The sequence below is a fragment of the Glycomyces tenuis DSM 44171 genome, assembly GCF_000427885.1.
Classification (GTDB): Bacteria; Actinomycetota; Actinomycetes; order Mycobacteriales; family Micromonosporaceae; genus Glycomyces; species Glycomyces tenuis.
In genome coordinates this window covers 1-115343 of the sequence record NZ_ATYW01000010.1, presented here as the reverse complement: position 1 = coordinate 115343, position 115343 = coordinate 1, and the positions used below count along the sequence as shown (strand labels likewise).

The 115343-nt window shown below is 70.3% G+C and carries 109 protein-coding genes, 1 tRNA gene, 2 pseudogenes and 1 riboswitch (1 of these 113 running past the window's edge); of the genes and pseudogenes, 77 read left to right on the top strand and 35 right to left on the bottom strand.

Features of this window, described 5'->3' with window-relative positions; translation table 11 throughout:
- Window positions 1-1705: the 3' portion of a peptidoglycan D,D-transpeptidase FtsI family protein gene (locus tag YWW_RS30215; RefSeq protein WP_155830168.1), read on the top strand. 443 nt of this gene lie to the left of the window's left edge; 1705 of the gene's 2148 nt are visible here — the last part of the coding sequence; its start codon lies off the left edge, out of view; its stop codon occupies window positions 1703-1705.
- An 81-nt stretch (window positions 1706-1786) separates the two neighbouring features.
- A complete protein-coding gene (locus YWW_RS0113440; RefSeq protein WP_026930535.1) occupies window positions 1787-2698 on the top strand; it encodes a proteasome assembly chaperone family protein in 912 nt (303 codons plus the stop codon).
- 137 nt (window positions 2699-2835) lie between these two features.
- Here the strand turns inward: YWW_RS0113440 and typA are convergent, their stop codons facing one another.
- Entirely contained in the window at window positions 2836-4707 is a 1872-nt protein-coding gene (typA, locus tag YWW_RS0113435; RefSeq protein ID WP_035698694.1) for a translational GTPase TypA, read from the bottom strand.
- 138 nt (window positions 4708-4845) lie between these two features.
- Between typA and gsmA the strand changes: the two genes are divergently transcribed.
- The 4 genes from gsmA to YWW_RS0113415 all read left to right on the top strand — a co-directional run bounded on the left by gsmA (window position 4846) and on the right by YWW_RS0113415 (window position 10188).
- Complete coding sequence (gsmA, locus tag YWW_RS34110; RefSeq protein WP_051325762.1) at window positions 4846-5946, top strand: sporangiospore maturation cell wall hydrolase GsmA; 1101 nt, start codon at window positions 4846-4848, stop codon at window positions 5944-5946.
- 181 nt (window positions 5947-6127) lie between these two features.
- On the top strand, window positions 6128-8971 hold the full coding sequence (uvrA, locus tag YWW_RS0113425; RefSeq protein ID WP_035698848.1) for an excinuclease ABC subunit UvrA: 2844 nt from the start codon (window positions 6128-6130) through the stop codon (window positions 8969-8971).
- Between the two features lie 166 nt (window positions 8972-9137).
- Window positions 9138-9749, top strand: a complete 612-nt coding sequence (locus tag YWW_RS30205; protein WP_051325761.1) for a prepilin peptidase — start codon at window positions 9138-9140, stop codon at window positions 9747-9749.
- Between the two features lie 130 nt (window positions 9750-9879).
- Complete coding sequence (locus YWW_RS0113415; protein WP_026930532.1) at window positions 9880-10188, top strand: hypothetical protein; 309 nt, start codon at window positions 9880-9882, stop codon at window positions 10186-10188.
- Between the two features lie 105 nt (window positions 10189-10293).
- Here YWW_RS0113415 and YWW_RS30200 read toward each other — a convergent pair whose 3' ends face one another.
- Together YWW_RS30200 and YWW_RS30195 are read right to left on the bottom strand one after the other, a co-directional pair.
- Window positions 10294-12891, bottom strand: a complete 2598-nt coding sequence (locus YWW_RS30200) for a glycoside hydrolase family 9 protein (protein ID WP_081687434.1) — start codon at window positions 12889-12891, stop codon at window positions 10294-10296.
- A gap of 67 nt (window positions 12892-12958) precedes the next feature.
- A complete protein-coding gene (locus YWW_RS30195; protein WP_245595421.1) occupies window positions 12959-14032 on the bottom strand; it encodes a LacI family DNA-binding transcriptional regulator in 1074 nt (357 codons plus the stop codon).
- Between the two features lie 295 nt (window positions 14033-14327).
- Here YWW_RS30195 and aroC point away from each other — a divergent pair, with 295 nt between their 5' ends.
- From aroC to aroQ, 3 genes are read left to right on the top strand one after another with little or no spacing between them, the layout of a single operon-like run.
- Window positions 14328-15506, top strand: coding sequence for a chorismate synthase (gene aroC / locus YWW_RS0113400; protein ID WP_026930531.1), 1179 nt, complete (start codon window positions 14328-14330; stop codon window positions 15504-15506).
- The gene (gene aroB, locus YWW_RS0113395) at window positions 15506-17062 is read left to right on the top strand and encodes a 3-dehydroquinate synthase (RefSeq protein ID WP_051325760.1); all 1557 of its coding nucleotides are present in this window, start codon (window positions 15506-15508) and stop codon (window positions 17060-17062) included. The genes aroC and aroB overlap by 1 nt, the downstream gene beginning before the upstream one ends.
- Window positions 17059-17487 (top strand): type II 3-dehydroquinate dehydratase, encoded by a 429-nt coding sequence (aroQ, locus tag YWW_RS0113390; protein WP_026930529.1) that lies wholly within the window; start codon window positions 17059-17061, stop codon window positions 17485-17487. The genes aroB and aroQ overlap by 4 nt, the downstream gene beginning before the upstream one ends.
- Window positions 17488-17525: 38 nt before the next feature.
- Here the strand turns inward: aroQ and YWW_RS0113385 are convergent, their stop codons facing one another.
- Window positions 17526-18443, bottom strand: a complete 918-nt coding sequence (locus tag YWW_RS0113385; protein WP_026930528.1) for an AAA family ATPase — start codon at window positions 18441-18443, stop codon at window positions 17526-17528.
- A 223-nt stretch (window positions 18444-18666) separates the two neighbouring features.
- Here YWW_RS0113385 and efp point away from each other — a divergent pair, with 223 nt between their 5' ends.
- Window positions 18667-19224 carry an elongation factor P gene (efp, locus tag YWW_RS0113380; RefSeq protein WP_026930527.1) on the top strand — a complete coding sequence of 186 codons (558 nt, stop codon included), beginning with the start codon at window positions 18667-18669 and terminating at the stop codon, window positions 19222-19224.
- Window positions 19225-19229: 5 nt separating this feature from the next.
- On the top strand, window positions 19230-19709 hold the full coding sequence (gene nusB, locus YWW_RS30190) for a transcription antitermination factor NusB (RefSeq protein WP_281171004.1): 480 nt from the start codon (window positions 19230-19232) through the stop codon (window positions 19707-19709).
- Window positions 19710-20021: 312 nt separating this feature from the next.
- Here the strand turns inward: nusB and YWW_RS0113370 are convergent, their stop codons facing one another.
- Window positions 20022-20519 carry a transcriptional regulator gene (locus YWW_RS0113370; protein WP_026930526.1) on the bottom strand — a complete coding sequence of 166 codons (498 nt, stop codon included), beginning with the start codon at window positions 20517-20519 and terminating at the stop codon, window positions 20022-20024.
- A 272-nt stretch (window positions 20520-20791) separates the two neighbouring features.
- Here YWW_RS0113370 and pyrR point away from each other — a divergent pair, with 272 nt between their 5' ends.
- From pyrR to YWW_RS0113210, 32 genes are all read left to right on the top strand, one after another.
- Window positions 20792-21382, top strand: coding sequence for a bifunctional pyr operon transcriptional regulator/uracil phosphoribosyltransferase PyrR (gene pyrR, locus YWW_RS0113365; protein WP_026930525.1), 591 nt, complete (start codon window positions 20792-20794; stop codon window positions 21380-21382).
- Complete coding sequence (locus tag YWW_RS0113360; protein WP_026930524.1) at window positions 21379-22299, top strand: aspartate carbamoyltransferase catalytic subunit; 921 nt, start codon at window positions 21379-21381, stop codon at window positions 22297-22299. Before pyrR ends, YWW_RS0113360 begins: the two co-directional genes overlap by 4 nt.
- Complete coding sequence (locus YWW_RS0113355; RefSeq protein WP_026930523.1) at window positions 22296-23603, top strand: dihydroorotase; 1308 nt, start codon at window positions 22296-22298, stop codon at window positions 23601-23603. Before YWW_RS0113360 ends, YWW_RS0113355 begins: the two co-directional genes overlap by 4 nt.
- Window positions 23600-24736 carry a glutamine-hydrolyzing carbamoyl-phosphate synthase small subunit gene (gene carA, locus YWW_RS0113350; protein ID WP_026930522.1) on the top strand — a complete coding sequence of 379 codons (1137 nt, stop codon included), beginning with the start codon at window positions 23600-23602 and terminating at the stop codon, window positions 24734-24736. The genes YWW_RS0113355 and carA overlap by 4 nt, the downstream gene beginning before the upstream one ends.
- The gene (gene carB / locus YWW_RS0113345) at window positions 24729-28040 is read left to right on the top strand and encodes a carbamoyl-phosphate synthase large subunit (RefSeq protein WP_026930521.1); all 3312 of its coding nucleotides are present in this window, start codon (window positions 24729-24731) and stop codon (window positions 28038-28040) included. The genes carA and carB overlap by 8 nt, the downstream gene beginning before the upstream one ends.
- A 32-nt stretch (window positions 28041-28072) precedes the next feature.
- Window positions 28073-29158, top strand: coding sequence for a quinone-dependent dihydroorotate dehydrogenase (locus YWW_RS0113340; protein ID WP_026930520.1), 1086 nt, complete (start codon window positions 28073-28075; stop codon window positions 29156-29158).
- A 67-nt stretch (window positions 29159-29225) separates the two neighbouring features.
- A complete protein-coding gene (gene pyrF / locus YWW_RS0113335) occupies window positions 29226-30104 on the top strand; it encodes an orotidine-5'-phosphate decarboxylase (protein WP_026930519.1) in 879 nt (292 codons plus the stop codon).
- A 145-nt stretch (window positions 30105-30249) separates the two neighbouring features.
- Entirely contained in the window at window positions 30250-30573 is a 324-nt protein-coding gene (mihF, locus tag YWW_RS0113330; RefSeq protein WP_026923082.1) for an integration host factor, actinobacterial type, read from the top strand.
- A 21-nt stretch (window positions 30574-30594) separates the two neighbouring features.
- The gene (locus tag YWW_RS0113325; protein WP_245595418.1) at window positions 30595-31188 is read left to right on the top strand and encodes a nucleoside/nucleotide kinase family protein; all 594 of its coding nucleotides are present in this window, start codon (window positions 30595-30597) and stop codon (window positions 31186-31188) included.
- Window positions 31189-31216: 28 nt separating this feature from the next.
- On the top strand, window positions 31217-31489 hold the full coding sequence (rpoZ, locus tag YWW_RS0113320; protein ID WP_026923083.1) for a DNA-directed RNA polymerase subunit omega: 273 nt from the start codon (window positions 31217-31219) through the stop codon (window positions 31487-31489).
- An 8-nt stretch (window positions 31490-31497) separates the two neighbouring features.
- Window positions 31498-32721 (top strand): bifunctional phosphopantothenoylcysteine decarboxylase/phosphopantothenate--cysteine ligase CoaBC, encoded by a 1224-nt coding sequence (gene coaBC / locus YWW_RS0113315; protein ID WP_026930517.1) that lies wholly within the window; start codon window positions 31498-31500, stop codon window positions 32719-32721.
- Between the two features lie 117 nt (window positions 32722-32838).
- Window positions 32839-34032 carry a methionine adenosyltransferase gene (metK, locus tag YWW_RS0113310; protein ID WP_026930516.1) on the top strand — a complete coding sequence of 398 codons (1194 nt, stop codon included), beginning with the start codon at window positions 32839-32841 and terminating at the stop codon, window positions 34030-34032.
- Between the two features lie 104 nt (window positions 34033-34136).
- Complete coding sequence (locus tag YWW_RS0113305) at window positions 34137-36026, top strand: primosomal protein N' family DNA-binding protein (protein WP_035704526.1); 1890 nt, start codon at window positions 34137-34139, stop codon at window positions 36024-36026.
- Window positions 36027-36065: 39 nt separating this feature from the next.
- Window positions 36066-36821: a DUF72 domain-containing protein gene (locus YWW_RS30185; RefSeq protein WP_035698710.1), complete on the top strand. Its 756-nt coding sequence runs from the start codon at window positions 36066-36068 to the stop codon at window positions 36819-36821.
- Window positions 36822-36987: 166 nt separating this feature from the next.
- Window positions 36988-38232: a sensor histidine kinase gene (locus YWW_RS0113295; RefSeq protein WP_026930514.1), complete on the top strand. Its 1245-nt coding sequence runs from the start codon at window positions 36988-36990 to the stop codon at window positions 38230-38232.
- Entirely contained in the window at window positions 38198-38842 is a 645-nt protein-coding gene (locus YWW_RS0113290; RefSeq protein ID WP_026930513.1) for a response regulator, read from the top strand. Before YWW_RS0113295 ends, YWW_RS0113290 begins: the two co-directional genes overlap by 35 nt.
- A 146-nt stretch (window positions 38843-38988) precedes the next feature.
- Complete coding sequence (locus YWW_RS0113285; protein ID WP_026930512.1) at window positions 38989-39354, top strand: GntR family transcriptional regulator; 366 nt, start codon at window positions 38989-38991, stop codon at window positions 39352-39354.
- Window positions 39351-40229 (top strand): ATP-binding cassette domain-containing protein, encoded by an 879-nt coding sequence (locus tag YWW_RS0113280; protein WP_026930511.1) that lies wholly within the window; start codon window positions 39351-39353, stop codon window positions 40227-40229. Before YWW_RS0113285 ends, YWW_RS0113280 begins: the two co-directional genes overlap by 4 nt.
- A gap of 2 nt (window positions 40230-40231) precedes the next feature.
- Window positions 40232-40984 (top strand): hypothetical protein, encoded by a 753-nt coding sequence (locus YWW_RS0113275; RefSeq protein WP_026930510.1) that lies wholly within the window; start codon window positions 40232-40234, stop codon window positions 40982-40984.
- Window positions 40985-40986: 2 nt separating this feature from the next.
- The gene (locus YWW_RS0113270; RefSeq protein WP_035698712.1) at window positions 40987-41652 is read left to right on the top strand and encodes a hypothetical protein; all 666 of its coding nucleotides are present in this window, start codon (window positions 40987-40989) and stop codon (window positions 41650-41652) included.
- Between the two features lie 217 nt (window positions 41653-41869).
- The gene (gene def, locus YWW_RS0113265) at window positions 41870-42421 is read left to right on the top strand and encodes a peptide deformylase (RefSeq protein WP_026930508.1); all 552 of its coding nucleotides are present in this window, start codon (window positions 41870-41872) and stop codon (window positions 42419-42421) included.
- Between the two features lie 29 nt (window positions 42422-42450).
- Window positions 42451-43014 (top strand): peptide deformylase, encoded by a 564-nt coding sequence (gene def / locus YWW_RS0113260; RefSeq protein ID WP_026930507.1) that lies wholly within the window; start codon window positions 42451-42453, stop codon window positions 43012-43014.
- Entirely contained in the window at window positions 43011-43934 is a 924-nt protein-coding gene (gene fmt, locus YWW_RS0113255) for a methionyl-tRNA formyltransferase (RefSeq protein ID WP_026930506.1), read from the top strand. The genes def (YWW_RS0113260) and fmt overlap by 4 nt, the downstream gene beginning before the upstream one ends.
- On the top strand, window positions 43892-45292 hold the full coding sequence (locus tag YWW_RS0113250; RefSeq protein WP_425402695.1) for an RsmB/NOP family class I SAM-dependent RNA methyltransferase: 1401 nt from the start codon (window positions 43892-43894) through the stop codon (window positions 45290-45292). Before fmt ends, YWW_RS0113250 begins: the two co-directional genes overlap by 43 nt.
- Before the next feature lie 125 nt (window positions 45293-45417).
- Complete coding sequence (locus YWW_RS0113245) at window positions 45418-46743, top strand: glycoside hydrolase family 6 protein (RefSeq protein WP_026930504.1); 1326 nt, start codon at window positions 45418-45420, stop codon at window positions 46741-46743.
- Between the two features lie 73 nt (window positions 46744-46816).
- Entirely contained in the window at window positions 46817-47494 is a 678-nt protein-coding gene (gene rpe, locus YWW_RS0113240) for a ribulose-phosphate 3-epimerase (RefSeq protein ID WP_035698863.1), read from the top strand.
- Window positions 47495-47501: 7 nt separating this feature from the next.
- A complete protein-coding gene (locus YWW_RS30180) occupies window positions 47502-48530 on the top strand; it encodes a GGDEF domain-containing response regulator (protein ID WP_081687433.1) in 1029 nt (342 codons plus the stop codon).
- Between the two features lie 84 nt (window positions 48531-48614).
- Window positions 48615-48758, top strand: a riboswitch (FMN riboswitch).
- A 90-nt stretch (window positions 48759-48848) separates the two neighbouring features.
- Window positions 48849-49439 carry a riboflavin synthase gene (locus tag YWW_RS0113230; RefSeq protein WP_026930502.1) on the top strand — a complete coding sequence of 197 codons (591 nt, stop codon included), beginning with the start codon at window positions 48849-48851 and terminating at the stop codon, window positions 49437-49439.
- Complete coding sequence (locus YWW_RS0113225; protein WP_026930501.1) at window positions 49436-50689, top strand: bifunctional 3,4-dihydroxy-2-butanone-4-phosphate synthase/GTP cyclohydrolase II; 1254 nt, start codon at window positions 49436-49438, stop codon at window positions 50687-50689. The genes YWW_RS0113230 and YWW_RS0113225 overlap by 4 nt, the downstream gene beginning before the upstream one ends.
- Before the next feature lies 1 nt (window position 50690).
- Complete coding sequence (gene ribH / locus YWW_RS0113220) at window positions 50691-51161, top strand: 6,7-dimethyl-8-ribityllumazine synthase (RefSeq protein ID WP_026930500.1); 471 nt, start codon at window positions 50691-50693, stop codon at window positions 51159-51161.
- A gap of 438 nt (window positions 51162-51599) precedes the next feature.
- On the top strand, window positions 51600-52832 hold the full coding sequence (locus YWW_RS30175) for a glycosyltransferase (RefSeq protein WP_081687448.1): 1233 nt from the start codon (window positions 51600-51602) through the stop codon (window positions 52830-52832).
- A complete protein-coding gene (locus tag YWW_RS0113210) occupies window positions 52829-54979 on the top strand; it encodes an amylo-alpha-1,6-glucosidase (protein ID WP_026930499.1) in 2151 nt (716 codons plus the stop codon). The genes YWW_RS30175 and YWW_RS0113210 overlap by 4 nt, the downstream gene beginning before the upstream one ends.
- Here the strand turns inward: YWW_RS0113210 and YWW_RS30170 are convergent.
- Window positions 54976-55896, bottom strand: coding sequence for an NmrA family NAD(P)-binding protein (locus YWW_RS30170; RefSeq protein WP_035698714.1), 921 nt, complete (start codon window positions 55894-55896; stop codon window positions 54976-54978). The genes YWW_RS0113210 and YWW_RS30170 overlap by 4 nt on opposite strands.
- A 96-nt stretch (window positions 55897-55992) precedes the next feature.
- Between YWW_RS30170 and YWW_RS0113200 the strand changes: the two genes are divergently transcribed.
- Entirely contained in the window at window positions 55993-56793 is an 801-nt protein-coding gene (locus YWW_RS0113200) for a TetR/AcrR family transcriptional regulator (protein ID WP_026930498.1), read from the top strand.
- A 24-nt stretch (window positions 56794-56817) separates the two neighbouring features.
- Here YWW_RS0113200 and YWW_RS0113195 read toward each other — a convergent pair whose 3' ends face one another.
- Window positions 56818-57552, bottom strand: coding sequence for a GH12 family glycosyl hydrolase domain-containing protein (locus YWW_RS0113195; protein WP_026930497.1), 735 nt, complete (start codon window positions 57550-57552; stop codon window positions 56818-56820).
- A 251-nt stretch (window positions 57553-57803) separates the two neighbouring features.
- On the opposite strand from YWW_RS0113195, the gene YWW_RS0113190 reads away from it, so the two are divergent.
- From YWW_RS0113190 to YWW_RS0113180, 3 genes are all read left to right on the top strand, one after another.
- The gene (locus YWW_RS0113190) at window positions 57804-58067 is read left to right on the top strand and encodes a phosphoribosyl-ATP diphosphatase (RefSeq protein WP_026930496.1); all 264 of its coding nucleotides are present in this window, start codon (window positions 57804-57806) and stop codon (window positions 58065-58067) included.
- Between the two features lie 27 nt (window positions 58068-58094).
- Window positions 58095-58940 carry an ATP phosphoribosyltransferase gene (hisG, locus tag YWW_RS0113185; protein WP_026930495.1) on the top strand — a complete coding sequence of 282 codons (846 nt, stop codon included), beginning with the start codon at window positions 58095-58097 and terminating at the stop codon, window positions 58938-58940.
- A 156-nt stretch (window positions 58941-59096) separates the two neighbouring features.
- A complete protein-coding gene (locus tag YWW_RS0113180; RefSeq protein ID WP_026930494.1) occupies window positions 59097-59783 on the top strand; it encodes an NAD(P)-dependent oxidoreductase in 687 nt (228 codons plus the stop codon).
- A gap of 10 nt (window positions 59784-59793) precedes the next feature.
- Here the strand turns inward: YWW_RS0113180 and YWW_RS0113175 are convergent, their stop codons facing one another.
- Genes YWW_RS0113175 through YWW_RS35100 form a run of 4 tightly spaced genes read right to left on the bottom strand, consistent with a single transcriptional unit; the run spans window position 59794 to window position 62608 of the window.
- Window positions 59794-61266, bottom strand: coding sequence for a PH domain-containing protein (locus YWW_RS0113175; RefSeq protein ID WP_051325757.1), 1473 nt, complete (start codon window positions 61264-61266; stop codon window positions 59794-59796).
- Window positions 61263-61781, bottom strand: coding sequence for a PH domain-containing protein (locus YWW_RS0113170; protein WP_026930492.1), 519 nt, complete (start codon window positions 61779-61781; stop codon window positions 61263-61265). The genes YWW_RS0113175 and YWW_RS0113170 overlap by 4 nt, the downstream gene beginning before the upstream one ends.
- Before the next feature lie 3 nt (window positions 61782-61784).
- Window positions 61785-61988 carry a hypothetical protein gene (locus YWW_RS0113165; protein ID WP_211228550.1) on the bottom strand — a complete coding sequence of 68 codons (204 nt, stop codon included), beginning with the start codon at window positions 61986-61988 and terminating at the stop codon, window positions 61785-61787.
- A gap of 26 nt (window positions 61989-62014) precedes the next feature.
- Window positions 62015-62608, bottom strand: coding sequence for a hypothetical protein (locus YWW_RS35100; RefSeq protein WP_026930490.1), 594 nt, complete (start codon window positions 62606-62608; stop codon window positions 62015-62017).
- A 415-nt stretch (window positions 62609-63023) separates the two neighbouring features.
- Between YWW_RS35100 and YWW_RS0113155 the strand changes: the two genes are divergently transcribed.
- From YWW_RS0113155 to YWW_RS0113115, 9 genes are all read left to right on the top strand, one after another.
- Window positions 63024-64085, top strand: a complete 1062-nt coding sequence (locus YWW_RS0113155) for an AAA family ATPase (RefSeq protein ID WP_026930489.1) — start codon at window positions 63024-63026, stop codon at window positions 64083-64085.
- Window positions 64079-65002 carry a DUF58 domain-containing protein gene (locus YWW_RS0113150; protein WP_026930488.1) on the top strand — a complete coding sequence of 308 codons (924 nt, stop codon included), beginning with the start codon at window positions 64079-64081 and terminating at the stop codon, window positions 65000-65002. The genes YWW_RS0113155 and YWW_RS0113150 overlap by 7 nt, the downstream gene beginning before the upstream one ends.
- Window positions 65003-65020: 18 nt before the next feature.
- Entirely contained in the window at window positions 65021-65971 is a 951-nt protein-coding gene (locus YWW_RS0113145) for a VWA domain-containing protein (protein ID WP_026930487.1), read from the top strand.
- 140 nt (window positions 65972-66111) lie between these two features.
- Window positions 66112-66816, top strand: a complete 705-nt coding sequence (gene fabG, locus YWW_RS0113140) for a 3-oxoacyl-ACP reductase FabG (protein ID WP_026930486.1) — start codon at window positions 66112-66114, stop codon at window positions 66814-66816.
- 74 nt (window positions 66817-66890) lie between these two features.
- Window positions 66891-67673 carry an enoyl-ACP reductase FabI gene (gene fabI, locus YWW_RS0113135; RefSeq protein ID WP_026930485.1) on the top strand — a complete coding sequence of 261 codons (783 nt, stop codon included), beginning with the start codon at window positions 66891-66893 and terminating at the stop codon, window positions 67671-67673.
- A gap of 11 nt (window positions 67674-67684) precedes the next feature.
- The gene (locus YWW_RS0113130) at window positions 67685-68725 is read left to right on the top strand and encodes a ferrochelatase (RefSeq protein ID WP_035698715.1); all 1041 of its coding nucleotides are present in this window, start codon (window positions 67685-67687) and stop codon (window positions 68723-68725) included.
- Between the two features lie 103 nt (window positions 68726-68828).
- Window positions 68829-69263 (top strand): NfeD family protein, encoded by a 435-nt coding sequence (locus tag YWW_RS0113125; RefSeq protein ID WP_035698716.1) that lies wholly within the window; start codon window positions 68829-68831, stop codon window positions 69261-69263.
- A gap of 48 nt (window positions 69264-69311) precedes the next feature.
- On the top strand, window positions 69312-70352 hold the full coding sequence (locus YWW_RS30165; protein WP_051325756.1) for an SPFH domain-containing protein: 1041 nt from the start codon (window positions 69312-69314) through the stop codon (window positions 70350-70352).
- 73 nt (window positions 70353-70425) lie between these two features.
- The gene (locus YWW_RS0113115; protein WP_026930483.1) at window positions 70426-71250 is read left to right on the top strand and encodes a TrmH family RNA methyltransferase; all 825 of its coding nucleotides are present in this window, start codon (window positions 70426-70428) and stop codon (window positions 71248-71250) included.
- Here the strand turns inward: YWW_RS0113115 and YWW_RS30160 are convergent.
- A complete protein-coding gene (locus YWW_RS30160) occupies window positions 71231-72328 on the bottom strand; it encodes a C45 family autoproteolytic acyltransferase/hydrolase (RefSeq protein WP_051325755.1) in 1098 nt (365 codons plus the stop codon). The genes YWW_RS0113115 and YWW_RS30160 overlap by 20 nt on opposite strands.
- Before the next feature lie 43 nt (window positions 72329-72371).
- Complete coding sequence (locus YWW_RS0113105) at window positions 72372-73385, bottom strand: phosphotransferase enzyme family protein (protein ID WP_026930482.1); 1014 nt, start codon at window positions 73383-73385, stop codon at window positions 72372-72374.
- Window positions 73386-73541: 156 nt separating this feature from the next.
- Here YWW_RS0113105 and YWW_RS0113100 point away from each other — a divergent pair.
- Window positions 73542-73627 (top strand) — tRNA-Leu (locus YWW_RS0113100).
- 218 nt (window positions 73628-73845) lie between these two features.
- Here the strand turns inward: YWW_RS0113100 and YWW_RS38245 are convergent.
- A complete protein-coding gene (locus YWW_RS38245) occupies window positions 73846-73992 on the bottom strand; it encodes a transposase (RefSeq protein WP_425402694.1) in 147 nt (48 codons plus the stop codon).
- A 272-nt stretch (window positions 73993-74264) separates the two neighbouring features.
- Here YWW_RS38245 and YWW_RS0113095 point away from each other — a divergent pair, with 272 nt between their 5' ends.
- Both YWW_RS0113095 and YWW_RS30155 read left to right on the top strand, forming a co-directional pair.
- Window positions 74265-74795, top strand: a complete 531-nt coding sequence (locus YWW_RS0113095; RefSeq protein ID WP_026930481.1) for a hypothetical protein — start codon at window positions 74265-74267, stop codon at window positions 74793-74795.
- A 120-nt stretch (window positions 74796-74915) separates the two neighbouring features.
- Window positions 74916-75743: pseudogene (locus YWW_RS30155) on the top strand (ISL3 family transposase); the annotation flags it as partial.
- Between the two features lie 68 nt (window positions 75744-75811).
- On the opposite strand, the gene YWW_RS0113085 reads toward YWW_RS30155, so the two are convergent.
- The 4 genes and pseudogenes from YWW_RS0113085 to YWW_RS37985 form a co-directional block, all read right to left on the bottom strand.
- Entirely contained in the window at window positions 75812-76024 is a 213-nt protein-coding gene (locus tag YWW_RS0113085) for a hypothetical protein (RefSeq protein ID WP_026930480.1), read from the bottom strand.
- A 176-nt stretch (window positions 76025-76200) separates the two neighbouring features.
- Window positions 76201-77622 (bottom strand): MFS transporter, encoded by a 1422-nt coding sequence (locus YWW_RS0113080; RefSeq protein ID WP_026930479.1) that lies wholly within the window; start codon window positions 77620-77622, stop codon window positions 76201-76203.
- 106 nt (window positions 77623-77728) lie between these two features.
- The gene (locus YWW_RS0113075) at window positions 77729-77971 is read right to left on the bottom strand and encodes a hypothetical protein (protein WP_026930478.1); all 243 of its coding nucleotides are present in this window, start codon (window positions 77969-77971) and stop codon (window positions 77729-77731) included.
- Between the two features lie 323 nt (window positions 77972-78294).
- Window positions 78295-78882 (bottom strand): annotated as a pseudogene (locus tag YWW_RS37985) (AraC family transcriptional regulator); the annotation flags it as partial.
- A 199-nt stretch (window positions 78883-79081) separates the two neighbouring features.
- Here YWW_RS37985 and YWW_RS30150 point away from each other — a divergent pair.
- Window positions 79082-79309, top strand: a complete 228-nt coding sequence (locus YWW_RS30150; RefSeq protein ID WP_026930476.1) for a hypothetical protein — start codon at window positions 79082-79084, stop codon at window positions 79307-79309.
- A gap of 141 nt (window positions 79310-79450) precedes the next feature.
- Here the strand turns inward: YWW_RS30150 and YWW_RS0113060 are convergent, their stop codons facing one another.
- The 4 genes from YWW_RS0113060 to YWW_RS35965 are packed head-to-tail and all read right to left on the bottom strand — an operon-like array spanning window position 79451 to window position 83203.
- Window positions 79451-79717, bottom strand: a complete 267-nt coding sequence (locus YWW_RS0113060) for a hypothetical protein (protein WP_026930475.1) — start codon at window positions 79715-79717, stop codon at window positions 79451-79453.
- Between the two features lie 27 nt (window positions 79718-79744).
- Entirely contained in the window at window positions 79745-82081 is a 2337-nt protein-coding gene (locus YWW_RS0113055) for a heavy metal translocating P-type ATPase (protein ID WP_026930474.1), read from the bottom strand.
- Window positions 82082-82098: 17 nt separating this feature from the next.
- Window positions 82099-82992: a hypothetical protein gene (locus tag YWW_RS30145; RefSeq protein WP_035698722.1), complete on the bottom strand. Its 894-nt coding sequence runs from the start codon at window positions 82990-82992 to the stop codon at window positions 82099-82101.
- A gap of 1 nt (window position 82993) precedes the next feature.
- Complete coding sequence (locus YWW_RS35965; RefSeq protein ID WP_026930473.1) at window positions 82994-83203, bottom strand: heavy-metal-associated domain-containing protein; 210 nt, start codon at window positions 83201-83203, stop codon at window positions 82994-82996.
- A gap of 100 nt (window positions 83204-83303) precedes the next feature.
- Here YWW_RS35965 and YWW_RS30140 point away from each other — a divergent pair, with 100 nt between their 5' ends.
- Window positions 83304-84467 (top strand): FAD-dependent oxidoreductase, encoded by a 1164-nt coding sequence (locus YWW_RS30140; RefSeq protein WP_051325753.1) that lies wholly within the window; start codon window positions 83304-83306, stop codon window positions 84465-84467.
- A gap of 489 nt (window positions 84468-84956) precedes the next feature.
- On the opposite strand, the gene YWW_RS0113035 is transcribed toward YWW_RS30140, so the two are convergent.
- From YWW_RS0113035 to YWW_RS35960, 3 genes are all read right to left on the bottom strand, one after another.
- Window positions 84957-85400 (bottom strand): hypothetical protein, encoded by a 444-nt coding sequence (locus YWW_RS0113035; protein ID WP_155830167.1) that lies wholly within the window; start codon window positions 85398-85400, stop codon window positions 84957-84959.
- Window positions 85401-85568: 168 nt separating this feature from the next.
- Window positions 85569-86003, bottom strand: a complete 435-nt coding sequence (locus YWW_RS0113030; RefSeq protein ID WP_026930471.1) for a hypothetical protein — start codon at window positions 86001-86003, stop codon at window positions 85569-85571.
- An 18-nt stretch (window positions 86004-86021) separates the two neighbouring features.
- Window positions 86022-86192 (bottom strand): hypothetical protein, encoded by a 171-nt coding sequence (locus YWW_RS35960; RefSeq protein ID WP_155830166.1) that lies wholly within the window; start codon window positions 86190-86192, stop codon window positions 86022-86024.
- 144 nt (window positions 86193-86336) lie between these two features.
- Here YWW_RS35960 and YWW_RS0113020 point away from each other — a divergent pair, with 144 nt between their 5' ends.
- Window positions 86337-86762 (top strand): hypothetical protein, encoded by a 426-nt coding sequence (locus tag YWW_RS0113020; RefSeq protein WP_026930470.1) that lies wholly within the window; start codon window positions 86337-86339, stop codon window positions 86760-86762.
- 476 nt (window positions 86763-87238) lie between these two features.
- On the opposite strand, the gene YWW_RS0113010 is transcribed toward YWW_RS0113020, so the two are convergent.
- The gene (locus YWW_RS0113010; RefSeq protein WP_026930469.1) at window positions 87239-87496 is read right to left on the bottom strand and encodes a LuxR C-terminal-related transcriptional regulator; all 258 of its coding nucleotides are present in this window, start codon (window positions 87494-87496) and stop codon (window positions 87239-87241) included.
- A gap of 655 nt (window positions 87497-88151) precedes the next feature.
- Here YWW_RS0113010 and YWW_RS0113005 point away from each other — a divergent pair.
- The 14 genes from YWW_RS0113005 (at window position 88152) to YWW_RS30110 (ending at window position 101285) form a co-directional block, all read left to right on the top strand.
- The gene (locus YWW_RS0113005; protein ID WP_026930468.1) at window positions 88152-88673 is read left to right on the top strand and encodes a thiamine pyrophosphate-binding protein; all 522 of its coding nucleotides are present in this window, start codon (window positions 88152-88154) and stop codon (window positions 88671-88673) included.
- Complete coding sequence (locus tag YWW_RS0113000) at window positions 88674-89243, top strand: thiamine pyrophosphate-dependent enzyme (RefSeq protein ID WP_026930467.1); 570 nt, start codon at window positions 88674-88676, stop codon at window positions 89241-89243.
- Window positions 89240-90247, top strand: coding sequence for a beta/alpha barrel domain-containing protein (locus YWW_RS30135; RefSeq protein WP_051325752.1), 1008 nt, complete (start codon window positions 89240-89242; stop codon window positions 90245-90247). The genes YWW_RS0113000 and YWW_RS30135 overlap by 4 nt, the downstream gene beginning before the upstream one ends.
- On the top strand, window positions 90244-91152 hold the full coding sequence (locus tag YWW_RS0112990; protein ID WP_026930466.1) for an isocitrate lyase/phosphoenolpyruvate mutase family protein: 909 nt from the start codon (window positions 90244-90246) through the stop codon (window positions 91150-91152). Before YWW_RS30135 ends, YWW_RS0112990 begins: the two co-directional genes overlap by 4 nt.
- Window positions 91149-92243, top strand: coding sequence for a hypothetical protein (locus YWW_RS34100; protein WP_026930465.1), 1095 nt, complete (start codon window positions 91149-91151; stop codon window positions 92241-92243). Before YWW_RS0112990 ends, YWW_RS34100 begins: the two co-directional genes overlap by 4 nt.
- On the top strand, window positions 92240-92677 hold the full coding sequence (locus tag YWW_RS0112980) for a YjbQ family protein (protein WP_026930464.1): 438 nt from the start codon (window positions 92240-92242) through the stop codon (window positions 92675-92677). The genes YWW_RS34100 and YWW_RS0112980 overlap by 4 nt, the downstream gene beginning before the upstream one ends.
- Window positions 92674-93819 (top strand): pyridoxal-phosphate-dependent aminotransferase family protein, encoded by a 1146-nt coding sequence (locus tag YWW_RS0112975; protein ID WP_035698731.1) that lies wholly within the window; start codon window positions 92674-92676, stop codon window positions 93817-93819. The genes YWW_RS0112980 and YWW_RS0112975 overlap by 4 nt, the downstream gene beginning before the upstream one ends.
- On the top strand, window positions 93819-94088 hold the full coding sequence (locus tag YWW_RS0112970) for a glutaredoxin domain-containing protein (protein ID WP_026930462.1): 270 nt from the start codon (window positions 93819-93821) through the stop codon (window positions 94086-94088). Before YWW_RS0112975 ends, YWW_RS0112970 begins: the two co-directional genes overlap by 1 nt.
- Complete coding sequence (locus tag YWW_RS0112965) at window positions 94085-95284, top strand: ATP-grasp domain-containing protein (RefSeq protein ID WP_026930461.1); 1200 nt, start codon at window positions 94085-94087, stop codon at window positions 95282-95284. Before YWW_RS0112970 ends, YWW_RS0112965 begins: the two co-directional genes overlap by 4 nt.
- Before the next feature lie 2 nt (window positions 95285-95286).
- Window positions 95287-95943 carry a metallophosphoesterase family protein gene (locus YWW_RS34095; RefSeq protein WP_051325751.1) on the top strand — a complete coding sequence of 219 codons (657 nt, stop codon included), beginning with the start codon at window positions 95287-95289 and terminating at the stop codon, window positions 95941-95943.
- Between the two features lie 19 nt (window positions 95944-95962).
- Complete coding sequence (locus tag YWW_RS0112955; RefSeq protein WP_026930459.1) at window positions 95963-97111, top strand: ATP-grasp domain-containing protein; 1149 nt, start codon at window positions 95963-95965, stop codon at window positions 97109-97111.
- Between the two features lie 20 nt (window positions 97112-97131).
- On the top strand, window positions 97132-98397 hold the full coding sequence (locus YWW_RS30120) for an ATP-grasp domain-containing protein (protein ID WP_035704494.1): 1266 nt from the start codon (window positions 97132-97134) through the stop codon (window positions 98395-98397).
- 11 nt (window positions 98398-98408) lie between these two features.
- Window positions 98409-99668, top strand: coding sequence for an MFS transporter (locus YWW_RS30115; RefSeq protein WP_155830165.1), 1260 nt, complete (start codon window positions 98409-98411; stop codon window positions 99666-99668).
- Window positions 99669-99857: 189 nt separating this feature from the next.
- Window positions 99858-101285, top strand: a complete 1428-nt coding sequence (locus YWW_RS30110) for a cellulase family glycosylhydrolase (RefSeq protein WP_035698738.1) — start codon at window positions 99858-99860, stop codon at window positions 101283-101285.
- Between the two features lie 67 nt (window positions 101286-101352).
- Here the strand turns inward: YWW_RS30110 and YWW_RS30105 are convergent, their stop codons facing one another.
- The 9 genes from YWW_RS30105 to YWW_RS0112895 all read right to left on the bottom strand — a co-directional run bounded on the left by YWW_RS30105 (window position 101353) and on the right by YWW_RS0112895 (window position 113349).
- Complete coding sequence (locus tag YWW_RS30105) at window positions 101353-102549, bottom strand: ROK family transcriptional regulator (protein WP_051325749.1); 1197 nt, start codon at window positions 102547-102549, stop codon at window positions 101353-101355.
- A gap of 134 nt (window positions 102550-102683) precedes the next feature.
- Window positions 102684-104159, bottom strand: a complete 1476-nt coding sequence (locus tag YWW_RS0112930; RefSeq protein ID WP_026930458.1) for a ricin-type beta-trefoil lectin domain protein — start codon at window positions 104157-104159, stop codon at window positions 102684-102686.
- Between the two features lie 73 nt (window positions 104160-104232).
- Window positions 104233-105666: a family 43 glycosylhydrolase gene (locus YWW_RS30100; protein WP_051325796.1), complete on the bottom strand. Its 1434-nt coding sequence runs from the start codon at window positions 105664-105666 to the stop codon at window positions 104233-104235.
- 259 nt (window positions 105667-105925) lie between these two features.
- Entirely contained in the window at window positions 105926-107269 is a 1344-nt protein-coding gene (locus YWW_RS0112920) for an ABC transporter substrate-binding protein (protein ID WP_026930457.1), read from the bottom strand.
- A gap of 71 nt (window positions 107270-107340) precedes the next feature.
- Window positions 107341-108231 carry a carbohydrate ABC transporter permease gene (locus tag YWW_RS0112915; RefSeq protein ID WP_051325748.1) on the bottom strand — a complete coding sequence of 297 codons (891 nt, stop codon included), beginning with the start codon at window positions 108229-108231 and terminating at the stop codon, window positions 107341-107343.
- A complete protein-coding gene (locus tag YWW_RS30095; protein WP_051325747.1) occupies window positions 108231-109169 on the bottom strand; it encodes a carbohydrate ABC transporter permease in 939 nt (312 codons plus the stop codon). The genes YWW_RS0112915 and YWW_RS30095 overlap by 1 nt, the downstream gene beginning before the upstream one ends.
- Complete coding sequence (locus tag YWW_RS30090) at window positions 109166-110278, bottom strand: LacI family DNA-binding transcriptional regulator (protein ID WP_211228548.1); 1113 nt, start codon at window positions 110276-110278, stop codon at window positions 109166-109168. The genes YWW_RS30095 and YWW_RS30090 overlap by 4 nt, the downstream gene beginning before the upstream one ends.
- A gap of 84 nt (window positions 110279-110362) precedes the next feature.
- A complete protein-coding gene (locus YWW_RS0112900) occupies window positions 110363-111895 on the bottom strand; it encodes an RICIN domain-containing protein (protein WP_155830163.1) in 1533 nt (510 codons plus the stop codon).
- A gap of 41 nt (window positions 111896-111936) precedes the next feature.
- Window positions 111937-113349 (bottom strand): glycoside hydrolase family 43 protein, encoded by a 1413-nt coding sequence (locus YWW_RS0112895; protein WP_026930454.1) that lies wholly within the window; start codon window positions 113347-113349, stop codon window positions 111937-111939.
- A 189-nt stretch (window positions 113350-113538) separates the two neighbouring features.
- Here YWW_RS0112895 and YWW_RS0112890 point away from each other — a divergent pair.
- Window positions 113539-115343 (top strand): glycoside hydrolase family 2 TIM barrel-domain containing protein (locus YWW_RS0112890; protein WP_425402693.1); only part of this gene is annotated, 1805 nt, incomplete at its 3' end.

Here is a 115343-nt window from a genome sequence, read left to right as displayed (position 1 = left end):
CGCCGCGGCACTGGTGCTCATCCTGCTGCTCGTCGCCGGCGGCAGGCTCGTCCAGCTCCAGGTCACCGACTCGGCCGCCTACGCCGCCGACGCGTTCAACCAGCGCCTGGTCACCGAGCCGCTCCCCGCCGAGCGCGGGTCGATCCTCGACCGCAACGGCAACGCGCTGGCCTACTCGGTCAAGGCGAACTTCATCGCCGTCGACCCCACCCGCGTCACCGGCGACCCGGCCGTGCTGGCCGCCGAGCTCGCCCCCCTGCTGGGCCGCCCGGCCTCCGAGCTCGAACCGCTCATCGCCACCGAGGAGACCCCGGAGGGCGAGCCGATCCAGTTCGCCTACCTCCAGCGCGGCGTCGACCTCGCCTACGGCGACGCGATCGCCGAGATGGACAACCCCGGCCTCATCGTCGGCGACGACGAGCGGCGCGTCGTGCCCGGGCACGACCTGGCCGCCAACGTGCTCGGCTTCACCGGCGGAGGCGACGGCCGGGGCCTGGTGGGGCTGGAGGCCGCCTACGACGACTGGCTCAGCGGCACCGACGGCGAGGTCTCCTACGAGCGCAGCCAGTCCGGCCAGCCGATCCCCGGCGCGTTCTACCGCGAGGAAGAGGCCGTGCCCGGCAACGACATCCAGCTGACCATCGACGCCAACCTCCAGTCGCAGGTGCAGCGGATCCTGGAGGAGACCGTCACCGAGCACGACGCCGAGTTCGGCTCGGCGATGGTCATGGAGGTCGGCACCGGCGAGATGCTCGCGATGGCCTCGACGCCGACCTACGACGCGGCCAACCCCTTCGACGTCGACGAGGAGGCCTACCGCGACTACGGTACCCAGGCCACCGTCGACCCCGGCTCCATCCACAAGGCCGTCATCTTCGCCGCCGCCCTGGAGGAGGGCTGCATCGAGCCCGACGGCACCATGTACGTGCCCCAGTCGGTCAACTTGGGCGGCACGAACTACACCGACACCTACGAGCACGGCGGCGCGATGCTGAGCCTGGCCGGGATGATCGCCCAGTCCTCGAACGTCGGCACCATCCAGCTCGCCGACTGCCTCGGGCCCGAGAAGGTCTACGAGTACCAGCAGCTGTTCGGGCTCGGCCAGCCGACCGGCGTCGGCGTCGCCGGCGAGGCCCCCGGCATGCTCCAGCCGCCCGAGCTGTGGTCGGGCACCTCGCCGGGCTCGATCCCGATCGGCCACGAGAGCACCGCCACGATCATCCAGATGGCCGCCGCCTACGCCGCGATCGCCAACGACGGCGTCTACGTGCAGCCGACGCTGGTCGAGCACAAGCTCGACGCCGACGGCGAGGTCGTCGAGGACGAGACCGAGCCCGAGACGCACCGCGTCATGTCCGAGGAGACCGCGCAGAGCCTCCAGTACCTGCTCCAGGCGCCGATCACCGACGAGACCGGCACCGGCCGCAACGCCGAGCTGGAGAACTACCACCTCGCCGGGAAGACCGGCACCGGCGGCCTGGCCGAGGACGGCGGGTACGCGCCGGGCACCGTGGCCTCCTTCGTGGGATTCTCCCCGGCCGAGGACCCGCAGTACGTGGTGGCCGTCAGCGTGTACACGCCCGACGGCGGGGGAGGCGGCGGGAACACCGGCGAGGCGTTCAAGGAGATCAACGAGTTCACCTTGGGCTACTTCGGGGTGCCGCCCGCCACGACGCCTCCGCCGGAGTTCGACGTGTGGGGGTGAGCCCGCTCCGTCTTTCGCGCTCGCGGGAATGGGAGGCCGGGGTCGCGCGTTAGGCTAGGGCGTCTAGAAAAGGAGCCGATTTTGAACGTTGACCCTTGGGCATTGTGCGACATCCTCGCCGACCCTCCCGAGGCGCGGGGTGCGGTGCTGCTGCACTTCCTCGACGGATTCATGGACGCGGGCTCGGCCGGGCGCGGCGTCGTCGACTACCTCTTCGACGAATTCGAGCACACCCCGGTGGCCTCATTCGACGTCGATCAGCTGATCGACTACCGCTCCCGCCGCCCGAGCCTGACCTTCGCCCTCGACCGCTGGTCGGACTTCGAGGCGCCGCAACTGGTCGTCTACCTCATGCGCGACCGCTCCGAGCGCCCGTTCCTGCTGCTGACCGGGCCCGAGCCCGACTTCGCCTGGGAGCGGTTCGTGGACGCCACCGAGGACCTCATCGACCACTGGAACGTGCCGCTGACCGTCGGTTTCCAGGGCATCCCGATGGGCGTCCCGCACACCCGCGCGCTCGGCATGACCGTGCACGCCACCCGCCCCGAGCTGGTCTTCGACAACCGGCCGGTGTTCAACGAGGTGACGGTGCCCGGCAACGCCGCGGGCCTGCTGGAGTACCGGCTCGGCGAGTCCGGCCGGGACGCGGTCGGGCTGTCGGTCCACGTGCCCCACTACGTCATGCAGATGACCTACCCGGCGGCCACGATCCGCCTGCTGGAGGGCATCAGGGAGGCCACCGGCCTCGACCTGCCGTCCGACTCGGCGCTCGAGGAGGACCGCTCGCGCGTCGACGCCGACATCGCCGAACAGGTCGCCGAGTCCGAAGAGGTCTCCGACGTCGTCAAGTCCCTTGAGGAGCAGTACGACTCGTTCACCGAGGCCGCCGAGGCCGACGAGATGCTCCAAGAGGGACGCATGCCCACCGCCGACGAGCTCGGCGCCGCGTTCGAGCACTTCCTCGCGGAGCGCCAGCGACGCGATGATGAATGAGCCCAGCCTCGCGGAGCGCCAGCGACGCGATGACGAATGAGCCCGGTCTCGCGGAGCGCCGGCGACGCGACGACGAATGAGCCGCAATGGGAAGCGGGCCCGACAGACGATCTGTCGGGCCCGCTTTCGCGTCTCGTCTAGCCGGCGTGCTTGGCGCGGGCGGCGGCCCGGCCGCGCTCCTTCTGGTCGAGCACGACCTTGCGGATGCGCACCGTCTCGGGCGTGATCTCGACGCACTCGTCGTCGCGGCAGAACTCCAGCGACTGCTCCAGCGACAGCGCGCGCGGCGGCACGACGTTCTCCGTGGCCTCGGAGGTGGCCGAACGCATGTTCGTGAGCTTCTTCTCCTTGGTGATGTTCACGTCCATGTCGTCCGAGCGCGAGTTCTCGCCGACGATCATGCCCTCGTAGACCTCGGTGGTCGGCCCCACGAACAGGGTGCCGCGCTCCTGGAGGTTGAGCATCGCGAACGCCGTGACCGCGCCGGCCCGGTCGGCCACCAGGGAGCCGTTGTTGCGGGTGCGCAGCTCGCCGAACCACGGCTCGTGCGACTCGAAGATCGAGTGCGCGATGCCGGTGCCCCTCGTCTGCGTCAGGAACTCGGTGCGGAAGCCGATCAGGCCGCGGGAGGGCACCAGCCACTCCATGCGGATCCAGCCCGAGCCGTGGTTCGTCATCGTCTCCATGCGGCCCTTGCGGGAGGCCATGAGCTGCGTGATCGCGCCCAGGTGCTCCTCGGGGGAGTCGATCGTCATCCGCTCGACCGGCTCGTGGATCTTGCCGTCGATGACCTTGGTGACCACCTCGGGCTTGCCGACGGTCAGCTCGAAGCCCTCGCGGCGCATCTGCTCGACCAGGATCGCCAGGGCCAGCTCGCCGCGGCCCTGGACCTCCCAGGCGTCGGGGCGCTCGGTGGGCAGGACGCGCAGCGAGACGTTGCCGACCAGCTCCCGGTCGAGCCGGTCCTTGACCAGGCGCGCGGTGACCTTGTGGCCCTTGCCGCCCTTGCCGACCAGCGGGGAGGTGTTGGTGCCGATGGTCATCGAGATCGCCGGCTCGTCGACGGTGATCAGCGGCAGCGCCACCGGGTGCTCGGGGTCGGCCAGGGTCTCGCCGATGGTGATGTCGGGGATGCCCGCGATGGCGCAGATGTCGCCGGGCCCGGCCTTGTCGGCGGGCTTGCGGGTGAGCGCCTCGGTCATCATGAGCTCGGTGATGCGCACGTTCGTGACCGAGCCGTCGCGCCGCATCCAGGCCACGGTCTGGCCCTTGCGCAGCTCGCCGTTGGCGATGCGGCACAGCGCGATGCGGCCGAGGAAGTTGTCGGCGTCGAGGTTGGTGACGTGGGCCTGGAGCGGGGCGCCCTCCTCGAACACGGGTGCGGGCACGTGCTCGAGGATCGTGTCGAAGAACGGCCCCAGGCTGTTGGAGTCCTCGGGGACGGTGCCGTCCTTCGGCTGGGTCAGCGAGGCGACGCCGTCGCGGGCGCAGGCGTAGACGATCGGGAACTCGATCTGCTCCTCGTCGGCGTCGAGGTCGAGGAACAGGTCGTAGGTCTCGTTGACGACCTCGGAGATGCGGGCGTCGGGCCGGTCGGTCTTGTTGATGCACAGGATGACCGGCAGGCGCGCCTCCAGGGCCTTGCGCAGCACGAAGCGGGTCTGCGGGAGGGGGCCCTCCGAGGCGTCGACGAGGAGGACGACGGCGTCCACCATGGACAGGCCGCGCTCGACTTCGCCGCCGAAGTCGGCGTGGCCCGGCGTGTCGATGATGTTGATGACCATCGGCGAGCCGTCGGCCGGGTTCGCGTAGTGGACCGCGGTGTTCTTCGCGAGGATCGTGATGCCCTTCTCGCGCTCGAGGTCCATCGAGTCCATGACCCGGTCGTCGACTTCGAGGCCCTCGCGGAACGCCCCGGCCTGCTTCAGCATGGCGTCGACGAGCGTGGTCTTGCCGTGGTCGACGTGGGCGACGATGGCGATGTTTCGCAGATCAGAGCGTATTGACACGACGCCAATTGTCTCCTAAGGGAGCCGAAGAATCGCGGTCAGGCCACGTGACGGCCGACACGGGCCCGTCCTGGGGAAGAAACCTCATGTTCGGGTTTCAACTGACATGAACGAGGTCAATTCGTACACTCCCGGTGTATGGGCGTATACGACATTCTCATTCGCGTCGCGGCATCCACCGCGCTCACCGCGGGCGCGGTCCTCGTCGGCACCGTCCCCGCGGCCGCCGGGATCACCGGCGCGTCCGTCTCCACCCCGGGCGGTCCCCTCAACGTGCGCTCGGGCCCGGCGACCGACCAGGACATCGTCGCCGAACTCGACGACGGCTCGGCCCTGGCGATCCGCTGCAAGACCCGCGGCGAGCACATCGACGGCCACGTGCGCGAGGACTCCACGTGGTTGAACGTCGGCGAGGACCGCTGGGTCAGCCACGCCTACGTCGACTGGTCCGGCGCGGCCCCGGCCCTCCCCTGGTGCTCCATGGCCACCCAGGAGGCCACCTACGCCGAGGTCACCACCGCGGGCGGCGCGCTCAACGTCCGCCTCGACGCCGACTCCGGCTCCGACAAGCGCGGCACCTACCGCGACGGCACCGCCGTGCAGGTCGCCTGCCAGGTCTGGGGCCAGTCCGTCGACGGCGAGGTCGATGAGACCAACATCTGGTACCGCGTCGGCGAGGAGCGCCACGTCTCCGCCGCCTACGTCGAGTGGAGCAACGGCGAGCCGTGGCTGCCGTGGTGCGGGCAGGCGCCGCCGTCGGTCCCCGGCGACACCGAGCAGGACTTCATCGACCGGCACGCCGCCGCCGCCCAGGAGAGCCGGCGCGCCACCGGCGTCCCCGCCTCGGTCACCCTCGCCCAGGCGATCCTCGAGACCGGCTGGGGCGACAGCGCCCTTGCCCGCGAGGACCACAACATCTTCGGGATGAAGTGCTTCGGCTCGCCCGGCTCGCACGCCATCGGCTGCCGCGACTACGGCACCTTCGAATGCAGCCCCACCGGCGGCTGCTTCGACATGGACGCCTCCTTCCGCGCCTACGCCGACGTCGCCGACTCCTACCGCGACCACGGCGAGCTGCTCTCGGGCTGGTCGCGCTACGCCGCGGCCATGGAGCACGCCGACGACCCCGACCGCTTCGCCAGGGAGATCCACCAGGCCGGCTACGCCACCGACCCCGAGTACGCCGACAAGCTCATCGGCCTCATGGAGAAGTACGACCTCTACCGCTACGACGATTGAGGAACGCGTCACATTCGCGGCCGATGACCTCGGTGGGGAACGGGTAGTCTCGACAGGCGGGCCGCTGCCGCAGCGCGGCCCGCCCGGTCCTGTCGTACCCGAAGGTTAGATTCCCACCGTGGCCAACGAGCAGCTTCAAACCGCAACCCAACAGACAGCAGCCCCCCTGGCGACAGGGAACATCGTCGTGCGCGGCGCGCGCGAGCACAACCTCAAGGACGTCGACCTCGACCTCCCGCGGGACTCCCTGATCGTCTTCACCGGCCTGTCCGGCTCGGGCAAGTCGTCCCTCGCCTTCGACACCATCTTCGCCGAGGGCCAGCGCCGGTACGTCGAATCGCTCTCGGCCTACGCCCGGCAGTTCCTCGGCCAGATGGACAAGCCCGACGTCGACTTCATCGAGGGCCTGTCCCCGGCCGTGTCGATCGACCAGAAGTCGACCTCGCGCAACCCGCGCTCCACGGTCGGCACCATCACCGAGATCTACGACTACCTGCGCCTGCTGTACGCCCGCGTCGGCGTCCCGCACTGCCCGCAGTGCGGCGAGCCCATCGGCAGCCAGACCCCGCAGCAGATCACCGACCAGATCATGGCCCTGCCCGAGGGCACCCGCTTCCAGGTCCTGGCCCCGGTCGTGCGCCGCCGCAAGGGCGAGTTCGTCGACCTCTTCGACGACCTCCAGCAGCAGGGCTACGCCCGCGCCCGCGTCGACGGCGAGGTCTACGCCCTCGCCGACGTCCCGAAGCTCAAGAAACAGGAGAAGCACGACATCGAGGTCGTCGTCGACCGCCTCGTCGTCAAGCCCTCCTCGATCCAGCGCGTCACCGACTCCGTCGAGTCCGCGCTCGCGCTCGCCGACGGCGTCATCGAGCTCGACTTCGTCGACCTGCCCGAGGACGACCCCGGCCGCAGCCGCCGCTTCTCCGAGAAGCTCGCCTGCCCCAACGACCACCCGCTCCAACTCGACGAGCTCGAGCCGCGCACCTTCTCCTTCAACGCGCCCTTCGGCGCCTGCCCGGTCTGCCACGGCCTCGGCCAGCGCCTCGAGGTCGACCCCGACCTGGTCATCCGCGACCAGGAGGCCAGCGTCAGGGACGGCGCGCTCGCGCCGTGGTCCTCGGTCGGCATGGGCGACTACTTCCTCTACCAGATCGTCGCCCTCGGCGAGGTCGTCGGCTTCGACGTCGACACCCCCTGGGCCGATCTGCCCGACCGCGCCCACAAGGCGATCCTGTTCGGCTACGACGAGACCCTCCAGGTCGCCTACCGCAACAAGCGCGGCCAGCGGCGCTCCTACGAGACCCGCTTCGAGGGCGTCGTGCCGTGGGTCGAGCGGCGCCACCACGAGACCGACTCGGAGTGGACCCGCGAGAAGTACGAGCAGTTCATGCGCGAGATCCCGTGCTCGGCGTGCGGCGGCGCCCGCCTCAAGCCCGAGGTCCTGGCCGTCACCGTCGACGGCAGGTCGATCTTCGACGTCTGCACCCTCTCCATCCACGAGTGCTCGGCCTTCTTCGCGGCCCTGAAGCTCTCCGACCGCGACACCATGATCGCCGCGCCCATCGTCAAGGAGGTCACCGCCAGGCTCCAGTTCCTGCTCGACGTCGGCCTCGAGTACCTCAACCTGGCGCGCGCCGCCGGGAGCCTGTCGGGCGGCGAGGCCCAGCGCATCCGCCTGGCCACCCAGATCGGCGCCGGCCTCGTCGGCGTCCTCTACGTCCTCGACGAGCCCTCGATCGGGCTCCACCAGCGGGACAACAACCGGCTCATCGCCACCCTCGAGCGGCTGCGGGATTTGGGGAACACGCTCATCGTCGTCGAGCACGACGAGGACACCATCCGCGTCGCCGACCACATCGTCGACATCGGACCGGGCGCCGGCGAGCACGGCGGCTCGGTCATCTACTCCGGGCCCGTCGCGGGGCTCACCGAGGCGCCGGGCTCGATCACCGGGGACTACGTCGCGGGACGCCGCCACATCGAGGTGCCGGCGGTGCGCCGATCGCCCTCGCGGAACCGCCAGCTCGTCGTCAAGGGAGCCAGGGAGAACAACCTCAAGAACATCGACGTCGCCTTCCCCATGGGGTGCATGGTCGCCGTCACCGGCGTGTCGGGCTCGGGGAAGTCCACACTGGTCAACGAGATCCTCTACAACACGCTCGCCGCGGAGATCAACGGCGCCAAGCTGGTCGCCGGGAAGCACCGAACCATCACCGGCGTCGACGGCGTCGACAAGGTCGTCGGCGTCGACCAGTCGCCGATCGGGCGCACCCCGCGGTCCAACCCGGCCACCTACACCGGCGTGTTCGACAAGGTCCGCAAGCTCTTCGCGGGCACGCCCGAGGCGAAGGTCCGCGGCTGGGGGCCGGGGCGCTTCTCCTTCAACGTCAAGGGCGGCCGCTGCGAGGCGTGCGGCGGCGACGGCACGCTGAAGATCGAGATGAACTTCCTGCCGGACGTCTATGTGCCGTGCGAGGAGTGCGGCGGGGCGCGGTACAACCGCGACACGCTCAAGGTCCACTACCGCGGCAAGACGATCGCCGACGTGCTCGGCATGCCGATCGAGGAGGCCGCCGAGTTCTTCGAGCCGATCCAGTCGATCCACCGCCACCTCAAGACCCTCGTCGACGTCGGCCTGGGATACGTGCGGCTCGGGCAGCCCGCGCCGACGCTCTCGGGCGGTGAGGCGCAGCGCGTCAAGCTCGCCTCGGAGCTTCAGAAGCGCTCCACCGGGAAGACGGTCTACATCCTCGACGAGCCGACCACGGGCCTGCACTTCGAGGACGTGCGCAAGCTCCTCGGCGTGCTGGACGGCCTGGTGGACAAGGGGAACACGGTCATCACCATCGAGCACAACCTCGAGGTGATCAAGTGCTCGGACTGGATCGTCGACCTCGGGCCCGAAGGCGGCGACAAGGGCGGCACACTGGTCGCGGCCGGCACGCCCGAGAAGGTCGCCGACATCGAGGCCAGCCACACCGGCGCGTACCTGAGGCCGTTGCTGGCCAAGGGCTCCGGCGACTGACGGCGCGAGTGCCGAGCCGGCGGACCGACACCTGACCCGCCGCCGCGAGGCGGCGCACGGGGTCCGCTTCGCGGGGCAGTGCCAAGGGCCGCAAGGCCGCCGGTGAGACGACCGCCGCACGTGTCGCTCGCGGCCGCGGCCGCCGCCGCGTGCGAGCATCGGCGGCATGGTCAATGGCGGCATGGTCATCGCCGGTGCGGCCGCGGCCGCGCTCCTCGCCAGTCCCGGCTTGGGCCGGTGCGTCGCCCTCGCCACGGCCCGGCGCCCCGAGCCGCGGCTGATCGGCGCCGCCGCGCTCGCCTCGGCGCTGCTGATCGTGTGGTGCGCCGAGGGCGCGCTGCACGGGGCGGCGCTGGCCGTCGTGGCGGCGATCGGGATCGTCGCGGGATGGGTCGACGCCTACGAGCACCGCCTGCCCGACGTGCTCGTGCTGCCCGCGTATCCGGCGGTGGCCGTGCCGCTGCTGGCCACCGCCGACGCCGAGACCATGCTCCGCGCCGCCGGCTGCGCCGCCGCGGGCGCGGTCCTCTACCTGGGCGGGCACGCCCTCGGCCAGCTCGGTTTCGGCGACGTCAAGCTCGCGGGCCTGCTCGGCCTCGTGCTCGGCTGGGCGTCCTGGCAGACCGCCGCCACCGCGCTGCTCGCCACCGCGGTGATCGGGGGCGCGCAGGCCATTGCGATGCTCCTATTGCGTCGAATCGAATTCCCTTTCGGGCCCGCGATGCTGCTCGGAGCGGCCGCCGCTCTTGTAATTACAAATGTGTACATTGCTCACTAAGTATGCTTCTCAAAATAAATGACGTGACACTGAGCAAATCCCCTGAAACCAGATGAAATTTGCATATAGTCATGATCGGTTCTTCATTCAGAACCGACATCGAAATCGAAATCGATTCAAGGGAGCGTTCATGCTTCGTAAAGCTCTTCAGGGCGCCGCGGTCGCCGGTGCCGCCGTGGCCTTCGCCGTCGGTGCCGCCTCGCCCGCCATGGCGAACGGCGCCGATTACGAGTACGACCCGGATGACTTCGGCGGCGTCAACGTCCTGTCGAACTTCTGCCTCGACATCTCCGACGTCCTCGACGTGATCGACGTCGACGTGCTCACCATGACCGGTGGCAACAACTGCGAGTTCACCGACAGCGAGATCCACGCCAACGGGAACGACGTGGACGTCGACGGTGAGAAGGACGGCTGGAACCACCACAAGGACAACTAGCACGCGCGACCGACCGGTCGTGAATGCGTCGACGGGGGGCGGCCCGAGCCTGGGGCCGCCCCCCGTTTCCCGTCACGCCATAAGGCGCTGTCGGTCAATCCCGTCTCATCCGGCGGTGCACGTCACCGACGACGGCGCGACCGCCGTCCGGCCGTCCTTGCCGCCGATGAAACCGAAGGTGTACTCCTGGCCCGGCTGGAGCGGGAAGCCCCCGCCGAGGTTCGTCGCCGTCACCAGGTGGCCCTCCTGGACCACCTCGGCGCTCCAGGACCGCTCGAGCGTCTGCCCGGTCGGCATCGCCCAGCGCACGGTCAGCGACTCCAGCGGTTCGTCACCGGTGTTGGCGACCGTCACCTGGGCGTTGAAGCCGTCGTCCCACGAGCCGTTGACGTCGTACTCCACCGAGCACGACCGCGAGGCTCCCACGGCGGTCTGGTCGGCCGCGAAGTTCGCCACCTGCGCCAGCGAGGCGTTCCAGTTGATGGTGAGCTCGTTGGTCGCGAACGATCCGATGTCGTCGATGTAGCACATCTGCGGGACGCAGCCGGGCAGCCAACGCTGCGCCTCCGGGTCCCACGTCGAGGTGATCGTGTTCGGCCCGCCCGCGAGCGTCCCCGCCGGCGGGTTCGGCAGCGTCGGGTCGAGCTGGGCGGCGTACCAGCGGCTGTGCTGGTTCTGCGAGTAGTGACTGCCGTAGCCGGTCACATAGGAGTTGCCCATCGCGTTGCGGCCCAGAATGTAGTCCAGCCCGCTCAGCACCCCGGTCCGGAAGCGTTCGTCGCCGGTGAGGTCGTAGGCGGCGCCCACCACGACCAGCGCGTTGAGCACCAGGCTGTTCGAGCCCCAGTCGAAGGTCCCGTCGTTGCCGTAGGGCAGGTTCCACGCGCTGCCGTCCTGCTGCCCGAGGAAGCCCTCGGCCCCGGCCACGACCTGCTCGACGATGACGTCGCGGTCGGGCAGGTCGTTCGGCACCATGGCGAGGTCGAGCTTGCCCAGCTGCGCGACCGACGGCCATGCGAACGGGGCGGCGAACACGTCGTCGGCCCCGTGCAGCTCCGAGCCCGCCAGGTAGTCGGCGTACGCCTGCTCACCGGTGGTGATGAACAGCTCGGCCGCGGCCCAGTAGAACTCGTCGGTGACGTTCTCGTCGCCGTAGGGGCCGCCGCCGGCGGGGCTGGTGAGCGGCGCGTAGATGTCCGGGTTCGCCAGCGCCGCCGCCCACGAGGTCTCGGCCGCGGTCCGGCACTGCTCGGCGAAGTCCGCGTCGAACGGCGCGAACAGCCGGGCGCACTGGGCGGCCGTGGCCGCCACGTTCAGCGTCGCCGCCGTCGACGGCGGGTAGAGGTAGCGAGGCTGCGGGTCGTCGGCCGGCATCAGCGGCAGCCCGGTCCACGCCTCGTCGTGGATCTTGTGATGGGCCATCCCCGCCAGCTCCTCGCCGGCGGGGACCATCATGCTCATCAGGAACTCCATCTCCCAGCGGGCCTCGTCCAGGACGTCGGGGACGCCGTTGGAGGACTCGGGGACGCGCAGGCTCCCGTCGGCCAGGCGGGCCGGGTCGCCGCTGGGGGCGTTGAGGGCCCGCTCGTAGACGCTCATGAGCTGCGCCGCCGAGATGCCGCCGTTGACGACGTACTTGCCGTGGTCGCCGGCGTCGTACCAGCCGCCGCTGACGTCCAGCGCGTAGTCGCAGGCGTCCTCGAAGCACGGGACCTCGACGTCGCCCTGATTGGGCTCGACGCCGACGTGGCCGGCCTCGCGACCGTAGCCGGGGGCGATCTCATCGTCGATGGCGATGCCCGAACGCTGCGGATAGTAGAACGAGAGGGCGTCGGCCGCCAGCGTCGAATAGACGTCGCCGCTGATCGCGAACGGATAGGACGTCTCGCCGTCGGCGGTGAGGGTGAAGTCCGAGCCGGTCGCGGTCACCGACGAGAAGTCGATGGTGTGGACCGTCGAGCCCGAGGTGGCGTCCTCGCCGTACACGGTCGTGTCGCCGGTGGCGACGACCTCGCCCGCGGCGTCGGCGAGCTCCCAGGCGACCGGCTCGGTCGCCTCGGTGACCAGCGTGGCGCGCTTGGGGCCGTCGGGCAGGTAGCCGACCTGGTTGACACGCACGCGCGGGCCGGTGTCGGGGTCGTAGACGGGCGGTTCGGCGTCGGTGAGCAAGGCGACCTCCGAGATGCAGAATTGCCACGGATCGGCGTTGCGGCCGATCTGGAACGCCAGCTGGGCGTCGTCCCAGGTGTCGTTGGCAGTGAAGGTGTAGCTGAAGGTCTGCGGCTCGACGTCGAGGATCGGGAACTCCTCCAGCTGCATCGGCCAGGGGTCGACGTCGCGCTGGACGAGGGCGCGGACGCTGAGCGGCGCCGAGGCCCGGGCGGTGAACCGCAGTTCGTAGGACTCGCCCTCGGTCAGGGGAATGTCGTTCTGGCCGACGATGGCGTCCCAGGAGTTGACCGTCCCGCCCGGCACGTCGAGGCACCATTCCCCGTCGGCGACCGCCCCGGCGAGGTTGGGGGTGTGCCACCAGGGGTCGGTGCCGGCGGCGAAGTCGCCGTTGATGATGAGATTGGTCGGTTCTTCCTCCTGGGCTTGCGCCGTCGCGACCGCGGCGACCGAGAGCGCCAGGGCTCCGGCGGTGGCCGCCGCCAGGACGGCTCGGCGTGGTCTTCGTGAGGGTAGATGGAGCAGGCGCGGCATGGTGTTCCCTTCAAATCAACATTGGGAGCGGTACCAACGCACATCCTGTCATCTGTATCGATCAATGTCAATAGATGGGTCGGCGGGTTCCGCCGGAAAGCGGTGGCCCGCTCGTGCCGCGGATGAGCAGTTTCGACTCCAGCTTCAGGACCGCGCCCGCCTCGCGGACGCCGCGGAGCTGCTCGTCGGCCGCCTGCACCGCCAAGTGCGCCAGGCGGGGCACGTCCTGGCGCACCGTCGTCAGATCGATGTGGCTGAGCCCGGCGATGTGGCTGTCGTCGTAGCCGACGACGGAGACCTGCTCGGGGACCTTCACTCCCGCGCGGGTGAAGACGTCGAGGAGCCCGATGGCGCACTGGTCGTTCGAGGCGAACACGGCGGTCGGCAGCGGCCCCTCCTCGGCGAGCATCGCCCGGGCCGCGTCACCGCCGCCCTCCTCGGTGTGGTTGCCGGGGACGACGCGGATGCGGTCGGCCAGGCCATGGGAGCGCATCGCATCGCGGTAGGCGCGGCGGCGCTCGGGCGCGCCCGCCCGCGAGCCCCCGTCGACGTGCACGATGTCCTCATGGCCCAGCCCGACGAGGTAGTCGACCACCTCCCGGGCGCCGGGCCGGTCGTAGGAGGTCACCACGTCGACCGGGGCGCCTCGGAGGTGGCGCCCGACCACGACGGTGGGGATGCGCCGGGCGATCTCGGTGATGTCCTCTTCGGGGATGTTCGGCCCGCACAGCAGCAGCGCCTCGCTGCGGTGCCCGATGAGCGCCTCGATGGCCTTGTGCTCGTCGCGCGTGGGGACGGCCGCGCTCAGCACCAGGTCGTAGCCGAGCTCCTCGGCGGCCGGGTAGACGGCCTCGACCAGGTCGACGTGGTAGGGGTTGCGGGCGGTGAACAGGACGCCGAGCACCTTGCTGCGGCCCCGCGCCAGCAGGCGGGCGGCCATGTCGGGGCGGTAGCCGAGCTCGGCCGCGGCCTCGAAGACCCGCTCGCGCGTCTCCGGGCTGGCGCCCGGCTGGCCTCGGAACACCAAAGACACCAGCGCCCGGGACACGCCGACCTTCGCGGCCACGTCGGCCATGGTGGGCTTGCGCGACCGCGGTGCCGGGGTGCGGTCTGGTCGGTTTCGAGGGTCCTGGGGGCTCATCGGGGGTCATCCTTCCGGTGGGGGCATATGGGGATCTCTACGGTCGAATCCTTGGCCGAGGGCCGTGACGCGGCCATTCTAGCCGCACTAGAGCGCGCTAGTATCGCGCTCTAGTGCGCATCGGAGGCGACACTGCGACCACTTCCACAGCATACGTCCCTTTTGGTCTCCGCACGGTCCGTCGCCGCCGCGCCCGCGGGCGGACCGCCGCGCGCCGGCCCCGCCGCGTCCGGGCAGTGGGACACCCGTCCCACCGGACGCCCGATCGCGGCGGCCCGGGTGGCAGACTTGAGGCGTGTTGCGATGGATGACAGCTGGAGAATCACACGGACCCGAACTCGTGGTCACCCTCGACGGCCTGCCCGCGGGCATCGAGCTCACCACCGGCGCCGTGGCCGCCGAACTGGCCCGACGCCGCCTCGGCTACGGGCGCGGCGCCCGCATGAAGTTCGAGGCCGACCAGGTCGGCTTCATCGGCGGCGTCCGCCACGGCCGCACCCTCGGCTCGCCCGTCGCCATCAAGGTCGGCAACACCGAATGGCCCAAGTGGGAGCAGGTCATGGCCGCCGACCCGGTCGACGAGGCCGTCCTCGAAGGGCTCGCCCGCAACGCGCCGCTCACCCGGCCCAGGCCCGGCCACGCCGACCTGGCCGGGATGCAGAAGTACGACCACACCGACGCCAGGCCCATCCTCGAGCGCGCCTCCGCCCGCGAGACCGCCGCCCGCGTCGCCGGCGGCACCGCCGCCAAGGCCTTCCTCGAACAGGCCTTCGGCATCGCGATCGTCTCCCACGTCAAGGCCCTCGGCCCGGTCCGCGTCAAGGACGGCACCGTCCCCACCCCGGCCGACGCCGAGGCGATCGACGCCGACCCGATGCGCTGCCTCGACCCCGACGCCTCGGCCCGCATGGTCGCCGAGGTCGACGCCGCCAAGAAGGACGCCGACACCCTCGGCGGGGTCGTCGAGGTCCTCGCCTACGGCGTCCCTCCCGGCCTGGGCTCCCACGTCCAGTGGGACCGCAAGCTCGACGCCCGCCTGGCCGCCGCGCTCATGTCCGTCCAGTCGGTCAAGGCCGTCGAGATCGGCGACGGGCTCATGCAGTCGAGCGTCCGCGGATCGTCCGCCCACGACGAGATCGTCCCCGGCGCCGAAGGCGTCGAGCGCCTCACCGACCGCGCCGGCGGCCTCGAAGGCGGCATCACCACCGGCCAGCCGGTGCGCGTCTCGGCGATGCTCAAGCCGATCTCGTCGCTGACCCGCCCGCTGCGCACCGTCGACACCGCCACCGGCGAGGCGGCCGAGGCCATCAACCAGCGCTCCGACGTGTGCGCCGTCCCCGCGGGCGGCGTCGTCGCCGAGTCGATGGTCGCCTACGTCCTCGCCGAGGCCGCGCTCGAGAAGTTCGGCGGCGACTCCGTCGCCGAGGCCCGCCGCAACATGGAGTCCTACAACGACCACCTGCGGGTGAAATGATGGGGATCGTCATCGTCGTCGGCCCGCCCGGCTCGGGCAAGACCACCGTCGGCACCGCGCTGGCCGAGCGCCTCGGCACGACCTTCCGCGACACCGACGCCGACATCGCCGCCGAGGCCGGCAAGCCGATCCCCGAGATCTTCATCGACCACGGCGAAGACCACTTCCGCGCGCTCGAACGCGAGGCCGTGCGCCGCGCCGTGGCCGAGCACGACGGCGTCCTCGCCCTCGGCGGGGGAGCGGTCATGGCCGAGGCCACCAGGAAACTCCTGACCGAGGTCCCCGTCGTCCACCTCCGCGTCGACCTCGCCGAGGCCGTCAAGCGCACCGAGATCGACCGCGGCCGGCCGCTCCTGGCCGTCAACCCGCGCGCCACGCTCCGCAGGCTCATGGACGAGCGCCTCCCGCTCTACCGCGAGATCGCCGACATCGAGGTCGACACCACCGGCCGGGACGTGGCGGACCTGGCCGAGGAGATCGCCGTGAAACTCCGCACCCGCACCGTCACCGTCGACGACGCCGAGACGCCGTACCCCGTCCTCATCGGACGCGGCGTCGTCGAGCGGCTGCCCGAGCACCTGGGCGGCGCCGCCCGCGTCGCCGTCGTCCACACCGCCAGCACCGCCGCGCTCGCCGAGCGGGTCGGATCGCTCGTGCCCGAGGGCGTCGCGGCGACCCTCATGGAGATCCCCGACGCCGAGGACGGCAAGTCCATCGCCGTCGCCGAGCAGTGCTGGGAGGCCCTCGGAGCCGAGGGCTTCACCCGCACCGACCTGGTCGTCGGCGTCGGCGGGGGAGCGGTGACCGACCTGGCCGGCTTCGTCGCGGCCTGCTGGCTGCGCGGTGTGGGCGTCGTCCACGTCCCGACCTCGCTGCTCGGCGCGGTGGACGCCGCCGTCGGCGGCAAGACCGGCGTCAACACCGCCGCCGGGAAGAACCTCGTCGGCGCCTTCCACCCGCCCCGCGCCGTCCTGGTCGACCTCGACCACTTCGCGAGCCTTCCCGAACGCGACCTGGCCGCCGGCATGGCGGAGGTCGTCAAGGCCGGGTTCATCGCCGACCCGGTCATCCTCGAACTGGTCGAGCGCGACCCCGCGGCCGCCTTGGACCCCGCGAGCCCGGTCTTCGCCGAACTGGTCGAGCGCGCCGTCGCCATGAAGGCCGGCGTCGTCGCCGCCGACCTCAAAGAGGGCGGCCTGCGGGCGATCCTCAACTACGGGCACACGCTCGCGCACGCGATCGAGAAGATCGAGCACTACCGCTGGCGGCACGGCGACGCCGTCGCCGTCGGCATGGTCTACGCCGCCCACCTCGGCGCGATCACCGGCCGCGTCGACCTGGTCGAGCGCACCAAGGCGGTGCTCGCCGCGATCGGCCTGCCCACCTCGTACGAGCCCGGCCGCTGGGACGAGATCAGCGCCGTCATGAAGATCGACAAGAAGAACATCGGCGCCACGCAGCGCTTCGTCCTGCTCGACGCCCTCGGCGAGGCCGTCGTCGTCGACGACGTGACCTCCGAGCAGCAGCGCCTGGCGTATGAGAGGCTCACCGAGTGAAGACCTATGTGCTCAACGGCCCCAACCTGAACCGGCTCGGCAGACGTGAGCCCGCGATATACGGCTCGCAGACCCTCGACGACCTCGCCGAGCTGTGCCGCGCCACGGGGGCCGAGCTCGGCCTGGAGGTCGACTTCCGGCAGACCAACGCCGAGCACGAGCTCCTCGCATGGCTGCACGAGGCCGCCGACGAGCAGATCCCGGTGGTGCTCAACGCCGCCGCCTGGACGCACACCTCGGTGGCCGTCGGCGACGCCTGCGCGCAGCTGACCGCGCCGCTCATCGAGGTCCACCTCTCCAACGTCCACCAGCGCGAGGCGTTCCGGCACCACTCGTACGTCTCGGCGCACGCCGTCGGCGTCATCGCGGGTCTGGGCGCACACGGCTACACCGCGGCCCTGCGCCACATCGCGGAAGGGATCTAGGGCACCCGCATCCGGCGCGAGCCGGGCGGGCGCCTCGGTCACATCTGGTCGGACATGTCCTTCAGGTGCTCGAGCGGCGGCAGGTGCACGCCATGGGCCTCGTTCCAGGCGTCCACGACCTGCGGACCGGCGGTGACGCTGAGGTACTCCATCGCGTCGAGGCCGTCCGCCACGGTCTCGTGGCCTTCGGCGTGCAGTGTCGCCGGAACGAGTGCCAGCCCGTCTCGGATGGCGGCGCTCAACCGCGCGTGGCCCTCGACGGCGTAGAACACGGTCTCGTCATAGGCGACCTTCAGGGGACCGTCCCGGTCCGCCTCGACCTCCGAATCGCCGATCGCCTTCGTCGGGTAAATGCGGTTCGGATCGAGCAGCAGCATGGGTCCGGGCCGGTGTCCGGAAGGGTGCTCTTGAGCGGACCGGTAGGCCCGTGTCACTTCCTCCACGATCTGCTCGGGAGTGGCGCGGGTGCTGTCGCAGACGATGTCGTAATTGCGAAGCCGGCATTTGTCGACGCCGTATCGGGACAGGAAACGGCCCCGTTCGCTGTCGCTGCGCTGCTTCAGGCGCGCCATCGCCTCCTGAAGCGAACTGTAGCCCTCGACGTCGTCGGCCGGGCGGCCGAGCACTCGCCGCGCCGACACCGACGGCTCGGTGATCAGATGCACTTTGAAGGCGTCCTTGAAGAAATGCCACGCCAGTCGGCTGTCCACCACCAGCTGCTCGCCCGAATCGGCGATGTCGGCCTGGAGCTGGTCCACATACCGGTCGATCTCCTCGTCGAGCTCGGCATGGACGTTCAGCTGCAACGCGGTCATTCCCCGTTCTTCGGCGATCTTTCGGTAGAGGTCGCCGATGCTGACTCTCCGCAGGCCCAATCGACGCGCGATTTCAACGGAGGCGGTGCTCTTGCCGCTTCCGAGATCGCCGTTGATGACGATTGACCGATTGCTGACCATCGAGTTACCTTCTCACCCCTGCGTCGAACCCCTTCGGATACCGAACTTACCGCAAGATCCTAGCAGTCGGAGCCCTCGGACTCCTCTGCCGCGACGCTGGTAGCGGACGTGTTCATGGGTCTCCAGCCACAGTTCCGCGGCCTTGGCATGGGGCGGCGGAGCGCGGCCGCTACTATTGACCGCCGGCCCGCATCAAACCCTCTATCGAAAGAGACATACGCCCGTGGCAACCACGAACGACCTCAAGAACGGCATGGTGCTCAACCTGGAGGGCCAGCTCTGGCAGGTCCAGGAATTCCAGCACGTCAAGCCCGGTAAAGGCCCGGCGTTCGTGCGCACGACCCTGAAGCAGATCCCCTCCGGCAAGATCGTCGACAAGACCTTCAACGCCGGCACCAAGGTCGAGACCGCCACCGTCGACCGCCGCACCATGCAGTACCTCTACAAGGACGGCGAGGACTTCGTGTTCATGGACATGGAGACCTACGACCAGTACCCGCTGGGCCCCGCCCTGGTCGGCGACGCCGGCAAGTGGATGCTGGAGAACTCCGAGGCCACGGTCGCCATGCACGAGGGCAAGGCCCTGTACGTCGAGCTCGCGGCCGCCGTCGAGCTCACCGTCACCTACACCGAGCCGGGCCTCCAGGGCGACCGCTCCTCGGGCGGCACCAAGCCCGCCACGGTCGAGACCGGCGCCCAGGTCAACGTGCCGCTCTTCATCGAGAACGGCGAGAAGATCAAGGTCGACACCCGCGACGGCAAATACCTCTCGCGGGCCTAGGCGCAGTGGGGAAGAAGCAGCGACAGACGGGCCCCCTCACCGCACGGACGAAATGGCGCATGCGCGCCGTCGAGATCCTCTACGAATCCGAGAGCCGCGACGAGCCGGTCGAGACCGTGCTCACCGAGCGCGCCGGACGCGCCGCCGCCGACCCCGAGGCGCCCCGGCTCCCCGCCTACGCCGAGCGGCTGGTGCGCGGCGTGGCCGAGCACATCGACGAGATCGACGAGGCGCTGCGCGAGGCCGCGGCGGGCTGGTCGATCGAGCGGATGCCCGCCGTCGACCGGAACGTGCTGCGGGTCGGGCTCTACGAGATCCGCTTCGTCGAGGACGTCGACGCGCCGGTGGCCATCAAGGAGGCGCTCCGCGTGGCCGAGCAGATCGGCTCCTCGGACGACCCGGCGTTCGTCAACGCCGTCCTCGACAAGGCCGCCCGTCCCTGGTGGAGCGCCGAGTCCGACGAGGCGCGCGGCACCGAGGACTGAGGCTCGAGAGCACGACGGCCGGGACGCCCGCGAGGGCGGCCCGGCCGTGTCGTATGCGCGCGGGTCACCGCCGCCTGACGGTGGACGTCGGCGCGGAGCCGCGGCGGCCGACCGGCCGCGGGGATCGGTGATCGCGGCCCGGTCGTGTCGCGTGTGCCGACTCGGTCGGCGGTCCTGCCGCCGGCCACGAGGCCGGCTGGTCGCGAGTGGCGCTCGCCGCGTCCGCGGCGGGCTCCAAGCGCGGATGGATCCGTCCCGCGGCGGACCCGCATGGCCGCACGGGGACTGAATCGTTTTTACGCCGCGGCGACGCTACTCGTCGGCCGCGAAGAAGGCTTGGAGGTCGTGCACGAGGACACCGAAGTCCTCGAGCTTCTCGATCAGACCGGAGGGCGTGGTCGAGTAGATGACCGCCAGGGTGTAGAGGTCGTCGGCGCGGATGGAGAGGATCCGGCCGTTGTAGTCGCCGCGGCGCTGCTGGATCGAGCGCGCCAGCTTGGCGACGTGCTCCAGGTCCGCGTCGGGGTGGTCGTAGAGCGCCTCGAGGTTGAGGACGATCTTCTCGGGCTGCTCGACGGGGAGCGGCACGCCCTCCGGCAGCAGTTCCGAGACGGGGATCCGGTAGAAGTCGGCCAGCTCGGCGAGGCGGCTGACGGTGATGGACCGGTCGCCGCGCTCGTAGGAACCGATGACGACGGCCTTCCACTTGCCGCCGGATTTGTCCTCTACGCCTTGCAACGACAGCCCCTGCTGCATGCGGATGTCACGCAGCCGGTTGCCGAGCGCCTTGGCGTATTCAGATGTCGCCATGTGGGATCAACTCCAAGTTTTCGGTACGGGAGGAACCCTATTGTTGACTACAGTCGGTGACCATCGGCCGTTGGGGTCCCCGAAACCAGTGTTCTTCGTCGCGTGAGGCCCGCCTGCCCGCTTTCCAAACCTTGCTAAATCCGTCATACGGGTGCCTTTCGGTGGCCCTCGCGTCCGGTCTGCCTTCACGCTCCGTTACGGCCGACGTAAGATGGCCCGCGACGAAACCGTTCTTTAACAGACCGTCCAGTGAGGCGGAGAAGGAGGTTCGCGTGGCTCACCCTGCCCGCCGTGCGCCGTCCGAGAACCCGGACCGGCCACCAGGAGGCAAGCAGATCCTGTCCGCCGAGGACATCGGCCGCATCCTCGACCGCATCGCCCACCAGATCCTCGAGAAGACCAAGGGCGCCCCCGACACGATCCTGCTCGGCATCCCCACCCGCGGCGTCGCGCTCGCCGGCCGCCTGGCCGACCGCATCCGGCGCTTCGCCGACATCGAGGTCCCCGCCGGGACGCTCGACGTCACGCTCTACCGGGACGACCTGCGCCGCCGCGCGCTCCGCCCGCTCGGGCCCACCGACCTTCCGCCGTCCGGAGTGGACGACCAGCGGGTCGTCCTCGTCGACGACGTCCTCTACTCCGGCCGCACCGTCCGCGCCGCCCTCAACGCCCTCTACGACCTCGGCCGCCCCGCCCAGGTGCAGCTGGCGATCCTGGTCGACCGCGGCCACCGCGAACTGCCCATCCGCGCCGACTACGTCGGCAAGAACATCCCCACCGCTCGCGACGAGAACGTGGCGGTCCGCCTCACCGAGTACGACGGCTCCGACGCCGTCGTCCTCACCGGAGGCGAGGGCCGGTGAAGCACCTGCTGACGACCAAGGACCTCAGCCGCGATGAGGCCGAGCTCATCCTCGACCTCACCGGCCAGATGGCCGAGGCGGTCTCCGGCCGCGAGGTCCCCAAGCTCCCCACCCTCCGCGGGCGCACCGTGGTCAACCTGTTCTACGAGGACTCCACCCGGACCCGCACCTCCTTCGAGACCGCCGCCAAGCGCCTCAGCGCCGACGTCGTGAACTTCTCGGCCAAGACCTCCAGCGTCAACAAGGGCGAGAGCCTCAAGGACACCGCGCTCACCCTCCAGGCCATGGGCCCCGAGGCCGTGGTCATCCGCCACCCCGCCTCCGGTGCGCCTCAGCGGCTCACCCAGTGGGTCGACGGCGCCGTCCTCAACGCCGGGGACGGCACCCACGCCCACCCCACGCAGGCCCTTCTCGACGCCTACACGATGCGAAGGCGCCTGGGCGGCATCGAGGGCCGTACCGTCGCCATCGTCGGCGACATCCTCCACAGCAGAGTCGCACGCTCCAACATCTGGCTGCTGTCGAAACTGGGCGCCCGCGTGAGGCTGGTCGGCCCGCCCACGCTGCTGCCCACCGACATCGACGCCTGGCCCGTCGAGGTCTCCTACGACCTCGACGCCTCCCTGCGCGACGCCGACGCGGTCATGATGCTGCGCGTCCAGCGCGAGCGCATGAACGACGCGTTCTTCCCGACCGCCAACGAGTACGCGCGCCTCTACGGGCTCGACGAGCGCCGCCTGGCCCTCATGCCCGAGCACGCCGTCGTCATGCACCCCGGGCCGATGAACCGCGGCATGGAGATCGCCGCCCGCGTCGCCGACTCCCCGAGAGCCACCATCACCGAGCAGGTCGCCAACGGCGTCTGGGTCCGCATGGCCGTGCTCTACCTGCTGCTGACGAACGGAGAGACCCGATGACCGAGTCCACACTCATCAAAGGCGCCGACATCGTCGGCCGAGGCCGCGCCGACGTCCTCGTCCGCGAGGGCCGCGTCGCCGAGATCGGCACGCCGAGCGGGGCCGGGGCCGCCGTCGTCGACGCCGACGGCCTGGTGCTCCTGCCCGGCCTGGTCGACCTCCACACCCACCTGAGGGAACCCGGCCGCGAGGACGCCGAGACCGTCCACACCGGCACCCGCGCCGCCGCCAAGGGCGGCTACACGGCTGTGTGCGCCATGGCCAACTCCTACCCCGTCGCCGACACCGCCGGCGTCGTCGAGCAGGTCGCCGCGCTCGGCCGCGCCGCCGGCTACGCCGACGTCCAGCCCATCGGCGCGGTCTCGGTGGGACTCGCCGGCGAGCGCCTCGCCGAGATCGGCGCGATGGCCTACTCGGCCGCGAAGGTCCGCATGTTCTCCGACGACGGCCACTGCGTCTCCGACGCCAGGCTCATGCGCCGGGCCCTGGAGTACGTCAAGACCTTCGACGGCCTGATCGCCCAGCACGCCGAGGAGCCGCGCCTCACCGAAGGCGCCCAGATGAACGAGGGCGCCGTCTCCGCCGAACTCGGCCTGCCCGGCTGGCCGGCCGTCGCCGAGGAGGCGATCATCGCCCGCGACGTGCTCCTGGCCGAGCACGTCGGCGCGCGGATCCACTTCTGCCACATCTCGACCGCCCGCTCGGTCGAGATCATCCGCGAGGCCAAGGGCCGCGGCGTCGATGTCACCGCCGAGGTCTGCCCGCACCACCTGCTGCTGACCGACGCGAAGGCCCACACCTACGACCCGGTCTACAAGGTCAACCCGCCGCTGCGCTCGGACGCCGACGTGGCGGCCCTGCGGGCCGCGCTCGCCGAGGGCGTCGTCGACGCCGTCGCCACCGACCACGCCCCGCACGCCCCGCAGGACAAGGACTGCGAGTGGTCCGCGGCCCGGCCGGGCATGCTCGGCCTGGAGACGGCCCTGTCGATCACCGTCGCCGCCCTCGGCGGCCCCGACGGCGTCGTCTGGGACCTCGTCGCCGAGCGCACCTCGCGCACGCCGGCGCGCATCGCCTCCCTCGCCGCCCACGGCCGCGACCCCGAACCGGGCCTCGAGGCGAACTTCACGCTCGTCGACCCCTCCCAGAGCTGGACGGTGGTGCCCTCCGAACTGGCGTCGCTGTCCCAGAACACCCCCTACGCCGGGATGGAGCTCCCGGTGACGATCCAGGCGACGTTCCTGAGAGGACGCGCCACCGTACTCGACGGCAAGCTGACCGAGACCGCGGAGGAGACCCGATGAGCAGCAACCGCGCCCCAGCGATCCTCGTCCTCGAAGACGGCCGCGCCTTCCGCGGCGAGGCCTACGGCTCGGTCGGGGAGACCTTCGGCGAGGCCGTCTTCGCGACCGGCATGACCGGCTACCAGGAGACCCTCACCGACCCGTCCTACTACGGGCAGGTCGTCACCCAGACCGCCCCGCAGATCGGCAACACCGGCTGGAACGACGAGGACGACGAGTCCCACCGCATCTGGGTCGCCGGCTACGTCGTCCGCGACCCCTCCCGCATCACCTCGAACTGGCGCGCCGAGCGCGGCCTCGAGGACGAGCTGGCCGCCCAGGGCGTCGTGGGCATCTGCGGGGTCGACACGCGCGCCCTCACCCGCCACCTGCGCGAGGCGGGAGCGATGCGCGTCGGCATCTCCTCCAGGAACACCGACGAGGCCGCGCTCCTGGCGAAGGTCCGCAACGCCCCGCACATGGCCGGGGCCAACCACGTCGGCGCCGTCACCGCCTCCGAGCCCTACACCTACGAGGCCGAGCGGACGAAGTACACCGTCGCCGCCCTCGACCTGGGCATCAAGCGGAACACGCCGCGCCGCCTCGCCGAGCGCGGCATCACCACCACCGTCTACCCGGCCTACGCGACGGTTGAACTCCTGCTCTCGGGCAACCCCGATGCGGTGTTCCTCTCCAACGGGCCGGGCGACCCGGCCACCGCCGACCACCAGGTCGAGCTCACGCGCGAGCTGCTGCGCCGCAAAGTCCCCGTCTTCGGCATCTGCTTCGGCAACCAGATCCTCGGGCGAGCGCTCGGCCTGGGCACCTACAAGCTCAAGTACGGCCACCGCGGCATCAACCAGCCCGTGCTCGACCGCCACACGAACAAGGTGGAGATCACCGCCCACAACCACGGCTTCGCCCTCGCGCCGCCGGAGTCGGGGGAGTACTTCGAGACCGAGTTCGGGCGCGTCCAGGTCAGCCACGTCTGCCTCAACGACGACGTCGTCGAAGGGCTCACCTGCCTGGACGTCCCCGCCTACTCCGTCCAGTACCACCCGGAGGCCGCCGGCGGGCCGCACGACGCCGACTACCTGTTCGACCGCCTCACCGCGATGATCGACGAGCACAAGGGAGCCGACACCAATGCCTAAACGCGACGACATCCACCACGTCCTGGTCATCGGATCCGGCCCCATCCAGATCGGCCAGGCCTGCGAGTTCGACTACTCCGGCACCCAGGCGTGCCGCGTGCTCCGCGAGGAGGGCATCAGGGTCACCCTGGTCAACTCCAACCCGGCCACCATCATGACCGACCCCGAGTTCGCCGACGCCACCTACGTCGAGCCGATCACCACCGAGGTCATCGAGCAGGTCATCGCCCGCGAGAAGCCCGACGCGCTGCTGCCGACCCTCGGCGGCCAGACCGCCCTCAACGCCGCCGTCGCCCTCACCGAGGCCGGCATCCTCGACAAGTACGGCGTCGAGCTCATCGGCGCCGACATGGACGCCATCCAGCGCGGCGAGGACCGCCAGCAGTTCAAGGAGGTCGTCATCAAGGCCGGCGGCGAAGTGCCCCGCTCGGCCGTCTGCCACACCATGGACGAGGTCCGCGCCACCGTCGCCGACCTCGGCCTGCCGGTCGTCATCCGGCCCTCGTTCACCATGGGCGGCCTCGGATCCGGCATGGCCCACACCTGGGAGGACGTCGACCGCATCGCGGGCGGCGGCCTGGCCGAGTCGCCCACCACCGAGGTCCTCATCGAAGAGAGCGTCCTGGGCTGGAAGGAGTACGAGCTCGAGCTGATGCGGGACCACCGCGACAACGTCGTCGTGGTCTGCTCGATCGAGAACGTCGACCCCATGGGCGTCCACACCGGCGACTCGGTCACCGTCGCCCCCGCCATGACCCTCACCGACCGCGAGTACCAGCACATGCGGGACGTCGGCATCGCCGTCCTGCGCGAGGTCGGCGTCGACACCGGCGGCTGCAACATCCAGTTCGCGATCGACCCCGCCGACGGCCGGATCATCGTCATCGAGATGAACCCGCGCGTCTCGCGCTCCTCGGCGCTGGCCTCCAAGGCCACCGGCTTCCCCATCGCCAAGATCGCCGCGAAGCTCGCCATCGGGTACACCCTCGACGAGATCGCCAACGACATCACCAAGGCCACCCCCGCCGCGTTCGAGCCGACGCTCGACTACGTCGTCGTCAAGGTGCCGCGCTTCACCTTCGAGAAGTTCCCCGGCGCCGACCCGACGCTGACGACCACCATGAAGTCCGTCGGCGAGGCCATGAGCCTGGGCCGCACCTTCCAGCAGGCCCTCCAGAAGGCCCTGCGCTCCACCGAGACCAAGGCCGCCGGCTTCTGGACGCGGCCCGACCCCGAGGGCGCCACCCTCGAGAACACCCTCGAAGCGCTCCGGACCGCCCACGACGGCACCCTCTACACCGCCGAGCGGGCGATGCGCCTGGGCGCCACCGTCGACCAGGTCCACGCCGCCTGCAAGATCGACCCGTGGTTCCTCGACCAGATCGCCCAGCTCGTCGACCTGCGCGCCGAGATCCAGGCCGCCCCCGTCATCGACGAGGCACTCCTGTGGAAGGCCAAGCGGGCCGGCTGCTCCGACGCCCAGATCGCCGCCCTGCGGCCCGAGCTCGCCGGCGAGGAGGGCGTCCGCCGCCTGCGCCTGCGCCTCGGCCTGCGCCCGGTCTACAAGACCGTCGACACCTGCGCCGCCGAGTTCGCCGCCGACACGCCCTACCACTACTCGGCCTATGAGGACGAGACCGAGGTCGCGCCCTCGGCCCGCCCCAAGGTCATGATCCTCGGCTCGGGGCCCAACCGGATCGGGCAGGGCATCGAGTTCGACTACAGCTGCGTCCACGCCGTCCAGGCGCTCCGCGAGGCCGGCTACGAGACGATCATGGTCAACTGCAACCCCGAGACCGTCTCCACCGACTACGACACCGCCGACCGCCTCTACTTCGAGCCGCTCACCTTCGAGGACGTCAGCGAGGTCTACGAGGCCGAGCACGCCTCCGGCCTGGCGGGCGGCGGTCCCGGCGTCGTCGGCGTCGTCGTCCAGCTCGGCGGCCAGACCCCGCTCGGCCTGGCCGCGCGCCTGGAGAAGGCCGGACTGCCCATCGTGGGCACCTCTCCGTCCGCCATCCACGCCGCCGAGGACCGCGGTGTCTTCGGGCGCCTCCTCGACGAGCTCGGACTCGTCTCGCCCGCGAACGGCACCGCCACCTCCTTCGAGGAGGCCAGGGACGTCGCCGCCCAGATCGGCTACCCCGTCCTCGTGCGGCCCTCCTACGTCCTCGGCGGCCGCGGCATGGAGATCGTCTACGACGAGGACTCGCTCGCCGGGTACATCTCCCGCGCCACCGAGGCCAGCCCCGAGCATCCGGTCCTGGTCGACCGCTTCCTCGACGACGCCGTCGAGATCGACGTCGACTGCCTGTGCGACGGCGAGGACTTCTACCTCGGCGGCATCATGGAGCACATCGAGGAGGCCGGCGTCCACTCCGGCGACTCCTCCTGCGCGCTCCCGCCGATCACCCTCGGCGGCGCCGTCATCGAGCAGATCCGCGAGTACACCGCCAAGCTCGCCTTCGGCATCGGCGTGCGGGGCCTGATGAACGTCCAGTACGCCCTCAAGGACGATCAGCTGTACGTCCTGGAGGCCAACCCGCGGGCCTCCCGCACCGTCCCGTTCGTCTCCAAGGCCACCGCCGTCCCGCTCGCCAAGGCCGCCGCCCGCATCGCCATGGGGGCCACCATCACCCAGCTGCGCGACGAGGGCATGCTGCTCCCCGAGGGCGACGGCTCCGACGCCGGACCCGAGGCGCCCATCAGCGTCAAGGAGGTCGTCCTGCCGTTCAAGCGCTTCCGCACCACCGAAGGCGCCGGCATCGACGCGCTCCTCGGCCCCGAGATGAAGTCCACCGGCGAGGTCATGGGCATCAACGGCTCCTTCGGGCTCGCCTTCGCCAAGGCCACCCTCGCCGTCTACGGCAGGCTCCCCACCTCCGGGAAGGTCTTCGTCTCCGTCGCCGACCGCGACAAGCGGGCCGTCGTCTTCCCCGTCAGGCGCCTGGTCGACCTCGGCTTCGACGTCTACGCCACCAAAGGGACCGGCCTGGTCCTGAAGCGCCACGGCATCGACTCCACGCCCGTCGCCCGCCACTCCGGCGAGCACGGCGAGGCCGAGACCGACGCGGTCGGCCTCATCGCCTCCGGCGAGGTCGACCTGGTCATCACCACGCCCTCGGCCTCCTCCGGGCCCCGCACCGACGGCTGGGAGATCCGCTCGGCGGCCGTCGTCGCCGACGTCTCCTGCGTCACCACCGTCCAGGGCGCGGCCGCCGCCGTCATGGGCATCGAGGCCGCGTCCAGGGGCGAGCTGACGGTCACACCGCTCCAAGAGCTCCACCGCCGGCTGCGAGGTTGACGGTCACTCGACGAATAGGTGTATACCGGAAGATGATGCTTTACCAGAAACTGGCGCGGCCGGTCCTGTTCAGAGTCGGACGGGGCGACGCGGAGACCGCGCACGAGACCACGCTGCGCTGGCTCTCCCGGCTGTCCGCGCAGCGGCAGACGCGGAACGCGCTCATCAAGCTCAACCAGGTGAGCGCCCCCGTCACCGTCTGCGGTATCCCGTTCCCCAACCCGGTCGGCCTGGCCGCCGGGATGGACAAGAACGGCGCTGCCATCGGCGCCTGGCCGGCCCTGGGCTTCGGCTTCGCCGAGATCGGCACCGTCACCGCGCGTCCGCAGCCGGGGAACCCCCGGCCGCGGCTGTACCGGATGCCGAAGTCCGAGGCCTTCGTCAACCGGATGGGCTTCAACAACGACGGCGCCCAGGCCCTCGCGGCCCGGCTCGCCGCCGCCCCGCCGGTCAACTGCCCGCTGGGCATCAGCATCGGCAAGTCGAAGGACGTGCCGCTGGAGGCGGCCGTGGAGGACTACCTGCACTCCATGCGGACCCTCTACCCCTTCGCCGACTACCTCGCCGTCAACGTCTCCTCGCCGAACACGCCGGGCCTGCGCCGCCTCCAGGACGCCGAGGCGCTCGGGCAGCTGCTGGGAGCGCTGACGGCCGAAGGCGAGCGGATCGCCGCCGGGCGGCGCCCGCACCCGGTGTTCGTCAAGATCGCCCCCGACCTGACCGAATCGGCCATCGGCCAGCTCCTCGAGGTGTGCCACGCCCACGGCGTCTCGGGTGTGATCGCCACCAACACCACGCTGGGACGCGACGGCGTCGACCCCGACGAGGGCGCCGTGGCCGCCCAGCCCGGCGGCATGTCGGGCAGGCCGCTGACGGCGGTCTCGCGGGAGATCGTGCGCTTCGTCCACCGCGAGACGGCCGGGCGCATGCCGATCATCGGCTCGGGCGGCGTCATGACCGCCGCCGACGCCGAGGCCATGTTCGACGCCGGAGCCAGCCTGGTCCAGATCTACTCCGGCCTCGTCTACGGCGGTCCGTCCGTCGTGCGGCGGAGCGTCCGCCGCTACAAGCGGCGCTCCGCCGGGCACCGCGCCCCGCAGGCCAGCCACCGTTCCTGAGACCCCGATCCTCCGAGAGGAAGCCACCGTGTCCGCAAGCAAGGATTTCGGCGCCCGAGCCCACCACATGTTCACCGCACGCGGTCCGCTCTGCGCCGGAATCGACCCCCATGGCGCCGTACTCCAATACTGGGGCCTCGACGACGACCTCGCCGGAGCCGAGCGGTTCGCGCTGACGATGGTCGAGGCGTGCGCCGGGAGCGTCGGCTTCGTCAAGCCGCAGTCGGCGTTCTTCGAGCGGTTCGGCTCGGGCGGCGTCGCACTGCTGGAGCGGGTCATCGCGGATTCGCGCCGGGCGGGCGCCCTGGTGATCCTCGACGTCAAGCGCGGCGACATCGGCTCGACCATGGCCGCCTACGCCCAGGCCTACCTCGACCCGGCCTCGCCGCTGGCCGTCGACGCCATCACCGCCAGCCCCTTCCTGGGGATCGGCTCCCTCCAGCCGGCCTTCGACCTGGCCGCCGCCCACGGCAAGGGCGTGTTCGTGCTCGCCCGCACCTCGAACCCCGAGGGCAAGCAGGTGCAGCTGGCGAAGCGCCGCGACGGCAAGTCGGTGGCCCAGGGGATCATCGACGAGCTCGCCGCCCTCAACGGCGACGCCGAGCCGCTGGGCTCCCTCGGCGTGGTCATGGGCGCCACCGTGGGCGCCTGCGCCACCGAAGGCGAGGCCAGGCTGCGTGAGTCGACTTACGGAATCACTCACACGACGGTCCAGCAGCGTGACACTGCTCACGATTTGTCGGAGTTCAACGGCCCGATCCTGGTCCCGGGCATGGGCGCGCAAGGCGGGCGCCCGAGTGACCTGCCGCGCGTTCTCGGGCCCGCCGTGAACTTCGCAATACCGTCTTATTCACGGCAAATCGCGCAGCCGGGACCCGCTGCGGCGAGCATCCGCGGCGCGATCGAAGCGCTTCAGGAGGAGTGTCGGGCCGCTACCGGCGAGTGATCGCCGCCGGTCCGGGCCGAATTGCCCCACCCCCGGTCGCAGGTGTGTCGGGAGCTGGGGTTACCTTTCCCGAGCTGGGTATGCTTCAGCCATACCAGCACGTGAAGGTCCAGAGGGACGAAACCATCGACTGCAAGGAGACCCCGTGCCGCTCCCTAAACTGACACCGGAACAGCGCGCCGCAGCCCTCGAGAAGGCCGCCGCCGCCCGTAAGGCCCGCGCCGAGCTCAAGGAGAAGCTGAAGTCGGGTGAGACCACCCTGGAGGAGGTCCTCAAGTCCGCCGCGACCGACGACATCTCCGGAAAGATGAAGGTCTCGGCCGTCCTCAAGGCCCTCCCGGGCATCGGCGACAAGCGCGCCCTGCAAATCATGGAGAAGCTCAAGATCGCCGACTCGCGCCGCCTGCGCGGGCTGGGCGAGCACCAGCGGGCCGCCCTCCTCGACGAGTTCAAGGGCGACCAGGCCTGATCCTGGGCGGTTAGTAGTCGCGTGGACATCGACGAACTGCACGCTGCCCAGGCTCAGCGATTGATGGTCCTCTGCGGTCCATCCGGCGCGGCCAAGAGCAGCGTCAGGAACCTCGTCCGGGAGTACTACCCGTGGGTCCACTTCGCAGTGAGCTGCACGACCCGCGGCCCGCGCCCGGGTGAGATCGATGGCGCCGACTACCACTTCGTGTCGACCGATCGATTCGAGTCGATGATTGCCGCGGGGGAGTTGCTCGAATGGAGCTCCCATGCGGGGAACCTGTACGGCACCCCCCGTGGCCCTATCGAGGCGAGCCTGCGCTCGGGCGTGCCGGTGCTGGCGATGGTCGACCTGCACGGCGCCCGCCGGATCCGCAGCGTGGCTCCGCGGGCGAGGCAGGTGGTCGTCGCCCCTCCGGCCCGGCGGGAGCCGACCGGCCGCCGCGGGGCCGAGGACGACGCCGGCCTCGAACGCCGCCCCGCGGCGGCGCGAGAGGAACCTGCGGCGGAATTCGAGTTCGATCACACAGTCGCGAACGTGTCGCTCGAACAGGCCGCCGCGAAATTGCTAGAGTTGCTCATTGCTCCGACCGCCGACAGGCCTGGAGCCTTCTGACCCACAAGTCACACACGAAGGACAACACGTGTCAGGGACTGTCGCCGACCCCGTCGGCATCACCAACCCGCCGATCGACGACCTGCTCGAGAAGAGCCAGTCGAAATACCAGCTGGTGATCTACTCGGCCAAGCGGGCCCGCCAGATCAACGCCTACTACTCCCAGCTCGGCGAGGGCCTGCTCGAGTACGTCGGCCCCCTGGTGGAGACCACGCCCGAGGAGAAGCCGCTCTCGATCGCCATGCGCGAGCTCGACAAGGGCCTGCTCGAGACGAAGGCCTTCGACGACCCCGAGGCCTAGGACCCGCCTTGGAGATCGTCTTGGGCGTGTCGGGCGGCATCGCCGCCTACAAGGCATGCACGCTGCTCCGCCTGCTGAAGGAATCCGGTCACGACGTGACCGTCGTTCCCACCGAGGCGGCGCTCAGATTCGTCGGTGAAGCCACCTGGGAGGCCCTTTCGGGCCGACCGGTGGCTTCCGGCGTGTTCTCGGACGTCTCGGACGTCAAGCACGTGCGGCTCGGCCGCCGAGCCGAGCTCGTGGCGGTCGTCCCCGCCACCGCCGACCTGCTCGCGCGCGCCGCCTCCGGCCGCGCCGACGACCTCCTGACCAGCACGCTGCTCACCGCCACCTGCCCGGTCGTCTTCGCGCCCGCGATGCACACCGAGATGTGGCGGCACCCGGCCACGCAGGCGAACGTCGCAGTCCTGCGCGAACGCGGCGCCCACGTCGTCGAGCCCGACTCGGGCCGCCTGACCGGCGCCGACACCGGGCCGGGCCGCCTGCCCGAGGCAGAGGCGCTCTTCGCCCTGCTCAAAGGCTTCCTCGCCCCGCCCCGCCCCGCCCGGGGGGGAGCGAACGCCGAGTTCACGCGGGACCTCGTCGGCCGCCGCGTCCTCGTCACCGCCGGCGGCACCCGCGAGGCGATCGACCCGGTCCGCTTCATCGGCAACCACTCCTCGGGCCGCCAGGGCATCGCCGTCGCCGCCGCGGCCGCCGCCCGCGGCGCCGAGGTCACGCTCATCGCCGCGCACGTCGACGCCGCCCTCCCGGCGGGCATCGAGGTGCACCGGGTGGCGACGACCGGCCAGCTCTACGACGCCACGGTCAAGGCCGCCCGCGAGGTCGACGCGGCCGTCCTGGCCGCCGCCCCCGCCGACTTCCGGCCGAAGGAGTCCTCGGACCGCAAACTCAAGCGCGACGGCGACATCGACCTCGCGCTGACCTCCACACCCGACATCGCCGCCGCCGTCGGGAAGGCCAAGCGCCCCGGCCAGATCCTGGTGGTCTTCGCCGCCGAGACCCACGACGGCCCGGAGCACGCCCAGGCCAAGCGCGCGAAGAAGGGCGCCGACCTGGTGGTGCTCAACGACGTCTCCGGCGGCGCCGTGTTCGGCTCGGCGGAGAACTCGGTCACGGTCTTCGACGAACGTGGCGAGGTCGACGCCCTCGCCGACGTCGGCAAGGAGTCGGTGGCCGACGCCATCTGGGACGCCGTCGCAGCGCGGCTCCCGGCTGGTGGACGGGATTGACACCGCCTGAGGCCAGCGCGCCGAGTTGGTGCGATGATCGTGAGCGCATAGACTTGTGAGCTGCGAAGTCAGTCGAAGAGCGCCGCCGAGCGGCGTGGATGTGTGTTGAGGAGTGCCGTGGCACGTCGTCTGTTCACCTCCGAGTCGGTCACCGAGGGCCACCCGGACAAGATCGCCGACCAGATCTCCGATGGGATCCTGGACGCCCTGCTGGCCCAGGACCCCGCGAGCCGGGTGGCGGTCGAGACGCTCATCACCACCGGTCAGGTCCACGTGGCCGGGGAGGTGACGACCGCCGCGTACGCCGACATCCCGCGCATCGTGCGCGACACGATCCTCGGCATCGGCTACGACTCCTCCAAGAAGGGCTTCGACGGCGCCTCGTGCGGCGTCAACGTCTCGATCGGCGGGCAGAGCCCCGACATCGCCCAGGGCGTCGACAAGGCCTGGGAGTCGCGCGTGGACGCGACCGACCTCGACCAGCTCGACCTCCAGGGCGCCGGCGACCAGGGCCTGATGTTCGGCTTCGCCTGCCGCGAGACCCCCGAGCTGATGCCGCTGCCGATCGCCTTGGCGCACCGGCTCTCCCAGCGCCTCACCGAGGTCCGCAAGGACGGCACCGTCCCGTACCTGCGCCCCGACGGCAAGACCCAGGTCACCATCGAGTACGACGGGCTGCGTCCCGCCCGACTGGACACTGTGGTCGTCTCCAGCCAGCACGCCCCCGACATCTCGCTCGACTCGCTGCTCGCGCCCGACGTGGCCGAGCACGTCATCGCGCCGGTCGTCTCCGGGCTCGACCTCGACACCGAGGGGCACCAGCTGCTGGTCAACCCCACCGGGCGCTTCGAGATCGGCGGCCCGATGGGCGATGCCGGGCTGACCGGCCGCAAGATCATCGTCGACACCTACGGCGGCTACGCCCGCCACGGCGGCGGCGCCTTCAGCGGCAAGGACCCCTCGAAGGTCGACCGCTCGGCGACCTACGCCGCCCGCTGGGTGGCCAAGAACGTCGTCGCGGCCGGCCTCGCCGAGCGCTGCGAGGTGCAGGTGGCCTACGCGATCGGCAAGGCCAAGCCGGTGAGCGTCGCCGTGGACCCGCAGGGCACCGAGACCGTCGACCCCGCCCGGATCGAGCGGGCCGTGCTCGAGGTCTTCGACCTGCGCCCGGCGGCCATCATCCGCGACCTCAACCTGGTGCGCCCGATCTACTCCAAGACCGCCGCGTACGGTCACTTCGGACGCGAGCTCCCCGAGTTCACCTGGGAGTCCACCGGCCGCGCCGCGGCGCTCAAAGAAGCCGCGAACTAGGCTCCCGACGAGTGCCGCCCACATCGCGCGTCTCGGCGCGGACCGTCGGCGGCACCTGGTAGAACTGCTGTATGTCCCAGTCCCCGGCTATCGCAGCGGTATGCATCGACCAGCCGCTGCCGCAGCTGGACCGGCTCTTCGACTACCGCATCCCCGAAGACCTCCGGGGCCTGGTGCGCCCCGGCTGCCGCGTCAGGGTCCGATTCGGACGGCGCAAGGTCGGCGGCTACGTCATCGACCTCAAGGACACCTCCGACTTCGACGGCAAGCTGCTGTGGCTCTCCGAGCTCGTCTCGCCCCAGCCCGTCCTCACGCCCGAGGTGGCGCGCCTGGCGCGCGCCGTGGCCGACCGCTACGCCGGCACGCTCACCGACGTGCTGCGCCTGGCCGTGCCGGAGCGGCGCAAGAAGGTGGAGGAGGAGGCGCCGGGCGAGCCGCTGCCGCTGACCGCGCCTCCCGCGCCGCAATGGAAGAGATATATCGCAGGCGAGGCATTCCTGCGCGCGTTGCGCGCCGCCAAATCCCCGAAAGCCGTGTGGAACGCCCTTCCCGGCGAAGACTGGCCCGCCCGGCTCGCCGAGGCCGCCGCAGCCACCGCCGCGGCGGGCCGCGGCGCGGTGCTCGTGGTGCCCGACCAGGCCGACCTCGACCGGCTCGACGCCGCCCTCGACGCCGTGCTCGGCCCCGGCCGCCACGTGACGCTCTCGGCCCAGCTCGGCCCCACCAAGCGCTACCGGGCGTTCCTGCGCGCCGCCAGAGGCGAGGTCCGCATCGTCGCCGGAGCCAGGGCCGCGGCGTTCGCGCCGGTCGCCGACCTCGGTCTGGCGGCGATCTGGGACGACGGCGACGAATCCCATGTGGATCGACACGCGCCCTACCCGCACGCCCGAGAAATCCTGCTCACCAGGGCCGAGCTCGCCGATGCCGCCTGCCTGGTGGGCGGCCACGCCCGCACGCCGCAGGCCCAGCTGCTCGTCGACGCCGAGTGGGCCATCCCGATCACCGCCTCCCGGCGCGAGATCCGCTCGGCCGTGCCGCGCATCGTGCCGGTCGGCGACGAGTCCGACATGGCCCGCGACCCGTCCGGCGGCACCGCGCGCCTGCCCACGGTCGCCTGGGAGGCGGCCAAAGGCGCCCTCGAGCGCGAGCGGCCGGTGCTGGTGCAGGTGCCCAGGAGGGGCTACGTCCCGGCCGTGTCCTGCCAGCGCTGCCGCGCCCGCGCGGTGTGCCCGCACTGCTCGGGCCCGCTGCGGCTGCCCGGCGTCAGGAAGGCCCCGGTGTGCGGCTGGTGCGGCAGGACCGCCGAGGACCACCGGTGCCGCGAATGCGGCTCGGGCCGGGTGCGCGCCAGAGTCATCGGCGCCGAGCGGACCGCCGAGGAGCTCGCGCAGGCCTTCGTCGGCGTCACGGTCGTCGAGTCCACCGGGGCGAGCCGCCTCGACGCCGCCCCAGCCGGGCGCTCGGTCGTGGTCGCCACGCCCGGCGTCGAGCCGCCCGCGCCGGACGGCTACGGGGCGGTCCTGCTGCTGGACACGTGGGCGCTGCTCACCCGCGCCGAGCTGACGGCCTCCGAGGAGGCGCTGCGCCGCTGGATGAACGCGGTGGCGCTCGCCCGCCCCGACGGGACCGCCGTCGTGGTCGCCGACGGGGGACTGGCGGTGGTGCAGGCGCTGCTTCGCTGGGACCCGGGCTGGTTCGCCTCGCGGGAACTGGCCGAGCGGACCGAACTGGGCTTCCCGCCCGCGATGAAGATGGCCGCGCTGACCGGCCCGAACGGCGCGCCCGAGAAGCTCGCCGCGGAGCTGCCGCCCGAGCTCGGCGCGGAGGCCATCGGACCGATCCCGGTCGACGAGGACACCGAGCGGCTCCTGCTGCGGGTGCGGCGCCGCGACGGCGCCGGCCTGGCGAGCGCCCTGGCGCGGGCGGGCGCCGAACGCGCCGGCGCGAAGGCCGAACCGGTGCGGATCCAGATCGATCCCAGGGCCGTCGCCTGAGCGGGCTCCGCTCGCGGCCCGGCGGGCCATAATGGCGGTATGCCGGTGCACGTAGGAACGTCAGGCTGGCAGTACCGCGACTGGCGCGGCGTGCTCTACCCCGAGCGGCTCCCGCAGCGGCGCTGGCTGGAGCACTACGCCGAGCATTTCACCACGGTCGAGAACAACAACGTGTTCTACCGGCTGCCGCGGCGCTCCACGGTCGAGACGTGGCGCTCCCAGCTGCCGCCGGGGTTCACCATGGCCGTCAAGGCCAGCCGGTTCCTCACTCACATGAAGCGGCTGCGCGAGCCCGCCGAGCCGGTCGCCCGTTTCATGGAGGCCGCCGCCGGGCTCGGCGACCGCCTGGGGCCGGTCCTGCTCCAGCTGCCGCCGACGCTGCGCGCCGATGCCGAGCTCCTCGACGCCTGCCTGGCCCGCTTCCCGCCCGGCGTCCGCGTGGCCGTCGAGCCGCGGCATCCGTCGTGGCGCAGCGAGGTGATCCGAGACGTCCTGGCCGGTCGCGACGCCGCCCTGTGCTGGGCCGACGAGGACGGGCGTCCCGTGACCCCGCCGTGGCGCACCGCCTTCTGGGGCTACCTGCGCCTGCATCGGGGCACCGCCGCGCCGCGGCCGAGCTACGGCGACCGGGCGCTGCGCTCGTGGTGCCGCCGCCTGGCCGAGACGTGGCCGGACGAGGCCGACTGCCACGTGTACTGCAACAACGACCCCGGTGGCGCGGCCGTTCGCAATGCGCTGCGCTTCGCCGAGCTCATGCGCGGGCTCGGCCGCGACGTCCCCGTCCCGAAGCGGTGAATCCGCGCTCCCCCGCCAGAGGGACCCGTTCCGCCCGCCGGAGGGAGGGCGGGCGACGCGCGGCGGCCGAGACTGGTGCCATGACCCGAACCGAAGCGCCGCCCCGTCCGCGGCCCCGCCGGGCGCGCGGGCGGTGACGGCCGTGCGCCGCTGGCACAATGGCCTCATGCGCCTGCTCGCTCCGTTCTGGTCCCGGGCCACCTACCGCGGGTGGATCTGGGCGATCCTGGGCGGGGCGCTCATGATGCCGTACATGATGGTCGGCGCCGTCACCTACAACTGGTGGTACCCCGACTCCGGTTTCGCCGGGCTCCTGGAACCGATCGTCTTCGTCGCCGTCCTGCCGCTGGTGGCCGCCACCTCCGTGCTCCTGCCCGACCGCGAGATCGAGCGCACCGCGGCCCGGCGGCTGCTCGGGGCCCGCTTCGAGACGCCGGTCGACGACGAATCGTGGAACTCGCGCTGGCGCACCGGCTGCTGGTTCACTCTGCACGCCGCCGTGGGCGGCGTCCTGTCCGGCATCACGCTCGCGCTGGTGCCGTTCGCGATCTACCTCCTCATCGCCGGTGTCGGCGGCTCCGAGCCGTTGCAGGCGATGCCCCAGGGTCTGGCGCCGCGGTGGGGTCTGCTGTTCGGGCCGCTGTTCCTGGCCCTGCTCCTCTGGCTCGTGGCCGCCACGGCGGGGGGGATGCGGCGGCTCGCCCCGGTGCTGCTCGGGCAGAGCTCGGCCGACCGCCTGGCGGGCGCGCGGGCCGAGGCCGCCCGGCTGGCCGCCCGCAACCGCATCGCCCGCGAGCTGCACGACTCGGTGGGCCACGCCCTGTCGGTCGTGGTCGTCCAGTCCGACGCCGCCGCCAGGCTCATCGAGGCCGATCCGGCCTTCGCGGCGAAGGCCATGGCCGCGGTCGGGGAGACCGCGCGCGGCGCGCTGGCCGAGCTGGACACCGTCATCGGGGCGCTGCGCGAGGACGGCGGCGCTCAGCGCGTGCCGCAGCACGACCTGGGCGAGCTGGAGTCCCTCGCCGCCGAGTGCGGCGTCGAGGTGGAGCTGCGCGTCTCGGGGGACGTCGGCGCTTTGAGCCGCCTGGCCTCCCGGGAGGCCTACCGGATCGTGCAGGAGGCGCTGACGAACGTGCTGCGCCACGCCGACCGGCCGGAGGCGGTCGTGGAGCTCGACGTGGGCGGCGGCCTGGCGCGGATCGTCGTCGACAGTCCTTCGGCGAGGCCCGCGCGCTCGAAGCGGAACGGGCGCGGGCTGATCGGCATGGGGGAGCGGGCGGCGGTCGTCGGCGGCACCGTGCGGACCGGACGCGAGGACGGGCGCTGGCTCGTCCGCGCCGCGATCCCGTTGGAGGACACTACTGGAAAGGCAGAGGATGGACACGCCACTGCGCGTAGCGCTGATCGATGACGAGGAGCTCATCCGCTCGGGGTTCGCCGCCATCATCGGCGCCGAGCCCGACCTGGAGGTGACGGCGCAGGGCGCCGACGGCGTCGACGCGGTCAACATCGCGCGCGCCGCCAAGGCCGACGTGATGCTCATGGACGTGCGGATGCCGACCGTGGACGGGATCGCGGCCACCGAGCGGATCGTCGCCGAGGTCAAGGCCCGACCGAAGATCCTGGTGGTCACCACCTTCGACAACGACGACTACGTGTGGCAGGCGCTGCGGGCGGGGGCCGACGGCTTCCTGCTCAAGCGCACCGGGGTCGAGGACCTGCTCGCGGCGGTGCGGCTGGTGGCGCGCACCGACGCGCTGCTGTTCCCCGAGGCGATCCGGCGCCTGGCCGACGTCTCGGCCAGGGCGACCGCGCCGCGTCCGGGCATCGCCGATCTGAGCGAGCGCGAGCGCGAGGTGCTCCGGCTCGCCGCCGAAGGGCTGTCGAACACCGAGATCGCCGGGCGGCTGTTCTTGGGCCGCGAGACCGTGAAGACCCATCTGAGCAGCGTCTACACCAAGCTCGGCGTGCGCGACCGCACGCAGGCGGTCATCGCCGCCTACGACTCCGGCCTCGTCTGAGCGCGCGCATCCGGTTCTCCTGAGACCCCGGGGCTCGACGCCCCGGGGTCGCTTCGTGCTATGGTTAGTTAGTCAAGTAATGAACCCCTTGACCAATGAACCAGCACGGCGCCGCCAGCGGCGCCGTCAACGAGTAAGGAGGCGAGATGTTCGATGACGGCACGCCGATCTATCGGCAGATCGCCGACCAGATCAAGGCCGAGATCCTCAACGGATCGCTCGAGCCGGGAGGAAAGGTCATGTCGACGAACCAATACGCGTCGTTCTTCCAGATCAACCCGGCCACCGCGCAGAAGGCGTTCCGGGAACTGGTCGACGAAGGCGTCCTCTACAAGCAGCGCGGCGTCGGCATGTTCGTCGCCGACGACGCCCGCGACAGGCTCGCCGGTGAATTCCGCGCCCGCTTCTTCGACGACGTCCTCAAACCGCTCATCCACGAGGCCCGCCAAGCGGGAATCTCCCTGTCCGACATCATCGACTACCTCAAAGCCCAGGAAGGCGCCCTGAAATGAGCTTCTCCGTCAGCCTGCGGGACGTGACGCTGACATACGGCGACACCGAAGCCCTCTCCGACGTCGACCTCACCCTCGCCGCCGGCAAGATCCACGGCCTGCTCGGCCGCAACGGCGCCGGCAAGACCAGCCTGCTCAGCCTCCTCGCCGCCTTCCGCAAGCCCACCGGCGGCGAAGTCCTCGTCGACGGCCGGCCGGTGTGGGAGAACGTCGACGTGGTCTCCCGGATCGCGCTCGTCCGCGAAGGCGGCGACTTCGACGACACCGACACTGTCAAGTCCACCATCGAGACCGGCGAGCTCCGCCCCTCCTTCGACCTCGAGTACGCCCACAAGCTCGCCCAGCGCTTCGAGGTGCCGCTCGACAAGAAGGTCAACCAGCTCTCCCGCGGCAAGCGCTCGGTCCTGGCCGCGATCTGCGGCCTGGCCGCCCGCGCCGAGCTGACCATGTTCGACGAGGTCCACCTCGGCATGGACGCCCCCACCCGCGACGCCTTCTACAAGGAGCTGCTCGCCGAGTACATGGACCGGCCCCACACCGTGATCCTCTCCACGCACCTGATCGACGAGGTCGCCAACTACCTCGAAGAGGTCGTCATCGTCGACTCCGGACGCGTCCTGCGCCACGACGACGTGGAGGCGTTCCAGGGCATGGGCGCCACCCTGACCGGCCCGGCCGACGCCGTCGACGCGCTCGCCGCCGGGCTCGAGGTGCTCGCCGAGCAGCGGCTCGGCGGCACCAAGAGCGTCACCGTGGGCTCGGCCCTCGACGCCTCCGCACGCGAACGCGCCGCGGCCGCCGGCATCGAGATCGGCCCGGTCGGCCTGCAAGACCTCTTCATCCACCTGACCAACCCCGACCGGACGGGAGCCTGACGATGTCCAACTCCACCCTCGCCGGCCGCCGCTACTCGCTCGGCCTCGGACTGTTCACCGAGAGCGTCAAGTTCTTCGCCGGCTGGATCCTGGCCGCGATCGTCCTCGCCGTGGTCGTGCCGTTCATCGTCTCGCAGTGGAACTCGATCGAGATCTCCGCGTGGGCCGTCGCCGCCAACGTCGGCAAGTACCTCGTGGCGATCATCGCGGGCGGCTACATCTACACGCTGCTGCCGATCACCGTCGCCCAGGGGATGACCCGCCGGGAGTACGCCACCTCGATGGGCGTCTTCGGTCTGCTGTGGTCGCTCATGATCGGCGCGCTCGCCGTCGCCGGGTTCCTCGGCGAGCGGGCCCTCTACGGCGCCCTCGACTGGACGCAGGCCATCCAGCAGGGCGACGATGTCCAGCTCGCGATCGGCTCCTTCGGCGACGCCCTCGAATTCGCCGCGGTCTACCCGCTGGCCTACCTGCTCTACTTCACCGCGGGTGCCGTGATCGGGGCCGCGATCTACCGCTCCGACGGCGGCTGGCTCGTCCTCGTCCCCGTCATCCCGGTCACCCTCCTCGCCGACGACGCCATGACCGCCGGCGGCCCCTGGGGGCCCGGATGGCTCGTCCGGTTCGTCTCCGGCGCCACCGACACCTGGAGCGTCTGGGTCGGCGTCGCGGTCACCCTCGTCGTGATCGTCACCGGAGCCCTGATCGCCCGCCGCATCATCATCGACAGCCCGATCCGCCCGAAACAGGCATGACCATGAACGCGACCCTCGCACAGCGCCGCTACCAGCTCGGCGCGCGCATGTTCACCCGCACCGCCCGCTCCTTCCTCTGGTGGCTGATCGGCGGCTCCCTGGTGACCTTCACCATCTCGATCGTCTTCTCCGACGCCCTCGAGATCGGCGCCTGGACCATCACGGCCTCGGTCTTCCAGTGGTTCGTCGGCGTCAGCGCCGGCATAGCGATCCACCAGGTCCTGCCGGCCCAGATCGCCACGGGCCTCACCCGCAGGGAGATCACCGCCGCGTTCGGCGTCTTCGGCGCCCTGCTCTGCGCCGCCGCCGTCCTGTTCGTCGCCGCCGGCCTCCTCGTCGAGCACGCACTGCTCTCGGCCGTGGCCGACCCGTCCTTCACGCTCGGCGAGACGGCCGCTCAGGCGGCCCGGTACCTGGTGGTCACCCCGCTGTACTGCAGCGTCGGCCTGGCCCTCGGCGCCGCCGAGGTGCGCATGCGCCCGAACGCCCTCCAAGTGCCGGCGCTGCTCTCGGCCGCCGCGGTCTTGGCCGCCGCGTGCATGTGGGTCGAGTACTCCTCGGCGTGGTCCGCGGCGTGGACCGCCGCCGGAATCGCCCTCATCGCCGCGATGGCCGCCGCCTTCGTGCTGCTCATGCGCGGCGCCCCGGTGCACCCGAAGCGGGCCTGAGCAATGGGCCTGCTGGGAGTCGACGCCTCCGCGATCACGATCGTGGTCGTGCTGTGCACCTGCGCGGCCGCCGCCGCGGTCGCGGGCCTGCTCCTGGTGTCCGGGCCCACCGGCGGCGGCAGGCCGCGCGCCACAACCCGCACCGACCCCTCAAACGACCGCTCCGGAGAATGGGACACTGGAGAGCGGCCAGTTCAAGCGTCGAGAGGTCAGCACATTGTCGATCCAGCCCATCCGCATCTACGGCGACCCGGTCCTGCGGACCGCCGCCGAGGAAGTCGACACCTTTGACCGCGAACTGCGGGGCCTGGTGAAGGACCTGCTCGACACCATGCGCGACGAGGGCGGCGCCGGGCTCGCCGCCCCGCAGCTGGGCGTGAGCAAGCGGGTGTTCACCTTCGACGTCGACGACGTCGTCGGCCACATCGTCAACCCGGTCCTCGAATTCCCCGACGAGGAGGAGCAGGACGGACGCGAAGGGTGCCTCTCACTGCCGGGCCTGTACTTCGACACCGTCAGGCGCCAGAACGTCATCGCCAAGGGCTTCAACGAATACGGCGACCCGCTCCAGATCGTCGGCACCGGCATGATGGCCCGATGCCTCCAGCACGAGACCGACCACCTCGACGGCATCATCTTCATCGACCGGCTCGACCCCGAGCGCCGCAAGGCCGCCATGGCCGAGATCCGCGCCCAGGACTGGTATAACGACGACGTCACAGTCAAAGTCTCGCCCCACGACAGCAAGGGCGTGTTCTTCAAATCCTGAACCCGCGTCTCAGTTAGGAAGGCCTGAGCTTGTCCATCCAGCCAGTGCGACTGTACGGCGACCCTGTCCTGCGCACCCGCGCCGCCGAGGTCACCGAATTCGACGAGCGGCTGCGCCGCCTGATCGACGACCTCCACGACACCCTCGACGACCAGCAGGGCGCCGGGCTCGCCGCCCCGCAGATCGGAGTCGGCCTGCGCGTGTTCGTCTACGATGTCGAAGGCCGCAGAGGCCACATGGTCAACCCCGTCCTGGAGCTCCCCGACAAGGAGAACCAGCGCGGCGGCGAGCTCGAAGGCTGCCTGTCGGTGCCCGGCGGGCTCTACTACCCGCGGGTGCGGCGGCAGCGGGCGATCGCCCGCGGCGTCGACATGCGCGGCGAGCCCATCGAGATCCGCGGCGAGGGCTTCATGGCCCGATGCCTCCAGCACGAGACCGACCACCTCGACGGGCGGCTGTTCATCGACCGGCTCGACGCCGACACCCGCGCCGAGTTCCTCGCCGACCTCGAACGCCAGGACTGGTACACCGCGCACCAGACCAGCGTCCACACCGACCGAGACGACAGCAAGGGCGTGTTCTTCAAGCAATGAGACTGCTTTTCGCCGGCACTCCCGAGGTCGCGCTGCCGACCCTGGAGGCGCTCCACGCGTCCGACCACGAGCTCGTCGCCGTCCTGACCCGGCCCGACGCGCGCACCGGGCGGGGCCGCAAGGTCTCGCGCTCCCCGGTGGCCGCCTGGGCCGACGAGCGCGGCGTCGAGGTCCTCACCCCGGCGAAGCCGAGGGAGCCGGAGTTCCTGGAGCGGCTGCGCGAGCTCGATGTCGACGTCGTGCCGGTGGTCGCCTACGGCGCGCTCGTCCCGCCCGCGGCACTGGAGATTCCGCGCCTGGGCTGGATCAACCTGCACTTCTCGCTGCTGCCCGCCTGGCGGGGCGCCGCCCCCGTCCAGCACGCGGTGCTCGCCGGCGACGAGATGACCGGCGCGTGCGTCTTCCAACTGGAGGCCGGACTCGACACCGGTCCGGTCTACGGGCGCCTGACCGAGCCGGTCGGCGCGGCCGACACCGCCGGCGACCTCCTCGGACGGCTCGCCGAGGCCGGTGCGCGGCTCACCGTCGACGTCGTCGACGGCCTGGCCGCCGGGATGCTCCAGGCCGAGCCGCAGCCCGAAGAAGGCGTCTCCTACGCCCCCAAGATCACCGTCGAGGACGCCCGCGTCCGCTGGGGCGACCCGGCCTTCGCCGTCGACCGGCGCGTCCGCGCCGTCACCCCCGCGCCCGGCGCCTGGACCGAGTTCGACGGCGCCAGGCTCCGCCTCGGACCGGTCGCCGTCGACACGGACGGCCCCGCGCTGGCACCCGGGGAGATCGCCGTGTCCAAGCACAGCGTCCACGTCGGCACCGCCACCGACCCGGTCCGGCTCGGCGAGGTCCAGCCCGCCGGCAAGAAGCGCATGGACGCCGCCGACTGGGGCCGCGGCCACCAGCACACCGACATGCGGTTCGCATGACCAGGCCCAATCCGCGGCATGTGGCGTTCGACGCCATCCGCGCCGTCAGCGCCGAGGACGCCTACGCCAACATCGCCCTGCCGAAACTCTTGGCGGCCACCGGCCTCGAAGGGCGCGACGCGGCCCTGGCCACCGAGCTGACCTACGGCACGCTGCGGACCCTGGGCACCTTGGAGGCGATCGTGGCCGCCGCCTCCGGCCGCGAGCTCGACCGGCTCCAGGCCGACCTGGTCGACGCGCTCTGCCTCGGCGCCTACCAGCTGCTCTACACGCGCGTGCCCCCTCACGCGGCCGTGGCCACCACCGTCAGCCTCGTCAAGGCCGCCGTCAGCCCCCGCGTGTCCGGCCTGACCAACGCCGTCCTGCGCAAGGTCGCCGCCGGCCCCGCTGAGGCCCGCGGAAGCGGAAGTTCAGCTCAGCTCCTGGACGAGTGGACCGCCCGCCTCGCCTCCGGCGACCGCATCGCCGATCTCGCGCTGCGCCACGCCCATCCGAAGTGGATCGTCGAGGAGTTCGACGCGATCCTCGGTCCCGACGAACTGCCCGACGCCCTGGCGGCCGACAACGTCGCGCCGCCGGTCCACCTGTGCGCCAAGCCCGGACGCATCGACCGCGACGACCTGGCCGCGAAGACCGGCGGGACGCCCGGGCGATGGTCGCCCTACGCGGTCTACCTGCCGAGCGGCGCCCCCGGCAGGATCAAGGCCGTCGCCGTCGGCCGCGCGAGCGTCCAGGACGAGGGCAGCCAGCTCGTCGCCACCGCGCTTGCCAACGCTCCCATGGACGGCCCGGACGCCGCCTGGGTCGACCTGTGCGCCGGGCCTGGCGGCAAGACCGCCCTGCTCGGCTCCTTGGCCGCCCAGCGCGGCGCCGCCGTCGACGCCGTCGAGATCGCTCCCCACCGTGCCGAGCTGGTCACCAAGGCCGCCAAGGGATTGCCGGTCACCGTCCATACCGGCGACGGCCGTTCCTTCGGCACGAGCGGCAGCGCCGACCGGGTCCTGGTCGACGCGCCGTGCTCGGGCCTCGGCGCGCTGCGCCGCCGCCCCGAGGCCCGCTGGCGCAAGCGGCCGAGCGACGTCGAGGAGCTGTCCCGGCTCCAGCGCGAGCTCCTCGCCTCGGCGATCGGCCTCGTCCGCCCCGGCGGCACCGTCGCCTACGTGACCTGCTCGCCGGTCCGCGCCGAGACCGTCGACGTCGTCGCCGATCTCCTCCGGCGCGGGGGAGTGGAACTCGTTGCGCCCCAATCGATCACCGATGCGGTGCCGGACTCCTCGCGCGATGGTTTCGCGCAGCTGTGGCCCCAGCGCCACGGCACCGACGCGATGTTCCTGGCGCTGCTGCGCCGCCTCGCCTGAGCATTCGTTCGACAAAAATTCGACACCCCTGTCGACATGGCGAAGTGGTAGCGCTACCATCAAGACATCGATGAATGTAAATCTCACCGCTCGCGCCGGTGGGGCAGACCACGAAGGGGCAACTCATGAATCGAAGAAGGAGATTCGCGGCGCTCACCGCGGCGGCCGGCGCCGCCGGGATGGCCGCGGCCACCGCGCTCCTGTTGGCGCCGACCGCGTCCGCCCAAGGCGAGAGCCTGTGGACCAACCCCAACACCCAGGCGGCCGAATGGGTCGCTGAGAACCAGGGCGACTCCAGGGCCGCCCTGATCGACGAGCGCATCGCGCAGACCCCCGCCGGCACCTGGTTCACCCAGTACAACCCCTCGGAGATCCAGGGCGAGGTCGCCGACGTCGTCTCCCAGGCCGCCGCCGAAGGCGAGGCGCCCGTCATGGTCGTCTACAACATCCCCGACCGCGACTGCGGCGGCCACTCCGGCGGCGGCGCCCCGGACCACCAGTCCTACCGCAACTGGATCGACCAGTTCGCCGCCGGCCTGTCCGGTCCGGCCTACATCATCGTCGAGCCCGACACCCTCCCGCACAACTGCGCCGACCCCTCCCAGCGCAACCAGTCGCTGATCCACGCGGTCCAGGCGCTCAAGGCCGCCTCCTCGCAGGCCCACGTCTACCTCGACATCGGCAACTCCGCCTGGCTCGAACCCGGCGAGGCGGCCAGCCGCCTCCAGGGCGCCGGCATCCAGTACGCCGACGGCTTCGCGATCAACGTCTCCAACTACCGCACCACCCAGGAGGCGACCTCCTACGCCCACCAGATCCAGAACATCGTCGGCTCCGACAAGGGCGCGGTCATCGACACCAGCCGCAACGGCAACGGACCGCTGGACCCGCCCAACCCCAACGACTGGTGCGACCCGCCCGGCCGCGCCATCGGCGACTACCCGACCACCTCGACCGGTGTGAGCGGCATCGACGCCTACCTGTGGGTCAAGCTCCCCGGCGAGGCCGACGGCTGCGCCGGCAGCGCCGGCCAGTTCATCCCCGACCTGGCCTACGACATGGCCCAGGCCGCCGGAGACGACTGGCCCGGCGACGTCCCGGACGACGACACCACCGACCCCGACGACCCGACCACCGACCCCGACGAGCCGCCCACCGGCGACTGCACCGCCGAGATCGTCGTGGTCAGCGACTGGGGCTCGGGCTGGCAGGGCGATGTGCACGTCACCGCCGGCGACACGTCCCTGAACGGCTGGACGCTCACCTGGAACTGGGGGAGCGGCCAGTCCGTCTCCAGCTCCTGGAACGTCGACATCTCCCAATCGGGACAGACGGTGACCGCTTCGGACGTCGGCTGGAACGGCTCCATCGCCTCCGGCCAGTCCCGAAACGCCTTCGGGTTCATAGCGAACGGCTCCAGCGCCACGCCGACCGTCGAGTGCAGCGCCTGACCCACGGGTCACTGCACGCCCGGTGTCCGGCCTGTGTCGCAGTTGTTGGTCCTAGACTGTCCGTGTGGCACAGATCGAAGCGGCACAGGCCGACACCGTCATCGCTCCGAGCCTGCTCGCGGCCGACTTCGCCCGCCTGGCCGAGGCGGCCGAGTCGGTCGCGGGGGCCGTCGACTGGCTCCACGTCGACGTCATGGACAACCACTTCGTCCCCAACCTCACCCTCGGCCCGCCGGTGGTCAAGTCGCTCAAGGCCGCCACCGACGTCCCGCTCGACTGCCACCTCATGATCGAGGACCCCGAGCGGTGGGCCCTCGGCTACGCCGAGCTCGGCGCCCACAACGTCACCTTCCACGCCGAGGCGAGCGCCGACCCCGCCACGCTCGCCAAGCGGCTCCGCTCCGCCGGCGCCAAGGCCGGACTCGCCATCGACCGCGACACCCCCGTCGAGGACTACCTCGACCTGCTGCCCGAGTTCGACACGCTGCTCATCATGACCATCAAGGCCGGCTTCGGCGGCCAGGCCTTCATGCCCGAGCTGCTCGACAAGGTCCGCACCGCCCGCCGCCACGCCAAGGCCGGCCACCTCGAACTGCGCATCGAAGTCGACGGCGGCATCGCCGAGGACACCATCGCCCGGGCCGCCGAGGCCGGCGCCGACGCCTTCGTCGCCGGCACCGCCGTCTACGGCGCCGACGACCCGGCCGAGGCCTGCCGCCGCCTGCGATCCCTCGCCGACGCCGCCCGATGAGCCCGCCATGTCCCCACCCCGACCGCCCCTCGCCAGGAACGGAGCGGACCCCGCCCCGCCGCCGGGCAGGGACCTCGTCCTCATAGCCGACTCCGACCCCGAGGTCGCCGAGTTCCTCGCCGGACGGCTGCGCGCCGACGGCTTCGACACCGCCCTGGCGCGCGACGGGTACCAGGCGCTCGCCGGGATCGCACTGCGGCGCCCGGGCATCGTGCTGCTGGAGGCCGACCTGCCGTTCATCGACGGCCTCGCCCTGACAAGGCAGCTGCGATCCGACCCGGCCACGGCCAGCCTGCCGATCATCCTGGTCTGCGCCCAGCCCACCTCGGCCGACAAGATCGCCGGCCTCAAGGCCGGCGCCGACGACTACGTCGCCAAACCCTTCGACCCCGCCGAAGTCTCGGCCCGCATCGACTCGGCGATCCGCCGCCACCGCGAGATCCGCGAGTCCTCCCCGCTGACCGGCATGCCCGGCAACGACCGCATCCTGCGCGAGCTGACCTCGTGGATCAGACGCGGCGACCCCTTCGCCCTGTGCTACATCGACATCGACCACTTCAAAGCGGTCAACGACGTCTACGGCTTCGTGCGCGGCGACGAGTTCATCAAAGGGCTGGCCGAATGCGTCTACACGGCCGCCGGCGACGCGGGTGCCGCCCCGGTCTTCCTCGGCCACGTCGGCGGCGACGACTTCACGATCCTGTGCACCCCCGGGCACGCCCGCGCGGTCACCCAGTTCCTCAACGAGCACTTCGCCACCCGCGTCCGGCAGCTGTGCGATCCGATCGACGCCGAACGCGGCTACATCGAGCACACCGACCGCTCCAGGCGCGTCACCCGCTCGCGCCTGCCCACCCTCTCGATCGGCGTCGCACTGTCGACCCACCGGCAGTTCACCGACGCCTACGAGGCCGTCGCCGAGGCCACCGCCCTCAAGAGCGTCGCCAAATCCCACGCCGGCACCTACGTCGCCTTCCCCGACGGCAAGCCGCCCGCCAGCGGACGGCGACCGGTCTTCTGGAACGACGACCGCTGAGTCGCCGTCCGGCGACGCGAATGAGACAACTGTCACGGAATAGAGACCGCTCAACGCGACCGTGGCACAATTCTGAGTAACAACGCGCGTCAGCGGGGTCGGTGAAATTCCGAGCCGGCGGTGAGCGGCCCGAGCGCCGCGAGTCCGCGACCCGTCCGCATCCAGCGGACGGTTGACCTGGTGAGAATCCAGGACCGACGGTCAAAGTCCGGATGGGAGCAGACGCGTCGCGGAGGGCCGCGTCACGGCTCGTCCGCGCGTTTTCCCTCGCCCCGCCTGCGCGTGCACAGAGCACAGCAACGGTAGGGGGTCCACCCGATGTTCACGGGAATCGTCGAAGAACTCGGCGAAGTCGTCAAAACAGGCGTCTCCAGCCTGTCCGTCCGCGGTCCGCTCGTCACTTCCGACGCGGCCTTCGGCGACTCGATCGCCGTCAACGGCGTCTGCCTCACCGTCGTCGCCCTCGAAGGCGACGTCTTCACCGCCGACGTGATGGCCGAGACCTACCGGCGCACCGTCATCGGCGAGCTCGGACCGGGCGACCGGGTCAACCTGGAGCGCGCCGCCACCCTCACCACCCGCCTCGGCGGCCACCTCGTCCAAGGCCACGTCGACGGCGTCGGCGAGATCGTCAAGCGCGCGCCCGCCGCCGAATGGGAGGAAGTCACCTTCCGCCTGCCCGAAGGGCTGGCCAGGTACGTCGTCGAGAAGGGCTCGATCACCGTCGACGGCGCCTCCCTGACCGTCGCCGCGGTCGACGGCGACGAGTTCACCGTCGGACTCATCCCGACCACGCTCGAAGCGACCACCTTGGGCCGCAAACAAGCCGGGGACCGCGTCCACCTCGAGACCGACGTGATCGCCAAGCACGCCGAGAAACTCCTCCAAGCGAACGGAAGCCTGCGATGAACGACATCCGCCTGGACGAGGTCGAAGACGCCGTCGCCGACATCGCGGCCGGCCGGCCCGTCATCGTCGCCGACGACGCCGACCGCGAGAACGAGGGCGACATCGTCTTCGCCGCCGAAGACGCCACCACCGAGCTGCTGGCGTTCACCGTCCGCCACACCGGCGGCTACATCTGCGTCGCCATGCCGGCGGCGACCGCCGACCGGCTCGAGCTGCCCCCGGCCCACCACACCAACCAGGACCGCAAAGGCACCGCCTTCACCGTCTCGGTCGACGCCCGCACCGGCGTGACCACCGGCATCTCGGCCGCCGACCGCGCCCGCACCATCCGCGTGCTCGGCGACCCCGAGACCGCCGCGGGCGACCTCAGCCGGCCCGGCCACGTCGTCCCGCTGCGCGCCCGCGACGGCGGCGTCCTCGTCCGCCGCGGCCACACCGAGGCCGCCGTCGACCTCACGCGCCTCGCCGGGAAGACGCCGGTCGGCGCGATCTCCGAGATGATGAACGACGACGGCTCCATGATGCGGCTGCCCGAGCTGCGCGACTTCGCCGACGAGCACGACCTCAAGCTGATCACCGTCGCCGACCTCGTCGCCTGGCGCAGGCGCCACGAGGTGCACGTCGAGCGGCTCGCCGAGGCCCGCCTGCCGCTGGAGGCCGGCGAGTTCACCGCCGTCGGCTACCGCGACACCGTCGCGGGCGACGAGCACGTCGCCCTCGTCAAGGGCGACATCGGCGACGGCCTGGACGTCCTCGTCCGCGTCCACTCCGAATGCCTCACCGGCGACGCCTTCGGCTCGCTGCGGTGCGACTGCGGCCCGCAGCTCCAGGCCGCGCTGCGCGCCGTCGAGGCCGAAGGCCGCGGCGTCGTCCTCTACATGCGGGGCCACGAGGGCCGCGGCATCGGCCTGATCCACAAGCTCCAGGCCTACCAGCTCCAGGACGGCGGCCGCGACACCGTCGACGCCAACCTCGAACTGGGCCTGCCCGCCGACGCCCGCGACTGGGCCACCGGCGCCCAGGTCCTGGCCGACCTCGGCGTCAAGTCGATGCGCCTGCTCACCAACAACCCGGACAAGCGCGCCGGCATCGAAGGCCACGGCCTCGAGGTCCTCGACCGGGTCGCCCTGCCGACCCACGCCACGCCCGACAACCTCGCCTACCTGACGACCAAGCGCGACCGCATGGGGCACCTCCTCGAGGACCTGCCGCCGCTCGTGCCCGTCCAGACCACCGCAGAGGCGGCCTGACATGGCCGGACAAGGAGCGCCCGAGGCGCGCGTCCCCGACGCGGCGGGCCTGACCCTCGGCATCGCCGCCACCGAATGGAACGCCGAACTGATCGAACAGATGCTCGGCCGCGCCCGCGCCGCCGCGGCCGAGGCCGGATGCGCCGAACCGGTGGTGCTGCGGGTGGCCGGCGCGGTCGAACTGCCGATCGCCGCCCAGGCCCTGGCCAGGCGCTTCGACGCCGTGGTCGCCCTCGGCGTCGTCGTCCGCGGCGGCACCGCCCATTTCGAATACGTGTGCAAGTCCGTCACCGAAGGGCTCACCCGGGTGGCGCTCGACGAGTCGACGCCGGTGGCCCACGGAGTCCTCACCGTCGACGACCTCGACCAGGCCGTCGCCAGGGCCGGCTACCCGGACTCGGCCGAGGACAAGGGCTACGAGGCGGTGATCGCCGCTCTCGGAGCGGCCCTGGCCGTCCGGTCACTGTCCTGACGCGACTCGCGAAGGGGCGTGGCCGCGACGGCGGCCGCGCCCCTCTCCCGCGCCGTCCGGACCCCCGGCCGAATCGGTCCTTTGCGGAGCTTTTGCTGCCGTCGCGACCGTCTTCGGTCACTTCTGCCCACTTGCGATCGCTCGGCGGCGGTGCGACGCCGCGTCACTGAAAGCGCTGCTCCGAAACCCCGAAAAAGTGTGATCTACGTCGCCTCGTTGTAGAGTTGCCCCGAACGCAGTAGTGAAATCCTCACTCTGTGTGCATGGGTGCTGGCCGGGCCGGCGTCAGTCCAACTCAGGGACCGATCGAGCGGAGACACCACTCATGAGCGGCCTGGCGGCAAGACGACTCAGAGGTGGGAGGAAGCTGTGTTCACAGGCATTCGCGAACTGACGGCCGACGAGGGCGCACGGGGGGTGCTCGGCACCGGCGAGCACATGACGGGGGAGCCCGACGGCCGGCCGCTGCGCGTGGCGATGGTGGTGCCGCCGTACTTCTCGGTCCCGCCCGGCGGTTACGGCGGCGTCGAGTCCGTCGTCGCCGACCTGACCGACGCCCTGGTCAAGCGGGGCCACCACGTGACGCTGATCGGCGTCGGCGAGAACGGCACGAAGGCCGACTTCGTCTCGGTCTGGCCGCGCCCGATCCCCGAGCGCCTGGGCGAGCCGATGCCCGAGATCCTCCAGGCGGCGCTGGCCCGCAATGCCATCCGCGAGCTCGCCGCCGGACCGGGCCTGGACGTCGTCCACGAGCACACCGGCGCCGGGCCGCTCAACGCGATCGCCTACCAGGCCCTGGGTCTGCCCACGGTGGTCACCATGCACGGCCCCGTCGACGAGGACCTGCACACCTTCTACCAGGCGATCGGCAAGGAGATCGAGCTCGTTGCCATCTCGGAGCGGCAGCGCGAGCTCGCGCCGGGCCTCAACTGGGCCGGCAGAGTCCACAACGCGATCAGCACCGAGACCTTCCCGTTCCGGCGCGACAAGGGACGGTACGGCCTCTTCCTGGGGCGGTTCCACCCCAACAAGGCGCCGCACCTGGCGCTGGACGCGGCGCACGCGGTCGGGATGCCGCTGATCCTCGCCGGCAAGTGCGCCGAAGCGATCGAAAAGGACTACTTCGAGCGGGAGGTCAAGCCGCGCTTGACACCCGAGGACATCGTCTTCGGCGAGGCCGACTCCCAGGACAAGCGGCGGCTGTTCTCCGAAGCGCGCTGCCTGCTGTTCCCGGTGCAGTGGGAAGAGCCGTTCGGCATGGTTATGATCGAAGCCATGGCATGCGGTACTCCGGTGGTCGCACTCCGTGGCGGCGCCGTCCCCGAGGTCGTCGTCGACGGCCGCACGGGATACATCTGCGATGAACCGTCCGAACTGGCCGACGCGCTGCGCCGCCTCGACCGCATCGATCCCTACCAGTGCCGCAGACGCGTCGCCGAGCACTTCGACATCTCCGGCCTCGGCACGGCCTACGAAGAGGTCTACCGGCGCGTCCTGCAGGCCAGGCGCCCGGTCGCCGAGCCGCAGCCGCGGCGCGGCCGCGCCTACGTCGACCTGGAGGCCGGGCTCGACCGGCGCCACGGTCGCGAACGCCAGTCGGTGGCGCGCGGCAGCCGCCCGCCGCTGAGCAGCCGCGTGGCCGAACGTCCGCGCTCGGCGGGCGCCGCATGAGCCCGAGCAACGATCCCGGGTCGGCCCGGCCGCAGGCGTTCAACACCACCGAGCCGGTGCCGACCCAAGGGACCACGGAGGTGGTCACCCTCGTCGAGGGGGCCACCTTCTGCCTGTCGGACCGCAACGGCGACGTCACCCCCGGGGCGGCGCAGGGCCTGTTCGTGCGCGACGCCCGGGTGCTCTCGCGCTGGCAGCTGCACCTGGACGGGCGCCGCCTCCAGCCGCTGACCGTGCTCGGCATGGACGCCTTCGCGGGCAGGTTCGTCCTGCGCCGCCCGCCCCTGCCCGGCAAGGCCGACAGCACCCTCCTGGTGATCCGCGAGCGCCTCGTCGGCGACGGGCTGCGCGAGACGATCACCATCGAGAACCTCGGGCGCGAGGCCACCTCCTGCTCGGTCACGCTCCTCATCGACGCCGACTTCGCCGACCTGTTCGCCGTCAAGGAGGGCCGCGCCTCCACCGGCGGCGCCGACGGGGCCGCGAACGGCTCGGAACTGTGGCTCACCGCCCACTCCGACATCGGCCGCCAGCTGCGCATCAGTGCCACGGCCGACCCCGACGCCACGCCGGGCGCGCTCAGCTGGGAGGTCGTGGTGGGCCCCCGGGAGCGCTGGAGCTCGGAGATCGTGGCCGAACCGGTCGTGGCCGGCCGCAAGCTCACGCCGGGCTTCGAGCGCGGCGAGCGCATCGACTCCAGCGCCGCGGCCCGCAAGATGCGGGCCTGGCGCCAGGGGAGCACCCCCATCGAGGTCGACGACCCGGCCTCGGCGGCGATCCTGTCCCAGACCGAGACCGACCTCGGCGCGCTCCAGATAGCCGACGAGCGCACCGGCACGCCGTTCGTGGCCGCCGGGGCGCCGTGGTTCATGACCCTGTTCGGCCGCGACAGCCTGCTGACGGCCTGGATGTCGCTGCCGCTCGACGCCAACCTCGCGATGGGCACGCTGGAGATCCTCGCCGCCACCCAAGGGCAGCGGATCAACCCCTGCACCGAGGAGGAGCCCGGACGGATCCTGCACGAGCTGCGGCTCGGCCCCGAGAGCAAGCACGCGCTCGGCGGCAACCACTACTACGGCAGCGTCGACGCCACGCCGCTGTTCGTGATGCTCCTGGTCGAGGCGTGGCGCTGGGGCGCCGACCCCGAGACGGTGCGCCGGCTCCTGCCCGCCGCCGACGCGGCCCTGGAGTGGATGGAGCAGTACGGCGACCGCGACGGCGACGGGTTCATCGAGTACCAGCGGGCCACCGACCAGGGCCTGGCCAACCAGGGCTGGAAGGACAGCTTCGACGCGATCAGCTTCGCCGACGGCAGCCCGGGGAACACGCCGATAGCGCTGTGCGAGGTCCAGGGCTACGCCTACGCGGCCTGGACGGCGCGGGCCGAACTGGCCGACGCCTTCGAGGACCCCGAGACCGCGCGCCACTGCCGCGCGCGGGCCGAGCAGCTGCGGGAGGCCTTCGCCGAGCGGTTCTGGCTGCCCGAGCACGGCTGGTACGCCCTGGCGCTGGACGGCGCCAAGCGGCCGGTCGACTCGCTCACCAGCAACACCGCGCACGCGCTGTGGACCGGCATCGCCGACGACGCACACGCCGAGGCGCTGATCGCGCACCTGTCGACCGACGACATGGACACCGGCTACGGGCTGCGGACCATGTCGAAGGCGATGACCTCGTACAACCCGATGAGCTACCACAACGGCTCGGTCTGGCCCCACGACACCGCGATCGCTACGGCCGGGCTGCTGCGCTACGCCCACCTGCCCGGCGCGGTCAAGCTCGCGCACCGGCTGATCAACGGCCTGCTCGACGCCGCCACCGCCTTCGGCGACCGGCTGCCCGAGCTGTTCTGCGGATTCGGGCGCAACCAGTTCGCCCCGCCGCTGCCGTACCCGTCCTCGTGCTCGCCGCAGGCCTGGGCCGCCGCGACGCCGCTGCTCCTGGTCCGCTCGACCCTGGGCCTGGAGCCGCACGTGCCCGGGCGCAGCCTGCGCCTGGCGCCGCACCTGCCCGAGCGGTGGGGGCGGCTCACCCTGTCCGAACTGCGGCTCGGCACGGCGAAGGTCCAGATCACCGCCGAAGGCGACCAGGCCGACGTGCGCGGCCTGCCCTCGGACTGGATTTTGGACGATGCCGGTCGCGACTAGGCGCCCTGTGCCGCGTCCACGCGGGCGAAGTAGGCGTCGACCATGGGCTTGCCGATGCCGCGCATCCACTCCTCGAAGGTGAGCAGGCCCGGGTGGATCTTCCGCAGTGCCGGGATGTCGACCTCGATCACGTGCTCGTTGATCGCCGTGAGCATCCTCGCCGATCCGGGATCGGCCTCGCGCACCTGCTCGATCGGGATGCCGACGTAGGGCACCTCGCGTCCGACGACCCGGCCGATCAGCTCGGCCTTGCCGCCCTGCGTCAGGTTGTCCCCGGCCAGCGTGTAGGACTCGCCGCGGTGCCGTTCGGGATCGGCGAAGGCCAACGCCGCGAACGCGGCGATGTCGGCCGCGGCGATGAGCGGCTCGTACGTGTCCTCCAGGAGCGCCGTGACCAGCCTGCCGTCCCGCAGCTCCCGGGGGGAGTCGAAATTGTTCTCCATGAACGCCGTGGGGCGCAGGACGGTCAGTGACAGTCCGCTCTCGCGCCAGCGCGTCTCGGCCGCCGCCTTGTACTGGAGCATGGGCATCTCCGCGGCGAGCGGGGTGTCGGTGCCCACACCCGAGGAGTGCACGACGTGCCGGACGCCGGCGGCCGCGGCGGCTGCGGCGAGCTTGGCGGTGGTGCGGGCCTCGTGGTCGGGGTCGTGGCTGTACGGGCCGCCCTCGTAGCCGCCCGCATGGACGCCGAAGACGCCCCAGGCCCCTTCGACGGCCTTGTCGAGCGAGTCGCGGTCGTCGAGGTCGCCGCCGACGACCTCGGCGCCGGCCTCGCTCAGCTGCAGTGCGCGCTTCCCCTCGGGATCGCGGGTGAGCGCTCGGACCTTCCACCCCTCGGCCAGGAGTCGCGCGGCGACGGCGCCTCCCTGGCGGCCGGTGGCGCCGGTGACGAGGATGGTTCGATCGGTGGAGTGCATGGGGGATTCCTTCCAGGATAGAATCGGGTTTTGCGACCCGGATAATTAAACGGAACACTACACCCGCTTAATTGTCGAACCCAAGGAGGTGGAAAAGTGCCGTCGGTCACTCAACGCGGTGAGCGCATCGATGCCCAGCGCAACCGGCAGAACGTCCTGGACACGGCCGACCGGCTGGTGGCCGAGCGCGGGACCGCGGTGACGCTGGGGGAGATCGCCGCCGCCGCGGGCCTCGGGGCCGGGACGGTCTACCGGCACTTCCCGACCAAGGACGCGCTCATGGCGACGGTCCTGGATCGGAGGCTGGTCGACCTGGGCGAGCGCGCCTGGGCCGCGGGACGCCGCGCCGAGCCCGGCGAGGCCTTCTTCGACTTCCTCCGCTACGCCGCCGACCAGGCATTGGAGAACCGCGCGCTGTGCGAGGCGCTGGCGGGCAGGGGGGAGTGGACCGAGCCGTCGAAGCTGGAGGGGAAGTGCGTGATCGACGCACCGTTCGCCGAGCTGCTCGCCCGCGCCCAGCGGGCCGGCGCCGTCCGCGCCGACGTGACGCACAGGGACGTCATGGCGCTGCTGCCCGGTTTCGTGGCGATGGCGACGGCGCTCGGCTCTTCTGAGCGGGCCCACCGCCTGGCCGACATGCTGTGGGAAGGCCTGCGCCCGACGATGGAACGAAACACCGAAATCAGTAACGAAACTTGGCCGGCTGCCGAGAAACGTAACGAAAACTGGACCGTTTCCGGCGACGAAACCGAGCGGCGCTGCCGGCAGTGCGGCGATCCGATCGAGGCCGCCGGCGCCGGCCGCCCGCCCAAATACTGCTCGGCGGCCTGTCGCCAGAAGGCATTCCGGGAGAAGCGCAAGACCGCGGCCCCCACGGCGGCGCCCGCCAAGGCGTGAGGGCCGCGGCCGGTTCGCGATCCGCTAGACGGACAGCGAGTAGTCGTCGACGGTGAAGTCGAAGCCGCCCGCGGCCGAGGTGATCTCCCAGCCCAGCTGGATCTGGTCGATCCGCACCTCAGGCATGTAGCCCTGCTCCACCAGCCACTGCGCGATCGGCGTGAGCTCGATCGTCGCCGCCGAGGTGTGGTCGTGGATGAGGAAGCTGTAGACGTCGTTGGCCCCGTTCGAACCCTGGTAGTAGTCCCAGGAGTGCCCGCCGACGTCGACCGTCGTGATCTGCGAGCCGATCGGGCCGACCGGCCCCGACCAGTTCACCCACAGCATGATCTCGTGCGCGTGGCCGTCGCCCCAGATGTCGTAGGCGGTGTTGTACGCCAGCCCGTCGGCCCCTCCCGGCACCGTCAGCTGGAACGAGCTCTGGACGTCGCCCATCTCCCAGACGTTGCGCCCGAGCGTGTAGGACACGTTCGGGTAGGACTTGATCCCGCCGGTGTTCGGGTGGTCGGCGTTCACGCCCCAGTTCGCGTGGGAGTTGGCCCAGATCCGCTGGTGTCCCCAGCCCTGGCCCCACAGGTTGTTGTAGAGCGTGAAGTCGCCGTCCTGCCACTGGCCCCACTGCTCCTCGGACTCCCAGACCTGGGCCGTCCCCGCCTCGGAGCCGTCGCCGGTGCGCGCCCATGCCGGGAGGGCGCCGACCGCCGCCGCGCCGGCCACCGTGGCCGCCGCGCCGGCGGTGAAGAGCGATCTGCGTCGCATGTCGTCCTGCCTTCCTGTCGGGGCGGCGGTGCCGCGGCGCTCGCCGCGCCGGCTCCGCCGCCGTCCTCGTCGCGGCCCGCGGGCCGCCTGTCGACCTGGCGTCCAACAAAAGTGACAAATCGGACGCCTAGTTGCGCGATCCATCATATATCCCGATAGTTAAGATCATCAATACCCTTGTCCGTCCCGCCTGACGGTCCCCGCAACTGTCGGCGTCGCCACGCCCGGCCGGGCACGTAGAATTCCGATCCGTGAAGACCTTCGAGCAGCTCTACGCCGAACTCGCCGAGAAAGCACTCACCCGACCCGAGGGATCGGCGACCGTCGCCGCCCTCGACGCGGGCGTCCATGCCATCGGCAAGAAGATCGTGGAAGAAGCCGCCGAGGTCTGGATGGCCGCCGAGTACGAGTCGGACGACGCCGCCGCAGAGGAGATCTCCCAGCTGCTCTACCACTTGCAGGTCATGATGATCGCCCGCGGCGTCAGCCTCGACGACGTCTACGAGCACCTCTAAGCAGTCCGTCTCCGAAAGGCCCATCACATGCTCCGCATAGCCGTGCCCAACAAGGGCTCGCTGTCCCAAGGCGCCATCGACATGCTCACCGAGGCGGGCTACCGCCAGCGCCGGTCCAGCCGCGACCTCCAGGTCCTCGACGCCGACAACGAGGTCGAGTTCTTCTACCTGCGCCCCGGCGACATCGCCACCTACGTCGCCTCCGGCGACCTCGACCTCGGCATCACCGGCCGCGACCTCTCCGTCGACTCCGGCGCCGAGGTCGAGGAGGTCCTCGCCCTCGGCTTCGGCCGCTCCACGTTCCGCTACGCCGCCCGCTCCGGCGCCGTCGACTCGGTCGCCGGGCTCGACGGCCGCCGCATCGCCACCTCCTACCCGGGCGTGGTGCGCCGCGACCTCGAAGCGCACGGCGTCGAGGCCGAGATCATCAAGCTCGCCGGCGCGGTCGAGAACGCCATCGCCCTCGGCGTGGCCGACGCGATCGCCGACGTCGTCGAGACCGGCACCACCCTCAAGCAGGCGGGACTGGCCGTCTTCGGCGAACCGATCATGCGCTCCGAGGCCATCCTGGTCCGCAAGAGCGGCAACGGCGACGCCGCCGCGGTCGACCAGCTGCTGCGCCGCCTGCGCGGCGTGCTGGTGGCCCGCTCCTACGTCATGCTCGCCTACGACGTGCGCGCCGAGATCCTGGAGCAGGCCGTCGAGCTCACCCCCGGCATCGAGTCGCCGACGGTCTCGCCGCTGCATCGGGAAGGCTGGGTGGCCGTCCAGTCGATGACCGAGCGAAGCGACCTGCACCGCGTGATGGACGCGCTCTACGAACTCGGCGCCCGCGGCATCCTGGCCTCCAACATCGACGCCTGCCGCCTCTGAGGAGCCGCCCCCGCGGGCGCCCCACGCGCCACCGCCGCAAGCGCATGCGGCCGGTGAGGAGACTCACACCACGTTCCCGGCACATTCGAGGCGCGCGTTCACTCTCTGATCGGTGACAGGTCGAACGACACACTCACCACAGAGAGGCCGACGCGCATGCGACTCGTCATCTTCGGAGCGAACGGCGGCACCGGCCGCCACCTCACCCGGCAGGCGCTGGACGCGGGGCACCGCGTGCGGGCGGTGACGCGCCGCCCCCGGGCGTTCCCGATCACCCACCGGCGACTCGACGTCCTCGCCGGCGACGTCTACGACGCCGACGCGGTCGCCGCGGCCGTGGACGGCGCCGACGCGGTGCTCTCCACGCTCGGGGTCGCCTTCAGCCGCAAGCCGATCACCACCTACAGCACCGGCGTCGCCAACATCATCGCCGGGATGCGGACCCACGGCGTGGCCCGCATCGTCGCGGTCTCCTCCAGCGCCGTGGAGCCGCACCTCCACGCCGACGGCGGCTTCCTGCTCAACCGCGTCATCCAGCCGCTGGTGACCGGGACGATCGGGAAGACGACCTACACCGACATGCGGGAGATGGAGGAGCGCCTCGCGGCGAGCGGGCTCGAATGGACCGTCCTGCGCCCCTCCAGACTGTTCGACACCGACGCGGTGAGCGACTACGCCTTGCGGGAGCGCTACGCGGACGGCGTCTACACCAGCCGCAACGACCTGGCCGCATGCCTGCTCGCCCAGGCGACCGACCCGGCGTGGGTCCGCAACCGGGTCGCCGTCTGGACCACCGAGGGCATTCCCACCATGTGGCAGGTGCTCAGGGCCGAGCCGGCTTGAACGCGGTCGTTCAGCTCAGCCGCGGCTGCTCGGCCGCCGCGGCGGCGTCGGCCCGCCGGCGCAGCTCGGCGGCCATCGCCACGGCCTCGGCCGCGTCCCGGTGGAGCGCCACCGGGTCGTGGGAGACGCTCCCGGCGATCCTGGCGCGGACCGTCGCCAGGCGCTGCGCGCGCTGGAGCGGCCCCTGCGTGACCTCGACCTGCTGGATGCGCGCGTACGGCACGGCCACGGTGACGGTCTTGACCAGCCCGTAGCGGACCGCGAAGACGTCCTCGCCGAGCCCGGCGCCGCGCAGGCGCCACGTCAGCGGCGTGCGCCACCGCGCCCGCCGCGGCGGCCTGGTGAGCGTCGCGGTCACCGCCGGCCAGGTGATCCCCGGCAGAGCGGTGCCCGCGACGAGCTCGGCCTCGGCGACGGTGCCGACCGGCAGCAGCGCGCTGCCGTGCACGATGCCCTCCGCGCCCTGCTGGGCGATCGAGGCGGTCGAGACCTGGACGCGCCGCCAGTCCTTGAGCCGCCACATCACCGGCGTCTGGACGCTGACGGCGGTGACCCGCCCGAGCGGGACGGTGTTGCTGTTCTTCTCGGTCAGGCCGCGCTCGACGCGCAGCCGCCCGTCGACGCGGGAGAGCGTGAAGCCCCAGTTGCGCAGGATCCCCGAACCGGTCTGGAGCGCCGCGGTCAGCAGGCCGAACAGGAACGGCACGCCCGCGGCCTGCCACACCTCGGACTCGACCCCGTAGGCGTTGAGCACCGTGTTCAGGACCGCACCGAGACCGACGAGCAGGGCCACGGCGATGAGCGTCGGCGGCAGTGACTCCAGGACCGTCCCGGCGGCCAGGCGTGCCGCGCCGACGCGCGCGATCGGCGTCCCCTCCGCGGTCTCCGGCGCCGCCTCGGCCGCCGCTTCGGCGACCGGAGCGCCGCCCCGCCCCGACAGCGCCAAGAGCTGTTCACGCAGCTCCCGGGCCTCGCCGAGCTTGAGATAGGACAGCGGCGCTTCTGTCTCGGAGGCCCCGGCGACCTCGATGCGCAGCTGCGCGAGGCCGAAGATCCTGGCGCGGAGCGGCTGGGCGACCTCAATGCCCTGGAGCCGCTCCAACGGCAGGGTGCGGCTCTTGCGGATGAGGACGCCCTCGCTGATCTGGAGTTCGCCGCCGACGACGCGGTAGCCGGTGAACAGCCACGACAGCAGCCCGCTGACCGCCCCGAAGGTCCCGGCGAGAATCGCGATGACGACGCCGACGCGAATGTTCTCCTGCACGTACATCTGCCACGACGAGGCCAGGACGACGGCGATGAGCAGCCGGAAGCTCTCGAGCAGCGGCGTGAGCGGATGCAGGCGGCGCCCCGGGATCTCCACCGGCGCCACCGAGGCCATGCCCGGCCCGATCGGCACCGGCGCGATCGAGGGCGCCGGCCACTCCTCGGGCGGCGCCTCGCCGGTCTCGTCCCGGCCCGGCGGCCGAGCCCCGCCGCTCACAGGCCCTCCCGCACTTCGGCGGCGCGCGCCGACAGCCGGTCGCGCAGCCCCTCGGCGACCTGCGGGTCGAGCCCGGGGATCTCGGTGACCGCGCCGAGCGCGGCGGTGCGGATCTGCACGGTCGTCAGGCTGAACACCCGCTCGATCGGGCCGGCCTTGAGGTCGACCAGCTGGATCCGGCCGTAGGGGACGATGCTGAGCTCGCGGAACAGCAGCCCGTGCTTGACCAGCAGGTCCTTCTCCCGCTCGGCGAAGCCCCAGGCGCGGACGGCGCGGACGATGATCCACGAGCGCAGCGCCGCGAAGGCCGCGGCGGCCCCGAACGCGTAGAGGAGACCGACCGGCCCCAGCCAGAGCGCCAGCGGCACGGACAGGACCACCGCCAGGAGCAGGATCCGGACGCCCATGCCCAGGAGCCGGACCGTGCGCAGCTCGCCGGCCATCGGCTGCCAGTCCAGATCGGTCGGCCAGTGGTCGAACGGGAGGCTGGGCCCCCGGGGATCGCGTCGGCTCATGGCTCAATCATCCAGCTTCACCGTCTCGCACGGGAACCCGCGTGAGGTGAGGAAGCTCCGGAGGGCCTCCAGGTGCTCGTCGCAGGCGGCCCACCGCTTGACGCGCTCGGGGCCGTGCAGGCGGGGGTTGCGCCACTTGAGCATCCACGCGGCGGTGTGTCGGCAGCCCCGCGAGGAGCAGACTGGCGTCTCGGCGTTCTCGGTCACGCCCCCGATTCTGCGGCAAGCGGATGCTAGCCGTGCCGGGGCCACACCGCCGTGTCGATGAACGTCTCGACGGCCTCCACGATGTCGGCCAGCACGTGCACCGAGTCGACCAGCGGCCGTCCGCGCACGAACATGCCGGTGTCGGCGCCGGGGATCTCGCAGACCTCGCCGGGCAGCTCGCGCGCGAGCGAGCGGTTCCACGACGGGTCGTCGGTGCCGCCGACCATGAGGTAGGGGGCGGTGGCCCGGCGCAGCGCCTGGAGGACCGAGTAGTGCTGGAGCATCGGGGTGAACCAGATCGCCGGGAGCCCGTGGTGGGCGGCCAGGACGGCGGCGGCCGTGCCCAGCGACTTGCCGACCAGCAGCACGGGATCGGCGTTCGCTCCGGTTCGGTCGGGCGGGCCGTCGTCGTGGACGCGGTCGAGGACGGCCTCGACCTGGTCGCACACGCCGTCGACCATGGTCCGCTCGTCGGAGGCGAGCCGGTCGGCGCCCTTCCACTCCACCGGGTAGGTGTGGGCGCCGCGCGATTGGAGGGCGACGTGGGCGAACATCAGCAGCGGCCCTTGCACTCCGTAGTTGCGTCCGGGAAGGAGGAGGGCCTGTCGACGACGAGGCATGAAGAGAATTCTAGTTCCGTGCGGCGAGGGAGGCGGGTGCCGACTGCTGTGGCGAGGGTACGGAGAGACTGGGGGAGCCGCACGGCCACGGGGGAAGCCGTGCGGCTTGCTCACAGCATAGCGCTCCGACATATTGCAGCAACGGATTGAATCGGCGCGGCGCGTCACTCTTGAGGGCAAAACACGTTTCCATCTGCGACGGTCCGGACAAGTGTTCCTCACGACCCTCCGCGAACCTGAAGCGGCCCAAGGACACCACCGGTTAGTGTCGGATAGCCGACTCAAAGCGGACCGGCGTGTCGCTCGAGGACGCCCCGCGCCGGGTCGCGCGGCGATCCTCCGCCACGCTCACGGTCCTCGTACGGGCGAATTAGTATCGACAGCACCAGTCCGAAGCAGCAGGGAGCAGCAGTCCATGGGATCACCCGAGGCCGACCGTTCGACTGACCGTCCGACGCCGGCGGAGAACGCCGCCTTGCTCGAGAAGGCGCTGTTCGAGATCAAGAAGGTGATCGTCGGGCAGGACGGCCTGGTCGAGCGGATGTTCGCCGCGCTCCTCGCCCGAGGCCACTGCCTCATCGAAGGCGTCCCCGGCGTGGCCAAGACCCTCGCCGTCGAGACCATGGCCAAGGTCGTCGGCGCCGAGTTCCAGCGCATCCAGTTCACCCCCGACCTGGTGCCCGCCGACATCATCGGCACCCGCATCTACCGCCAGTCCTCGGAGACCTTCGACGTCGAGCTCGGCCCGGTCTACACCAACTTCGTGCTCGCCGACGAGATCAACCGCGCCCCCGCCAAGGTCCAGTCCGCGATGCTCGAGGTCATGGCCGAGCAGCACATCTCCATCGGCGGCGAGACCCATCGGCTCCCCAAACCGTTCCTGGTCATGGCCACCCAGAACCCGATCGAGCAGGAGGGCGTCTACCCGCTGCCCGAGGCGCAGCGCGACCGCTTCCTGTTCAAGATCAACGTCGGCTACCCCACCGACGCCGAAGAGCGCGAGATCGTCTTCCGCATGGGCGTCGACACCCCCGTGCCCGACCGGGTCCTCGACGCCGACGACATCCTCCGCCTCCAGCAGGCCGCCGACGGCGTGTTCATCCACAACGCCCTGGTCGACTACGCGGTGCGGATCGTCATGGCCACCCGCGCCCCCGCCGCCGCCGGACTCGGCGGCCTGGCCCAGCACATCCAATACGGCGCCAGCCCCCGCGCCTCGCTCGGCCTCATCCGCGCCACCCGCGCCATCGCACTGCTGCGCGGCCGCGACTACGCGCTGCCCCAGGACCTCGACGACATCGCGCCCGAAGTCCTGCGCCACCGCCTCGTGCTGTCCTACGACGCCATGGCCGACGGCATCGCCGCCGACCAGATCGTCGGCCAGCTCCTCGCCGCGGTCCCCGCGCCCACCGTCACACCGCGCCAGGACGCGGCCCCGCGCGCCACGCCGAGCCCGCAGCGGCCAGGGGCCTGGTAGTGAACGCCGCGGACCTGCGCACCCTCGACCGGCTCCAGCTGCTCATCACCCGCCGCCTGGACGGGCTGCTCCACGGCGACTACCTCGGCCTGCTGCCCGGTCCCGGCTCCGAACCCGGCGAGGCGCGCGAGTACCGGCCCGGCGACGACGTGCGCCACATGGACTGGCCGGTCACCGCCCGCACCACCCTCCCGCACGTCCGCACGACCGTCGCCGACCGCGAACTCGAGGCCTGGCTCGCCGTCGACCTCTCGCCCAGTCTCGACTTCGGCACCGTGGGCATGCTCAAACGCGAGCTCGCGGTCAACGCCGTCGCCGCCTTCTCCTACCTCGCCGGCAGGGGCGGCAACCGCGTCGGCGCCGTCGTCACCGAAGGCGGCCCGGCCGAGCCAACTTACGGCTCCGCAGGCGTCGCCGTGAGGACGATCCCGCCGCGCCCCGGCCGCGCCGGCTCGCGCTCGCTGCTGCGCGCGGTCACCGAGCTCCCCAGAGGCACCGGCCCCGGCAACCTGCCCGAACTGCTCGACACCACCCGCCGCCACACCCGGCGGCGCGGCATGGCCGTGGTCGTCTCAGACTTCATCGACGAAGGCGACTGGCCCCGCGAGCTGCGCCGCCTCAGCGTCCGCCAGCAGGTGCTGTGCGTCGAGATCGTCGACCCCGCCGAGCTGAAGCTCCCCGACGTCGGCGTCCTCGACCTCATCGACCCCGAGACCGGCGACCACGTCGAGGTCCAGACCGGCAACGCCCGCTTCCGCGCCCGATACGAGGCCGCCGCCGCCGAGCAGCGCGAGCGCATCGCCGCCGGCATCCGCGGCGCCGGCGCCTCGCACCTGCGCCTGTCCACCGGCGCCGACTGGCTGCGCGACATCGCCGCGTTCGTCGCCGAGCGCCGCCACCTCGCCGCCTACCGCTAGACATCAGAAGGAGACCCGTTGATCCGCCTGCTCGAACCGGCATGGCTCTTGGCGCTGATCCCGGTGGCCGCGCTCGCCGGCGTCTACGTCTGGGCGCAGTACGCGCGCCAGCGGACCGCCGTGCGATTCGCCAACACCGCGCTGCTGGCCAAACTCGTCCCCAGGATCCCCGGCTGGCGGCGCCACCTGCCCGCCGGGCTCATGGTCATCGCGCTGGCCGTCCTGGTCGGCGGCATGACCCGGCCGGCCGTGGACGTCGAGGAACCCCAGGAGCGGGCGACGATCATCCTCGGCATCGACGTCTCACTGTCCATGATGGCCACCGACGTGTCGCCCAACCGCTTCGACGCGGCCAAGACCGCCGCCGTCGACTTCGTCGAGGACCTGCCCGAGCAGTACAACGTCGGCCTGGTCTCCTTCGCCGGCTACGCCTCGATCGTGGTGCCGCCCACCAAGGACCGCGCCCAGCTCACCACCGCGATCCGAGGGCTGTCGATGGCCGAGGCCACCGCCACCGGCGACGCCGTCTTCGCCTCGCTCCAGGCCGTCCAGCAGGTCCCCAACGACGGCTCGGACGAGCTCGCGCCCGCCCACGTCCTGCTGCTGTCCGACGGCTACCGCACCGCCGGTCGCAGCATCGGCGAGGCCGCCGAGGCCGCAGCCGCGGCCGAAGTGCCCGTCTCCACGGTCGCCTTCGGCACCGACGAGGGCGTCATCGAGCTCGAAGAGCAGATCGTGCCCGTCCCGGTCGACCGCGAGGCCCTCTCCGGCCTCGCCGAGGAGACCGGCGGCGGCTACTACGAGGCCGCCTCCATCGAGGAGCTGCGCGCCGTCTACGAGGACATGGGCTCCTCGCTCGGCTACCGCACCATCGCCGAGGAGATCGGGCAGTGGTTCATCGGCATCGCGCTCGTCCTGCTGTTCACCGCCGCCGGACTCAGTCTCGCCTGGACCTCGCGCCTGCCGTGACCGGCCCGGTCCGGCCGAGGCGGGCACCGGCCGGACTGTGCCAACCGACACACGGTGCGTGAAGGCCGTGTCGCCGCCGATCGGCGCCGTCGCTACGATCGTCCGTGGCTTCATACAAAGAACATGAGGGAGTTCGAACAATGGCGCGCACCGTCCTCGTCACCGGCGGCAATCGCGGGATCGGTCTCGCTATCGCCCGGGCATTCGCCGAGCGCGGCGACAACGTCGCCGTCACCCACCGCGGCTCCGGCGCCCCCGACGGCCTCTTCGGCGTCCAGTGCGACATCACCGACGCCGACTCGGTCGACGCCGCCTTCACCGCGATCGAGAACGAGTTCGGCCCCGTCGAGATCCTCGTCGCCAACGCCGGCATCACCGACGACACCCTCATCCTGCGCATGAGCGAGGACCAGTTCGACCGCGTCGTCGACACCAACCTCGCCGGCGCCTGGCGCGTCGCCAAACGGGCCTCCGGCAAGATGCTCCGCGCCAAGTTCGGCCGCATGATCTTCATCTCCTCGGTCACCGGCCTCTACGGCAACGCCGGCCAGACCAACTACGCCGCCTCCAAGGCCGGCCTGGTCGGCCTCGCCCGGTCCATCACCCGCGAACTCGGCAGCCGCGGCATCACCGCGAACGTCGTAGCCCCCGGCTTCGTCGAGACCGACATGACCGAGAAACTCCCGGAAGCCCAGCGCAAGGCCTATCTCGACGCGATCCCCGCCAAGCGCTTCGCCGCGACCGAGGAGGTCGCCGGGGCGGTCACCTGGCTCGCCGGAGACGAGGCCGGCTACGTCAACGGCGCGGTCATCCCCGTCGACGGCGGCCTGGGCATGGGCCACTAGGCCCCGGGCCCCTCGCGCCTTGACGCCTCGCCCCACACTCGAACAAGTGCAATAGTTTTTGACGGAGGAACTTGATGTCTGGAATCTTGGACGGCAAACGACTGCTCATCACCGGTGTCATCACCGAGCAGTCCCTCGGGTTCGGGGCGGCCAAGTACGCCCAAGAGCAGGGGGCCGAAGTCGTCCTCACCGGCTTCGGACGCATGTCCCTGGTCGAGCGGATCGCCGGCAAGCTGCCGAAGCCCGCGCCCGTCATCGAACTCGACGTGACCGACACCGAGCAGCTCGACGCCCTCGCCGGAAAGGTCCGCGAGCACGTCGACGGCATCGACGGCGTCCTCCACTCCATCGCCTACGCGCCGCCCTCGGCGCTCGGCGGGAACTTCCTGAACACCCCGTGGGAGGACGTCGCCCAGGCCGTCCAGGTCTCGACCTTCTCCTACAAGTCCCTGGCCGTCGCCTGCCTGCCGCTGATGGGGAGCGGAGGCTCCATCGTCGGCCTGACCTTCGACGCGACCCAGGCCTGGCCCGTCTACGACTGGATGGGCGTCGCCAAGGCCGGCCTGGAGTCCGCCAACCGCTACCTCGCCCGCGACCTCGGACCCAAGGGCATCCGCGTCAACCTCGTCTCGGCCGGCCCGCAGCGCACCATGGCCGCCAAGTCCATCCCCGGCTTCGAAGCCTTCGAAGAGGCCTGGACCAAGCGCGCCCCGCTCGGCTGGTCGCTGACCGACTCCGAGCCGGTCGCCAAGGCCTGCGCGGTGCTCCTGTCCGACCTGTTCCCCGCGACCTCGGGCGAGATCGTCCACGTCGACGGCGGCTTCCACGCCGTCGGAGTCGAACGCACCGAGAACTGACGGGCCGATCCATGCCTGAATACGACGCAGTCATCCTGGTCTCCTTCGGCGGACCCGAAGGACCGGCCGACGTCCTGCCGTTCCTGCGCAACGTCACGCGCGGGCGCGGCATCCCGGAAGAGCGCCTCGAAGAGGTCGCCGAGCACTACCACCACTTCGGCGGCGTCTCGCCGATCAACCAGTGGTGCCGCGAGGTCATCGACGCCCTGCGCGCCGAGTTCCGCTCCAGCGGCATCGACCTGCCGATCTACTGGGGCAACCGCAACTGGCCGCCGATGCTGGTCGACGCCGTCACCCAGATGACCGCCGACGGGGTGCGCCGCGCGCTGGCCGTGTGCACCAGCGCCTACGGCTCGTACTCCTCGTGCCGCCAGTACGTCGAGGACATCAACGCCGCCCGCGCCGCCGTCGGCGAGTCGGCCCCGGTCATCGACAAGGTCCGCCACTTCTTCGACCACCCCGGTTTCATCGGCGGCTTCGCGGGGCAGCTGCGCGGCAGCCTCGACCAGATCGCCGACCAGTCCCGCACCCGCGTGGTCTTCACCGCCCACTCGATCCCGGCGGCCATGGAGGACTGCTCCGGGCCCGTCGGCGCCCGCTACTCCGACCAGGTCTCCGAGGCCGCCGCGCTCGTCGCCGAGCACGCCGGATGGACCGGCCCGTTCGACGTGGTGTGGCAGTCCCGCTCGGGCCCGCCCGCGATGCCGTGGCTCGAACCCGACATCAACGACCACCTCAAGGTCCTCGCCGCCGACGGCGTCGACACCGTCGTGGTCAGCCCCGTCGGCTTCCTCTCGGACCACATCGAGGTGCTGTGGGACCTCGACAACGAGGCCGCCGAGACCGCCGCCGGCCTGGGCCTGCGCTACCTGCGCGCCGGAACGCCCGAGATCGGCGCCGACCTCGTCGGCATGTTCCGCGACCTGGTCGCCGAGCGGGTCGCCGGGGCGCCCGTGCGGCGCCTCGGCAAGCTGCCGGTGTGGGACCCCATGGTCGAGGGCTGCTGCCCCGCCCGCCGCCCCCCGGCGCCCGAGAAGCACCGAGGACGTTAGCGGTGAGCCCGGGCGGCCGTTTTGTCCCGCCCGGGCGCCGACCGTCTTTTCCGGCTTACAACCGGGTCACTCGCGGATCGTGACTCGTGACATCCTTGTACTCGTGGAACCCGCATTCATCTGGATCATCGTCGCCGTGATCCTCGGCGTGGCCGAACTGTTCACCGGCACCCTCGTACTCGCCATGGTCGCCGGCGGCGCCGTCCTCGCCGCCATCGGCGCCGGGCTCGGCGCGCCCCTGTGGGTCCAGGCGATCCTCTTCGCCGCAGGCTCGGCCGCCTCGATCTGGGGCCTGCGCCCCTTCCTCAAGCAGGCCCTCGACTCCGGAAACGACGACCAGACGATGGGCACCAAGGCCATCCAGGGCAAAGAGGCCCTCGTCCTCGAGCAGGTCGACGCCAGCGGCGGCCTGGTCGAGATCTCCGGCGACAACTGGACCGCCTACCCCCTGGAGCCCGACCAGGTGCTGGAACCCGGCGACCGAGTGACAGTGGTAGAAATCAAGGGAGCCACCGTCATCGTCTGGCGACAGACGTAACAGGAAACCCGTCAACATACCGGCGAACTCTGGAGGCAGAACTCAACCATGGACCCGCTCGGCATACTCCTGCTCGTTGTGGTGGTATTCATGGTCATCGTGCTCGCACGATCGATCAGGATCGTCCCTCAGCAGTGGAACTACATCATCGAGCGCCTCGGCCGCTACCGCCGCACGCTCGAACCCGGCCCGCGACTGCTCGTGCCCTTCGTCGACTCCGTCCGCGCCAAGGTCGACCTGCGCGAACGCGTCGTCAACTTCCCCCCGCAGCCGGTCATCACCGCCGACAACCTCGGCGTCCAGATCGACACGGTGCTGTACTACATCATCACCCAGCCCACCGCCGCGGTCTACAACATCGACGACTACCTCGCCGGCGTCGAGCAGCTGACGACCACCACGCTGCGCAACGTCGTCGGCGCGATGGACCTGGAGCGGACCCTCACCAGCCGCGAGGAGATCAACTCCCGCCTGGCCACCGAGCTCGACAAGGCCACCGACAAGTGGGGCCTCAAGGTCACCCGCGTCGAGCTGCGCTCGATCGAGCCGCCGATGAGCATCCGCGACGCCATGGAGAAGCAGATGCGGGCCGAGCGCGACCGGCGCGCCGCGATCCTCAACGCCGAGGGCACCAAGCGCTCGGCGATCCTCATGGCCGAAGGCGAGCAGCAGTCCGCCGTCCTCCGCGCCAAGGGCGAGCGCGACGCCGAGGTGCTCCGCGCCGACGGCCAGGCCAAGGCCATCCAGACCGTCTTCGCGGCCATCCACAACGCCAAGCCCACCGAGAAGCTCTTGGCCTACCAGTACCTCCAGACCCTCCCGCAGATCGCCGCCGGCGACGCCAACAAGGTATGGGTCATCCCCGCCGAGCTCACCAAGAGCCTCGGCGCGCTCGGCAACGCCTTCGGAGGCAACATCGAGGTGCCCGAGGAGGAGGAGCACATCGAGGTCGACACCAGCGCCCTCGAACTCGACGAGTCCGCCGCCCAGGCGCTGGAGGCCGCCCAGCAGGCCGCCAGCGAGGTGAAGGACATCGGCGAAGGCAAGATGCGGGACAACGAGCTCCCGCCCCCGCCGAACCCCGCGTAGCGACGATCGAGGCGCCCCGGACCGGCCAGGTCCGGGGCGCCTCCGTTTCGAGCACCTCGGGCACAATCGGAGGGTGCCCGACCACGTGATCCCGATCGACGATCCAGAAGACGAGCGGCTCGGCGACTACCGAGCCCTGACCGACCTCGCCCTGCGCACCCGCTTCGAGCAGCCCCACGGGCTGTTCATCGCCGAAGGCAGACAGGTCGTCACCCGGGCCCTGCGGGCCGGCTACCGGATGCGCTCCATGCTCATCGACGCCAAACGCGCGGACCAGCTCGCCGGCCTGGCCGAGGGCGCGCCGTGCTACACCGCCGGGCCCGAGGTCCTGGAGTCGGTCACCGGCTTCCACGTCCACCGCGGCGCTTTGGCGTCCTTCCACCGCAAACCCCTGCCCGAGCCCGCTGCGATCCTGGAGCGCTCGCGCCGCCTGGTCGTCCTCGAAGGGATCAACAACCACACCAACATCGGCGCGATCTTCCGCGTCGTGGCCGGGCTCGGCTTCGACGGCGTCCTCCTCGCCCCCGGCTGCGCCGACCCGCTGTACCGGCGCAGCGTGCGCGTGAGCATGGGGGAGGTCTTCGCGATCCCCTACACCTACCTCGACCCGTGGCCCGAAGGACTCAAGGAGATCAGGCAGGCGGGGTTCACCCTCATCGGTCTCAGCCCCTCGGCGGGCGCGATCGACCTCCGCAGCGTGAGCGAGGCCGATCGGCGCCGCCCGGCCCTGATGTTCGGCGCCGAAGGGCCCGGCCTGACGGCCGCGGCGCTGGAGGCGTGCGACCGGACCGTCGTCATCCCGATGCACGCGGGCGTGGACTCGCTCAACGTGGCCGCCGCGACCTCGGTGGCCTGCTGGGAACTGTCGCAGCCCGAACCTAGAGCCCGACCGTCGTGAACTCGGACTCGCAGGGCGGGCCCCACGTGTAGTGGAAGCGGCGGGCGTCGAGCTCCAGGTGGACCGCCAGCGCGGTGTGCGTCCGCAGCTCCACCGGGTCGCTCTCGACCGGGTGGCGGCAGATCGCTATGGGGCCGCCGTCGTGGTCGCGCATTGCCGCGTGCAGCCGCTCGGCCGACACCGGCGCGGCCTCCTTCTCCAGCAGCGTCTCCATGCGCTCGCAGCGGTGGTACGTGGAGACCCGTCCGGTCTCGAGCCAGCTCTGGTACACCCCGAGCGCCTCGGGGGAGCGGAAGTGGTTGGCGTGCACCAGCGGCGCGGAGCCGCCCTGGTAGATCACCCGCGAGCCGAGCGGCGAGGTCTCGACCGTCGCGACCCCGCCGTCGACGCTCCCGACGAAGAAGTTCGCCGAACACGCCGGCCTTGGGGCGGCGGCGTACCCGACGGCCTGCTCCAGGCTCGTCGACTGCAATATCCGCCACGTCCTGAGGTGGAACGGCACGGAGTCGATCCTCCAGTCGTCGGCGCTCGCTCCCAGGCCGTTGACGCACAGGCCCAACCCGGCGCTGTTGAGGCCGATCTTCGCGCCCGCGACGCCGGCCTCGGTGAAGCCGAGCACTGTCGTCTCGCCGCTCTTCCATTGGAGGAGCGCGCCCTCGATGCCGGTGAACCAGTCCCAGTTCTGGCCGAGCTGGACCCCGCCGCCTTCGAACGCCTCCCGCCCGCCGAAAGAAGTGCATTCACTGCGAATGCTCTCGGCCGTGGGCTTGCCGAACTCGCTCCACGCGCTGTAGAGCAGCTCGTACCTGGCGTTGAGCAGCGCGATGTCGAGCAGCGCCTGGCCCGAGCCCTCCGCGATGCCGTCCATGATCGCCCGGTAGGCGGCGTCCTCCCTGGTGAACAGCCCGAGATACCGCTGCGAGCGCTCGGCGAGCTCGTCCTCCTTGAGCCCCGAGGTGAGCATCCGGGAACGGTAGACCTCGACGTTGCTCGCGATCTGGCCCTTCAGCTGCCGCCCGTGTTGCACGCCTTGGCGATAGGGGCTGCCCTGGAGATGGAGGAGGGGAAGTTCACTCATGGCAGTCATTGTGGCAGAAGCGACACTGTATGTCACTCGCCATTCAGCGTCCCATGAGCGCCTGTTCGACCTGCGAGTAGTGGACCGTCCACCACTTGACCAGCCCCGTCTGCCCCGGCAGCAGATGGTCGCACGCGGAATTGTGACGCACGTAATGCCACTCGATGACCCAGTTGTCCGTCAGCCGGTCCCACCACAGCTGATGGGTGGCGAGCCCGATCTCGGGCTCGCCCACGTCGAACACCGAGCGGTATCCGCCGGCGAAGGCCCGGATCCGGTCGCAGTCCAGGCCCCGCTCGTCACCGTACGTGAAATAGAACACGGCGGCCCGGGCCATCTCCCGGGCATAGGAGGCGACCGTCAACCGGTCCCAGTCCAGGATCGCCGAGACCGCGTCGTCCGGCCCGTGGAGCACGTTGTGCGGGTGCAGGTCTCCGTGCGTATAGCCCACATACTGCGGCGCCATGTCCGGGGGGCGCCGATCGCCCAGGCGCACCAGAAGACCTCGCTTCAGCCGGAGCGTCTGCTCGGCGGTGGCCTCGAAGCCGGTCTTGTCCCCGCGCCCGGCGGCCACCAGATCCAGCAGCCGGTCGACCTTCTGCAACGCGGCCTCGGTCGTCGGCGGCGTCTCGACCTTGGGCGGCCGATCGGCGGGAATGGCGGTGTGCAGCGTCCGATGCAGCCGCCCGATGACCGAGCCGAGCTCCCGGCACGAGTCCTTCGACATCGACAGGCCGGACCGGTGCCGGCCGCCGACCCACGGGAAGACCCCGAACTCCTCGCCTTCGAGCAGGATGGTCGACATCCCCGTCCGGCTCGGCGTCGGCAGCACCACCGGCACCCCGGAGGCCCCCAAGGTGTGCAGCACATGGAACTGGAATTGCAGCTCAGAGCCGGTGACATCCCGGAAGAGCTTCAGCAGGTACGACCCCGATGAAGCATCGACGCGCCAACTCCGGTTCATCAGACCGGTCTGGACCCGCTGCATGCGGTAGATCTGGCCGAGGTCCCAATGTGCCAGCGCCGCGTCAGGGAGTCGAGGCGCGGTCACGGTCATGGCACAAGCGTAACCGCCCCGCGCCCGGGCGGCCGACCGCGAACCCCCCTGTGACGACACCTCAGACGTCGTGTAAAGTTTCATCTCGCGCGCCGGGGAGGTCGAAACACCTCACTGGCAGGCAAAACAAACTCCATATACACTCTCTGTGTGCCCGCGCGAGTGGCGGAATGGCAGACGCGCTAGCTTGAGGTGCTAGTGTCCTATTAACGGACGTGGGGGTTCAAGTCCCCCCTCGCGCACAGACGAAGGCCCTGGTCACAGGGCCTTTTTTCGTACCGTTTGCAGACGGGCGCGGTCCCCGGGGGATACCGCCGGGGCCGCGAGCAGCCAAAAAGACCGCCATTGGGATCGCCTAGAGCCTGTCCTGCGAATGGTTGAGCCAGATCATGGCTGCGGCGATGACCAGGCTCGCGCGGTAGAGGGTCGCCCGCTTCGCCCAGCGGGTGGCCAGATCCCGTCAGGGCGCACCAGTCCGCAGCTTCCAACGAATCGCGTTGATCACCGTCCAGTGACCGCACCACTGCACGCCAGGGCCGCCGTTAGCGGGCAGCAGCGGCTCGATCTGCCGCCACGCGGACTCAGTCAACCCACCACGACCAAGCACAAGGCGATTGTGCCTCAGGCGAAATCATTCACCAGGGCAGGCCCTAGCGGCCTGAGCTGGGCATACCACCTCCACGACTGCCCGCCCGACTGTGAGGATTTCCCGATCGTCGCGAAAGTAGATCTCGGGTCACTGAGGCTGAATCCTTCACTTGCCGAGATGGGGCATGGCGGCGACTGGCGTCCCGCGCACGCGGGTCCCCCTGGTGCGGTGGGCGGTGGAGGGCCATACTCGTCGGCGAGGCACGACGAATCGACGGCGAGGCAGGGAACATGACACGGCAGCGGCCCCGGACTTACCAGTGGCACCTCGCCACAGACGGCACGGCGATCAAGACGTACCCGAAGGCACTGGATCACTCGAACCCGCAGCAGGAGGCGCCGAAAGGCCTGAAGTACCTCCGCTACGCCACCACGCGGCGCCTGGCGCTTGCGGACTTGTACGCCGTCGAGGACGCCCTCGACGAGTCTGCCGCGCGCTACGAACGCGTGGCGCGGGCGGTGGCCCTCACGGGCGTGCTCGGGCTGGCCGCAATGCTCGTCGGCTGGCTCGTCCTCCCCACGATCGGCCTCGATGGCAACTGGACGCCGATCCTGCGCGTCACCTCGATCCCGGTCCTGGTGGTCGGCGTCGCGGGCGTGATGTTCACGCCCCTGTCGATGCGCCGCAGCATCGACCGCATCCGCACCGAAGGGGGCCTCGACATCTCGGAGCCCAAGGTCCTCAAGGAGGACGAAGCGCTGGCCCTGCTCCACGCCCCAGGGACGGTCTCCGGCCCTGCCATCGAAGGCGGCAAGCTCTGACGAGAGCACTCACTCCTCCGGGGTCAGGGTGGGGTGCACGGTCGACGGCGTCGCAGGTTGTTGGGTCGGGTCGGGGAAACCCACCGGGAGCAATCCCGGCAGGGCGCCCCGACCCGACCCAACAACTTCGGCGAGGCCGCGCTCAAGGAGGTCGCCGCGCATGGATCCTGCTGGTCCAAGGGCGGGCCAGCCTCAACCGCGACCAAACGGGCCCAGACCACCCTTGAACGCTGGCACGCTGTCCACGACCTGCTCGACCAGGGTGTAGGGCTTCTCGACTGCGCCCGGCGCCTGCAACTGTCGCTGAACACCGTCAAGCGGTACGCCAGGGCGCCCACACCCGAACGACTGCGCTCGGCCCTGCAGTACCGGACCACTCTGGTCGACCCTTACCGCGACTACCCGCGCGCACGCCGAGAATCCGAGCCCGGAGTGCCGGTGGCGCAGCTGCTGCGCGAGATCACCGAGCTCGGCTACACAGGCACTTCGAACCTGCTCCACCGCTACATCAACCAAGGCCGCGTCGAAGCCGTCCGACGCCCGATCTCCGTACGCACCTTGGCCACCCTGATCCTCACCAATCCGGCGCACCGCAGTGACAAGCAGCGCGAACTGGTCGACGAGCTCACCGGCCGCTGTCCCCAGATGAAGGCCCTGACTGGACACGTCTACGACTTCGCGATGCTGTTGCGCCCCAAGAAATCCAATGCTGATCAACTCGAAGCGTGGATCGCCGCCGTCCGCGACGAGGACCTGCCCCACCTGCACTCGTTCACCCGCGGCCTCGAACAGGACCGGGCCGCCGTCACCACCGGCATCACCCTCCCGTTCCACAACGGCCGCACCGAGGGCGTCAACACCAAGACCAAGCAGATCATGCGCCAGATGTACGGGCGGGCAGGCTTCCGGCTCCTCCGCCACCGAATCCTGCTCGGATCCACTCACTGACCGCCACCCCCGAAAGTGCGACAGAGCCAAGGTTCCGACACTCTCTGCCACGGCCGAAGAGGTCCGGATCAGTCCTCGGCGGTGGTGTCGGCGTAGCAGGTGCCGGTCTGATTGGATGCGACGGTCGGGACGGCGCAGTGTTCGCCGCGCCATGCCTTCATGCCTTCGCGGAGTGCGATGGCGACAATGCCTTCGATGAGGCTGTATCCGGCGGTGACATAGGCGAGGCGGAGGCTGTGCTGGTCGAGTCTTGCGCGGCGGTCGGTGGTCGGCGCCGACATGACGCGACCTTCCCGGCCGCCCCGGGGTCGTAGACCGGGCACAGGGCCACGTCGTGATCGGTGGCGGCCAGGACGCCATATGGCGCTATAACCCGATATTGGAATGAAATGAGTCGGCGGGTCCGGGGCACGCCCCGGACCCGCCGTGATTTGCAGAGTGTTCGCTCACCTCCTGTTCAGGCGGCTTTGGTCAGTTGGGCGGCCTTGGCCGGTCGCATGACCACAGCGGCCAGAACGGCCGCTGCGAGGGCGATGACGGCCGCCGCGATGAAGGCGACGGAGAACCCGTCGGTCAACGCGGCCGGGTCACCGACCTGACCTGCGCCGTAGGAGACCGCCACGGCCGTCACCACGGCCAGGCCGAGCGCGGAGCCGATCTGGTAGCCGGTGTTGACGATGCCCGAGGCCAGACCACCCTCCTCAGGTTTGGCGCTGGAGATCGCCGTCTGGAGCGAGGGGACGAACGCCAGGGACATGCCCAGCGCCGCCAGCAGTGAGGCGGGGAGGACATCGGCCCAGAACGTGCCCTCGACTCGGATGAACGAGAGCCAGTACAGGCCGCCGGCCAGCAGGACCAGGCCGGTCACGATCATCGCCTTGGCGCCGAAGCGCGCCATGAGCCTGGGTGCGAGAGCCACCATTCCCACCATGATGAGCAGTGTCATCGGCACCAGCGCCGCCCCCGAGGGGAACGCTGAGAAGCCGAGCACCTGCTGCAGGTAGAGGTTGAGGAAGAACCACATCGGCACCCACGCCGCGCCCAGCAGCAGCTGCGCCAGGTTGGCCGCGCCGAGGCTCGGCGCGCGGAAGATCGACAGCGGCATCAGCGGCTGGCGTCGCTTGCCCTGCAATGCGACGAAGCCGACGAGCAGTGCCGTGGCGGCGAGCAGGACGCCCCAGGTGGCTGGATCGGCCCAACCGACATCTGGGGCCCGGACGATCGCGAACACCGCGCCGGCCAGCCCGAGGGTCGCCATGGCCGCGCCGAGGAGGTCGATCGAGCCACGCTGGGCCCGCCCGCCGGGCAGCAGCGCGGGGGCGGTGGCGAGTGCGAGGACGGCGACAGGGATGTTGATGTAGAACACCCATGGCCAGGAGGCGTATTCGGTGATCAGGCCGCCGAGGAACACGCCGGCGGTGCCGCCTGCGGGTGCTGCGGCCCCATAGAACGCGAATGCTTTGGTCAGCTCTTTGGGGTTGGCGCCGAACAGCATCATGAGCAGCGTCAGGGCCGAGGGGGCGATCAGCGCCGCACCGATGCCTTGGACGCCACGGCCGGTCAGTTCGACGGCGACGTTCGGGGCGAGGCCGGCGACGAGCGATCCGGCAGCCAGGATGACCCAGCCGAAGCTGAAGATGCGGCGCGCGCCGACCAGGTCGGACAGTCGTCCGCCGAGCAGCAGCAGGCCGCCGAAGACGACGACGTAGGCGTTGAACACCCACGACAGGTTCTCCTGGGTGAATCCGAGTGATGCTTGCATCTTCGGTAGAGCGACACCGATGATCGAGGTGTCCATGATGACCATGAACTGGGCCAAGGCGATGAGCGCGAGTGCGATCCAGCGCCGTGAGGCCGGTGGTGTCGTCGATTGCGACATGACACTCACTCCTTATACCGGTAGGGGGTATGCCATGGAGGCACTACTCCGCTGGGCTTCGGTCTCCTGAAGCCAGAAGACCGGCGGCTTGAAGGCCGCCGGTCAGTTATAGCATACCCGTAGGGGGTATATCAATAGTGTTGTGCCCGCTGCCCGAAGTGGCGTCGACGGCATCCCGGCCGACGTCCCAGAGCGCGTCAGCGGCGGTCAGATCGTCGACGAGCACGCTTACCTTCTCCTGGCCAGGCGCGATGTCGGCGCCCAGGGCGCCTGGCAATTCGGTTGGCTCGGCTTTGAGGCCAGCGATGCAGTGGCGGAATGCGACGAAGCTGTAGTCAACGGTGATCAAAACATCTCCTCCCCATGGGCTCGCCCGATGAGCCTGGTACCCCTGTCGGGTATGTCCTCGGGTGTCTGTCCAAAGCATGACCGCATGGCGCGTACGTGTCCACGAATTGGCGTGTCCAGTGCCCCCATGGCTGAAATCAGACACCGAGATGAAAGGAAGTCCATGATCGACATCACTGAAGACCAAGCGATGCAACGGGTCTACAGGCTCTTGTATTCCCAGAAAGGGTTGCGGCACGGCCCCATGCGCGACTACCTGCCGAAGAAGCTCAAACTGGGCGTGCGGGTCAAGGCCACGCCCATCGTGCCGGTCCGCATGCTCGTCTACGACTGGGAGGCGGCCATCGTCGACGCTCCACATGACGTGGTGCCGGCGGTTCGGCGGAACGTCGCGAGGAACGCGCTCGGCGTCGCGTGCCCCACGGCGCGCGACACGGGATACGGGCCGGCCTTCGGCGAGCAGTGCCAGGCCGGCTCGGAGCCGCACATGGGTGCGCCAGTGATCGAAACTCATGCCCGTGTCGCCGACGAACAGCCGGGTCGGGGTGCGGCGGCTTGCGCCGACGGATCGCGCGTGGGCGTCGAGGCTCCGTTGGTCCGCCGGATCGGCCAGGAGCACATCGGCCACGGAGCATGCGCGTTCGTCGACCGGACGCGGCACATCGATGGGCATGGTCGGCAACGGCTGCAGCAGGTCAAGCACGACCGCCTCAGTGCGCAGCCGCGCCGCGTCGGCGAGGTCATCACGGTTGAGGTGGCTGATCAAGTGGGACAGCAGTCCGTTGACGCCGACTGGCTTCAGCTCGATCAGTCCAGGCCGCATCGGTCCGGCTCGAGGTAGAGACTGCACAGCGCCGCGTCGCTGGTCGCGCCGGTGCGGTGGACGACTCCTGCGGGCAGGCACAATGCCCGGGCGGGACGGCGCCCACGACGGCCTCGACCATGGATCCACCCTATGTCCTCAATGCGACGCGAAATGGCCTCATATCGCATTGTGGTCAGCACGGTCGGCGCATAGCGTCGTCGCATGCCGATCATTCGCCCGCGCCGCCGCAGTAGCGATTCGTCCGGGTTTCCTCGGGGGACGCGCCTTCGAGGAGACCGAGGCCGCATGGGCCTCCGCCGAGACCGCAGTCCCGCCGACGAAGCGCTCGACCGGCTCCTGCGCGAGCAGTGGTACCTGATGGAACGGAACCGCAGTCTGCGGAACAACGTGGTCGGTGATCTAGATCCACAGTGGCTGCGGCAACGACATGACCCGATCCTGCAACGGGTCGAGCAGCTGATCGCCCGAGGCGGGGAAGATGGGGCGTTCCGCACCGACCTGCCCCTGTTGTAGATGGCCACCGCGCTGTACAGCCTGGTCCACGCCGCCGCCGACGAGGCCCGGACGTCCTGTCGTTCAGCCTGCGGCCCATGTACCGGCCACGACACAGGTCCGCGGCACGTCCTCGACGTGCCGCAGGCCCTGGTCGCTCGCTTATGCCGCGGCCGCGTACTTGGCCGGGTCGGCGTCGAACAGCGGGCCGCACGAGTCGCAGCACAGCCAGTACCTGGCGCCCGCGTAGTCGCGGAACAGACCCTGCGCCTCGGCGTCGGCCTTGACAACGGTGCTGCCGGGCATGACGGGGCACTCGGCGACCTCTTCGGCGCCCGCCCCGGCGAGCTGCTCCTCGGATGCTCCATGGCCGCGGCAGCGGCCGGATTCCTCGGTGTGCCGGTGTCCGTGGTGGTCGTGCGTTGTCATGAACGGTCTTCCTTTCAATCGGATCGATTACACGTAGTGGTCGGCGCGCGTTTCCGACAATGATGCGGAGCGCTCGAGTCCTGAGTGCGCTTTGGACTTGAAGGTCCGCAGGCGGAGGCTGTTGCCGACCACGAAGACGCTGGAGAACACCATGGCGGCTCCGGCGAGCATCGGGTTGAGCAGGCCGAGCGCGGCCAGCGGGATCGCGGCGGTGTTGTAGGCGAAGGCCCAGAACAGGTTCGTCTTGATCGTGCCCAGTGTCCGGCGCGACAGCCGGATCGCGTCGGCGGCGGCCCGCAGGTCACCGCGCACCAGCGTGATGTCGGCGGCCTCGATCGCCACGTCCGTGCCGGTGCCCATCGCCAGGCCGAGATCGGCCCTCGCCAGGGCCGCGGCGTCGTTGACGCCGTCGCCGACCATGGCCACCACCTTGCCCTCGGCCTGGAGCCGTTCGACGATGTCGGCCTTGTCCTTCGGCAGGACCTCGGCGATGACCCGGTCGATGCCGACCTCGGTCGCGATCTGCTCGGCCACGGTCTTGTTGTCGCCGGTCAGCAACACCGGGGTCAAGCCGAGCGCCTTGAACTGGCCGATCGCCTCGCGACTGGTGGGCTTGACGGTGTCGGCCACGACCAGGACGCCGCGCGCCTTGCCGTCCCAGCCGACTGCGACGGCGGTCTTGCCCTCGCGTTCGGCCTTCGCCTTCGCCTCGGCCAGATCCAGGCCCAGCTCTTGGGACCAGTCGGCGAGCAGCGACCCGCGGCCGACGACCACGAAGTGCCCGTCGACGACGCCTTGGACGCCTTTGCCTTCGACATTGGCGAAGTCCTCGGGCGTCGGCAGTTCGCCGACCTCTTCGGTGGCGCCCTTGGCGATCGCCTGGGCGATCGGATGCTCCGAAGCGTTCTCCAAGGCACCGGCCAGGCGCAGCAGCTCGGCGCGGTCAGCGCCCTCACCTGCTACGACCTCGGTCAGGGTCATCTTCCCGGTGGTGACAGTGCCGGTCTTGTCCAGCACGATCGTGTCGACCTTGCGGGTCGACTCCAGGATCTCGGGGCCCTTGATGAGGACGCCCAGCTGCGCGCCCCGACCGGTGCCGACCAGCAGCGCGGTCGGGGTGGCCAGGCCCAGGGCGCACGGGCAGGCGATGATGAGCACCGCGACGGCGACGGTGAACGCGGCGGTGGCGCCGAACCCCGCGCCGAGCCAGAACCCGAGCGTGCCGACGGCGATCGCGATGACGATCGGCACGAAGATCCCCGAGACCCTGTCGGCCAGGCGCTGGACCTCGGCCTTGCCGGACTGGGCGTCCTCGACGAGCCTCGCCATCTGTGCCAGCTGCGTGTCGGCGCCGACGCGAGTGGCGCGCACGACCAGGCGGCCACCGGCGTTGACGGTGGCGCCGGTGACCTCGTCGCCCTCGGCGACCTCGACGGGAACCGATTCACCGGTCAGCATCGAGGCGTCGATCGCTGAGGTGCCCGAGGTGATGACGCCGTCGGTGGCGATCTTCTCGCCGGGGCGCACCACGAACTCCTCGCCCACGGCCAGCTCTGCGACCGGTACGCGCGTCTCGACGCCATCTCTGATGACGGCGACGTCCTTGGCGCCCATCTGGAGCAGCGCTCGCAGCGCCGCACCCGCCCGCCGCTTCGAGCGCTTCTCGAAGTAGCGTCCGGCCAGGACGAACATCGTCACCCCGGCGGCGACCTCGAGGTAGATGTTCGCCGTCCCGTCGGAAGGGGCCACGGTCAGCTCGAACGGGTGCGTCATGCCAGGTACCCCGGCGGTGCCGAGGAACAGCGCGTAGAGCGACCACAGGAATGCGGACAAGGCGCCGACCGACACCAGTGTGTCCATCGTGGCCGCGCCGTGGCGCAGATTCGCCCACGCGGCCTTGTGGAACGGCCAGGCCGCCCACAAGATCACCGGCGAGGCCAGCGCCAGCGACGCCCACTGCCAGTAGTCGAACTGCAGGACCGGTGCCATCGCCATCGCGATGACCGGCACCGACAGCACGACCGCGCCGATCAGCCGGTCGCGCAGGCCGGTCAGGGCGGGATCGGGCCGCTCGGCCTCGCCGGTCTCGGCGGTCTCGGGCTCGGCGGCGCGCGGGACGGCCGCGGTGTAGCCGGTCTGCTCGACCACGGCGATGAGCTCGGACGTGTCGGTCCCGGCGGGGGCCGAGACCTTGGCCTTCTCGGTGGCGTAGTTGACGCTCGCGCTGACCCCGTCGAGCTTGTTCAGCTTCTTCTCGATGCGCATGGCGCACGAGGCGCAGGTCATGCCGCCGATCTCCAGCTCGATGACGGCGCCTTCGGCGGTCGGAAGGTGGATGCCTGGTTCGGCCGGTGAGGTGGCCATGGGGACTCCTTCGTGGATCAGTGGGCTTCGACGGTGAACTGCGCGGTGTGGACCTGGCCGTCGACTTGGAAGTCGAGGTACAGCAGGTACCTGCCCGGTGTGGGCGCGGTGGTCGCGAACGCGATCTCGGGCCCGGACGTCTCGCCCGGTTCCGGTTCAGCGCCTTCGGGATGGACGTGCAGATAGGCCAGGTCGCCTTCGCGGAGCGCGACCAGGTGCCCCCAGGCGCCCAAGTACGGCTCCAGCGAGGTGACCGGCTCACCGCCGCGCGAGACGGTCAACGTGAGCGGTGAGGACTCGCCGGTGTGGAGCTCTCCTTCCAGGGCGACGTCGAAACCGTCGACCGTGTCGGTGAGTGAAGGCGCGACCGGTTCGGTCGCCGTGGTCTCGCCGGAGACCTCGACGGTGCGCGTGAGGGTCATGTCCTCGCCGGTGGCGGCGGGGACGAAGTCGGCGAAGACGCGGTAGCTTCCCGCCGTCTCCCATTCCCACGGCAGTGACCAGACGCCGTCGGCGTCGATGTGGGGGTGCACGTGCTGGAAGCCGGTGCCGTCGGTGCGCACCACGATCAGGTGCAGGTCCTTCTCATGCGAGCGCTCGTACTCGGTGACCGGCGCGCCTTCGGCGTCGGTGACGGTGAACGCCAAGGTACCCGGCGTGCCGGTGCCGGTCGGAGCGGTCACCGCGCCGAGCAGGTAGCCGTCCTGCTCAATCCCGAGCCCGCGTGGCTCGGTGGCCGCGGGTGCGTGCCCGCCGTGCTCCGGTGCTGCTTCCATGTCGTGTTCCTCTGGCGTCTGGTTCCAGTCTTGGACGGTCTGTTCGGGGATCACCGCGCCTCCGACGGCGAGGGCCGCGGCGAAGACCGCCGCGAGCCCCGCGCCGTAGAGGCCGATCCGTCGTGAAGCGCCCATGTCAGGCCCGCACGGCTTGGTAGCCGGCCTCGTCGACGGCGTCGATGACCGCCTGGTCGGCCACCGGCTCGCTCGTCGTCACGACCAGGCGACCGGTGGCGGCGCTCACGTCGATCTGCTTCACGCCGGCGATGCGGTCGACCTCTTGGCGAACGGACATCTCGCAGTGTCCGCAGGTCATACCCGTCACGGTGAACTCGTTGGCGGTCATGGTCATTCCCTTCAATTCGGTACCCCTCAGGGGTATCTCTTGGAGACATGTATACCCTATAGGGGTATCAGATGCAAGGCCACCCCGGAAGGAAACACCGATGCGCACACGCGAGGTCGTCATCATCGGCGGCGGCGCTGCCGGGTCGTCCGCCGCGAGCACCCTCACCCGGCTCTGCTTCGACGGCCGGGTCCGGGTGATCGGCGAGAACGGCACGCCGCCCTACAACCGCACCCTGGTGAACAAGGGGCTGATGACCGGGCTCCTCACCGACGAGCAGATGGCACTGCCGCCGGCCGAAGGAGTCGATCGCCTGCTCGATACCGTCCGCGGCCTCGACACGGCTCGGTCGTACGTCTCGCTCGACTCGGGGGACAAGCTGCGGTTCGACGCTGCGATCATCGCCACCGGCAGCCGTCCCCGACCACTGCCTGACGGCCTTCCGGGGCTCGGGCGAGCCCTCACCACTGGGCGGCTGGTCACCCTGCACTCGGCGCGCGACGGCCGCCGGGTCCACGACCGACTCGAAGCCGGCACCGCGCGGATCACCGTCCTTGGCGCAGGGCTCGTCGGGTCCGAGACCGCGAGCCTGCTCCACCGGGCAGGCCACCAGGTCACCCTCGTGGCCCGGTCCCAGACCCCACTGGTGCCGACCCTCGGCCAGGTTGTGGCCGAACACGTCGCCGCCCTCCACCGCGACCATGTCACCGCGTTGTTCGGGAGGACGGTGGCGGCGTTCCACCATCGCTCGGACGTGCTCGACGTGCATCTCGACGACGGCACGGTCATCGAGTCCGACCTGACGATCACCGCGCACGGCACGGTCCCCGCGCCGCCCGGCATGGGATGGGCCACCCCGGGCGTCGAGGTCGACGACCGGCTGCGAAGCACCGCCGACACGAGACTGTACGTCGCAGGAGGTGTGGCCCTCTTCCCGATGGGGGCCAGGAGGTTCCGCATCGACCACTGGGACGACGCCGCAGCTCAGGGCACCCACGTCGCCCGCTCGCTGCTGCACGACCTCGGTGACGGCGACGACCCGGGCCCGTACCGGCCGCGCAGCCGCTATTCGGTGAACCTCTACGGCACGACCGTCACCGGCGTCGGGACCGCGATCCCCGACGGCACCGAGCGCCTCGTCTCCCGCGAGCCTGCTGTGACCGCCTTCGCGAATGCTGACGGCGAGCCGACCGGTGCCGTGGGGATCGATGCCACCCGCGAGATCCTCGCATGGAGTGCCCAACTTCACGACGCGAACCGGTAAGAGACGGCCGTTCATCGCAGCGAGGGCCGGAAGCCCACGTGTCGCTGGATATGGGAACCTCGGTCACACCCCTAAGCTGTGGCGACCGGTGAGCATCGGGTGGCTGGGGCGCACATGGCGACGTGGTACCGCCTCCTCTTGCGGTTTGTGCTGGTTCTCGTGGCCGTCGGAGTGGCGTGGATGCAGGCCGCCGGGCATTTCAGTTGCCACCATGGCTGCGATTCGGATACATCGACGTCTGACGGCGATGCTTCCGCACGCCGGTGCGGCGATGGCCGACGCATTTGAGGAACCGGCCTTCCCGTTCGAGTCGGGTATGAACCCCATGCAGGTCTGCATGGCGATTCTTGTACTCGAACCAAGAGCGCCGGCTGCGCTCCGGTGGTGGGTCCGGCCGCGCGCAGAATCTTGGTTCGTCGGTCAGATGGCAGCGGAGATTCGTTCCGAGCGAATTCACCTGAGGACCAGGGGTGTTCGAATCCGTGAGCCTCACCGCATGCGGTCGAAGGTCGCCAGACCGATCAGCAGATCGCCGACGGCCGGGGCGGCGACGGCCGCGAGCAGAGTCGCGATGATGCCGAGCAGCGTGAGGAATACGACCAGGGCGAGCACGGTGCCGACGACCACCGGCAGCAGATACAGCGCGGGCAAGGGGAGCCGCAGGATCTTCGCCGTCATCGGACCGGCCACGAGGGCGGCCAGCGGGGCTCCGAACACCGCGAACATGAAGAACCCGAACCCGGCGAAGGGATCGTCCGAGCCCCCGGCGGCGTTGGTGCCAATGGCGTAGAAGACGGCGAACACGCCGACCGCCGCCAGTAGCTGCGCCAGCGAAACCAACGAGGTCGCCGCAGCTGCCCGCGACCGACTCGGCGGGGGAGGCTCGGGAAGCCCACGGCCCCACCACGACGGTAGATCGTCCTGTTCGCTCATACGCCGCAATGCTAGCCGTCGCCTACTCGAATCCCTAGAGGGTCTGGGCATCAGCGGCTCTCCATAACCTGTGGGGCTCGCAAGGTCCGGTCGAGCACGACGGTTCCGAATTCGGGCTCGGCTCTCACCGCGGGGGCAGACTATAGCGTCGGAGGCGTCAGGCCCGCCTCACTCCGTTGGAGCAGCGATGAGCAGTGCAACCGAACAACTCGCCGCCCGGACCGAAGACCCCTTCGTCAAACCGAAGGTCTCGACTGGCTCATGATGCCGTTGACTACGCAGCTGCGCAGCGATCTGGTTGCAGAGCGCGGCCTGAAGCGTGGGCCCGGCGCCATACCGGTCGAATTCGTCAACGTAGGGTGACCATTGACTCGGCTCGGGCAAGGCGAGGTTCAAGAGCTTGATGGCGAGGTCGAGCACATCGGCGGTGACCCGGCTACGCACACCCGGCGAACGGGCGTTCGCGCAGCTCAAGAAATGGTCGGTCTTCGACCTGTTCCGCTGTACCCGGACCGGGCCACCGAGATCGCCAAAGCCGTCCAGGTTCTCGACGACTACGAAGCCCGGACAGGAGGAAACAAGCTCACTGAGCTCCTCCCGCACCTCGCTCTCGGTGTCGATTCATTCATCGACCTGGACGCCAATGCGTTCAGCCACAAGATGCATCGCCGCAGCGAACCGGGCCTTGACCGCACGTTCGGTCGGCTGCGGGTGGATCTCGACGGCGCCGGCGGCGATCGCAATCCGATTGCGACTGTCCGAGACCGTCGCCGCCCGCGTGCGGTTCCTCACGCACTGAGTCCGGCGCGCCGCGAATCCATGGAAAATTTCGTTCCAGGGTGCAACCGCTCCCACTTCTGCGGCGTAGAATACTGCAGGTCCCCTTCGTGCCCCCGTTCAAAGTCGCAAGTGCGGCATGCCGAGTCAGGAGAACCAATGTCGACACGACTGCGCAGGACCGCCGTGCGAGGCCTCGTCATCGCCGCCACCTCGATCCTCGTCCTGGTGGGGTTGACCGCCACCCCCGCGCAAGCCGCATACACCGGCATCAGCTGGTTCAAGCCTTCCGGGCAGGCGGGAGGATTCGCCGACACCCGCAGCAGCGGCGAGAACCTCAACGTCATCGACTATTTCGGGGACGGCCTGGGCACGCGGGCCCAGCTGCAGACGCTGGAGTGGTCTTCCTCCGGATACCAGTACTGGGCGAACCACGGCGGCGTGTGCTTCGATGACACCTCCACCAGCGGTGAGACCATCTGCAACCGCAATGTGGCCGAAGGCAAGACGTTCCGGATCCACATCTGGGCCTCCCAGAGCGGGACCACCGCCTACCACAACTACAGCGATCCCATCACCGCCTAGCGGAACCGAGCTCCTCGGTTCGACCAAACCACGCCCGTGCTCATCGTGGACCGCCTCGCCATCGGCTGGACGCTCCGGTTGCTGCACCGGCCCCGAATGTTCGCGGCTCATGGCGGTTCGGCATCGCCGCCACCAGGCTGCGCGGCCACTCCAGCATCGACCATAGATGGATCGGCGGACCCATTTACGACCGTGAGGTCGCGGAGACGGCCTTGGGGCGGGCGGGGCCGGCCCCGAGCCAGCGGAGCATCTCGGCGGCTTGCCAGCCTTTCCACCCCGAGTCCGTACTCAGCGTCGACGGCGCCGAGGTGCTTCCGAGTTCGGTCATCTCACTCATGACGAGCGGCGTCGCGATTGGCTGAGCCGTCGAATTCCGCCGGCGCTCCACGGTCGACCAAGACTTGGGAGCGTCAGGTCGCTTGGCCAAGTGATCGCTCCGGCGTTGCGAACTGGGGCGTCGCCGATTCGTGTTCGCTTCAGGGCCTGCAGTCCTCCATGCTGAGCAGACCGTACGCATAGGCCAGTGCGCCGGCCGCCACCTGACTCTGCGCCCCGAGCGTCTTGGCGATCCTGGCCGCCTCCCGCTCGACGGTTCGATCCGATAGGAACATCCGTGCCGCGATCTGCCGGTAGCTGAGTCCCTTGGCCATGCCGATCAGGATCTCCTGTTGCCGGGAAGTGATCGCCGCGAGTGGTTCGGACCTGTTGGCGGTGACCTGATCAGCGCTAGTCATGCCTCAACAACTTTCCAAAGTCGACGTCGTTTCTCAGAGAAGATCGGGATCGTATGGAGGTGTTCACACCGTCGTCAATCTTAGCTTGCGATTTGGCTTGAGCGGTGTCCCATATTCTGTTGCAGTGCATGTTGAAAGTCGTCTTGTGGGCGTGTTCTTGCTTGTGGGTGGCCGGTTGAGGACAAGTATTCCTGGCTATTCAACTGGTCACTGTGAAGTATGAGTACATACTTGACGAAACGGACTCCGGAGTCCGCTGGTGGGCATCGAACCACACGTCGGCGGCCTGTCGGGGGCCTTCGGATCGGCGAGCGGGCCGATGCCGTCGGGCATCTCGCGGTGCAGGGGCTCGATATGGGCTGTGGCTCCAGAGGCTGCGGTGACCGCTGAGGGACAGGTTGCCGAGGAAGGGAATCGAGCCTCGTCACACAGCGGAAAGTGCAGCTTGGACCGCTAAGGAGAGTCGAAGCCGTTCCGGCACATGGCATCCCATCATGTCGTGATTCCGACAAAGTTGGTCGGAATCCCGACAACCAGGTCTTCATCTCTTGTTCACCGCACGGTTTCACCGGTACGTTCTCAAACGTTTACGCCAGGAACCGGAACCGCGTCGGCGAAAGCCGAGGCACGCCATCCCAGGCGAGAAAGGGAACCGATGCCGCCTCCAGCGCTATCGCCGGAACTCAAGATGAATGCCGCCGAAATAATCATGGACACCCTACTGGCTAATGGAACCACCCACTTCACCGGTGTGCCGTGCTCGCTCCTTAAAGGCCTGTTCCGATTGCTCGAGGACCCCGAGTGCCCCGCACGGTACCTTCCGGCGCCCCGCGAGGACAGTGCGCTCGGAGTCGCCTCCGGACTGGCCGTCGCCGGAGCCCGGCCCGTCGTCCTCATGCAGAACTCCGGCCTCGGCTACTCACTGAACGTCGTGACCTCGTTCAACCTCATCTACGACGTCCACCTGCCGCTCATCGTGAGCTGGCGCGGACACGACGACAACGACGCGGTCGAGCACGACGTGATCGGCCGCGAGCTGACCAGGCTCCTCGACGTCTTCGGCCTCGCCTGGACCGTCCTCGACCGCGACCGCCCGGCCGAATGCACCCAGCGGTTCCTCGACGACCACGACGTTCACGCCAGGACCTCGGTCCTGCTGGTACCCGACGGGATCTGAATGCTCGACATCCGCGACGCCATACGCGCGCTGCTCGACCGCGACCGTTCCGCTCTCGTCGTCAGCACCTGCGGCTACATCACACGCGACCTGTACAACCTCGAAGACCGCCCGCAACACCTCTACCTGGTCGGCACCATGGGCATCGCCGCCCCCCTCGGACTCGGCATCGCCGTCGCCGAACCCGGACGGCGCGTCCTCGTTCTCGACGGAGACGGCTCCTTCGCGATGAACCCCGGCTGCCTGCCGATGATCGGCGAGCAGCGCCCAGACCTCGTCCACGCTGTTCTCGACAACGGCGCTCACGAGAGCACCGGCGGGCAGCGCACCGCCGCCCTCGGCGACCCCGTCGCCATGGCGCTCGCCTGCGGGTACGCCGCCGCACACCGAATCGAGACCGCCGACCGGATCGCAGCCGTCGAACTCACCCGCGCGCCCACCCTGCTCCACATCCCCTGCGCGCCGCGCAGCCACCGGGCCGGCCGCCGCGTGGAGCCCTCCCCGCAGCAGCTCGTCGCCCGCTTCCAGACCGAACTGGCACGTAAGAACGAGGAGACCCCGACCGGATGAAACCCACACTGCTGGATTGCACCCTCCGCGACGGGGGCAACCAGAACGACTGGCAGTTCACCCCGACCGACGTCCGCACCATCGTCGGCACGCTCGACGCCGCGAAGATCGACGTCATCGAAGTCGGCTACCGCGGAGGCTCCGGAAGCCGGGCCAGCGACACCGCCGGGCCCTCGGCGGACTGCTCGCCTGAGTATCTCTCGGCCCTACCCGAGACCCGGCACGCCGAACTTGCCGTCATGGTCGTCCCGTCGGTGTGCCCCATCGACGCGCTCGCCGACCTCGCCGACAGCCCGATCGCTCTGGTCCGCATCGCCTCCTACCCGTGGAACATCGCCGCCGTCGGCGACTACGTCCGCGCCGTGCACCGGCTCGGCCTCAAGGCCGGCGTCAACCTGATGGCCGTCAGCTACACCACGATCGACCAACTCGCCGAGATCGTCGAACAGGTCCGGGACGAGACGCCCGACGTGTTCTACATCGCGGACTCCTTCGGCGCCCTCACACCCGACGACGTGTCGAAGCGGATGCGCCTGATCACCGAGCGGCTCCCGATCCCCGTGGGCATCCACGCCCACAACAACCTCGGCCTCGCCGTCACCAACGCGCTCGCCGCCCTCGACGCCGGAGCGACCTGGCTCGACGCCTCGCTCGGCGCGATGGCCCGCGGAGCGGGCAACCTCGCCACCGAGCAGGCCGCCGCCTTCCTCCAGGCCATGCCGGAGCACCAGACCCACTCCGACCTGCCAATGGTGTGCAAGGCCTCGGAATACGTGGCAGAGCAGGTCCTACCACGTCCCATGACGGTGCGCCGGGCGGAGATCGCCGCGGGGGTCAACGACCACCATTTCTACTTTCAGAGCCGCATCGACAAGATCAGCGCCCGCTTCGGGCTCGACCCCTGGGAGGTCGGGCGCCGGATCGGCGCGAAGCAGCCGCACAAGGTACTCGACGACGAGGTCGAGCACGTGTGCCGTGAACTCATGGAAGAGGCCTCGTCATGACCCGACCCGCCGCGAACACCCCAGCCGGAAGACTCCTCGACGCCCTCCGCGGGCCCCGACTCGTCCGCGCGATCGGCGCGCACACCCCGCTCGGCGCCCGCCTCGCCGAAGAGGTCGGCTTCGACGTCGTCTGGTCGAGCGGACTGGAGATCTCCGCCGCCGCCGGCGTACCCGACGCCAACCTCCTCACCATGTCCGAATGCCTGGACGCGGCCGCCGCAATGGCCGCCTCCGTCGACATCCCGGTGCTCGCCGACTGCGACTCGGGCTTCGGCAATGTCAACAACGTCATCCACATGGTGCGCAGCTACGAGGCCCGCGGCATCGCGGGCGTGTGCATCGAGGACAAGCAGTTCCCGAAGCTGAACAGCTTCGTCGAGGGCAACCAGGACCTGGCCCCCATCGACGACTTCGCCGGGAAGATCAGGGCGGCCACCGAAGTGCGGAAGGAACTGGTCGTCGTGGCCCGCCTCGAAGCGCTCATCTCCGGGCTCGGGATGGACGAAGCGCTGCGCCGCGCCGACGCTTACGAGCGCGCCGGCGCCGACGCGATCCTCATCCACTCCAAGAAGACCGACCCCGGCGAGGTGTACGCCTTCCGGGAGGCCTACGAAGGCGACCTGCCGGTGATCGTCGTGCCGACCACCTACAACAACGTCACCGCCGACGAGCTCGAGCAGCGCGGCTTCGCGATGGCGATCTACGCCAACCAGGCGCTGCGCAGCTCGATCCGGGCCATGCGAGAGGTGCTGACCCGCATCCACCGGGAGGGCACCAGCTGCCACGTCGAGAGCGAACTGGCCCCGCTCAAGGAGGTCTTCGACCTCCAACGGGTGCCGCAGATGCTCCAGCAACAGGATCGCTACGAGGACCTGGGCCGCGAGCTCACCGAGGCCGGTCAATGACCCGGCTGCTGCACCTCGCGTTCCTCGGCTCCCGTCTCGACCTCGAGGTCGAGACGGGAGCCGAGATCCAGGACGTCCTGGAGTTCGTCGGCACCCACTACACCGCGCGGTCCGAGCACGACCACGGCGGCCCGATAGCGACGCTGCGGATCGCCGCCGAAGCCGACGAGCGGCACCTCCCGCCCCCGGACGAGGCCACCGAGGAGATCTACGTCCGCAAGAGCGCCAACGACTTCTTCAGCATCCCGGCTCGGCGGGCGGAGTCGCACGGCCGCCAGTACGTCCAGTGCGTCAAAACCGGCACCAGGTTCGTCTTCGACCGGGCCTCGTCCCGGATCGAGATCGCGCCCGGTCGCGACGCGCGCATGGACCTGGTCCACCTCCTGCGCGACCTCGTCCTCAAACACCAGGAGAACACCGGCGCCGCCGTCCTGCACGCCAGCGCCGCCTGGCGCGACGGCCGAGCCGTCCTGGTCACCGGCGTGAAGGGCGCCGGCAAGAGCACACTCCTGCTCGAACTGGTCGAGCACTACGGCTACCGCGTGCTCAGCGGCGACAAGACGGTGCTGCGGCTCCGGGCCGACGGCGCGGTCGCGGCCGCCGGGACCCCGGACTACCCGCACCTGGGCTACGCCACGGTCGCGAAGTACCCCGGGCTCCCCGAGATCGCCGGCATCGCGGCCGACCACCGGCCGCCGCCGGACCACGAGTTCTCCCCGTACGGGAAGTTCGCGGTCGACCCGAGCCGCTTCCGCCGCCGCTTCCCGGACGCGCCGGCGGGGGCCCTCGCGCCGGTCGCGGCCGTGCTGCACCCGGCGATCGGACCCGGCGAGCGGACCGAGGTCACGGCGCGGCGGGCGAGCGTGGACGCCGAGGCCGAAGTGCTGCACGCCAACCTCGAATCGGCCTTCGACGGGGCCGGCTGGCACGCCTACCTCGACGACGAGCGGGCCCGCGTCGAGTCCGACCGCTCGGCCGCGGTCGCCGCGCTCGCGCGCGTCCCGGCCTGGGACGTGTCCGGGCCGGGGGACCTGACCTCCGGCGATTTCGCCGACGTGATCGCCGAACTCGAAGGGGTGGCGGCACGATGATCGAACTGACCGTGTCCAGCACCGGACTGAACTCGCATTACGACCTGACCGACGAGATCGCCCGCGTCCTCGCCGAGCACCGCGCCGGCGACGGCCTCGCGGGGGTGTTCGCGCGCGGCAGCACCGTCGGGCTCACGGTGATGCGCTACGAGCCCGGCGCCGCTCAGGACCTGCTCGCCGCGCTCGACGCCCTCGCCCCGACCAGCCCTGGCGGCGGACGATACCTGCACGAGCTGACCACCGGCGACCCGAACGGTTTCGCGCACCTCAAATGCTCGCTGCTCGGCACCAGTCTCCTGGTGCCCTGGGTCGGTGGCGAAATGGGCATGTCGGCGACCCATCGGGTCGTCCTGTTCGACTTCGACCTGAAACCGGCCACCCGCCGGGTCCTCATCGACCCGCCGCGGCCGGCCACCGACGAGGAGGAACGGTGAAGCGACTCCGATTGGCCACACCCGGACCGACCGAGGTCCCGCAGCGGCTGCTCCTGGCCGGAGCCCAGGAGATCGTCCACCACCGGTCGACCGAAATGGAGCAGCTCAACCACGAAGTGGGCTCCGCGCTGCCGCCGCTGTTCGGCACCGCGTCACCGGTCTACAGCATCGCCTCCTCGGGGACCGGCGCCATGGAGGCCGCCGTCGCGAACTGCTTCGCGCCGGGCGACGAGGTCCTGGTCGTCTCCAACGGGTACTTCGGCGAGCGGTTCGCCGACATGGCATCGGCATACGGGCTCACCGCTCACCTCGTCGAGAGCCCCTGGGGGACCAGCGTCCCTGCCGAGGCCGTCGCCGCGGCACACCGGGAGCACCCGAGTGCCCGCGGCGTGCTCGTCGTCTACTCCGAGACCTCCACCGGGGCGCTCAACGACGTGCGGGCGATCGGGGAGCTGTTCCGCGGCACCGACGTCGTCGTCGTGGTCGACGCGATCAGCGGCCTGCTGGTGCACCCGCTCGACATGGACGAATGGGGCCTCGACGTGGTGCTCGCCGCATCCCACAAGGGCTTCATGCTGCCGCCCGGCCTGGCGTTCATCGCCGTCTCCGACAAGGCCTGGGCCGCCGTCGAACGCGGCGGCGGGCCGAGCTACTACTGGTCGTTCGAGCGCCTGCGGAAGTTCTACCCGATGTCCTCGTCCTCACCGGCGGTCTCGCTCATGCTGGCGCTCCGCGAATCACTGGAGATGCTCCGCGAGGAGGGCGTCGAGGCCTTCCGGGCAAGGCACGCGCTGCTCGGCAGGGCCGCCGAACAGGCCCTGCTCGACCTCGGATTCCGCACCTTCATCGAACCGCCGCATCGGCGCAGCAACGTCATCACCGCCGCGCTGGCGCCCGAAGGGATCGACTCGGGGCGCCTGCTGAAATCCATGTCGGCCGACTGGGGCGTCACCGTCACAGGCGGCCAAGCGCATCTCAAAGGCAGGCTCATCCGGATCGGGCACGTCGGGGCGGTCGACGCGCTCGACCTGTGCGCGGTCTTCGGCGCCCTGGAGCTCGCGTTGCTCGGCTGCGGTCACGACATGGAGCCGGGAACGGCCGCCGGCGCGATCATCCGCACCGTCCACGAGGAGGGAAACTGATGCTCGTCCTGTTCCAACGCGAGCCGTGCCCGGACTGCCGACCCGTCCGGGAGCTGCTCACCGAACTCCAGATCTCGTACATGAACGTCAACGTGCCCAAGATCCGCGAGGAGCGGCACGAACTGATCCGGGTCACCGGCTCCAAGTACATCCCCGCGCTCGTCGACGGCGACACGGTGATCCCCGGCAAGCTCAAGCAGAACGCCGAGATCATCGCCTACCTCAATGAGCGCTACGGGCGATCGGTCGCGCCGGAGGACCCGGAGTGACAGCAGCAGCGCCCTCGGGTGCCCCGCGGGTCGCCGTCGTCGCGGGCACGCCCGCGCTGGTGCGCGCCGCCCGCGACCTCGGGGTCCGGACAGCGCTCGTGCACGACGCGGCCGCGCCGGTCCCCGAGTGCGCGAAGGAGGCCGACGAGACGATCCCGGTCGACCTCGCCGACCCCGAGGACCTGCACCGCCGACTGGCCGCCGCGCACGCGGAGGACCCGTTCGACCGGGTCCTGTCGCTGACCGAGCCCGGCCTGGTCCCGGCCGCGGAAGCCGCCGAACAGCTCGCGCTGCGGGGCAACCCCCTCGCCACAGTGGTGCTGCTCAAGGACAAACGGCGGATGCGGGAGCTGCTGAACGGCGCCGGGCTCAGCCCCACCGCGGTGAGCGCGCCCGGCGACGCGGCGGCGCTGGCGGCGTTCTGCCGCACCATCGGCGGACCGGCCGTCCTCAAGCCCGCGAACGGATCCGCGAGCCGGGCAGTGGTCCGCGTCGACGGAGCCGACGACGCCGAGCGCGCGTGGAACCGGTTCGTCCGACTCGGCGGGGCCGACCCGCTCGCCGAGCAGTACCTCGACGGGCCGGAGGTCAGCGTCGAGACCTTCACCCACGCGGGGCGGCACCTCGTCGTCGCCGTGACCGGCAAGGCGGTGTGGCCCTCGTTCGTCGAAGCCGGCCACACGATGCCGGCCGCACTGGAGCCGGCCGAGCGCGAACGGGCCGAGACGCTGGTCCGCGACTTCCTCGACCTCGTCGGGCTCCGAGAGGGCCCCGCCCACACCGAACTGCGGCTCACCGCGGACGGGCCGCGAATCATCGAGTCGCACAATCGAATCGGCGGAGACAAGATCCGGGAGCTCGTCCGCCGCTGCTACGGGCTCGACCTCCCGGCTCTGACGGTGGCCTGCGCACTCGGCTTGGCCGAGCCGCCCGCCGAGGTGCCGCCGCCCGCGGCCGGGGCCGCCATCCGCTTCCTCGCGCCCGAGCCGGGGACCGTCCGCCGTATCGAGGTTCCCGAACCCGCTCACCCGGACGACGTCGTCCGACTGAACGTCGAGGTCGGCGAGACCGTCCGGCCCGTGCGCCAGTCCGAGGACCGGGCAGGGTACGTCCTCGTGACCGGCGAGGACGCGTCCGACGCCGCCGCCCGAGCAGACGCGCTCGCGGCCCGCGTCGTGATCGAGACGGGGCGGTGAGCATGCGCTACGCGGTCGTGACCGATGTCCATGGCGATGCCGCCCGGCTCCGCGACGTCATGGAACAGGTGGGCCGCGAGGGCGTCGACCACGTCATCAGCCTCGGCGACCTCTTCGAATGCAAGATCGGCAAGTCCAGCGTCGACGCGTTCAGATACCGGGCCGCCACCGAGGTCTTCGACGCCGACCCCGAACTCGCCGAACTCGTCGACGGCGCGTTCGTGCTGCGGGGCAATCAGGAAGAGCGGATCGTCTCGCTCGTCCCCGACTCGGACCTTCCCCGATGGACGCATCGGCTGCTGGACGCGCCGCTCGAGCGCCGCACCGGCTTCGCCACCTACTGCCACGGACACCACCTGCCGTGGAAGGAGGTCGAACCGGGCATGTGGTCTCCCGCCGAAGCGTCGTTCAGCGGCAGGGTCCTCGTCCACGGCCACCACCACCGCAGCGCCGTCCACCGGCTCGGCCCCGACCTGTCCGGACCGCGGACGACCGTGCCCCGCTTCGGAGAACCGTTCGAGCTCGAAGCCGGGGCGCGCTACGTCGTCAACGTCGGCTCGGTCACCGAGCCCGCGCCCGGGCGCGGGCCCTCACCGGCGTGGGCGGTCGTCGACGAGGCCGCCGCCACCGTCACCTACCACTGCCCGGGCCGCACGTGAACGCCGATTGGAGCCACCGATGAGCCGAACCGTGCTGCTGATGAACTCCGACAAACCCGACGTCATAGCGGCGCTCCGCTCGCGCCCCGACGTGCGGCTCCAAGTGGTCACCAGAGCGAAGTACGCCGGGCTCTACGAAGGGTGCCGCACCGAGCTGGTCGACAGCTTCGAGGACTTCACGCAGGTCAGAGAGGCCGCTTACGCGCTCGCCGGGCACGAGAGCCCGGAACGCGTCATCGCCTCCACCGAGAAGAGCATTCCCGCAGCCGGACTCGTCCGCGCCCTCCTCGGCGTCCCGGGAGCGACCTTCGACCAGTCCCTGGCGTTGACCCACAAGCGCGTCATGAAAGATCGGCTGAGCGCGGCCGGGCTGCCCGTCACCCCCTACGTCCAGGCCGCGACGCTCGAAGACGTGCCGCGGTCCGCCGAGCTCGTCGGCTGGCCGATCGTGCTCAAACCGGTTTTCGGCGCCCTCGCGGCCACCACTCACCGCGTGGCCTCGGCCGAAGACTTCGCCAGGCGCCGAAGGGAGGGCGCGTTCGACGGCCTCGCCGCTCGCGGCATACCGGTCCTCGCCGAACACCAGGTCACCGGTGCGCGCGAGTACCACTGCGACGGCATCGTTCGGGACGGCGCGGTCCATCAGGCCCTCGTCTCGCGCTACGCGGTCGCGCCGCTCGACGCCGCCGGCGGCGTCTACGGCGGCCACCTCGTCGACCAGGCCTCACCGGTCGCTCGCGAACTGCTCGACCTGCATCGGCGGGCCGCCGCGGCCCTCGGCCTGGCAGACGCCGTGACCCACATGGAGGTCTTCGTGACGGCCGACGGGCCGCTGATCGGCGAGATCGCCATGCGACCGGGCGGGCTCGGCATCGCCAGGATGATCCAGCGCGCCTGTGGTATCGACCTGTGGGACGAGTTCGTCCGGGCCGCGCTCGGCGAGACGCCCGCCGCGTCCGGTGGGCGATTGCGGCCGCCGATCCTCGGCTGGTCGCAGATACCCGACGTTCCGGGTCTGCGCGAACGACTCGGTGACCTCCCCGGGTTCGCCGAGCTCGTCGACCCGGCCGACCGCCCCTACAGCGAGGTCCACTTCACCGCCGCGGACGAGGAGGCCGCGCAGCGCACTTGGGAGCGGCTGCGGCGCCTCGGCGCGGCGGAGCGGTGAACCCGGATCGGAGCGAGACCATGGAAGAGCAACCGGACCTCAGTGCCGTCACCCACGTCGCCGTCGGGCTGAGCGTCGTGTTCCTGACCGGCATCGATCGGCTCCTACCCGCGCGCAGCGTCCTCGTCCTCGACGAGCCCGACACGCTCCGGGCCCGGCGCGGTCGCGAGCGGACCGCTCATCTGGCCTGCCTGGCCGGCATCCTCGAAGCGCCCACACAGGACGAACGGCGGGCCGAGCGGTTGAGCGGCCTGCTGCCCCGGCCCGACCGGCTCCGGGCGGTGGTCCCGCTGCTCGAGTACGGCGTCGTCGCCGCGGCCGCGTTGGCCGAGGCGTGGCGGGTGCCGGGAGCCGGGATTCCCGCCGCGAGGCTCTTGCGGGACAAGGCGCTCCTTCGCGAGCGGGCCGCGGCGGGCGGCATCGACCAGCCCGAATGGGAGGTCGTGAGCGGCTCCGACGGCATCGAGCGGTTCCGCGAGCGGTACGGCCGTCGCTGCGTGGTCAAGCCCGCCAACCGCCAGGCCAGCGTCGGCGTCCGCCTTGTCGGCGCCACCGACGACGCCGCCGAGGTCTGGGCCGCGACGACGGCCGCCGACGAGCCGCGGCAGCGAGCCGGGTATGCCCTGCCGCCCAAATACCTGGTGGAGCAGCGCCTGGACGGGCCCGAGTACAGCGTCGAGGCGCTGGTGGCGGACGGGACGCTCGAGTTCGCGAATGTCACGGCCAAGTCGGTCCGCCATGGGCCGAGCCCGGTCGAGGCCGGTCACGTCGTGCCGGCCGACCTGCCCGAAGCACCGGCCGAGGAGCTGATCGCGGCCACCCGGCGGTTGGTGGAGGTCACCGGGTTCCGCACAGGCGTCGTGCACGCCGAATGGATACGCTTCGGCGGGCGCCCGCACCTGGTCGAGTGCGCCGGAAGGCTGCCGGGCGACGCCATCGTCCAGCTCATCGACCTGTCGCGCCCCTGCGATCTGACAGGCGAGTACCTGCGCGTCCTCGAGGGCGGGCGGCCCTCCGTCCCGGCGAGTCCCAAGGGGGCGGCCGCGATCCGGTTCCTCACCGCCCCGACCGGACGGGTGAGCGCTGTCGACGGCCTCGAACGCGCCCGCCTCGCGCCGGGCGTCGTCGAAGGCGACGTGTCCGTCGCAGTCGGCTCGGAAACCGGGACCGTCACCAACTCCTGGGAGCGTTCGGGCCACGTGATCGCCACCGGCGAGACGCCGGGACAGGCGGACCGGCGCGCCAGGGCCGCGGCTGAGCTGATCCGGATCACCACCGAGCAGTGAGGAGCGAGCGTTTGCCCCGATTGGACCTGAAGCAGTGGATTCCGGCCGGCCGCGATGCGGCGATCCTGTGTGCCGCGATGCTCGTCAGCTCCTTCGGCACGGGCATGTTCCTGGCCGGTTCGGCGATCTTCTTCACCAGGACGGTCGGCCTGTCCGAGTCCGAGCTCGGCTTCGGGCTCGGCATCGCCGCCGCGATCGGCTTTGCGGCCTCGCTGCCGATCGGCTCGATCGCCGACTGGGTCGGGGCCAAGCGCATGCTCGTCCTCATCTTCGTCTGGCGCGCCGTCTGCTTCGCCGCGCTCGCGTTCGTCGGCGATGTGGCGGGGCTGGTCCTCGTAGCGTCGGCGCAGGCCGCCGCGCAGCAGTCCGCCAGTCCCATCACGCAAGCCCTGGTCGGGTCGGTCATGGACGACCGGACGCGGACGCGCACGATGGCCCAGATCCGTTCGCTCCGCAACGCCGGGTTCTCGATCGGCGCACTCGCGGCAGCTCCCCTGATCGTCTCGGATCACCTGTGGCTCAACAGATCCCTGCTGATCGGCACCGGGGCGGCGTTCCTCGCCGGAGGCCTCATCCTGTGTCTGGTGACCGTTCCGGAGACCGAGCCGGAGGTGGAGGCGAGGCGCCCCTTCGCCGGGCTCCGGGCGGTCGCCGATTGGCGGTACCTGGCGATGGCCGGAGCCAACGGGGTCCTCGCCATGCACCTGACACTCCTGACCGTCGGGCTGCCGCTGTACGTCGCCGCCGATCCCGACGTGAGCGACGGCTTCGTGTCGGTGCTGCTGTTCGTGAACACGGTGACCGTGATCTTCGCGCAGGTGCCGTTCTCCAAGGGCGTCACCGGCGCGTCGCGGGCCAGGAGCGCACTGTGGCGGGCGGCCGCGTCGCTGGCGGGCTGCTGCGCGGTCCTGGCCGCGGGCGGGCGTCTCGACGGCGCGGTCGCGGCCATCGCGGTGGTCTTCCTCGCCTGCCTGCTCCTGACGTGCGGCGAACTGTGGCAGGCGGTGGGCGCGTGGGAACTGTCGTATGTGCTGGCGCCCGAGCGGTCGCGGAGCGCCTACCTGACGGTGTTCAACCTGGGCCGGTCGGCTCAGGAATCCGTCGGACCCATACTGATCGGCGCGTTCGTCCTCACCGCCGGGGACATCGGCTGGCTGGTCCTGGGCGTCCTCTTCGTCCTGGGAGCGCTGGGCGCTACGACGGCGGCGAAGCGGATCGAGAGCCGAAAGCGGGCCCACGAGTCGGTGAGCGTGGGGGCGGCGGATTCCTGAGCCGCCCGACTGTTCCGCTCGGAGGTGTGCGCAGGGTCTGGACCATGATGAGGCGGGCGGCTCCTTCGCGTGCGGTGAACGCATCCGCGAATCTTTTCTAAAGCTGGTTGACAAAATATCAAATATAGATGAGCATCGTTATTACTGCTCTTGTGGAGCATTCCTCACATCGATCCGAAGGACAACGCCATGCACATCAACCGAGCCAAGCGAAAGGGCTTGGCACTGACCGCGGTCGCCGCTGCGGCCATCATGACGACGGGACTCGGCCTCGCCGTCGCCCAGCAGGCCGCAGCGAATGAAGGCTGCGAGGTCGACTACCAGGTGACCGGCGACTGGGGTTCGGGGTTCCAGGCCAATGTGAGCATCACCGCCGGTGAGGCGATCGACGGCTGGGACCTGGGCTGGGAGTTCCCGGGCGACACCACCGTCTCCAGCGCCTGGAACGTCGACTGGAACCAGACCGGCGGCGCCTTCTCCGGCACCGACGTCGGCTGGAACGGTTCCATCGCCGCCGGCCAGACCCGGCAGGTGTTCGGATTCGTCGGCGCGGGCAGCACCGAGGCCCCCGAGGAGTTCACCGTCAACGGCGTCGTCTGCGGCGAGCAGGACGGCGAGCCGTCGGAGACCCCCACTGAGACCGAGACACCCGAACCTCCCGAGGGCAAGCCCAGCGCCCTCCACGCCGAGGGCAACCGGCTGGTCAACGCCGAAGGCGAGACGGTGGTGCTCAACGGTTTCAACCGCACCGGCACCGAATGGCCGTGCATCCACGGTTGGGGCTTCATCGACGGGCCCTCCGACGACGCGGCGATCGACCTCATGGCCTCCTGGGAGCCCAACACGATCCGCGTCCCGATGAACCAGCAGTGCTGGCTCGGCTACGGCGAGACGACGCCGGAGTGGACCGGCGAGCACTACCGGGCCTTCATCGAGGACTGGGTGGATCGGATCACCGAGGCGGGCATGTACGCCGTGCTCGATCTGCATTGGAGCTCACCCGGCACCGAACTGGCCGACGGTCAGCGGCTGATGGCCGACGCCGACAACACCCCCGACTTCTGGGCCTCGGTCGCCGAGCGGTTCAAGGACAACCCGGCGGTCGTCTACGACCTGTACAACGAGCCGCACGACATCTCCGACGAGTGCTGGAGGGACGGCTGCACCACCTCCGAGGGCTGGGAGGCCGCCGGCATGCAGGACCTGGTCGACGCCGTCCGCTCCACCGGCGCCACCCAGCCGGTGATGGTCACCTGCAACGGCTGGGGCAACGGCTGCGGCGGCTACCTCGACTTCATGCCGACCGACCCCGAAGGCAACCTCATCGCCGGTGTCCACGTCTACGAGGGGACCGGATGCAACACCCAGGACTGCTGGGATCGCGACATCGCGCCGATCGCCGCCGAGGTGCCCACCGTCTTCAGCGAGTTCGGTGACGGCGGCTGCGACCACGACTGGAGTGACGGCCTGATCGCCTGGGCCGATGCCCGCGGCATCGGCTGGACGGCCTGGAGCTGGTACCCCAACTGCGACATGCCAGGCCTGATCAGCGACTGGGACGGCACACCCACCGGCTACGGCGAAGGGATCAAGGAGGCCCTCGCCAACCGGCCCTGACAATTAGGAAGCGTCAACGAGAGGACGACAGGGCGGCCGCCTTGCGGCGGCCGCCCGCAGTCGTTCGTCAGATCGCCGGGCTCGGCGTCTCCAGGAGGCCTCGGAGCAGCACCATCGCCGCGCCGAAGGCCGCAGCGTCGTCCACGTGCTCGGCGATCCCCACCTTCACGTCGTGCACGTGACGCATGAACACCGACCGGTCGAGCCGGTCCTGGACGGCGTCCCGGTAGCGGCAGCCGAAGTCGGCGAAGGCACTCCCCGCGAGGATCACCTCGCCGACGTCGAACATGTTCACCAGCGTCACCGCACCGATGGCGAGGAACCGGATCGAGGTCTCCAGCAGGGCGGCGGCATCGGCGTCACCGGCCACGCCCGCGCGTCCGATCGCCAGGAAGTTCTGGAGCTCGTCCTCACCGAGGGCGAGCCGCGAGCCCAATGACGGGTGCTCGAGCGCCCGAGTCGAGATCGCCCGCGGGCCGGAGAGGTTGTCCAGGCAGCCGTTGTTGCCGCAATCGCAGACCGGACCGTTCGGATCCACGGTGATGTGGCCCAGCTCGACGCCATTGGAGCTCGCACCGCGATAGGGATTGCCGTCGATGATGACGCCACCGCCGATGCCGCCGGCCATGAACACGACCGCGAAGCTCGACGACGCCTCGCCCAGCGCCTCGACCCCGATCCCGGCGGCGGTCGCGTCGTTCTCGATCACCACGGGCAGACCCGTCGCCTCCGTGAGCGTCGCCGCCAGCGGATACCCCCGCCAGGCCGGAGTGGGCTGCGGTGTCAGCAGCACACCCGCACCGCGGTCCTGCGGCCCGTAGGTCGCCAGGCCGATACCGCGGACCTTGGAGCGCGGGACTCCCGAGGCGTCGATCATGGCCGACACGGCCTCGGTGAGCTCCGGCAGCACCTCGTCCGGGTCCCGCTCGCCCGCCACCGGCAGCTCGCGCCGGATCACGATGCGTCCGCCCAGGTCGACCAGCACCCCCACCGATGTGAATCGGTCGAACTGCACGCCGACCATGTAGCACGCCTCAGGCTGGAGTTCGAGCAGCCGCCGCGGCGTGCCCCGGCTGATCCGCTCCTTCCCCGCATCCCGCACGAACCCGAACTCGCTCAGCTTGCGGATGGCGTTCGTCATGGACGTCTGCGTGAGCCCGGTCGCCTCGGCCAGCTCGACGCGGCTGACCGTGCCCCGCTCGCGGATCAGGTCGAGCACCGCGACGAGGGTGGGTTTGCGAACCTCCGACCCGAACGCCCTCAACCCATCCTCCTCGGGAACCCGCCTGGCGCGAACGCTTGCACGGAACACCTTACTTGACCCGCTGAAGTCACTCCGCAGCCGAAACGGGGGCGTCGGTGCCACCGACGCCCCCGCCCGATCAGCCGAGCTCGGCGTCATGTCGCGATGGTCCATTGCTGGTTGGCGCCGCCCCAGCACGAGTACTGCTGCACCGGCGCGGCGTCGGCGGTGGACTGGTCGAGCACTTCGAGGCACCTGCCGGAGTGGCGGGCGACCAGTTCGACGAAGCCGCCGACCTCCCGCAGCTCCCATTGCTGGTTCCGGCCGCCGGTGCACGGCCACAGGATGGCCGCTGCGCCGTCGGCGGTCGAGGCCAAGTCGACGTCGAGGCATTTGCCCGACGTCTGCGAGACGACCTGGTGGTAGCCGCCGCCGAGGTCCCGCAGGCGCCATTGCTGGTTGGACCCGCCGTGGCAGTCGTACTGGATGATCTCGGCCCCGTCCTCGGTCGAGGCGCCCGCGACATCGAGGCACTTTCCGGAGTTGCGGTTCACGATGGCGGTGAACCGGCCGCCGTCGATGTCGTCGCCCCAGCCGTAGCGCAGCCGGTCGGCCGCGGACGGGTTGCGGACCGTCAGGCGCAGATCGGTGCCGCTGCCGGTCAGCTCGAACATCGAGTAGAAGTCGTAGTAGGTGTCGTTGGTCTTGCCGCCGATGGCGGGCCAGTAGACACCGCCCATGTCGTTGGTGCGCATGACCTCGGTCATCGCCCTGATGTAGCGGACGTAGTTGTTCGTGCTGTTCGGATCACCGTAATCGAGGCCGCTGTCCATGGGCGCGCCGAACTCGGTGGGGATCGCTCGTGACGCGCAGTCGCCCAGGCGGGACTCGATGTGGTCGATCCAGCCTTCGAATGTCCTCTCGCCATAGTCGAACGAGTAGTGGTGGAGCGAGAGCAGCGTGCCGTCGAACCGGGGGTCGTCGCAGATCGGGCGCAGGTCCTGGCTGAAGCCGACCCCGCCGATGAGGACGCGGCCGGGCGGCGCCGAGTAGTGGTAGTCGAGCCAGTCGGCCGCGAGGTCGCGCCACTCTTGGGAGCTGTAGCCGTGGGGCTCGTTCATCGGCTCGAAGTAGATGAGTTCGTTGGGGCCGTATGTGCTGGTCACGGTGGACCACATCGAATTGAACGCGGCCATGTCCGTGATGCGCCCGCCGGAGGCGACACCGTCCTCCCAGTAGGCGAGGATGACCTTGAAGCCGCGGTCGGTGGCGGCGTCGATGGTGGCCCGGTAGGCGTTCCACCACGCCGAGCCGACGGTGTGGGTGTTGATCGGGAGGCGGACGGTGTTGGCGCCGAACTGGGACTCGAAGGCGTCGTAGACCGTGTCGGCCTTGGCCCGCACGGTCTCGTAGTCGTCCGACGCGTCCAGGCCGTCGAGCACGAGCGGTCCGGTCTGGAAGTTGTCGCCGAGGACGGCCCAGTTGAAGCCGCGGAACTGGCTGGTGTCGGCGTTCGCGGTCCCGGCGCCGGCCAGCACGGTGACCGGCACCAGCGCCAGCGCGGCGAGAACGCTGATGAGGGTGCGCCGACGGCGCCGTCGCGGTGCGTCGTGGCGATGGAGGAATCTCATGATGTCGACCTTTCTCGTGCGGCAGTGCACGTGATGGAGAGGGACAGCAGGACGGTCATGGCTCCGGGCGTGGTCATCCCATGAGCCAGAGTTGGTTGTCGCCGCCGTTGCACGGCCACTGGCTCAGGGCCGCTCCGACCGCGGTGCTGAAGGCGGAGACCTCGAGGCACTGCCCGGTGGCGACGTTGCGGAGCATGGAGTAGGCGCCGATGACCGGGATCCGTTCCCACTTCTGGTTGTCGCCGCCGTTGCACGGCCACTGGTTCGCCGTCGCCCCTTGGGCGGTCGAGGCGCCGTAGATCTCCAGGCATTGGCCGGAATGGGTGGCCTGGAACTGGTAGACCTCGCCGTCGCGGGTGACCTGCCAGAGTTGGTTGTCGCCGCCGTTGCAGTCGCCCTGATTGACCGCGGCCGCGTTCGCGGTGCTATGGGCCCAGACGTCGGCGCACAGGTTCGAGTGCCGCGCTTGCAGGACCGCGTCGGTCCTGCCCAGGGGCGCGTCGAAGATCGGCCAGCCGTCCGCGAAGGTCAGCTGCCGAATGTCGAGCGTCCCGCGGCCGTAGTTGTCGGCGTCGTAGTAGTGGTAGGCGAAGTAGCGTTCATCGCCGTCGGTGTAGACGTCGCCGCCGCCGGCCGCCACGTGAGGCCAGGGGCCGCGCATGAGGACGGTCGAGCTGCCGCCGTCGACGAGGTTCCGTCCGCTCTGGTCGTAGTAGGGGCCGGTCACGGAGGTCGCTCGGCCGACGACGGTGTGGTAGGTGCTGTCCGTCCCGATGCAGCAGCTTCCGGTGGGGGCCAGCAGGTAGAAGTACCCGCCGTCCTGGACGATCGAGGTGCCCTCGACGTTGACGGCCAGGCGATGGAGGTCGTCGTCGGTGGTCGAGAACTTCCCGGTGGACTCGTCCAGCGCGTGCATGTAGATGCCGTTCCAGGAGCCCCAGGCGACGTAGAGGCGGTCGTCCTCGCCGCGCACGACGTCGGGGTCGATCGGGTAGTTCAGGTCGGTGATCATGCCCTGGTCGGTCCAGGGCCCGTTCGGTGTGGGGGCGGTCGCGAGTCCCATGGCCGCGTGGGGGATGCCCCAGATCGCGGTGCCGTAGTAGAGGTGGTATTCGCCGTCGAAGTAGTTGATGTCGGGCGCCCAGATGTTGGGCGGGGTGGTCCCGCCGTGGGCGTCGGTGATCCACTGCGGGGTCTGTTCCCAGACGTTGCCGATCTTCTCCCATCCGCCGGCGGGCGTGGCCTGGCAGGTGCGGAAGACCATGACCGACCCGCTGCGGTTGTTCGGGTCGTTCTCGAAGCCGGTGGTGTAGGCGTAGTAGCAGCCGTCGGCCTTGATGACGCTCGGGTCGTGCAGGAGGATCTCGCCTTCCAGCGCCGAGGCCGGAGTGGTCACGAGCAGTCCGGTCAGCGCGAGGGCCACGGTCATCAGCAGGGCGATGCCGCCTGCGAGGGTGCGCCGCCGTCGCGGTGCGCGTGGGACGTCGGAGCGAGGGGGGAGTCTCATGGTGTCGACCTTTCCCGTGCGGTAGTGCACGTGATGGAGATGAACTCGTTGAACTTGTATATTCCGATATATGAATGTCTTGGGTCCTTTGCGGCCCGATGTCCCCTTGTGGAGACGGCCGGGCGCTTTTTTCGGGGTGCGCCCGGCCGCTACCGGGGTCTACTGTTCGGCGGCCCGACAGTTGTTCCGGGGGTGCGATGACATGAACGGCATGGCGATCACCGACCCGGCTGGAAACCCTCTCAACGGACCTGTCCCGTCAGTTGACTTTGAAGCCTTGTGAGTTGCCGTAGGTGACGAGTTGCTCCTGCCATGCCTGGAGGCCGGTGTTGAGGTCGGATCGGTCGACGTAGGCGGTGCCGACGGTGTCGGGGAAGATGCTGTTGGCGTAGACCTGGAAGGGCAGGTACTGGAACCCGGGCTCGACGTTCCCGGCCGCCTCGACCAGGACCTGGTTGATCTGCTGCCCGCCGAAGTACTCGGGGGCGGCGCCCAGGAACTCCTCCGATTCGAGGTCGGCGGTGGTGGCCGGGAAGCCGCCGCTGTCGAGGAAGACGCCGACGCTGTCTTCGGAGTGGTTGAGCCAGCGCAGGAACGCGGCGGCGAGCGCCGGATTCTTGGACTGCTGCAGGACCGATTGCGCCGAGCCGCCGTTCTCGGAGGTGGCGGGGCTGCCGTCGTAGGACGGGACGGGCGCGATGCGCCAGTGGCCGGCGCCGTCGGGGACGGAGCCTTGGAGGATGCCGGGGATCCACGCGCCGGTGATGAGGCTGGCGATGGTCCCGTTGGACAGGGCCTGCCACCAGTCGTCGCTCCAGGTGGGGATCGGTGCGAGCAGTCCGGGTTCGAGCATGCGGTTCCAGGCGTCGGCCCAGCGCCGGGTGCCTTCGTCCTGGAGGTCGATGGTGACGTTCTCGCCGTCGACTTCGTAGGGGCGGCCGTCGGCCTGCCAGATGAGGGGCTGGGCGTATCCGGCGTCGCCGGCGTCGTTGGTGAGGTAGCGGTCCGCATCGGCGGTGTGCAGGGCCTCGGCGGCGGTGATGTACTCCTCCCAGGTGGCGGGCACGGCGATGCCGAACTCGTCGAACACGGCCTGGTTGTAGGCCATGACCAGCGGGCCGGAGTCCTGCGGAAGACCGTAGACGCCGCCGTTCAGGTTGACCGCCGACCAGGTGGAGGCGGTGTAGTCGGCCTCGAAGTCGGCGAAGCCGTACTGGGTGAGGTCGACCAGGGCCTCGGAGAGCGCGAACTGCTGGAGCGCGTAGTACTCGATCTGGGCGACATCGGGCGCCCCGGAGCCGGCGGCGACGGCGTTCTGCAGGGCCGTGTACTGGTCGGTGCCGGTGCCGGCGTTGACCAGTTCGACGGTGACGTTCGGGTGGGCGGCCATGAACGCATCGACTTGGGCCTGGCCGGAGGGCGTCCAGGTCCAGTAGGTGAGCTCGCCCCCCTCTTCGAGCGCGGCGTCGAGATCGGCGGGCTCGCCGTTCTCGGCGGGGCCTGCGTCGTCGCCGCAGGCGGTCAGGGCCGCGCCGAGCAGCCCGGTGCCCGAGGCGAGGAAGAGGGTGCGGCGCGCCAGGCGCTGCGGTTGAGAGGTCGACATGGTGGTTCCTTTCACTTCAAGTTGCCGGGGCGCTTGGGCGCCCCCGGCCTTGCGAGGGGTTCGGTCACGGCTCATCCCTTGACGCTGCCGGTGCTCAGGCCGGACTGCCAGAAGCGCTGGAGGAGGATGAAGACCGCGATGATCGGCACGATCGTGATCACCGATCCGGCCAGGACGAGGTGGTAGATCGGTTCGGCGCCGACCCCGGAGGCTTGGGCGCTCCACTGGTTCAGGCCCACGGTGAGCGGGTACCAGTCGGGGTCTCTGAGCATGATCAGCGGCAGGAAGTAGTTGTTCCAGGTCGCCACGATCGCGAACAGGGCGACGGTGACGATCCCTGGCGCCAGCAGCCGGATCGCGATGGTGAAGAAGATGCGCATCTCGCTGGCGCCGTCGATGCGGGCGGCCTCCAGCAGCTCCTTCGGCACCGATTCGAGTGTGTACACCCAGATCAGGTACAGCCCGAACGGGCTGATCAGGGAGGGGATGATGATCGCCCACGGGGTGTCGGTCAGGCCCAGGCGGCTGAACAGCAGGAAGGTCGGGACGGCCAGCGCGGTGCCGGGCACGGCGATCGCGCCGAGGACGACGGCGAAGTAGGCCCGGCGTCCGGGCATGGCGTATTTCGCCAGGCCGTACCCGGCCAGGGTGGCCAGGAACGTCGCCCCGCCCGCGCCGGCGACGACGTACAGCAGCGTGTTGCCCAGCCAGCGCCCGAAGATGCCGTCGCGGTAGGTGAAGGTCGCGACGATGTTGTCGAACAGGGCGAAGGAGCCGCCGGGGGCGAGCCCGGAGACGGTGAACAGCTCGGTCTGGGTCTTGTTGGCGTTGATCACGAGCCACAGGAGCGGCACCAGCGCGTAGGCCAGGAACAGGATCATGATCAACGTGAGCGCGATCGACTTGCGCGGGTGAGTGATCGAGTGCGGCCGGCGGTGGACCTTCGGATTGATGGTGCGCATCAGCGGTCCTCTCTGCGGGTGCCGCGGAGCTGGACGGCGTAGGCGATCACGGCGGTGATCAGGCCCATGATGATGGCGATGGTGGCCGCGTAGTTGTACTGCTGGCCCGCGAAGCTGAGGTTGTAGGCGTACATGTTGGGCGTGTAATCACTGGTGATGACGTTGGCCGCGAGCGGGGCGATCACGTTGGGCTCGTTGAACAGCTGAAAGCTGCCGATGATGGAGAAGATCGTGGCGATCACGACCGCGCCGCGCACGGCCGGGAGTTTGACGGCCTTGAGGACCTGGAAGCCGCTCGCGCCGTCGATCTCGGCGGCCTCGTACAGCTCATACGGGACGGTCTTCAACGCCGAGTAGAAGATCAGCATGTTGTAGCCCACGAACTCCCAGGTCACGATGTTCCCGATAGAGCCGAGGATCCACTCGGGCGCGAACGGCCGGATGACATCGGTCCCGAACAGGTCGTTGAGGTCGGCGGCGAGCCCGAAGTTGTCGCCGTAGATGAACCCCCACATCAGGACCGCCACCACGGCCGGGACCGCATAGGGCAGGAAGATCACCAGCCGGAACAACCCGCTCGCGTACAGCCGCGCCGAATCGATCGCCAGAGCCGCCACCAGCGCCAGCAGCAGCATGATCGGCACCTGTACCAGCAGGAACACGAACACCCGGCTGAAGCCGTCCCAGAACTGGGCATCGCCCAGCGCGGTCGCGTAGTTGTCGAAACCGACGAACACGGTCCCGCCGATCATGCGTGTCTGGAACAGGCTCAACCACAGCGCGTAGGCGAGCGGCGCGATGAACACCAGCACGAACACCACCGCGAACGGTCCAGCGAACTGCCAACCACGCCAATCGCGCGGGGGTCTGGGTCTGCGCCCGCGGGCGGCCCGGGCGCGGTCGACGCCGACCGCCGGCTCGGTGAGGACGGTGGTCACGAATCAGTCCTTTCGATCGGAGCGCCACGGCGCTCTGGGAGGGGCGCGCCCCGGTGACGCCATGGAGGCGCGGTCGAGGCGCGGATGATCAGGGGACGGTCGGAGCCGTCTCCGTCTGATCCTTCAAGGTCGAAGTCGGGCGCTCCGGCGATGCGGCTCAGCAGGGCCGCGATGGCCTGGTTCGCGTCGGCCTCGAAGGTCTGGCGGACGGTCGTCAATGGCGGTCGCAGGTAGGCGGCGGCCGGGATGTCGTCGAATCCGACGACGCTGACGTCCTCGGGGACGCGCAGTCCCGCCTCTGTCAGCGCCAGGATCAGGCCGGTGGCCGTGTCGTCGTTGGTGCAGAAGACGGCCGTCACCTCGGGGTCGGCGGCGAGCTGCTTGCCGATCTCGTACCCGGAGGCCGGCGACCAGTCGCCCTCGATGTGGGGCGGCGGTTCGATGCCCCGGTCGAGATGCGCCTGGCGCCAGCCCTCGAGTCGCTCGCGCGCGGCCCACCAGTTCTGCGGTCCGGCTATGTGCCAGACCTTGGCGTGGCCGAGGTCGAGCAGGTGGTCGGTGGCCTCCCGCCCGTCGGCGACGACGTGCGCGTCGGTCGGGACGACCGATTTGGGCGGGAGGCCGTCGGTGTATCCGAGGCTGACGATGGGGACGTCGGCCTCGAAGCGGCGCCCTTGCGGCTCGTCGATCGGTTCGGACAGGATGATGCCGTCGACCCCCTGCTCCAGCAGCCGGTCGATGCCTTCCTGCATCGACTGCGGTCGGCCCTCCGTGGTGTGGGCGACCGAGAACGAGAACCCCGCTTCGCGCACACCGCGTTCGAGCGCGACCAGCAGCGAAGCCGGACCCCAGCCGGCGGTGCTCAGCGAGACGACGCCGATCCGGTGGAAGCGGCCCGTGGTCAGAGCCCGCGCCGCCGTGTTGGGGCGGAACCCGAGCTCGCGCGCGGCCCGCATCACCTTCTCTCGGGAGGCGTCACTGACGTACCGCTCGTTGTTGACCACCCGCGACACGGTCTTCTGGGAGACCCCCGCCAGGCGGGCGACGTCGTACATGTCCGGGGCCTTGCGGCGACCGGCGGACTCGCTGGGTGGGGAAGGTTCGTTCACATCTAGCTCCCGTCGAATTTCTGACTGCGCAGTCAGGTTCAACCTACGAGCCCCTGACAGGATTGTCAAGGTCCCGGAATCGGCCTATCCGACCTGAACGAGCTCCCATTGCTGGTTCTGGCCGCCGTGACAGTCCCATTGCTGCACCGGTGCGCCGTCGTCCGTCGAGAAGCCTTCGACTTCGAGGCACTTGCCGCTATTGCGGTTCACGATCTCGACGTAGGCGCCGTCGACCGGCTCGAGTCGCCAGTCCTGGTCGTCGAAGCCGTTCTCCACCCAGGTCAGCGCATCGGTGCCGTCGGCGGTGTCCGAGCCGCCGATCGCCAGTGCGCGGCCGCTGTGACCTGCCAAGAGGTTCACGTACCCGTCGCCGGTGTCGCTGACGTGCCAGCGTTGGTTGGCCCCGCCGTTGCCCGGCCACTGCACGACTGAGGCGCCGTCCTGGATGCTCGCGTCGAACACGTCGAGGACCTGTCCGCTGTTGCGGTTGACGATCTCGTAGTAGGGGCCTGCCGAATTGCCGAGGTCCACATCGCCGTAGTAGATGGTGTTGCGATGGCCCGAGCAGAAGCACTCCACCGACAGGATGAGCACCCGCCCGGTGTCGGACACCGGCTGCATCCAGCGGCTGTAGCCGGCCGGCATGTTCGTCTGTACCGGCGTCCACGCCCCGGCGCCGTTGGTCGAGTTGATCCGGATGTCCGGGGAGCCTCCCGAGTTGTACGCCAGTCTGCCGTCCGGCAGGGCGAGCACGACGGGGCTGCCGCCGTGGTCGATCGTGGTGCCCTCGTCGAGTGGGTTCCACTGCTCCGGGTCATCGGAGATCTGGTAGTTGTTCGGTATGTCGGGCCGGCCGACCACCTCGTAGGTCATGATGTAGCGCCCGTCGGACATCTGCGCCACCGTGGGCATGCCGGGGCGCAGGTTCCGATCGGCCAGAGCGACGTCTTCGACGATCGGCCCCCAGCTCACGCCGTCGGTCGAGGTCTGGTGGACGAGCTTCTGGTCGTGGTTCGCCTTGTCGCGCTCGTCGGAGTAGTAGACGATGAGCTTGCCGTCGGTCGCCAGCAGGAACGGCTCCCAGATCGGCGTCGGGTCGGCCGAGCCCCATTCGCCGCCGCCGACGGTGATCTCGCTGACCCACGACCACGACTGTCCCTCGTCGTCGCTCCGGTACAGCTCGAGCGCCGTCTCGGAATGGTCGGCGGGCGAGGCGATGCCGGCGAGCAGGAGCGTGCCGGCGGGCATGTCGCCGATCGGTTCGGGAAGGACGTAGAGCTGGGGACTCGCCCACAGCGCCCAGCCGCGCGGCGAGGTGTCCGGGACCTCGGAGGTCCTCGTCCAGGTCTGCCCGTCGTCCCAGCTGGAGTAGATCGGGAAGACCTGGCCCTCGGCGGGCTGGTTGTTGTCCTCGAAGGTCGCCACGAGTGTGCCGCTCGGCAGCTCGGCCGACCTGGCGTAGGTCACGCAGTAGTCGCGCGAGCAGTCGCCCTGCGGTTCGAACAGGACGCGCGGCTGGCCTTCCATCGCTTGGGCGGGCTGTCCCACCAGCGTGAATGCCAAGGTGAGGAGTGCGGCGAGAAGCCCTACTCGCCATCGTTGCTTCAGCTTGTGCATGAGCGCTCCTTGTCCTTTTCCTGCGGCTCGGGCCGCATGACTCAGGTGATGATTCGGAAGGTCGCGTCGGCGCGGTCAGACGCGGTGGCGACCGGATCGAGTCGCAGCCGGTAGTCGTAGTGGCGGAGGTAGCGGTCGGGGAAGTTGTACGACCGGAACGAACTCCATGAGCCGTCGGCCAGGCCGTCCACGCGGTAGAAGGTCGCGTCGGCCGCGAACTGGGCGGAGCCGTCGTCAGCCTCGAGTGCGAAGTCGAAGTCCCAGTGGCGCGGGTAGTGGCCGGGGTAGTTGACCGACTCGAACGAGATCCCGTCGGGGTCGGCCAGGCCCGGGACCATCCGGAACCGACCGTCCTGTTCGGGGGTGATGTTCGGCTCCAGCAGCAGATCGAAGTCGTAGTGTCGAACGCGGCGGTCCGGGAAGTTGAACGACTGGAGGCGCATCGAAGACGTGTGCTGCCACCGATCGAGGACCCGGGCCTCCTCGGCCGCGGTCAGGTTCAGGATCGAGCCGTGGCGTTTGTGGGTGCCGCCCAGGTCCCACTCCGCGACGGTGCCGTAGCTTCCGGGGTCGGACAGGTCGTCGGTGGTGACCGGCATGTAGCCGCCGTCGGTGAAGAACTGGTCCACCCACAGGGCCCATTCGTCCCGATCGTTGAACTTGGTCCATATGGGCCCTTCGACGTTGCCGCCGTGGAGGCCCAGGTGCGAGAGGTCGCCCAGCCGGGTCCACGCGCCGAGGAGGCTGTCCGAGCCTTCAATGGTGATCTCGTTGTCCCGCGAGGCGCGGTAGTAACGCCATGGGCCGTCCACCGGGCCTTCGATGATCTGGGTGTCGATCAGGCCCTGCCCACCGAGCCGGTCGATGTAGAGCTGTGGCGCGCTGACGCTGGTGAAATCGCTGGTGCGCGCATACCAGATGCGGTGCTTCTTGATCCCGTTGAGCGTCGAGAAGATGGTCCAGTAGAGGATGTAGTCGCCGCGGGCCGGATCCCAGATGGCCTCCGGCGCCCAGGCGCAGCCGGCGTCGCCGACCCCGCCGGCCACGTCGAGGAGCCACGGGTCCGACCAGCTGACCAGGTCGGTCGACTCCCACACCACCAAAGCGGTGCTGCCTTCGTTCTCCGATTCCCACCAGGTGGTGCCCGAGCCGATGTGGAGGTCGGTCGCGAGGATCCAGTATCGGTCGCCTTGCGGGGAGCGGATCAGGGCGGGATCGCGGACGCCTTTGGTGCCGAGTGTCGAGTGCAGGATCAGATCGCCGCCGTTGAGGTCGGTCCAGTGCAGGCCGTCGCCGCTGTGCGACAGGTAGATCTGCTCACCGTCGGTCTGCTCGCCGGTGAAGTGGACCATGAGGTAGCCCGGTTGCGCTTGAGCGAAGGCGGCTCGGATCGGCAGCGCCGAAGCCACCGCCGAGGTGAATGCAGTCGCCAGAACGGTTCTGCGTGATGGCATCTTTCAGGGCCTTTCGTCAGATTGGAGAGGTTGAGGGCCGGATCGGGCGGCGTCCTCCTTTCGAGCGCGGATGGGCGCGACCGGCCTGTGGACGTCTACGCTGGCTCAGGCTCTGGTGAACCGAGGCCGAGTCGGCTAGACTGTCGTCTGACTGCGCAGTCATATCGACCATAAGCTGAGCAGTCAGACATGTCAATATTTCCGACTTGGTTTTCCGGGGATTTCCGTTGGGTTCTGACTCGTCGGCTCACTCGGACGCACCCCGACCCGGCAAACGCGCAGGATCGACGCCCTCGTCGGTGCCGCTTTGCCGAAATCACCTGTCCGACCACCATTGAAGGGACCCCGACTTTGCGCCCCGACTTCCACTACATCGAGGACCCCAGCCCCGGTAGCGGGCGGCTTGCTCCTCGTGCTGCGCTGCCGTCTGATGCGGTCGTGTTCGGCCTTGACGGCGGGTGGCGTTTTCGGCTCGCGGCGGGGTTGCATGATCTCACTGAGGGCTTCGAGGAGCCGGGTTGGGATGATGCGGGCTGGGAGACGCTCCCGGTGCCCTCGATGTGGCAGATGACCGGCATCCCGGAGGAGCCGCGCCTGGGCGCCCCCGCCTACACCAACACCGTCTTCCCCTTCCCGGTCGACCCGCCGCGGGTGCCGGATGCGAATCCGACCGGGGAGTACCGGCGCGTCTTCACCCTCCCGGCCGATTGGCCGTCGGCCGGTCGCACGGTGCTGCGCTTCGAGGGGGTCGACTCCTGCTTCGCGGTGTGGTGCAACGGGGTCCGGCTCGGGGACGGGAAGGGTTCACGGCTCCCGACCGAGTTCGATGTCACCGGCCATCTCCGCGAAGGCGAGAACACGGTCGCGGTGCGTGTCCACCAGTGGTCGGCCGGCTCGTATCTGGAGGACCAGGACATGTGGTGGCTGTCGGGGATCTTCCGGCCCGTCGCTCTCGTGCATCGTCCCGAGGGCGGTATCGATGATGTGTTCGTCCATGCCGACTACGACCACACCACCGGGCTGGGCGCCCTCCGCGTCGAGTCCGACGCCGAAGGCGCCCGGGTGAGCGTCCCCGAACTGGGCATCGACATCGCCGTCGGCGAGAGCGCCACCGCCCGGGTCGAACCGTGGACGGCTGAGACCCCGCGCCTGTACGACGCCGTGGTCGCCACCGCGAGCGAGCGCGCGAGGCTGCGGATCGGCTTCCGCACCGTCAAGATCGAGGACGGCCTGCTCAAGGTCAACGGCCGCCGGATCCTGCTGCGCGGCGTCAACCGCCACGAATGGGACCCCGACGCAGGGCGCACGCTGTCGGTCGAGACGATGCGCCGCGACCTCGAGATCATGAAGCGGCACAACATCAACGCCGTCCGCACCAGCCACTACCCGCCCGACCGGCGCTTCCTGGACCTGTGCGACGAGCTCGGCGTGTGGGTGGTCGACGAATGCGATCTGGAGACCCACGGGTTCATCCATGTCGGCTGGAAGGGCAACCCGTCCGCAGAGCCGGAGTGGCGCGAGGCCTACCTCGACCGGATGGCCCGCATGGTCGAGCGCGACAAGAACCACGCCAGCGTCATCATGTGGTCCCTGGGCAACGAGTCCCACACCGGCGCCAACCTCGCCGCGATGTCGGCTTGGGCCAAGGAGCGCGACCCCGGCCGCCCCATCCACTACGAGGGCGACTGGGACTCCGGCTACGTCGACGTCTACTCCCGCATGTACGCCGACCACGCCGAGACCGACCTGATCGGCCAGGGCGCCGAGCCCGCGACGACCGACCCGGCGCTGGATGCGCACCGTAGGAGCCTGCCGTTCATCCTGTGCGAGTACGCGCACGCGATGGGCAACGGCCCCGGCGGCCTCGCGGAGTACCAGCGGCTGTTCGAGCAGCACCCGAGGTGCCAGGGCGGGTTCGTGTGGGAGTGGATCGACCACGGCATCCGCCGGCGCACTCCAGGCGGCCGTGAATGGTTCGCCTACGGCGGTGATTT

Coding starts and splice junctions, on each gene's coding strand:
- gsmA (WP_051325762.1), top strand. CDS start 4,846: ATGGGCGTATACGACATTCTCATTCGCGTCGCGGCATCCACCGCGCTC.
- YWW_RS30205 (WP_051325761.1), top strand. CDS start 9,138: ATGGTCAATGGCGGCATGGTCATCGCCGGTGCGGCCGCGGCCGCGCTC.
- YWW_RS0113415 (WP_026930532.1), top strand. CDS start 9,880: ATGCTTCGTAAAGCTCTTCAGGGCGCCGCGGTCGCCGGTGCCGCCGTG.
- YWW_RS30200 (WP_081687434.1), bottom strand. CDS start 12,891: ATGCCGCGCCTGCTCCATCTACCCTCACGAAGACCACGCCGAGCCGTC.
- YWW_RS30195 (WP_245595421.1), bottom strand. CDS start 14,032: ATGAGCCCCCAGGACCCTCGAAACCGACCAGACCGCACCCCGGCACCG.
- aroB (WP_051325760.1), top strand. CDS start 15,506: ATGGGGATCGTCATCGTCGTCGGCCCGCCCGGCTCGGGCAAGACCACC.
- YWW_RS0113385 (WP_026930528.1), bottom strand. CDS start 18,443: ATGGTCAGCAATCGGTCAATCGTCATCAACGGCGATCTCGGAAGCGGC.
- YWW_RS0113370 (WP_026930526.1), bottom strand. CDS start 20,519: ATGGCGACATCTGAATACGCCAAGGCGCTCGGCAACCGGCTGCGTGAC.
- YWW_RS0113355 (WP_026930523.1), top strand. CDS start 22,296: ATGACCGAGTCCACACTCATCAAAGGCGCCGACATCGTCGGCCGAGGC.
- carA (WP_026930522.1), top strand. CDS start 23,600: ATGAGCAGCAACCGCGCCCCAGCGATCCTCGTCCTCGAAGACGGCCGC.
- carB (WP_026930521.1), top strand. CDS start 24,729: ATGCCTAAACGCGACGACATCCACCACGTCCTGGTCATCGGATCCGGC.
- YWW_RS0113340 (WP_026930520.1), top strand. CDS start 28,073: ATGATGCTTTACCAGAAACTGGCGCGGCCGGTCCTGTTCAGAGTCGGA.
- pyrF (WP_026930519.1), top strand. CDS start 29,226: ATGTTCACCGCACGCGGTCCGCTCTGCGCCGGAATCGACCCCCATGGC.
- YWW_RS30185 (WP_035698710.1), top strand. CDS start 36,066: ATGCCGGTGCACGTAGGAACGTCAGGCTGGCAGTACCGCGACTGGCGC.
- YWW_RS0113295 (WP_026930514.1), top strand. CDS start 36,988: ATGCGCCTGCTCGCTCCGTTCTGGTCCCGGGCCACCTACCGCGGGTGG.
- YWW_RS0113290 (WP_026930513.1), top strand. CDS start 38,198: ATGGACACGCCACTGCGCGTAGCGCTGATCGATGACGAGGAGCTCATC.
- YWW_RS0113285 (WP_026930512.1), top strand. CDS start 38,989: ATGTTCGATGACGGCACGCCGATCTATCGGCAGATCGCCGACCAGATC.
- YWW_RS0113280 (WP_026930511.1), top strand. CDS start 39,351: ATGAGCTTCTCCGTCAGCCTGCGGGACGTGACGCTGACATACGGCGAC.
- YWW_RS0113275 (WP_026930510.1), top strand. CDS start 40,232: ATGTCCAACTCCACCCTCGCCGGCCGCCGCTACTCGCTCGGCCTCGGA.
- YWW_RS0113270 (WP_035698712.1), top strand. CDS start 40,987: ATGAACGCGACCCTCGCACAGCGCCGCTACCAGCTCGGCGCGCGCATG.
- fmt (WP_026930506.1), top strand. CDS start 43,011: ATGAGACTGCTTTTCGCCGGCACTCCCGAGGTCGCGCTGCCGACCCTG.
- YWW_RS0113245 (WP_026930504.1), top strand. CDS start 45,418: ATGAATCGAAGAAGGAGATTCGCGGCGCTCACCGCGGCGGCCGGCGCC.
- YWW_RS30180 (WP_081687433.1), top strand. CDS start 47,502: ATGTCCCCACCCCGACCGCCCCTCGCCAGGAACGGAGCGGACCCCGCC.
- YWW_RS0113230 (WP_026930502.1), top strand. CDS start 48,849: ATGTTCACGGGAATCGTCGAAGAACTCGGCGAAGTCGTCAAAACAGGC.
- YWW_RS0113225 (WP_026930501.1), top strand. CDS start 49,436: ATGAACGACATCCGCCTGGACGAGGTCGAAGACGCCGTCGCCGACATC.
- ribH (WP_026930500.1), top strand. CDS start 50,691: ATGGCCGGACAAGGAGCGCCCGAGGCGCGCGTCCCCGACGCGGCGGGC.
- YWW_RS30175 (WP_081687448.1), top strand. CDS start 51,600: ATGACGGGGGAGCCCGACGGCCGGCCGCTGCGCGTGGCGATGGTGGTG.
- YWW_RS0113210 (WP_026930499.1), top strand. CDS start 52,829: ATGAGCCCGAGCAACGATCCCGGGTCGGCCCGGCCGCAGGCGTTCAAC.
- YWW_RS30170 (WP_035698714.1), bottom strand. CDS start 55,896: ATGCACTCCACCGATCGAACCATCCTCGTCACCGGCGCCACCGGCCGC.
- YWW_RS0113195 (WP_026930497.1), bottom strand. CDS start 57,552: ATGCGACGCAGATCGCTCTTCACCGCCGGCGCGGCGGCCACGGTGGCC.
- hisG (WP_026930495.1), top strand. CDS start 58,095: ATGCTCCGCATAGCCGTGCCCAACAAGGGCTCGCTGTCCCAAGGCGCC.
- YWW_RS0113180 (WP_026930494.1), top strand. CDS start 59,097: ATGCGACTCGTCATCTTCGGAGCGAACGGCGGCACCGGCCGCCACCTC.
- YWW_RS0113170 (WP_026930492.1), bottom strand. CDS start 61,781: ATGAGCCGACGCGATCCCCGGGGGCCCAGCCTCCCGTTCGACCACTGG.
- YWW_RS35100 (WP_026930490.1), bottom strand. CDS start 62,608: ATGCCTCGTCGTCGACAGGCCCTCCTCCTTCCCGGACGCAACTACGGA.
- YWW_RS0113155 (WP_026930489.1), top strand. CDS start 63,024: ATGGGATCACCCGAGGCCGACCGTTCGACTGACCGTCCGACGCCGGCG.
- fabG (WP_026930486.1), top strand. CDS start 66,112: ATGGCGCGCACCGTCCTCGTCACCGGCGGCAATCGCGGGATCGGTCTC.
- fabI (WP_026930485.1), top strand. CDS start 66,891: ATGTCTGGAATCTTGGACGGCAAACGACTGCTCATCACCGGTGTCATC.
- YWW_RS0113130 (WP_035698715.1), top strand. CDS start 67,685: ATGCCTGAATACGACGCAGTCATCCTGGTCTCCTTCGGCGGACCCGAA.
- YWW_RS30165 (WP_051325756.1), top strand. CDS start 69,312: ATGGACCCGCTCGGCATACTCCTGCTCGTTGTGGTGGTATTCATGGTC.
- YWW_RS30160 (WP_051325755.1), bottom strand. CDS start 72,328: ATGAGTGAACTTCCCCTCCTCCATCTCCAGGGCAGCCCCTATCGCCAA.
- YWW_RS0113105 (WP_026930482.1), bottom strand. CDS start 73,385: ATGACCGTGACCGCGCCTCGACTCCCTGACGCGGCGCTGGCACATTGG.
- YWW_RS0113095 (WP_026930481.1), top strand. CDS start 74,265: ATGACACGGCAGCGGCCCCGGACTTACCAGTGGCACCTCGCCACAGAC.
- YWW_RS0113085 (WP_026930480.1), bottom strand. CDS start 76,024: ATGTCGGCGCCGACCACCGACCGCCGCGCAAGACTCGACCAGCACAGC.
- YWW_RS0113080 (WP_026930479.1), bottom strand. CDS start 77,622: ATGTCGCAATCGACGACACCACCGGCCTCACGGCGCTGGATCGCACTC.
- YWW_RS30150 (WP_026930476.1), top strand. CDS start 79,082: ATGGGCCTCCGCCGAGACCGCAGTCCCGCCGACGAAGCGCTCGACCGG.
- YWW_RS0113060 (WP_026930475.1), bottom strand. CDS start 79,717: ATGACAACGCACGACCACCACGGACACCGGCACACCGAGGAATCCGGC.
- YWW_RS0113055 (WP_026930474.1), bottom strand. CDS start 82,081: ATGGCCACCTCACCGGCCGAACCAGGCATCCACCTTCCGACCGCCGAA.
- YWW_RS30145 (WP_035698722.1), bottom strand. CDS start 82,992: ATGGGCGCTTCACGACGGATCGGCCTCTACGGCGCGGGGCTCGCGGCG.
- YWW_RS35965 (WP_026930473.1), bottom strand. CDS start 83,203: ATGACCGCCAACGAGTTCACCGTGACGGGTATGACCTGCGGACACTGC.
- YWW_RS30140 (WP_051325753.1), top strand. CDS start 83,304: ATGCGCACACGCGAGGTCGTCATCATCGGCGGCGGCGCTGCCGGGTCG.
- YWW_RS0113035 (WP_155830167.1), bottom strand. CDS start 85,400: ATGAGCGAACAGGACGATCTACCGTCGTGGTGGGGCCGTGGGCTTCCC.
- YWW_RS0113020 (WP_026930470.1), top strand. CDS start 86,337: ATGTCGACACGACTGCGCAGGACCGCCGTGCGAGGCCTCGTCATCGCC.
- YWW_RS0113010 (WP_026930469.1), bottom strand. CDS start 87,496: ATGACTAGCGCTGATCAGGTCACCGCCAACAGGTCCGAACCACTCGCG.
- YWW_RS0113005 (WP_026930468.1), top strand. CDS start 88,152: ATGCCGCCTCCAGCGCTATCGCCGGAACTCAAGATGAATGCCGCCGAA.
- YWW_RS0113000 (WP_026930467.1), top strand. CDS start 88,674: ATGCTCGACATCCGCGACGCCATACGCGCGCTGCTCGACCGCGACCGT.
- YWW_RS30135 (WP_051325752.1), top strand. CDS start 89,240: ATGAAACCCACACTGCTGGATTGCACCCTCCGCGACGGGGGCAACCAG.
- YWW_RS0112990 (WP_026930466.1), top strand. CDS start 90,244: ATGACCCGACCCGCCGCGAACACCCCAGCCGGAAGACTCCTCGACGCC.
- YWW_RS34100 (WP_026930465.1), top strand. CDS start 91,149: ATGACCCGGCTGCTGCACCTCGCGTTCCTCGGCTCCCGTCTCGACCTC.
- YWW_RS0112980 (WP_026930464.1), top strand. CDS start 92,240: ATGATCGAACTGACCGTGTCCAGCACCGGACTGAACTCGCATTACGAC.
- YWW_RS0112970 (WP_026930462.1), top strand. CDS start 93,819: ATGCTCGTCCTGTTCCAACGCGAGCCGTGCCCGGACTGCCGACCCGTC.
- YWW_RS34095 (WP_051325751.1), top strand. CDS start 95,287: ATGCGCTACGCGGTCGTGACCGATGTCCATGGCGATGCCGCCCGGCTC.
- YWW_RS0112955 (WP_026930459.1), top strand. CDS start 95,963: ATGAGCCGAACCGTGCTGCTGATGAACTCCGACAAACCCGACGTCATA.
- YWW_RS30120 (WP_035704494.1), top strand. CDS start 97,132: ATGGAAGAGCAACCGGACCTCAGTGCCGTCACCCACGTCGCCGTCGGG.
- YWW_RS30110 (WP_035698738.1), top strand. CDS start 99,858: ATGCACATCAACCGAGCCAAGCGAAAGGGCTTGGCACTGACCGCGGTC.
- YWW_RS0112930 (WP_026930458.1), bottom strand. CDS start 104,159: ATGAGATTCCTCCATCGCCACGACGCACCGCGACGGCGCCGTCGGCGC.
- YWW_RS30100 (WP_051325796.1), bottom strand. CDS start 105,666: ATGAGACTCCCCCCTCGCTCCGACGTCCCACGCGCACCGCGACGGCGG.
- YWW_RS0112920 (WP_026930457.1), bottom strand. CDS start 107,269: ATGTCGACCTCTCAACCGCAGCGCCTGGCGCGCCGCACCCTCTTCCTC.
- YWW_RS0112915 (WP_051325748.1), bottom strand. CDS start 108,231: ATGCGCACCATCAATCCGAAGGTCCACCGCCGGCCGCACTCGATCACT.
- YWW_RS0112900 (WP_155830163.1), bottom strand. CDS start 111,895: ATGCACAAGCTGAAGCAACGATGGCGAGTAGGGCTTCTCGCCGCACTC.
- YWW_RS0112895 (WP_026930454.1), bottom strand. CDS start 113,349: ATGCCATCACGCAGAACCGTTCTGGCGACTGCATTCACCTCGGCGGTG.